This is a genomic window from Nocardiopsis salina YIM 90010 (assembly GCF_000341025.1).
Taxonomy (GTDB): Bacteria; Actinomycetota; Actinomycetes; order Streptosporangiales; family Streptosporangiaceae; genus Nocardiopsis; species Nocardiopsis salina.
Window position 1 is genome coordinate 1 of sequence record NZ_ANBF01000032.1, and the last position, 98216, is coordinate 98216.

A 98216-nucleotide genomic window follows, 5' to 3' on the forward strand; every position below is an offset into this window, starting at 1 on the left:
GGCCGCCTTCGGAGCGGAGGCCCGCGCCGCCATGGCCGTGGCGCTGGGGCTGGTCGCGGTGCTGTTCGTCAGCGGCCTCATCGAGGGTCTGGTGACCGGGAACATGGTGCGCGGCCACATCTCCACCCCGGTGGGGCTGGCGATCGGCATCGCCGCGGAGGTCCTGTTCCTGCTGTACGTCTACACCGTCGGCAAGCGCGCCCACGAGGAGGGCGAGACGGGGGAGATCCGCAACGCCCCCGAGACCGCGCCCGTCGCTGCCTGAGCCCGGTCAGTGCTGTCCGGCCACGATGCGTTCGGCCAACTCGTGGAAGGGCGCGCACCGCTCGTGTTGCGCACACAGGGTCTCGGAGACGAGCGGGTGCAGCCACAGGTCGATCGCGTCCCCGTCCTCGTGCACCGACACCAGGCCGTGCACGACGAGCGCGTTGACGGCACGGGCGAGCTCGGGACGGTCGCTGAGGGGTAGCGGTTCACCGCGCAGGAACCCTGGGTCGAGCCGGCGGAGCGGGACCGGTACGCCGTCGCTGCCCAGCACCGCGAGCAGGCGCAGGAGCGCGGGTGCCTTCGGCTCGCGCCGGGAGGCCAGGTCCAGCGCGACGTCCCAGATCCCGGAGAGAAGGCCCCGGCCCTGGCACGGTTCGGAGCCCGTGTCCGGGGGTTCGAGGCCGTCCTCGTCCAGGCGTTTGCACAGCGCACGTGCGTCGGGGAACAGCACCCGGTGTGAGGCCAGGATGCGCCCGGCCAGGGTGAGCGCCAACGGGATCCCGCCAAGCCTTTCGGCGAGCTCCTCTGCGCCCGGTAGGGCTTCCTCCCCGGCGTGGTCGGCCAGCGCCGCACCGGCGGCCGCGCTGTCCAGCTCGGCCACCTCGTGCATCTGGGCCGGGTCCCACACAGCCGGGTCCTGCACACGGCTCGTCACCAGCACGAACCCTCCCGGACCCGATCGCGGTCGGTAAGGGGCGAGCGCCTCGGGCCGGTCGGTGCCGTCGAGCACGAGGAGCCAGGGTTCGGGGGAGTGGTCGAGTTGCTGCCCAACGGGGACCTCGCCCGCGCGCGTCCAGAACACCCGCCACCCGTCGGCCCGCGCACGTTCGGCCAGGGCGGCCGCCACCGTGGACGTGCCGGACCCGCCCGGACCGGCGAGGACGTGCGGAACCGGTGTGCCGGAGTCCATGGCCGCGGTGAGTTCCGCGAGCAGCCTGGTGCGTCCCCGCACCGCGGTCGTGATGCGGGGCGGGTCGAACGCAGAGTCCGAGCCCTGTGGCCCGGAGGAGGGGTCGTGGGCGGCGTCGTGGAGGTGCCGGGCCCGCAGGAGTGTGCCGTGCACGGTGCCGCGGGAGATGGTGCTCAGATACGGATCACGAGGGGGCATGCGTCCATGGTGCCCAACCCCGGGCCCGCGCGGAAGCCCGTCCACAGGCCCGTCGGGGCTCCGGAAGGCACGAACACGCGGTGCCGGCCCGGGACCCGGGCCGGCACCATGCGGCCGAGCGTCCTCTGTACAGCAGGCGCCCGTCGTTACAGCCGCCCCTGGGCCTTGAGGTTGATGTAGGCGTCGGCCAGGGCGGGCGCGATGTGTTCCGGTCCGGCGTCGACGACCTCCGCGCCCATCCGCCGCAGCTCCACCGTCACCCGCCGCCGGTCGGCGAGGGTGCGCTCGGCGGAGGCCGCCCGGTACAGCGCCTCAGGGCTGCCGCGCTCCTCGGCCATGGCGTCGACCGCGGGGTCGCGCACCGACGCCACCAGCAGCAGGTGCTGCGAGGTCAGCGTGGGAAGCCGGGGGAGCAGGTTCTCCTCCAGCGCCGCCGCGTTGAGGTCGGTCAGCAGGACCACGAGCTTGCGCGCACGCCCCTGTGCCATGACGGTCCCGGCCATGCCCGCCGGGTCGGACTCCACGAGCGCCGCCTCCAGCGGGGCCATCGCCGAGACCAGCTGCTGGATCTGGCTGCCCTTGCCCCCGGACCGAACCTGGGCGCGCACCCGGCGGTCGTAGGCCAGGAAGTCCACGCGGTCTCCGGCCCGCCCGGCCAGCGCGGCCAGCAGCAGGGAGGCGTCCATGGAGTGGTCCAGGCGCGGGGTGTCCCCCACCCGGCCCGCGGAGGTGCGGCCGGTGTCGAGCACGATCAGGATCCGCCGGTCCCGCTCCGGGCGCCATGTGCGCACCACGACGCCGTCGTTGCGGGCGGTCGCGCGCCAGTCGATGGAACGCACGTCGTCACCGCGCACGTAGTCGCGCAGGGAGTCGAACTCGCTGCCCTGCCCCCGCACCATCGCGGTGTGCTGGCCCTCCAGCTCCCGCAGCCGCGAGAGCTTGCCCGGCAGGTGCCGGCGGCTGTGGAACGGCGGCAGCACCCGCACGGTCCACGGCGCCGACAGCGTGCGCTGGCGTCCCGCAAGGCCCAACGGACCGATGGCGCGCACCGTGACCCCGGCGGCGCGGGCGTCGCCCCTCCGGGTCGGGGTCAGCGTCACACCGAACCGCCGCTGCTCGCCGCCGACCACGTGTGCCGGGGCGGCGGACCGAGGCTCCACATGAGCGCTCGGCGGCCACGCGTCGCGCACACGTCCGCGCAGGGGCCGCCGCGTCGGGTTGTGCAGCACCAGGGACAGCGCCGCGGACTCACCCAAGCGCACCGACGTGTCGCCCTCCCGGGTCAGGCGCATCGCCCGCGGGCTCGCCGCCAGCAGGACGTCCAGCGCCAGAAGGGCCGCCACCACGGACAGCGCGGCAGCCGTGACCTGTGGACTGATCTGGCCGGAGACCAGCACCGCCCCGACCGCGAGCAGGGCGAGGACCACCGACCGGCCGGTGACCACCATCAGCGCGGCACCGGGACGGAGGCGAGCACGCCGTCGAGGACCCCGTCGGCGGTCGCACCCTCGAGCTCCGCTTCGGGGCGGAGCGAGACACGGTGCCGCAGGGTCCCCTTGGCGAGCGCCTTGACGTCGTCCGGGGTCACGTAGTCGCGGCCCGACAACCACGCCCACGCCCGGCTCGTGCGCAGAAGCGCGGTCGCACCGCGGGGCGAGACACCCAGCTGCAAGGACGGCGAGTTCCGGGTGGCCCGGGCCAGGTCAACGATGTAACCGAGTACCTCGGGGGCCATGTGCACGTGCTCCACGGCGTTCTGCGCGGCCCGCAGGTCACGGGCGCCCGCGACCGGGCGCACCCCCGCGGCGGCCAGATCGCCGGGGTCGAAGCCGGCGGCGTGCCGGCCCAGCATGTCGACCTCCGCGGCCCGCTGGGGCAGCCCCACGGTCACCTTGAGCAGGAACCGGTCGAGCTGCGCCTCCGGCAGCGGGTACGTGCCCTCGTACTCCACCGGGTTCTGTGTAGCGGCCACGAGGAACGGCTCCGGGAGCGCGATCGGGTCGCCCTCCACCGTCACCTGGTGCTCCTCCATGGCCTCCAGCAGCGAGGCCTGCGTCTTGGGCGGGGTCCGGTTGATCTCGTCGGACAGCAGCAGATTGGTGAAGACCGGCCCCTTGTGGAACTCGAACTTCGCCGTGTGCTGGTCGTAGACGAGGGAACCCGTCACGTCACCGGGCATGAGGTCCGGGGTGAACTGCACCCGCTTGTGGTCCAGCGACAGGGCCTCGGAGACGGTGCGCACCAGCAGCGTCTTGGCGACACCGGGCACACCCTCCATGAGGATGTGGCCCCGGCACAGCAGCGCCACCACCATGCCGGTCACGGTCTCCTCCTGCCCCACGACCGCCTTGGCGACCTCGTGGCGCAGAGCGGTCAGGGCCTGTCGTGCCTCGTCGGCGGAGGGCAGTCCCTCGTCGGGTGTCAGGGCGCTCACGTGCGGCCCACCTCTCTCGAATACCTGTCTGTTGCAGCGTGTGGAGTACCGGCCGGGGTCACCGCAGCCTCCGCGACCGCTCGTCCAGCTCCTCCGCGAGCCGGTTCAGCGCCTCGTCGTCACCCGCGTACGGGTCGGGGTGATCGGGGTACAGCAGCGCACCCACGCGCGCCGGGTCCTCGCCCAGCCGTGCGGCGAGTGCGGAGACCACGGTCTCCGGGGGGTCGTCCGGACGCAGACCGAGCTTTCCGGAGACACGGTCCAGGAACCCGGCCCGCAACGCGTCGGCGGCCCGGTCGCGTGCCCTGCGCGAGTGGTACAGCCCGGCGCGGCCCTCGGTGGTCTCGGAGGCACGGACCACGACCGGCAGCGACTCCGGAACCAGGGCGCCCAGGCGGCGCCCGCGCCACAGGGCCAGCAGCACCAGCGCGGCAGCCAGCGGCACCGCGGCCCAGCGCAGGCCCTGCGGCAGGAGCTCGGCCATGGTGGCGCTGTCCTCGGGCACGTGCGGCTCGGGACGCAGCCACACCACGTCCTCGGCGGCCATGAGGTTCATCGCCAGCGCCGCGTTGCCCTCGTCGGGGAGCTCGGTGTTGGTCATGAAGTGGTCGGTGCCCACGACCGTGGTGGCCGCGTCGCCGTGCTCGACCTGGACCACGGCCGACCCCGCGGCGGCCGCGTAACACTCGGTGGCAGCCTGCCCGGGGGCGGCCTCGTACACCTCGCCGGCCACGTCGGCGGGACCGGCGGCCTCGGCGGCGGGGAGGTCGCACGCGGCGTCCAGGGTCTCGTCGGACTCGGTCCGCCCGCTCATGTCGACCCCCGGCGCGAACTCGTTCAGCGTCTGCAGGGTGGGCTGTACCAGCACGGTGTCGACCTCGAGGTCGGCCAGCGCCCGTACCTCGCCGGGCTCCATCCGGTGGTCGAGGAAGACGGCCAGGACCGCGTCGCCGCCGATCTCGCCCAGGGTCTCTTCGGCGTCCGCGGCAGAACGCACGACCTGCACGTCCCGGTCCTCGCGCATGGTCTCCACGAGGGCTCGCCCGCCTGTGGGGTCGACACTGCCGGGCTCCATGTGGCCCTGGGGGAACTGTTCATCGCCGAGTGAGACCAGCACTGCGACGACGACCAGCGCGACCAGGACCGCGCCGGGGATCCGGACGGACCGCCACACGCGTCGCCACCCGGCGTCCGGGGTGCTCATCGTCGCTCCTCCTCGGCGGGGGTCGGGCGCGCGGCGCGCAGGTGGTCGTCGAGCTCACGCATGGTGCGGGCCGCCTCGGCGGTCGCCTCTGTGTTGCCGTAGACGATGCTGTTGAAGAGCCCCGCTGCTCCGGAGAGACGTTCGGCCTGGTCGGGCAGGTTCCGGGAGGCCTCGACGGCCAGTTCGGTGGCGGTGCGTCCGGCCGACGGGGTGATCAGGGCCCGCTCCTCCAGGTCGACGTCGACGGCCCGCATGCGTTCAACGACGGAGTCGAAGTAGTTCCCCGACCCCTCGTACTGGTCGGCGGCGCTGCGGTGCTCGGCCGCTGTGCGCTTGGACTCGGTGTGCACGGGCGCCTCTGTCCTGCGGTTGCGGCCCGGACGCAGGAACACCACGAGCACCAGCCCCAGCACGGCCAGCGCCAGGATCAGCAACAGCGGCCCCAACAGCCACCAGCCGCCTGGCAGGCCGCTGCCGAGCTGCAGGAGGTCGTCGACCAGGTCGGACAACCACTCCACGAAACGGTCGATGAGGGAGGGCTCGCGGTCGCCGTACACGGGATCGCCGAGTTCCTCGAACGCGCGTCGGCGGCCCTCCTCCCCGGGCAGATCCGGGGAGGGGGCGTTCGGGGCTGTCACGCGGGCTGCTCCGGGCGGTAGATCTCGGGGCCGACGGCCACACCCTGCTGGGCGACCCGGTGCAGGCGCAGGTCCAGGCCCTCACGGCGCATGCGCAGGTCGACGTAGAGAAGCGTGGTCACGGCGGCCAGGAACGGCGTGGTGATGCTGTAGGTGAGCGCCTCGACGAGCACACCCACGGCGGTGGCCGCGGTCATGCCCCAGTCGGCCCCTTCGGCGATCATCGTCGGGATCAGCGCGAACAGGCCGAGCGCGAAGGTCAGGAGCATGGTCACCGCGAACACGATGGCCAGGGTGAGCAGCACGATTCCGAACATGCGCCACCAGTTGCCCTGCGTGAGACGCCAGGAACGGGCGAGCGCGCTGATCGGGCCGATGCGCTCCAGAACCACGATCGGCATGGCCAGGAAGATGCGCACGGAGATCCACGCGAAGAGCGCGGCACCGGCGAGTCCACCGAGCACCACCGTCCCCAGCCCGACGAGTACACCGGACCCGTCGTTGACGGTCACGCCGACGAAGACACCGAGCATGATGCCCAGCACGATGATGACCAGGATCACCATCGCCAGTGCGAGGTGGATGAGGTACTGAACGATCGAGAGCCCGATGACCGCCCCGATGCGCCCGCGCACCACGACCCAGGTCTGCGCGACGGTGAACCGGTGTCCGAGCACGGCCATGCCCACCACCGAGGTGAGCAGCGCGGTCAGGATCGTCACAGCGGCGTAGCTGACGACGCCGCCGAGCAACAGCAACGCCAGCGAGCCGGGGGTGAACGGCATCTGCGGCGGGTCGTCGGGGGAGACCTGGGCGGCCGTGATCTGCTCCATGGAGCGCTCGTACTCGGCGAAGAACCCGCCGCTGAGCAGGGTCGAGATGATGGCCGCGATCCCCATGACCACGAACGCCAGCCCGAGCGTGGTCGCCGGGTGGTTGCGGATCAGGGTGAAGGCACCGTTGAGGACGTCGCCGAGGCCGAGCGGCCGCAGCGGTACGACCCCGGGCTTGAGCGGCTGGCCGCCCCCGCCCTGGGGGTACTGCCCGTACGCTCCGCCGCCGTACCCGGGGGGAGGTCCCTGTGGGGGATGTCCCCCCTGTCCGGGCGGCGGTCCGTACCCGGGAGGTGGTCCCTGTGGGGGATGTCCCCCCTGTCCGGGCGGCGGCCCGTATCCGGGGGGAGGCCCCTGCGGGGAGCCGTATCCGGGGGGAGGCCCCTGGGGCGGTCCGTACCCGGGAGGCGGGCCCTGCTGTCCTCCGTGGCCGGGGGGCGGTCCCTGCGGGCCCCCTGCTCCCGGCGCCGACCAGCCGCTCCCCGGCGCGGACCACCCGCCGGAACCACCGGGTTCCCCGGCGCCGCCCCTGCGGTCGTCCTCGTGGCTCATGTGGGCCGCCCTCCCTGAGGCTTCGGTTACGCTGCGCGAACGAGGTCACGTGGTTCTCACGGCACCGGAACCCAACCTACCGGCCGGTTCCTGCGCTTCCACGCGCGGTCGGGCGCTTCGGCAGAGAGCCGACGCACTTCATTCCTTTTGTATGCTTTCTGTTATCCAAAGACCAAGTCAGCATCGCTCCGCGCCCCGGCCCGCCGGTGAGCCACGGGTGCCGCTGCACGACCGGATCCGGTCGGACAGGTGCCCGATGCCCGTGACCCCGCTCTGCGCCGTCCACACAGGTGGCAGAGTGGATCCAGTACGTACGAAAGCAGTTCCCCCGACGGGGAGCAAGGGCACCGACCAAGACGCCGCTTGAGTGTTCCAGAGAGAGGAGTAGGCGCCGCGGACACGCTCCCGAGCGGGTCCGACGCCCGGCGCCGGACACACCGATGAAGGGACGTGTACTGGTTGTCGACGATGACCTCGCCCTCGCCGAAATGCTGGGCATCGTACTGCGCGGCGAAGGGTTCGAACCCTCGTTCGTCCACGACGGGGACAAGGCCCTCGAGGCCTTCCGTGAGACCAAGCCCGACCTGGTCCTGCTCGATCTGATGCTTCCGGGCGCCGACGGCATCGACGTGTGCCGTCAGATCCGTGCCGAGTCCGGGGTGCCCATCGTCATGCTCACGGCCAAGAGCGACACGATCGACGTCGTGCTGGGCCTGGAGTCCGGTGCCGACGACTACATCGTCAAGCCCTTCAAGCCCAAGGAGCTCGTGGCCCGCGTGCGCGTGCGCCTGCGCCGTACCGAGGAGCCGGCCCCCGAGGTCCTGCAGATCGGCGACATCACCATCGACGTCGCCGGGCATGCGGTGCGCCGTGACGGTGAGCAGATCAGCCTCACCCCGCTCGAGTTCGACCTCCTGGTCGCCCTCGCACGCAAACCCCGCCAGGTCTTCACCCGCGAGGTCCTGCTCGAGCAGGTCTGGGGATACCGCCACGCCGCGGACACCCGCCTGGTCAACGTCCACGTGCAGCGCCTGCGCGCCAAGATCGAGAAGGACCCGGAGCACCCCGAGGTCGTCGTGACCGTCCGCGGTGTCGGCTACAAGGCCGGTACCGCCTGACCCGGCCGGTGTCCCCATGACAGCAGCCCCGCAGGAGGAGGAACGGGGGGCCGATCCCGGAACGGAGCGGTCCGACCCGCCCTCCGCCGTACCCGGAGACGACGGGCGTGACGGGGGTTCGGGGCTGACCCGGGCCTACCTGTTCGCCCAACGCGCCGCACGCGCCCTGGTCAAGGGCGTGCAGAACCGTTGGCGCCGCTCGCTGCACCTGAGGGTCATCTCCACGACCCTGGTGCTGTCGCTCCTGGTCATGGCGGGGCTCGGTTACGTCATGCTGTCGCAGGTGCGCGGCGGGTTGCTGGACGCCAAGATCGACACCGCGGTCAACGACCACCGGGCCGGCCTCAACTACGCACTGGCCGAGCTGCAGGAGAACGAGGTCGGCGACCGCGACCGCCTGCTGTACAACATCACCGACGAGCTCACGGGCCGCAGCGGTGACACCGGACTCTACGGTGTCGTCATCATGCCCTCGGTCGGCGACGAGACCGGGTGGGCGACCGGCGACGAGGACACCGTCCAGCAGCAGAGCGTTCCTCAGCGGCTGATCGACCAGGTCCGCCAGTCGGGGTCGGAGCAGCAGTACCACACCTACACACGCATCGACATGGACGGCTCCCACGAGCCCGCCCTGGTCGTGGGCGCCGAGCTCACCCACGCCTACGAGCTCTACTACCTCTTCCCGCTCCAACACGAGCAGGAGATCCTCGACCTGGTGCAGGGCACCGTCGCGCTCGTGGGGACCCTGCTGGTCATACTGCTCGGCCTCATCGCGTTCGTGGTCACCCGCCTGGTGGTGCGCCCGGTGCGGTCGGCGGCGCAATCGGCCGAACGCCTGGCCTCGGGCGAACTCTCCGAACGCATGACCGTGCACGGGGAGGACGACCTCGCCCGGCTCGCGGTCTCCTTCAACGACATGGCGGGCAACCTGCAGGAGAAGATCCAGGAGCTGGAAGAGCTCTCCAAGGTCCAGCGCCAGTTCGTCTCCGATGTATCGCACGAGCTGCGCACCCCGCTCACCACGATCCGGATGGCCGGCGACCTGCTCTTCGACGAGCGCGAGGAGCTCGACACCTCCCAGCGCCGCTCCGTGGAACTGCTCAAGGGCCAGGTGGAACGCTTCGAGGAGCTCCTCGGAGACCTGCTCGAGATCAGCCGCCACGACGCCGGTGCCGCCACCCTGGGGGTGGAACCCAGCGACATCCGCGACTCGGTCATGAAGGCCGTCGGGGACGCCGAGCAGATCGCCGAGAAGCGCGGCATCAAGATCGTGCTCCGCCTGCCCGCCGAGCCGTGCGTGGCCGAGTTCGACACCCGCCGTATCAACCGCATCCTGCGCAACCTCGTGGTCAACGCGGTCGAGCACAGCGAGGGCCGGGACGTGGTGGTCAGCGCCGCCGGCGACCGCGACGCCGTCGCGGTGGCCGTGCGCGACTACGGGGTCGGCCTCAAGGAGGGGGAGGAGCACCTGTGCTTCGACCGCTTCTGGCGGGCCGACTACTCGCGTGTGCGCACCACCGGCGGCACCGGTCTCGGGCTGTCGATAGCCAAGGAGGACGCGGTCCTGCACGGCGGTTGGCTCCAGGCCTGGGGGCTGCCCGACAAGGGTTCGCAGTTCCGGCTCTCCCTGCCCCGCTCGTCCGGGACCGAACTGCGTGGTTCACCGCTGCCGCTGGTCCCGCCCGAGATCGCGCTGGGCCACAACTTCACCCCGGTCCCCGACGACGGAGAGGACGACGGATGAGATCCTCCCTCGGCCGCCGGACCCGCTCCGCACTGACCGCGGCCGCCGCGTGTGTCCTGCTGGCCTCCTGCGCCAGTGTGCCCACCACCGGGCCCGTCGTTCCCGGTGACGGCGGCGACGTCGTCTCCGACCCCTACGGTGGTTACGTACGCCTGCTGCCGGCCGGCCCGCAGCCCGGGGTCACGCCCGAAGGCCTGGTCAACGGCTTCCTCAAGGACATGGGCAGCTTCGAGGAGGACCACAAGGCCGCCCGCAGCTACATGCTCCCCGATCTCGAGGAGTCCTGGTCCCCCGACGGGACGGTGCAGGTCTTCCGCGACCTCGACACCATCGACCTCGACCCCGAGATCAGCTCCGACGGTCTGACCGCGACGGTGAGCCTGCGCAGTTCCCTGGTGGCCACCATCGACGAGAGCGGCAAGTACATGCCCAACGAAGATCAGGGCCTGTACGAGGTCAACTTCCAGCTGGCCAGGGAGAACGGCGAACCCGATGGCGAGTGGCGCATCCAGGACATGCCCGACGAGCTGATCCTCAGCGAGCTCGACGTCGAACGCACCCACCGCCCGCTCAACCTCTACTACTTCAACCCCGAGGGCACCGCCCTGGTGCCGGACCCGGTCCACCTCCCGGTGAGCAACAACGAGCTCGCCGAACGCCTTCTCGACAAGCTCATCGACGGTCCTAGCGACTGGCTGGACCCGGCCGTGCGCTCGGCCTTTCCCGCCAACGCCGAGACCGATCTCGAGGTCGACAGCGAGAGCGCGGTCGTCGAGGTCGAGACCGGCGGGGACCCCGACACGGTGGAGATGGGTGCCCAGATCGCCTGGACCCTCCGGCAGATCCCCGACATCCAGGAGTTCACGCTCACCGTCGACGGCACCGAGGTGAACTTCCCCGGCACCGAGGGCGAAAGCGAGGACCGCCCGCGTCCCGGCGACGACTTCTGGGCGGGGGTGAGTCCGAGCGCGACCACCTCGGGCAGCCGCGCCTACTACTCGCACGACGGTCAGCTCTGGTCGGCCGGCGACTGGGAGAACGACAACTTCGACGACGTGGAACGTGTCGCCGGCCCCCTGGGTGCGGGCGACGTACCCATCGAGAGCTTCGCGGTCTCCATGGACGAGAGCACCGTCGCGGGCATCACCGTGGGCGGAGAGGAGGTCGTCACCAGTTTCACCAGCCCGGGTGCCGAGTACGAGACGGTCCTGGACGACGGTGTCTTCACGGAGGTCTCCTGGGATGTCAACGGCCATCTGTGGGTCGTGGAGGAGACCGAAGAGCCCGAGAGCCGCGACGGCGGGGACGACGAGGAGGAGCGCGCCCAGGAGGACCAGCCCAGCATCGACGGCGAGGACCTGCCCCCGGAGCCCGGCGACTCCGCCCTCTGGCTGCTGCGCGGCGGCGACGAGGTCGTTCGGGTGGACGCCCCCGAACTCCGTGACCGCTCGCTGGTCGATTTCCAGATCTCCCGAGACGGCACCAGGGCCGCGGCGATCACCGAGACCGACGGGAAGCGCTCGCTCGAGGTGGGACGCGTGGTGTCCGACGGCGATCAGGTGTCGGTCGGCGGGTTCATCCCCATGGACGACGATCTCGAGGACGTCATCGACCTGTCGTGGCGTTCCGGCGACCAGCTCGTGATCCTGGGCTCCCGGGACGGGGGCTCGAGTCAGGCCTTCCTGGTCCCGGTGGACGGCGGGACCCCGGCGGCGAGCACCGGGTCCTCGGTCCCCGGCATGGTGGCGATCTCCGGCGCACCCGGCCAGCCGCTCATCGCCGGGACCGACGACGGCGGTATCTGGGTCTCCAACGACCGCCTGAACTGGCAGAATGCGGTCGAGGGCGCAGAGCCGGCCTTCCCGGGCTGACGCTGTTCCGCCACGGTTGTCCACAGGCCGAGAGTTCGGTGGTGCGTTCCGGGCCCACCGCGGCGATCCTCGAACCATGGATCTCCGCCGTGTTTTCCGAGTCCTGTCCGGTTCCGCCGCCGCCCTGTTCGAACTCCTCCTGCCGCACCGCTGCGCCGGGTGCTCCGGCCCGGAGGGTCCCTTGTGCACCTGGTGCCGCGACCGGCTCGACCGCCGCCCGCGGCGGTGTGTCCCGCGTCCGCGCTGCCCCCAGGTGTGGGCGGCCGGGCCGCACGACGGCCACGACCGCCGGGTGCTGCTCGCGCACAAGGAGGACGGTGACGATGCGCTCCGTGCCCCGCTGGGTCAACGCCTGGCGCGGGTGTACACGGCAACGGGGTGGTCCGGTCCGCACACCGTGCTCGTGCCCGTGCCCCCGCGCGGGCGGCTTCCGGGGGAAGGACGGGTGGCCGCCCTGGCCGAGGCCGCCCTCGCCGCGGCCGGGGGACCGCGGGCCGGCCGCACGGCCCCTCTGCTGAGGTATCGCCGCGCTGCCCAGGGGCAGGTCGGTCTCGGGCGCAGCGAACGCCTGCGTAACCGGGTCGGGGTGTTCGACGCGGTGCCCTCCGCGGTGCGGGCCCGCGGTTCGCCGGTCGTCGTGGTCGACGACGTGGTCACGACCGGGGCCACGCTGGCCGAGGCGACCCGGGTCCTACGCGGAGCGGGCCTGCGTGTGGTCGGCGCGATCGTGCTCAACGAGAGCCGCCGGCGGGAGATACGGACCGCCCCCCACGAAGGTTTTACGCGGGGTCCTCCGAGAGCGGAAAGTCCTTGTCCGTAGGGGTTCGACGGGTAATCCCGATGTTCGGGCGGGCCGCCAGTACCTGACAAGCTCCGCCGGACGGGTTACCGTCCAGGTATGGCACCCGTCCGGGTCCGTGGTTGCGCCGGAGAGAGAGCTCGCGGGGACACCGTCGAGCGGCTCCGGCAAGCCGATGCCAGGCGCAGGCGAAACGGCCCACGTAAGGCGACTTTTTGTCGACCGATCACGGTGCGCCTTAGAGGTAAGTCCTGCCCCGCGGAGGGTCCCGATGTCCCTCACGACAGGGAGAAGGGCAGTAGTCGCGTACAAGAGCGGCGACCCCCTCAGCAGGCGGATGTGGGGACGAAGACCAGGTCGGCCGGGCGGGTGGCATACCGATCCGCGGGGGCCGTCGGAAACGGCGGGGCCCCCCNTACCGCCGGGGTGCACGGCCTGTCGTCGAGACACCACCCGTCCCTCTCCGAGCCGCGCAGGTCACCGGCAAACACCGACGTGAGGCGCGTGATGACCCCGCCCAGCGTGGGTATACGCACTCTCAACCGAGCCGTGATACGGCCGGACTCGACCGGGACACCAACGGAAGGGGGCCAGCGCGCGACACCTTTCCGTCCTTGGGCGGAAGGGATGCAGAGCCAGCCTGGCCGTCAAGGACGGCCACGCGATGAAGGGGGTCCTATGGACATCATCGTCAAGGGTCGACGCACCGGCGTGAGCGACAAGTTCCGGCAGCACGTCGAGACCAAGCTCGACAAGCTCTCCAAGTGGGAGAAGAAGGGCATGAGCGTCGACGTGGAGGTGTCCACGGAGCGCAACCCCAAGCTCGCCGACGTCCGCGAGCGGGTTGAGCTGACCATCCACTCCGACGGGCCCGTGATCCGCAGCGAAGCGGCGGCCGCCGAAGACCGCCACGGAGCCCTGGACCTCGCGGTCGACAAGGTCGAGGCGCGCCTGCGCAAGGCGGCCGACCGCCGCAAGGTGCACCGCGGCAACCACACTCCCGTCTCGGTGGCCGCAGCCACCGCCGATCTCCCCGGGGACTTGCCCGGAACCCTCACCGAACAGAGCGCCTCACCCCCGGCGCAGCGAGCGGGCGACGACATCGACGGCGCGGCGGTCGACGGCCGTTTCTCCGACGAGTTCGTCGAGCTCGAGACCCAGGGTGAGGCTCCCGTGGTCGTACGGGAGAAGTTCCACCGGGCCAAGCCGATGAGCATCGACCAGGCGTTGATGGAGATGGAGCTCATCGGGCACGACTTCTATCTCTTCCACGACGAGGTGAAGGACACCCCGAGCGTGGTCTACCGCCGCAAGGGTTTCAATTACGGGGTCCTCCGACTGGTGGACTAGAAACCGCCGCCCTCCCGAACACAGCCGACACGAGTGAGGGGCCGGCGCCGGGTTCGCCCCGGTGCCGGCCCCTCTTCGCGGCCTCGCGGGTCAGCTGCCGGCCCCACCGGCCTTGCGCTCCTTCTTGCCTTCCTTCCGAGCCATCGACTTGATGCGGTGCAGGGGCGTCTGGTGCGGTTCCTCGGACTCGTCGCGGGGTGAGTCCAGCACGACGTCCGTGAGGATGTCGCAGGCGAAGGCGATGATCAGCGCCAGCCCCATGAGGACCGCACCGGTCACGAGCGGGACGAGCGCCCAGTCCATGGCCACGGAGATCCCGCCCAGGGCGAAGCCCACGCAGGCGAGCAGCACCACGATCCAGGAACTGGCCCTGCCACGGTGCCGGTTGGTCGGGGCCCACGCGCCGCCCTGGCGCTGGAACCCGCGGATCCGGCCGAACCCCTCTTGGTCATCGGGGTGATGCTGTTCCCAGCGGCGCGCGTGGTGTTCGTCGGCCACCGGGTCCTCGACCCTGCCCCAGTCGCCGCCGATGGCGGGATCGGTGCCCTGGTGCGGCACGGACGGGCGGTCGGTCGCGGCCGGTCCGGCCTCGCGCCGCCCTCTCGACTCTGCGTCCATGGGTCCCCCTCTTCCGATGGAACACATCGTGTCCCCCTTGTACCCACTGACATGCATGAATGCCTCGAAGCCCCACAGAAGACAGGGGAACATCGGGCCCCGTTCCGCGCGTTGTGCCCGAATGACCGTGAGAGCCCGCCGGTCCCGCGGTACGAGCCCGGCGGAGCAACGGCAGGGGTCCTCTAGGATGGATGACCCAGGCCCCAGAACCCCCGGCTGTGAGCCGCGGCCAGCGGTCAGCGGGGCCCAGGTACACGCTCCACGACGTGGGGCCAACCGTGATGTGCGAGGAGCGCGAAGGAAGTGCCAGGGATACTCAGTAAGCTCCTGCGCGCGGGTGAGGGAAAGATCCTGCGCCGGCTGAACAAGCTGAAGGACCAGGTCAACTCGCTCGAGGACGAGTACGTCGACCTCAGTGACGAAGAACTGCGCGACCTCACGCAGGAGTACAAGGAACGCTACGAGGACGGCGAGACGCTGGACGACCTCCTCCCGGAGGCATTCGCCACCGTCCGAGAGGCGGCCAAGCGCACCCTGGGCCAGCGGCACTTCGACGTCCAGGTCCAGGGCGGTGCCGCTCTGCACCTCGGCAACATCGCCGAGATGAAGACCGGTGAGGGCAAGACCCTGACCGGGACCCTCGCCGTCTACCTGAACGCGCTCGCCGGCCAGGGCGTCCACGTCATCACCACGAACGACTACCTCGCTCGACGCGACGCCCAGAACATGGGTCGCATCTACCAGTTCCTCGGGCTCGAGGTCGGCGTGGTCGGTCCGAACATGACGCAGGAGCAGCGAAAGGCCGCCTACCAGGCCGACATCACCTACGGGACCAACAACGAGTTCGGTTTCGACTACCTGCGCGACAACATGGCCCTGTCGCTGGACAACTGCGTGCAGCGCGGCCACTTCTTCGCACTGGTCGACGAGGTCGACTCCATCCTCATCGACGAGGCCCGTACCCCGCTGATCATCAGCGGCCCCTCGGAGCAGAACTCCCGCTGGTACGCCGAGTTCGCCAAGATCGCGCCTCGCCTCAAGAAGGACGAGGACTACGAGGTCGACGAGAAGAAGCGCACCGTCGGCATCACCGAGGAGGGCGTGGCCAAGGTCGAGGACTGGTTGGGCATCGACAACCTCTACGAGGCCGTCAACACCCCGCTCATCAGCTTCCTCAACAACTCCATCAAGGCCAAGGAGCTCTACCGCAAGGACAAGGAGTACATCGTCAAGGACGGTGAGGTCCTCATCGTCGACGAGTTCACCGGACGTGTCCTGGCTGGGCGGCGCTACAACGAGGGCATGCACCAGGCCATCGAGGCCAAGGAGCGGGTCAAGATCAAGGACGAGAACCAGACTCTCGCCAAGGTCACGCTCCAGAACTACTTCCGCCTCTACGACAAGCTCGCCGGCATGACCGGTACGGCCGAGACCGAGGCGGCGGAGTTCCACCAGACCTACGGCGTCGGCGTGGTGCCCATCCCCACCAACAAGCCGATGATCCGCGAGGACGTCAAGGACGTCGTCTACCAGAGCGAGGACGCCAAGTTCCAGGCCCTGGCGGAGGACATCGCCGACCGCCACGAGGCCGGACAGCCGGTCCTGGTCGGTACCACCAGCGTCGAGAAGTCCGAGCTGCTCTCGCGCATGCTCAAGCGCGAGGGTGTCAAGCACGAGGTGCTCAACGCGAAGAACCACGCGCGTGAAGCCTCGATCATCGCCCGCGCCGGCAAGCTCAGCTCGGTCACCGTCGCCACCAACATGGCCGGCCGCGGTACCGACATCATGCTCGGCGGCAACCCCGACTTCCTCGCCGACGAGGAGCTCCAGGAGCGCGGTCTCAGCCCCCTGGAGACCCCGGAGGAGTACGAGGAGGCCTGGTCCGAGGCGCTGGAGAAGGCCACCAAGGCCTACGAGGAGGAGCACGAGCAGGTCGTCGAGGCCGGCGGTCTTTACGTGCTCGGTACCGAGCGCCACGAGTCCCGCCGAATCGACAACCAGCTCCGCGGGCCCCCCCNAGGGTGACCCGGGCCTGTCGCGCTTCTACCTGTCCCTGCAGGACGACCTGCTTCGCCTGTTCAACAGCTCGCGCCTCGAGATCTTCATGGAGCGGCTGAACATCCCCGAGGACCAGCCCATCGAGTCCGGCATGGTCAGCAAGGCGATCGCCTCCGCGCAGGGCCAGGTCGAGACCCAGAACTTCGAGACGCGCAAGAACGTCCTGAAGTACGACGAGGTCCTCAACCGCCAGCGCAAGGTCATCTACGCCGAGCGCCGCAAGGTCCTGGAGGGACAGGACCTGCGCGACCAGATGATGGACATGCTCGAGGAGGTCCTGCGGGGTTACGTCTCCGAGGAGACCGGCGAGGGCGACCCGGCCGACTGGGACCTCGACAAGCTCTGGCGGGCGTTCAAGCAGGTCTACCCGATCACCTTCACCGTCGACGAGTTCATCGACGAGAACGGCGGGCTGGAGAACATCACCGGCCGCCTCATCGCCGACCGCGTCGTCGAGGACGCCCACACCGCCTACGAGGCCCGTGAGTCCGAGCTGGGCGAGGAGGCCATGCGCGAGGTCGAGCGCCGCGTGATCCTCCAGGTCATGGACCGCAAGTGGCGCGAGCACCTCTACGAGATGGACTACCTCCAGGAGGGCATCGGCCTGCGTGCCATGGCCCAGCGCAACCCGCTCATCGAGTTCCAGCGCGAGGGCTTCGACATGTTCCAGCAGATGCTGGAGGCCATCAAGGAGGAGTCCGTCGGCTTCGTCTTCAACGTCGAGGTCCAGGTCCGCAAGAAGGAGGAACCGGCCCTGACCACGGCTGCCGCGGCCCAGACGGCCGGCGCAGTGGGTGGTACCACCGGTGCGACCGCCGTGGCCACCGCGGTGGAGGACGACGAGGAGGCTGCGAAGGCCGACGCGCCCTCCACCGAGGCGGACGAGGCCGAGGACGTCTTCGTGCCCGGTTTCGGCGAGGACCGGCCCGACCGGCTCCAGTACTCCGCGCCGAGTGAGGACGGCTCCGTGGAGCGCCACAGCGAGTCGACCGACGAGTACGCGGGCACGGCGCGCAACTCGCCCTGCCCCTGCGGCTCCGGCAAGAAGTTCAAGAAGTGCCACGGTGACCCCGCCAGCCGGTAGGCAGTGTTCATGGGCCCTGCTCCGCTACGGCCGCGTCCACCCGTGACCCATCCACACCCTCGGCGGACGCCTCCGGAACGCTGCTTCCGGAGGCGCCCGGAGGGCAGGAACCCTCGGCCCGCTCCGGCGCCCCTCGTTGCTCGGGGCGCCTCAGGGCCGCCAGAACCCTGCCGGGCTTGCTGCCGACCACCCCTGGGTCCTGGGTTCGTGACCGGATGACTGATGGGCGCGGTCCCTTCGACAGGGGCCGCGCCCACTTGTGTGCCGGGGTGGTCAATCCTTGGCGGCCGGCTCCTCGGCGTCGGACTCGCGACCCGGCGTCGGCAGGTTGAACTTCCGGATGAGCAGGGAGAACACCCCGAAGTAGAGGAAGAAGTAGACTACGCCCATCAACAGGATCCACCCCAACCCCGTCGTGTTGTCCTTGGTCGCGTTGAGCAGCATGTCGATGAGCCCGGCGGAGAACCCGAAGCCCAGGTGGGCGTCGAGGGCGTTGAGGACCGCCAGGGACAGCCCGGTCAGCACGATGTGCACGGCGTACAGCAGCGGCGCGACGAAGATGAACGCGAACTCGACAGGTTCGGTGATTCCGGTGGCGAACGCGGTCAGGGCGGCCGGGATCATGATCGACCCGATCCGTGCGCGCTGGGCGGGGTGGGCTGCCAACCACATCGCCAGGGCGGCTCCGGGCAGCCCGAACATGAGCACCGGGAAGAACCCGGAGAGGAACCCGCCGGCGTCGGGGTCCCCGGCCAGGTACCGGGTGATCTCCCCGCGTACGACGCCGTCCTCACCCTCGTAGGTTCCCGCGACGAACCAGACGTAGGAATTGACCACGTGGTGCAGCCCCATGGGCAACAGGATGCGGTTGACGACCCCGTAGACGCCCGCGCCGGCCGCCCCGGCGCCCACGATCGCCTCGCCCAGGTTCTGGATCCACATGCCGACCACGGACCACAACAGGCCCAGGACCACACCGATGACCAGGCCGGCCGCGGCCGCCACGATCGGCACGAACCGGCGCCCGCCGAAGAACCCGAGCCAGGTGGGAAGCTTGATGCGGTGATAGCGCTGCCACAGCACTGCCGCGACCAGACCGATGACGATGCCGCCGAGCACGTCCGTGGGGTTCTTGACGGCGTGGTCCACGACGGGCTCGACCGCGCTCACCGATGACGGGTCGGTGAGGGGTTCCCGTGTCTGCGGATCGGTCTCCAGCGGGTACGCGGCCACCTGGGAGCCCAGGTCTCCCTCGGGGCCCTCGAAGGTGAACATGGTCCAGGCCGAGACGCGGTCGAAGACGAGGTAACCGACCACCGCTGCCAAGGCCGTCGACCCGTCGGCGCGTTTGGCCCACCCGATGGCCACACCCACTGCGAAGAGCAGGGGCAGGGCCTCGAAGACGGCGTCGCCCGCGGTGCCCACGGCCCCGGCGACGGGTTCCATCCATCCCATGCCGCGGAGACCGGCCAGTCCGTCGGCGCCGAGGAGGTCGTCCTGGCCCAGGCGGAGGAGGACCGCGGCCGCGGGCAGGACCGCGATGGGGAGCATGAGGCTGCGCCCGAGCCGTTGCAGCAGGGCCAGAGCGGTGGACGGACGCTTGGTCCGGGCGGCTTCGGACGAGGGGTCGGGGGCGGGGGACTGGTTCACGAGGGGTACCTCCCGTCGTCCCGCGCCCCCGGGCGGGGCGCGGTGGTCAGTCTCCGTGCCGGCGCGGATCCAGTCGGGAGTGCAGTTGGTAACGGTCGGCACGGTAGGTGGACAGCGCGAGCGCCGCGCACTGCCCCTTGGTGAAGCTGCGTCGCTGCATCACCAGTACCGGGTTCCCGGCGGGCAGACCCAGGAGGCGGGAGTCGGCCGAGTCGCAGATCCCGGCCTCGATGGTCTGTTCCCCCGCATCCAACAGGATGTCGAACTCGTTTTCCAGGACCTCGTAGAGCGATCGTTCGGCCAGATCGAAGGTCTCGAGCCCCGGCACGAGCTCCGCCGGAATGTTGGAGCGCTCCACCGCCATCGGTTCGTCGTCGGCGGTGCGCATGCGTTCGATGTGGTGCACGAGGGTGCCGGGGGCGATGTCGAGCATGCGCGCGGTGTGACCGCTGGCGGGGATGACCTGGCGGATGAGCTCGCGCGCGCCGGGTTCGTACCCGCGGGCGCGCATGTCCTCGCTGTAGGAGGCCAGCTCCAGCGACATGGCGATCTTCGGTCGGGCGATGAAGGTGCCCTTGCCCGGGACCCGGTACAGCCGTCCCTCCGAGACCAGCAGGTCGATGGTCTGCCGCACGGTCATGCGCGAGAGGCCGTGGGTGGCGCTGAGCTCGCGTTCGGAGGGCACCAGGTCGTCCACGCCCAGGCCGTCGGAGGCGATCCCGTCCAGGATCAGGTCGCGCAGCTGAACGTACTTGGGCTGGGGGTTGGTGGGATCGATCGGCATCGGTGCGGGCGTCCTTCCGGACGTGGGTGCGGCTCTGGGAGAGGGCGGACCCGGCTGGTATGGTCCGGACTAGACCATAGCGCCTCAGACCTGTCAATCCGTCCGCCCTCAGGCGGTTCGCACGGGAAGGGTTGCCCATGTCCAGTACCTCGAGCGTCATGCGTTCGGAGATCACACAACAACCCGAAGCCCTGCGCCGCACCTTCGCGGACCTGTTGCCACTGCGCCCGGAGCTCGAGGCCCTGGGCCGCGAGACCAAGCAGGTGCTCTTCATCGCCCGGGGGTCCTCCGACAACGCTGCGGTCTACGGCGGCTACCTGTTGCAGGCCCACACCGGGCGCCTGGCCACCCTCGGCTCGCCCTCCATCGCCACGTCCTACGGTGCGCGCCTGGACCTGTCCGGTGTGCTGGCCGTGGCCATCTCGCAGTCCGGGCGGACCGAGGAGATCGTCGAGACCATGCGCTGGGCCGCCGAGTGCGGGGCACGCACCGTCGGGATCACCAACGGGGCGGGGTCGCCGCTGGCCACCGAGTCAGATGCCGCGCTGGTGACACGGGCCGGCGACGAGATCGCGGTGCCCGCCACGAAGACCTACACCACCCAGCTGGCCGCACTCGCGGTGCTCGCCCTCGGGCTGGGCGCGGACCTGGACCCCGCCGACCTCGACCGGGTCCCCGACGCGATCGAGCAGAGCCTGGCAGCCCCGACCGACGGCCTGGAAGAGATCGTCGAGCGCATGGTCGCCGTGCAGGGTGCGGTGGTGTCCGGCCGTGGAATGGCCTTCTCCACGGCCCTGGAGGCCTCCCTCAAGCTCAAGGAGGCCTGTTACCTGCACGCCATGGGGCTCTCCTACGCAGACCTGCTGCACGGGCCCATGGCGGTCGTCGACCCGCGCACCCCCGCGCTGCTGATGGCCTCGCCCTCGGGCCCCACGCTCGGCGGCACCGTGGCGCTGGCCGAGCGCGCCCGTCTGGCCGGGGCGCCTGTCTTCGGGTTCGGCGGTGGCGCCGAGCTCGCCCGGGTCAGCGACGTCAACGTCCCCGTTCCGGACCTGCCCGAGTGGGTGTCCCCGCTCCAGCTCATCGTCCCCGCCCAGCTGCTCACCGAGCACCTGGCCCGCCGCCTCGGCCTGGACCCCGACGTCCCCAGGGGGCTGAACAAGGTCACCCAGACCTCCTGACGCTCACTCGTGCGTGCGGCCAGGGGCGGCAGGGGAGTGCAACACCCCGCCCTGCGGTGCGGCGGGTCGACGATGCCGACCCGCTCCGGGCCGGCCGGTACCGCACACGTCCCTGCCCCCGCGCCCGTCGGCCTGACTCCCTTCGGACGACCCTGGTGTGTGGGGCCGCTCACGCCTAAGCTTCGGTCAGGGTCTGTTCGGTTGACGACTTCCGCCGCGAGCGGTGCGGCCGGTGTGGCGATCCCGAAGAAGGACGGCCGGGTGTGCCCTCGACCGATGGGAATGAGGGTGCTGCTGGGAGTCCTGCAGCAGGTGATCGGGTGTTCACCGGACAGAGCCCGGACCGGGAGGGTCCCGGGAACGGCGAGCACGGAGGACACATGGCGGACAAGGCGGCGGCGATCGTGGCCGGCCTCGGCGGATCGGGCAACATCGAGGACGTCGAGGCCTGCATCACCCGTCTGCGCACCGAGGTCGGCGATCCCGCTCTGGTCAAGGAGGAGGACCTCAAGGCGGCCGGTGCGCACGGTGTACTGACCTCCGGGTCGGTCGTGCAGGTGGTCGTCGGGCCCGAGGCCGACACCCTCGCCGACGACATCCAGGACTTCCTGGAGTGACGGCGCGGCCGGTCCTGTTGTGAAACAGGCCTTTGGTCACTTTCGGTCCGCCGAATCAGGATGAAGCGTGGTTTCGCGGGAAGACCGTCCCCATGTCAGATGCCACCGACGCCCTACGCGTGCTCTCTCCCGTTTCCGGCACCGCGCTCCCCCTCGACTCCGTCCCCGATTCCGCCTTCTCGGAAGGCATGGTCGGGCCGGGGGTGGCGATCCATCCGGACCCCGGACAGGAGGGCGGACAGGAACGACGGCAGGATGCGGTCTCCCCCCTCACAGGCACGCTGATCAAACTCCATCCCCACGCGTTCGTGGTCCTCGGCCCCGATCGCACCCGAGGCGTCCTCGTCCACCTGGGCATCGACACCGTCCAACTGGCGGGGGAGGGCTTCACGCTCCTCGCCGAGCAGGGCCGGCGGGTCGAGGTCGGGACCCCGATCGTGCGGTGGTGCCCTGGGAGCGTTGCCGCGGCGGGCAAGCCCTCCGTCGTTCCCGTGGTCGCGCTCGACGCCTCGGCCGAGGCCCTCACCGAGGCCGCACAGGGCGCCGTCGAGCACGGCGACCCCCTCTTCGTGTGGGGGTGAGGGGCGACACGCGCTGAAGGAGACCCCTGTCACAAGGGGTACCGGGTAGTCTCCGGCGTCGAATCCCAGCCCGTCGCCGGAGATGATCCCTGCCCATGAGTCCGACCTTTCCGCACAAACTGATCGCGGCCTGTACGGCGTTCCTGCTCGCCCTCACCGCGTGCACGAACGAGGAGGTGGGTTCCTCGCAGGAGGACACCCAAGACCAGACCTCCGGCTCCGAACCCTTCGAGCCGGTCCAGGCCCCCGAAATCCTCGCCGACATGAGTCTGGACGAGAAGATCGGCCAGCTCATGGTCCTGACCGCCCAGGGCACCTCGGCCGAGGACAACGCCCAGATGATCGAGAGCTACAACCCGGGCGGGATCATCTACTTCGACTCGAACCTGAACGAGGTCGAGCAGATCGCGCAGATGTCGGCCGGGGTCCAGGAGACCGCCGCCGGCACCGGCCGGGGTGTGCCGCTGTTCATCGGTATCGACCAGGAGCAGGGCATGGTCTCGCGCCTGCCCTTGGGTACCCGCTTCCCCGACGCCATGGCGGTCGGCGCGGGCGGTGACAGCGAGCTCGCGGCCCTGCGCGCCTCGACCACGGCCGACGAGCTCGCAGCGCTGGGCATGAACATGAACTACGCCCCCGACGCCGACGTCAACACCGACCCGAACAACCCGGTGATCGGCATCCGTTCGTTCGGTTCCGACCCGGACCTGGTCTCACAGATGGTGCTCGCGGAGTCCGAGGCCTACGCCGACCACGGCGTGGTCCCCGTCCCCAAGCACTTCCCCGGCCACGGCGACACCGACGTGGACAGCCACTCCGGCCTGCCGGTCATCGACCTGCCGCGCGACCAGTGGGAGGAGGAGCACCTGCCGCCCTTCCAGGCCGCGGTCGACGCCGGGGTGGACACGATCATGACCGGGCACGTGCTCATGCCCCAGCTGGAGGGTGAGGACGCCACCGACCCCGCCACGCTCTCGCCGAACATCATCGACGGGATCCTGCGCGAGGAGCTCGGCTTCGACGGCGTGGTCACCACCGACGCCCTCAACATGGAGGGTGTGCGCCAGGAGCACTCCGATTCCGAGATCGCCGTGCGTGTGATCGAGGCCGGCGTGGACCAGCTTCTCATGCCCGGTGACCCGCAGGCCGCCTTCGACGGGATCCGTGACGCCGTGGACGAGGGCCGCCTGTCCGAGGAGCGCATCGACGAGTCCGTCCTGCGCATCCTCACGCTCAAGGAGAAGCACGGTGTCCTGGACGCCGAGCCCGCCGACCCCGACGCCGCGGCCGAGACCGTGGGCACCTCCGAGAACGCCGAGGCCGCTCAGCGCGTGGCCGACGCGTCCGTGACCATGCTGCGCAACGAGGGCGGAGTCCTGCCGTTGTCGGAGGGCCGGAGCGTCAGCGTCAGCGGGGTCGGCTCCGACGAGATCAGCGAGGCCCTCACCGACCTCGGGGTGACCGTCACCGACGACGACCCGGACGTGGCCGTGGTCGGCACCGACGGCGCCCGCGGTGACGCCGAGCAACAGCAGATGGTCGAGTCGGCCGGTGCCGACGGTACGCCCGTCGTGGCCGTGGCCCAGGGAGTTCCCTACGACCTCGAGGCCTTCCCCGAGGTCGACGGCTATCTCGCCGTCTACTCCTCGGTGGGCGTCTCCCGGCTGGCTGCGGCCAAGGCCATCGCCGGCGAGATCGAGACCGGAGGCAACCTCCCGGTGTCCATCCCCGGCGCCGACATCGAGTTCGGCACCGGTCTCTGACCCAGGTTGAAGCGGGCGGGGAACGGGAAGAACCGTTGCCCGCCCGAACCCTCGGGCAGCCGAGCGATCGGGCGGTGGACGACACCGCACGACGTGAGGAGTGATCGGATGGACGCCACCGGACGAGGTGTCATCTGCGACTGGGCGGGGGTCCTCACCCCGCCCCTGGCCGAGGGCATCCGCGCGTGGCTGCACGCCGATCGGATCGATCCGGACCACTACCAGGAGGTCATGCGCCCCTACTTCGACGGGAGCCTGGCCGATGCCAACCCGGTGCATGCGCTCGAGCGCGGCGAGATCGACACCGGCGACTTCGAACGCGATCTGGCGCCCCTGCTGCGCCGTGTCGACGGACAACCCCTCCGCGCCGAGGGGCTCATCCACCGGATGTTCTCCCGTTTCCACCCGGTGCACGACATGTACGAGGCACTGCGCACGGTGCGCGGCGCGGGCACACCCACCGCGCTGCTGTCCAACTCGTGGGGAAACGGTTACCCCCGGGAGCACTTCGACTCCGCCTTCGACGAGGTCGTGATCTCCGGCGAGGTGGGGATGCGCAAGCCCGAGGAGCGCATCTACCTGCACACCTGTGAGCGCCTGGGTCTGCGCCCGCAGGACTGCGTCTTCATCGACGACCTCGAGCACAACGTGCGTACCGCCGAGGGCCTGGGCATGACCGGGATTCTGCACACGGACTCCGCCTCCACACAGCATGCGCTCGACCGGTTCCTGGCGGCCGAACCGGTGTGAGCGGCGCCGGAGGGCGCACGTCGGGCGTTCCGGGGAGTCGGTCCCTGGCAGACTCGGGGGTCGTCCCCGTCACCGTTCCGGAGCAGCGCATGTACGTCTTCCTGCCCAGCACCGTCCCCGCCCTCGCGGCCGCGCTCGCCGAGCGGCGCGTGGACGGTGCCCCGCTGACCGCCTTCACCGCCGACCCCGGGCCCGGTTCCGACACCGAGGAGGCCGAGTACGAGGCGATGTACGCGGCTGCCGAAGGGTCCCTCCGGCTCTTGGGCGAGGACCCGGACGCGCCGAGGCGCCGCGTGGTGCTGGCCGCCGAGGTGCCCGACGACCTCGTCGAGCACGAGGGCAGGGCCGGTCACGGCGCGGCGCGCGTGCGTGTCACCGGCGCGGTGCCGTATAAGAAGTTCCGGTCGGCACACGTGGACGACCCCGAGGCCGTGGACGACATCGCCGCCGCCGTCGCAGACCCCGGTTCCGACGCGGCCGAGGAGCACGAGCTCATGTGGTTCGCGGTCCAGGAACTGCGCCATCTGGTCGAGGAGGCCTGATCCCGGAACCGCGGCCGCGGGCGTCGGCCCCGAGCCGCGGGCCCCGGGCAGGGTGTCGCGGACCGTGGCCGGAACCGGACGATGCGGGCCGACCGTGAGCCTGCGCGCGGGGAGCGGGAACGAACCACGGCGATCCGTACGCCGGCCCCGCCCCCTGGAGGACGCGTGTCCACCCCCGCGCACATCGGCCGTTCAGAATGCCCCTTCCGCCTGCGCACCGACGGCACCGGGTTCCACGAAGAAACCGCTCACCTCCGCAGACGCGGGCCTGCGGTCCGCGTCGAACTACCGGGAGGGGTCGTGGCCTGGGCCGTGACCCGCCACGACCTGGTCACCCGATTGCTCACCGACCCGCGGATCTCCCGCGACCCCCGGAAGCACTGGCCCGGACGCGACGGTGTGGACGACTCATGGCCGCTGGCCCGCCTCGTCCTCCTCGACGCGTTCATCAACAAGTACGGTGAGGAACACCGGGCTCTGCGCCGGCTCGTGACCCCGGCCTTCACCCCGGCCCGGGTCCGGCGCCTGGAGGCCACGGTCCGCGCCCGCGCCCGCACGCTCGTGGCCGACCTGGCGCGGAACGCGCCGGGGGAGAGCGCCGACGTGCGTGCCGTACTCTCCCGGCCCCTGACGATGCAGGTGATCTGCGAACTCTTCGGGGTCCCGGACGGCCTGCGCGAACGCCTGGGCCGTGCGGTGGACGCCGGGGTCGACACCACGCTCGGCCCGGAGGAGGTCCTGGCACGTCAGGGAGAGCTCACGGAGTGCCTGGACGAGCTCGTCGACCACCACCAGAACGACCCGGGACAGGACCTCACCGGCGACCTGGTCGCGCCCGAGTCCGGTGACCCGCTCCCCAGGGAACAGCTCGTCGCCACCCTCGTGCTCATGATCGGCGCGGGGTTCGAGACCGCGGTCAACCTCATCACCAACGCGGTGCAGGCTCTGCTCGAGCACACCCGGTATCGGGACCGCCTCGTGAACGGAGAGCTGTCCGCCGAGGCGGTCGTCGAGGAGTCCCTACGCCGTGATCCGCCCACCAAGTACGGGCCCTTGCGGTACGCGGTCGAGGACGTCTACCTCGGCGAGGGGGTCACCATCGAGCAAGGGCCCCCGTGCTGATCGCCTTCGGTGCCCCCGGCCGCGACCCGGACCTGCACCCCGATTCCCCGGACACCTTCGACCCCGACCGCGAGTCCAAGGAGCACGTCGCCTTCGGCCACGGCACCCACTTCTGTGTGGGTGCCCACCTCGCACGGACGGAGGCGCGCGTGGCCCTGGAGGAACTCTTCGCCGCCCTGCCCCGCCTCACCCGCGCCGACCAGGAACGAAACCCCGAGCCAGTGCCCTCGCTCCTGGTCAACGGTCCGGCCGAGCTCCCCGTGGTCCCGCATCCGGAGGAAGGGGGCGGTGTGGACCTTCCGGGCGGAAAGCGGTAGGTATGGATCACCGCGTGCCCGCCCGTACGGCACAATAGGTGCGTCCGAAGCCCCGACAATTCCGAGGAGGCAGCCATCAGCCGCCTGGTGCTGTGGAACATCGACCTCACCCTCCTCGACGTCGGACAGGTCATGCGCGCCGCCTACGCGGAGGCCTTCGAGAAGGTCACGGGTGAGCCGCTGGTGTACCTGACATCGGCGTCGGGGCGCACCGACTCCGAGATGTTCTTCGAGTTCTGCGCCCGCAACTACGTCGAGGCCGAGCCGGACGGCGACACCCTCGCGGAGTTCCTCACGGCGCTGGAGGCCTCCTTCGCCGACCGCAGGGGCGAATTGCGCTCCAAGGGCCGTTCCGTGCCCGGCGCCGCCGCTTCCCTCGCCGCGGTCGCGAACATGCCCGAGACCGTGCAGACGGTCGTCAGCGGCAGCACCCGTGCCAACGCCGAGGCCAAGCTCGAGGCCTTCGGGCTCGACGCCCACCTCGACCTGTCGATCGGCGGGGCCGGCTCCGTCAACTACCCCAAGTCCAGCCTCATCCAGTCGATCCGGTTGCACGCCGCCGGTGAGGGGGTGCGCCCCTACGGCGAGAGCGAGACGGTCTTCGTCACCGACTCCGCGTCGGACGTGCGCGCCGCGCTCATCGGCGGCGCCACCCCTGTCGCGGTGCTCAACGGGGCCACCACCGAAGGGCAGCTGAGGGACGCCGGGGCGAGCTACGTACTGCCCGACCTGGGGGACCCCCGCGCCGTGATGACCGCGGTCGCACAGGCCAGCACCTGAGGCCCCGCAGGCCGGTACCCGACCCCCGCCCGCGCGGTCCGTGCCGGGCGATCGGTAACCTCCATGTAACGGTGTTGGCCGTGTGCTCACGCCGCAGAGCCAGTAGCCTGGTGCGTGGACGGGCCCAGGAACCCCCGGTTCCAGGGACACACGACAACGGTGTCGCGTGCCCCCGATCCGCTCGATCCACCGCCTGTGCACAGGCAGTATCCGACCCCGAGACCGTGGTTCTGTGCGGCCCGTCGGCCTCACGTGCCATCACAACGATTCACACGTGTTCACAGGTCATATGAACCGGTGTTCAGGCAAAGCTCGCGCGACGTTGCTCACAAAGGAGTGAGAGATCCCCATGTCCGGGCAATCCGATGCCTACCTCCAGAAACTGCTCAGTGACGCGGCCGCCGCGTGGTCCCCGGGTCCGGGGATCAGCGCCGAGGAGGCCGAGGAGGTCCGCCGCCTCCTTCCCCTCTACTACCGTCACACCGACCCCGACGACATCGCCGGGCGCAGCCCCGAGCAGCTCTGCGGGACCGCCGCACAGCACCGCGCCTTCGGCAGCACGCGCCAACCCGGCCGGGCCAAGGTGCGCGTCTACACCCCAACGGCCGACGAGCACGGCTGGGACCAGCAGACCAGCGTCGTGGAGGTCGTCACCGACAACGCGCCCTTCCTGGTCTCGTCCGCCACGATGGCGCTGGACGCTCTCAGCGCCGGTGTGCGCCTGGTCGTCCACCCGCAGCTGACCGTCGCCCGCGGCGTCGAGGGCGACCTGCTCGCCGTCGACCCCCGCATCGGCGGTGACGGCCTGCTGCCCGTCGACGAGTCCTGGATGCACATCGAGATCGACCGGCAGTCCGACCCCGAGCGGATCAAGGAGATCACCGGCCGCCTCGAGCAGGTCCTGGCCGACGTGCGCAACGTCGACGAGGACTCCGCGAAGATGAGCGACCGGGCGATCCGAGTCGCCGACGAGCTCGCCGCCTACCCCGACCGCCTCGTGGCCGGGGGAGTGGACGCGCGCGATGTCGGTGAGAGCGTCGACTTCCTGCGCTGGGTCGCCGGACGCCACTTCACCTTCATGGGCTACCGCGAGTACAGCCTGGTGGCCGACGAGAACGGCGACGACGTCCTGCGTCCGGAGCCCGGTACCGGCCTGGGCCTGCTGCGCATGGACTCCCCGGCCTCCACGAGTTTCTCCGTCCTGCCCCCGGAGATCCGCGCCAAGGCCCGCGAGCCCTACGTGCTGGTGCTCACCAAGGCCAACTCCCGCGCGACCGTCTACCGCCCCGAGTACCTCGACTACATCGGCGTGAAGAAGTTCGACACCCAGGGCAACATCGTGGGTGAACGCCGATTCCTGGGCCTGTTCACCCCTCAGGCCACCAGCACCACCATCGCCCAGATCCCGATCCTGCGCCGCAAGCAGGCCGAGGTCCTGGCGCTGTCCGGGTTCGACGCCGACAGCTACGACGGCCGCGACCTCATCGAACTGCTGGAGACCTTCCCGCGCGAGGAGCTCCTGCAGATCCCGGTCAACGAGCTCTACAACATCGTGCGCGGGGTCCTGCGCCTGCGTGACCGCCGCGGCACGAAGCTCTTCATGCGCAGGGACCCCTACGGCGGCCGGTACATGTCCTGCTTCGTGTACATGCCGCGCGACGAGTACAGCACGCGCGTGCGCCTGGACATCCAGAGGGTCCTCGCCGAGGCCTTCGAGGGCGCCGGCATGGACCACAACGTGATGATCGGCAGCGCCCCGCTGGCCCGCCTCTACCTGGTCGCTCGCGCCGGCGAGGAAGGGTCCCTGCCCGACATCGACCAGGTCGCGCTCGAGGACAAGGTGCGCCGCGCCGCACGGTCCTGGGACGCCGACCTCGACGACGCACTCACCGACGCCTTCGGCCCGGCCCGTGCCACGGACTACAAGAAGCGCTACGCAGCCGGGATCACCGAGGCCTACAAGGTCGACAACGACCCGGTCACCGCCGCGCGCGACATCGGCGAGATCGAGAGCCTGCTGGCCCGTGCCGGCACCGAGAGCCACGGCGAGTTCTCCGCCAGCCTGTACCAGCCCGACGACGCCGAACCCGGCACGTGGCGGTTCCGCCTCTACCGGATCGGCGAGCCCGTCACCCTGACCCGGGTCCTGCCGGTGCTGGAAGATCTCGGGGTCCACGTCGACGACGAGTGGCCCTACGAGGTCACCGTCGAGGGCGTGGGCCGCGTGTGGGTCTACGACTTCGGTCTCGGCCGGATCGAAGGCTCCGACCTCCCTCCGGCCCGCCTGAAGAAGCTCTTCGAGGACGCCTTCGAGGCGTCCTGGCGCGACCTCGGCGAGTCCGACCGCTTCAACGCCCTCGTGGTACGGGGCGGACTCGACTGGCGCCAGCTCACCGTGCTGCGTGCCTACGCCAAGTACCTGCGCCAGACCGGGTCGACGTTCACGCCCGACTACTATGCCGACGTCCTGGTCGGCAACGTGGCCATCGCCGGGCTGCTCGTGGAGCTCTTCGAGACCCGCTTCGATCCCGACCAGCCCGACGAGGGCCGCGCGGACCGCACCGAGGCGATCACCGCCAAGATCGAGACCGAGCTGGACTCCGTCGCCAGCCTCGACCACGACCGGATCCTGCGCTCGTTCCTGTCGGCCATCGCCGCCACGCTGCGCACCAACCACTACCAGGGCCACCCGTACCTGGTGCTCAAGCTCGACCCGCAGGCCATCCCGGACCTGCCGCAGCCGCGGCCCCGGTTCGAGATCTACGTGTACTCCCCGCGGGTGGAGGGCGTGCACCTGCGCTTCGGCTCCGTCGCCCGTGGCGGCCTGCGTTGGTCCGACCGCTTCGAGGACTTCCGTACCGAGATCCTCGGCCTGGTCAAGGCCCAGATGGTGAAGAACTCGGTGATCGTGCCCAGCGGTGCCAAGGGCGGTTTCGTCTGCAAGCGCCTGCCACAGGGCGCGGGGCGCGAGGAGGTCATGGCCGAGGTCGTGTCCTGCTACAAGCAGTTCATCAGCGGTCTGCTCGACGTGACCGACAACCTCGTCGACGGCACCACCGTGCACCCCGAGCGCACCGTTCTGCACGACGGCGACGACTCCTACCTGGTGGTGGCGGCCGACAAGGGCACCGCGACCTTCTCCGACATCGCCAACGAGATCTCCACGCAGCGCGGGTTCTGGTTGGGCGACGCCTTCGCCTCCGGTGGCTCGGTCGGCTACGACCACAAGGCCATGGGCATCACCGCCCGCGGTGCGTGGGAGTCGGTCAAGTTCCACTTCCGCGAGATGGGCGTGGACACCCAGAGCGAGCCCTTCAGCGTGGTCGGCGTCGGCGACATGTCCGGGGACGTCTTCGGCAACGGCATGCTGCTGTCCGAGAAGATCAAGCTGGTGGCCGCCTTCGACCACCGCCACGTCTTCCTGGACCCCGACCCGGATCCGCACACCTCGTGGGCCGAGCGCGAGCGCATGTTCCGGCTCCCGCGCAGCACCTGGGAGGACTACGACACCTCCCTGATCTCCGAGGGCGGCGGCGTGCACCCGCGCACCGCCAAGTCGATCACGCTCACCCCGCAGGTCAAGGCGGCGCTGGGCATCGATGAGGAGATCGAGAAGGTCACCCCGGACGAGCTCATCCGCTACGCGCTCACCTCCCCGGTCGACCTGCTGTGGAACGGAGGCATCGGCACCTACGTCAAGGCCTCCGCCGAGACTCACGCCGACGTCGGCGACAAGGCCAACGACCTGGTCCGTGTCAACGCCGGTGACCTGCGCACCAAGGTCGTCGGCGAGGGCGGGAACCTGGGTCTGACCCAGCCGGCCCGCATCGAGTTCGCCCGCCGCGAGGGCCGCGTCAACACCGATTTCATCGACAACTCCGCCGGCGTGGACACCTCCGACCACGAGGTCAACATCAAGATCATGCTCGACCGCGATGTGCGTGCGGGCGGCATGGACAAGGCTGAACGCGACCGTCTCTTCATCGACATGACGGACGAGGTCGCAGGCCTGGCCCTGGACAACAACTACGCGCAGAACAATCTGCTCGCAGCCGCCCGGAAGCAGGCCGCGTCGATGCTCCACGTGCACGGCCGGTACATGCGCCACCTGGAGCGCACCAAGGTCCTCAAGCGCAAGCTCGAGGACCTGCCCTCCGACAAGGCGATCGCCGAGCGCCGCGCGGCCGGAAAGGGGCTCACCAGCCCGGAGTTCTCCACGTTGGTCTCCTACACCAAGATCGATCTCAAGGAGCAGATCGGCCTGTCCGACCTGGCCGACGACCCCTATCTCACGCAGACGCTGACGGACTACTTCCCGTCGCCGCTGCGGACGGAGCGCTTCGCAGAGGGCGTGGCCACGCACCCGCTGCGCAAGGAGATCATCGTCAACCAGGTGGTCAACCAGCTGGTGAACCGCTCCGGGATCACCTTCGCGTTCCGCCTCAACGAGGAGCTCGGCTCCAGCGCCGCCGACATCGCCCGCGCCTACCTCGTGGTACAGGACGTGCTGGGCCTTCGCGGGTTCTGGGACGAGGTCGAGGCGCTGGACCACGACATCAGCGTCGACGCCCAGCTGACCCTGCTTCTGGAGACCCGCAAGCTCGCCGAGCGGGCCGCGCGCTGGCTCCTGCGGCACCGGTCGTTCCCGTTCGACATCCGCAGCGAGACCGCCTACTTCGCCGAGCGCATCGGCGAGCTGCTCCCGCACCTGGTGGGCCTGCTCCGCGGCCGCGACCGGGAGGGTTACGAGGAGCGCCGCGACCGTTACACCTCCATGGGTGTGCCGTCTGTCCTGGCCGAGCGGGTCGCCGCGATGGTCCCGGCCTACTCCTCCCTGGACCTGGTGGAGATCGCCCACCGCACCGGCCGTTCGCCGAAGCAGGTCGCCGAGCTCTACTTCGAGCTCGCCGACCGGCTCAACATCAGCTGGTGGCGCGAGCGCATCATCGACCTGCCGCGTGACGACCGCTGGGTCACCACGGCTCGGGCGGCGCTGCGCGACGACCTGTACGCCGTGCATGCCGACCTGACCGCGAGGGTCCTGGAGTCCGGCGGCCCGGACGACTCGACCGCCGACCTCATCGACCAGTGGTCGGAGCAGAACGCGGGCGAGATCGGCCGGGCGGGCATCACCCTGTCGGAGATCCAGGAGAACGAGCGGTTCGACCTGGCCACTCTCTCGGTGGCCCTGCGGTCGATCCGCGGCCTGGTCGGCTGAACCGGCCGGGAGCACCGGACGAACGAGCACACGAGGGGCGCGCGGCCCGGAGCCGCGCGCCCCTCGCGCGATTCCGGGCCGGACGCGGCGGGCCCACGTTGCCCGTTGCCGGTGGACGCCGTACGTCGTTTCGACCGACCGCTGCGCCGGAGTCGTGGTTCGAGGGGTGGTGCGGGTGGCGGTTCGGTACATCCAGTGGTGCAGTCGCGGGGCCGAGGAGGGGGCCGGCCCGGGTGTCGGCCGACGCGAACGCAGCGAGAGCGCTGCTGGGGCTTCGCGCAGCAGTTCGAGTGTTTGACGGTTACGCCCTAAACTGGCGGGGTGGCAGACATGGACCCAGCAGAGAAGATCAAGGAACTCGCGGCGACCCTGACGAGCGTGACCGCCGTCTTGGACATGGACGCGATGCAGACGCAGATCGCAGAGCTGCGCGAGCAGTCCGCCGACCCCGAACTGTGGTCGGACCAGGCCAACGCGCAGCGGGTGACGCGTCAGCTCTCCGCACTGGAGTCCATGGTCAACAAGGTCGAGGCGATCCGCCGGCGGCTCGACGACCTCGGGGTGCTCTACGAGCTCGCCGAGGCCGAGGACGACCCGGAAACGCGCGCTGAGGCCGACCGCGAGCTCGAACAGCTACGCAAGGACATCGGCGAACTCGAGGTGCGCACGCTCCTCAACGGCCCCTACGACGAGCGCGAGGCCATCGTCAGCATCAACTCCCAGGCGGGCGGGATCGACGCCGCCGACTGGGCGCAGATGCTGCAGCGCATGTACCTGCGCTGGGCCGAACGGCACGGGTACCCGACGGACGTCTACGAGACCTCCTACGCGGAGGAAGCGGGCATCAAGTCCACGTCCTTCCTGGTCAAGTCGCAGTTCGCCTACGGGACCCTGCGCGGGGAACACGGGACGCACCGCCTGGTGCGCATCTCCCCGTTCGACAACCAGAACCGGCGCCAGACCTCGTTCGCGGGTGTCGACGTCGTTCCGGTGGTCGAGAAGAGCGACCACATCGAGATCGACGAGACCGAGCTGCGGGTGGACGTCTACCGTTCCAGCGGCCCCGGGGGACAGGGTGTGAACACCACCGACTCGGCGGTGCGCATCACCCACCTCCCGACCGGCATAGTGGTCTCGTGCCAGAACGAGCGCTCGCAGCTGCAGAACAAGGCCACCGCGATGACGATGCTCCAGGCCAAGCTCCTGGCCCGTAAGCGGGAGGAGGAGCAGGCCGAGATCGACGAGATCCGCGGTGAGTCCTTCAGCAGCTGGGGGACGCAGATGCGCAACTACGTACTGCACCCCTACCAGAACGTCAAGGACGTGCGGACGGGGATGGAGACCGGCAACACCAACGGTGTCCTGGACGGCGAGATCGACGACTTCATCGACGCCGAGATCCGCTGGATGCGCAGCCGCGAGTCGGCCGACGACAACTGATCGACCCGGGCGTGTGCCCTCCCACACCAGGGGAGGGGGCGCGCCCGGTGTCCTTTCGGGTGCCCTGGGTGCTCGAACCGAGATGACCTCGGAGGACGTGTCCGAATGGTGACGCGCGCGTCTCTGCGGTTTTACCGAAACTGCTATATGTGAACGTTATCATCGGTTGACGCCTCCGATATGCTCGTGGCTGTTGTCCGACGGTGTTCCACTTCGAGGGGCGAGGGGCAGCCCTGGACAATCCGGGCCCTATCCCCCTCTACACTGTCGGTTGGCCACGTGGCCGGTACGATCCCGCGCGGAGCCCCGCTCCACTGCGGGCACCCATACCTTCGAGAACCTTGTGATGCGCCTGTGATCCACTTCGACAACGTCACCAAGGTCTACACGACCCAGAAGCGCCCCGCGCTCGACGGCGTTTCCATTGACGTAGACAAGGGCGAGTTCGTATTCCTGGTCGGCCCGTCGGGCTCCGGCAAGTCGACCTTCCTCCGCCTGGTGCTCAAGGAGGAGAAGCCCGACAAGGGGCGCGTGCACGTCGCGGGCAAGGACCTCGCGCGCCTGTCCAACTGGAAGGTGCCGCACCTGCGCCGCCGTATCGGCTGGGTGTTNCTGCTGCCGAACAAGAACGTCTTCGAGAACGTCGCGTTCGCGCTCGAGGTCATCGGTAAGCCCCGCCGCTTCATCCGCAAGGTCGTCCCCGAGGTCGTCGAACTCGTCGGTCTCGAGGGCAAGGCCGGCCGGATGCCCCACGAGCTCTCCGGTGGTGAGCAGCAGCGCGTGGCCATTGCCCGTGCCTTCGTCAACCGCCCGCAGATCCTGCTGGCCGACGAGCCCACCGGCAACATCGACCCCGCGACCTCCATCGGCATCATGAAGGTGCTGGACCGAATCAACCGCACGGGCACGACCGTGGTCATGGCGACCCACGACGCCGCCATCGTCGACTCGATGCGCAAGCGCGTCATCGAGCTCGAGGAGGGGCTCGTCGTGCGTGACCAGACCCGCGGCGTCTACGGCCAGGCGTACTGACCCGGGAAGCCCCGCACGAGGGCGGCCCGGTACCGAGGAACGACGCGGCGAAGCCCCGAAGGACGGACCTTTAACAGACCATGCGAGCACAATTCGTTCTCTCCGAGACGTGGATCGGCCTGCGTCGAAACCTCACGATGACCGTCTCCGTCATCACGACGGTGGCGATCTCCCTTGCGCTCTTCGGCGCCGGTCTGCTGGTGAACCAGCAGGTCAGCGAGATGCGCAACTACTGGGACCAGCGGATCACGCTGACGGTCTACATGTGCAACGAGATCTCGCCGGCTCCGGACTGCCAGGAGGACGGCCCCGCCACGGCGGAGGACCGGGAGAACATGGAGTCCATCCTCGACGACCAGGCCGAGGTCGCCGACTACGACTTCCTCTCCGAGGCCGAAGCCTGGCAGGACTTCCAGGAGCGTCTCGGCTCCACCCACGATGCCCTGGCCGGTGCCGCCCAGGAGGGAGACCTCCCGGAGAACTTCCGGGTGCAGCTGACCGATCCCGACGAGTACGACACCGTGCGCAACGCCGTCGAGGGCGCCCCGGGTGTCGACTCGGTCTCCGACGACCAGAGTGTGCTGGAACAGTTCTTCGGACTGTTGGACGGGCTCAAGTGGGCCGCCCTGGTGCTCGCGGGCGTCCAGTTGGCCGCGGCGGCGCTCCTGATCGGCAACACCATCCGCCTGTCGGCCTACAGTCGACGGCGGGAGACCGGGATCATGCGCCTGGTCGGTGCGTCGAACTTCTACATCCAGTTGCCGTTCTTGCTGGAAGGTGCCATCGCCGGTCTGATCGGTGGCATCATCGCGTCCGGGTTCATCGTGGCCACGAGGTTCACGCTCCTCACGCAGATCGAGGGCTGGTTCCAGTTCGACGTGGCCCTGGGGACAGGCTCGCTGCTGTACGTGATCGGAATGTCGATCATCCTCGGTGTGCTGCTGTGCACCATCACCTCGTTCCTCACCCTGCGCCGCTACCTCAAGATCTGACGACCGGGCGAGCACGCAGGGCATGATCCGGGGGGTCCAGCGATGGACCCCCCGACGCCATGAAGGGAGTTCGCCGTGACGCGGGAAACAGGGCGCAAGCTCATCGCGCAGAACCGGCGTGCACGGTTCGACTACCACATCGACGAGACCTACGAGGCGGGCATCGTCCTGACCGGCACCGAGGTCAAGTCGCTGCGGCAGGGCCGCGCTTCGCTGGTCGACGGGTTCGCGCACATCCACAACGGAGAGGTGTGGATGAACAACGTCCACATCCCCGAGTACTCACAGGGGACGTGGACCAACCACGCTTCCCGTAGATCACGTAAGCTACTCCTGCACCGCGAGCAGATCTCCCGGTTGATCGGCAAGACCCGGGAGCCCGGCCGAACCCTGGTGCCCATGTCGCTCTACTTCAGTGACGGCAAGGCCAAGGTCGAGATCGCCCTCGCCCGCGGTAAGCGTGAGTACGACAAGCGCCATGCGATCGCCGAGCGCGAGGCGAAGCGAGACATCGAACGCGCTCTCCGCCGCCGTCGTTGAGGCGCCTGAAAGGAACACACAAGGTGTCCCCCCGTCCCCTGGGCCGCAGAGCCGCGGCCGCCGGAACCGGTCTGCTCGCCACACTGGCCCTCGTGGCGTGCACGCCCCACCCCAGTGCGGAGGTCACGGTCAGGTCCTTCCTGCTCGCGTGGCAGGACGGCGACTACGCGGAGGCCGCTCGCTACACCGACGGCGACGCCGCGGAGGTCGAGTCGACCCTGGCGGACGTGCACGACCAGCTCGACCTCGCCTCCCTCAGGTTCGACCTCGGACCGATCTCCGAGGAGGACGACACTGCCACGGCCGAATTCGAGGCCAACGCGGACCTCGGCATCGGCGATCCCACCTGGACCTACACCGGGGAGATGCCCCTGCAGTGGGGGCCGGACGGGTGGGAGATCTCCTGGTCGCCGAGCGTCATCCACCCCGGGCTCAGCGAGGGCTCACGCCTCGCGGTCAGTTATCAGCTCCAGGAACGCGGCCAGATCCTCGACCGTGACGGTACCTCCCTCGTCAGTCCCGACAGTGTCACCGCGTTCGGTGTGCTGCCCTCGGAGATGGACGACAAGGAGGAGGGCGTCGCCGAACTGGCCGAACTCCTCGACGAGGACCCCGATCCGCTGCTGCAGCGCGTGCGCTCGGCCCCGCCGGAGGAGTTCCAGCCGCTGGTGCTGCTGCGCGACAGCAACGTCGACGCGACCCTGCTGCGCCAGGCCGCGCAGATCGCAGGTGTGGACACCCAGGCGGTCGAGGTCAACATGACACCGGAGCTCGCGCCCTCCCTGGTGGGCGAGGTCGCCGGGACCTCCGAACACCGGGTCTCGGCCCGTGTTCCCGGTCCCTACCAGGCCGGTGACACCGTCGGGCTGAGCGGGCTTCAGAGCATCTTCCAGAACGAGCTCGCCGGGTCGGCCACCACACAGGTCGTCGCGCTCGACGCGTCCGGCGAGGTCACGGACGTGCTCGAGTCCTGGGACGGCGAGCTCAGCGGTCAGATCGAGACCACCCTGGACTCCGGGGTCCAGAGCGCCGCCGAGTCGGCCATGGACACCCTTCCGGGCAACGGTTACCTGGTCGCCGTCGACCCCTCCAACGGGGAGATCCTCGCCGCAGCCAACGACTCCGAGGGCCCCACGGACGACGGCGCGCTCAACGGGAGCTTCGCGCCCGGACCGGTCTTCACGCTCATCTCGACGGTGGCGGCGCTGGAGTCCGGCTCGGTCACGCCGGAGACCACCTCCGAGTGCTCGGCCGAGGCCGACGTGGGCGGGCGGACGTTCGTCAACCCCAGCCAGGGCTATCTGGCCGGAGAACCCGACCTGGTGCGCAACCTGGCCTACGCCTGCACCGTCGCCTACGCCCAGTTCGGCGACCAGGTGGGCGCGGACAACATCGCCGACACGGCCGAGCGCTTCGGCATCGGTGCGGACTGGCAGGGGCNGGAGGCCGACGTGGCCTCCGCGATGATCGGCGAGCACGGGATCGAGGTCAGCCCGCTGTCCATGGCGCTCGCCGCCGCCGCGATCTCCGACGGGAACTGGCACGAGCCCTCCCTCATCCAGGAGGAGGGGCCCGCCCCCGAGGAGACCTCGCCCTTCGACGAGGAAGACCTCGAGGTGGTGCGAGAGGGCATGCGCGACGCCGTCGACCAGCGCATGATGCCAGAGCTGGCGGTCGGTGGCCCCGAGTTGCACGGACAGTGGTCGAGGGTCGAGGGCCAGGAGGTCTCCCACCACTGGTTCGTCGGCTACCAGGACGACGTCGCCTTCGCCCTGGTTGCAGAGGTCGATCCGTCCGTGTCGCTGTGGCAGCCCTACGCCGTCCAGGGTGCTCAGTCCTTCCTCACCGAGCTCGGCTCCCCGGGAACGGGGGACCAGGGGCTGGAGCCCGCCGGCGGCCCCGACGGGGTCGACCCGTCCGGGCCCGAATAGGCCCCGCGGGAATCGGAAGCTTCCCCGGCCTCGGACGGAGCAACCCGTCGGGGGCCGGGGTGCGTCTTACTGGGTGAGTCGGGTTCGCGAACGGGGGTCTGCGACCCGATTCGAGGGGCAGGACCTCATCTCGGGGGAGGCCCTGCCGTCATCCCGAGGCCGGTCCGACCCTGCCGGCCGCCCCCGTGGGTTGCGTCGACCGCCTCTGGAGTCCGCGCCCGCGGGGGTTTCTCCTTGCCCCGTGCACTGCGCACCCTCTGCCGGGAATGCACTTGGTGCCCACGCCGTCGTAGAGGTAGAGTGGCGCACGTGAGCGCGCGCCGCTCACGTGTCGGTCGCCCCCAGGGGCGGCTTTGACAACTCCACAGGGGGTGATCGGTTTCGACTTCGGTGATTGTTCCGAGGGGAAGCGGGTCGAGGACTGCGTATGCCGCCTCGTTAATCATGCATTCGCACTAAACACAAGTGCCGATTCCAAGCGCACTGAGTTCGCCCTCGCTGCCTAACCAGCGATAGCGACTCTGTCGGCCTGAGCTCGTCATCGGCTCAGGTACCGGCATCAGCCAGATGACTCACCGCCCGGATCATGTCACGGGACCGGGCGGGACATTCACGTGACTGGGCCTGTCAGCGATGTGTGCGTCCAAGCGCTGGGGCCGAGCAGAACGACACGACGCACTGCACCCGGAGAAGCCCTGGTTCGACACTGAAGGACGCGGGTTCGATTCCCGCCACCTCCACGAGAGACGGACCCTGCTCGGGGCCTGGCGGCCCCATCGCAGGGTCCGTTCTGTTTTTCGGGGGGACGACCCCCCGGACCCCCGGTGTGCGCTCTCCGGAGCTCGCGCCGGGGGTTTGCTGTGTCCGGGGTGGTCAGACCCCCGGTGACACGTCACCCCCTGTGGCCGAGGTCTGCCGGCCGGGCGAACCCTCTGTGGGAAGGGTCGGAACGCCCCCTGCGCTCAAGGTTGCCGGAATGTTGTCCGTGTCCCAGCGAGTTCCGCTCCCCCATGCACGCTTCGCTTGGTGCGTGAGCGTTGGCGCGTGTCCCGGGTCATGGGCGGGCAGCAGCCAGTGACGCGGTCAGGCGCTCGTGGGCTTCGACCAGGGACGGGCCGTACCAGGTGAGGTCGCGGCCGGAGACGAATGCGGCCGGGGAGGTGAAGGCCTCGGGGCCGTCGTCCGGGCCGAAGGCATAGGGCTCGTCCGGTAGGACGGCGAGGTCAGGCGCGAGGTCGTCCGGGCAAGCGGACGGGTAGCGGCCCTCGAGGGCCGCGCACACATTGACAGCGCCCAGGCGCGCGAGCACGTCGTGAGCGAAGGTGTCCGCGCCGACGAACATCCAGGGGTCGCGCCAGATCGGCACGGCAACACGCGGGCCCCCGGGCGGGGTAGTGGACCAGAGGCGTTCGGCCTCGGGCAGCCACCCCTCGACAGGCAGCGCACAAACGTCCAGCAGGCGGCGCACGGACACGAAGGCGTCCGGAACGGTGCGGATGTCGGTCACCCAGACGGGGATGCCCGCCTCGCGCATTGCCTCCACGTGCCGCTGCCGGTTCTCCTCGCGGTTGGCGACGACGAGGTCGGGCGTGAGTTCGACGATGCGGGACACGTGCGGGTTCTTGGTGCCGCGCACCCGTTCCACGTCCAGGCCGGCCGGGTGGGTGCACCACACGGTCGCCGCGGTCAGCAGGGCGGGATCGCTGTGGGCGAGGGCCTCTGTCAGGGAAGGCACGAGGGAGACCACACGGGCCGGGGGAGTGTCCAAGTGGACCGGGTGTCCCAGGTCGTCCTCAAGGATGGTCATGGTGGACCAGGATCTCCGAAAGTGTCCGGGAAGCTTGCACCGGGGGGAAGGTCTCGTTGTGCGGTGCGGTCAGCTCGTGGGTGGAGAGGGCCTCCACGACGTCTCCGGGATCACCGAGAAGAATTGCTTCGTCACTCATGGGAGTCGAGCGTACAGGTTCCGGGCCGGGGGTGGCGTCCGGTCGGACGCCACCCCCACCGGCTCCCCGCCCNCCCCGACCAGCCACGCGATCTTGTGCGCTGTGACGCCGAGGCTCCCGCTGCTGCCCAGGTAGACGCCGAAGGAGGCGATGAACGCGTAGTCGTGTTCGCGTCGTTCGCAGGTGACGTCCTCCACGGCGTACTTCTTGGCCGGGTTGCTCACACGCAGGTAGGCCGGGTCGGCGTCGACGACGTCGGTCTCGACGCCGTAGCCGGACAACTCCGTCGCGAGCTTGCCGAGGTGTCCGCTCTCCTCGGAGGGCACCCGGGTCGGCTGCTCGTCCTTCGCCTGTCTCGACTGGGCCATGGCAGATCCTTTCGTGTCGAGCATGGTGCTTTCCTCGATGCCCTGGCGCCATTGTCGCCCACTGTTAAGTTACTGATACGTACCGTGCCTACGACACGCCGTTACTCGACAAACGCCCCGCGATGCACCACCTCGGTGACCACGAGTTCCTCGTCGAGCACCACCAGGTCCGCGGGCGCGCCCGGTTCGACCCGGCCCACTCCCGGTAGTCCCACGGCCGCCGCGGGCGCGGACGAGGCAGAACGCACGGCGTCCGGGGTCGCCATCCCGAGGTGTTCCACCGCGTTGCGCACGGCCTGCGGCAGCACGATGGTGCTCGAGGCGATCGACCCGGTCTCCACCACCCGTGCCTCCCCGTCGCTCACCCGGACCCGCAGGCCGCCCAGGGTGTACTCGCCGTCGCCCAGCCCGGTCGCGTTCATCGCGTCGGTGACCAGGGACAGCCGCTCCGGGCCAACCGCGTCGAGCACCACCTGCGCCGCACCGGGGTGGACGTGCACCAGGTCCAGGATGAGTTCGACCGACACGCGCCCGTCGCCCAGCGCCGCCGCGATGGGCCCAGGATCACGGTGTCCCAGCGGGCGCATCGCGTTGTAGAGATGCGTGGCAACACGTGCGCCCGCGTCGAAGGCCGCCACGGTCTCCTCGTAGGTCGCCTCGGTGTGGCCGACCGCCGCCACGACCCCGGACGACGACGCGGCCCTGATCAGCTCAAGCGCGCCCGGGAGCTCGGGTGCCACGGTGATCATGCGGACGTGCCCGCGTCCGGCCTCCAGCCACCGGTCGAACTCGGCCGTGTCCGGATCCCGCAACAGCTCGGGGTCGTGCGCGCCGCACCGCCGACGGGCGATGAAGGGCCCCTCCAGGTAGATCCCGGCCAGTTCGCCCTCGTCGCACAGGTCCGCCAGGACCGACACCTGGCGCAGGGTGTCCTCCGGCGAGGCCGCCACAAGGCCGCCCACCATCGAGGTGACCCCCTGTGAACGGTTGTGGGCCGTGACCGCGCGGGCGCCCTCCGGGTCGGCGTCGGGGAACCCGTGCCCCGCGCCTCCGTGCACGTGGGTGTCGACCAGCCCTGGCGCCACCCACCGCCCGCCCATGTCGTGCACGGAGCCCCGGGGCGGTTCACCGGTGCCCAGTTCGGCGACGCGTCCGTTCTCCAGCTGCACCCAGCCCTCGTGCACGCCCTCGGGGGTGATGGTCCGGGTGTCGGTCAGGGTGAGCGGAGTGGAGCTCATGAGCGGTCCTGCTTCCTTCGTCTCGGTCTGTCCGGTGTCCGTACGAGTGTGGTGTGTTGCAAATTACATCGAGGTGTACGGGGCGTCGTCCGCAGGGCCCTCGGTGTCCGCCGTGCCCCCAGGAACAGGGCAATCCCGCTCCACGAGACGCCCGTCCGAGCTCTGGACCGGCCCCGGGAGAGGGGCGGGGAGGTTCACAGGGAGGCAATCGTGCATTGACGCCGGTGCCCGCAGCGCTCCATCATGGAGTCATGTCCGCCGGTGAGCTGCTTGTCCAGCGCCTGCATGTCGACCTCCGACAGCAGGCGAGCGCGCTCTGTCGTAGCTAGCGCCTTCGCGGGGTCCGCCCCGCGCCACGGGTTCGACCCGTGCCCTCCGCAGACACCGGACGCTCATCCCCTTCTGGGTCAGGAGCCTGTTTCGAATCGGGCCCCGGGAGCGCCCTGTCGGCCGACACCACCCCCCGTTCTTTCCGTGGACGACGAGGTCCGCACCTGTGTCGAGCCGAGGATCGATGCCTTCTCCGGTGTCCCACGACGGCCCACCGCCGCCAGGCGGAGCGGCCCGATCCCGTTCCACCCCCGAGGTTCCTTCCGGTCGATTCCGGCTCGTTCTTGACCGAACCCAGGAGTTACGCATGACCCGCTTCACCGTGCTCGTCGCCGATCCCCAGCCCCGTTCCGCCGTCCACGACGCCGCCCTGCGCGCAGCCGACGAGATCGGCGCCCGCGCCGGCGTCCGCAACGCCCCGGAGGTCATCGACCTCGCCGGCCTCGGCGCCGATCTGCTCGCCGAGACCTCGCCCGCCCTGGAGACCGCTCTGGAGCGCGTCTCCGACAGCGATGTCCTCCTGGTCGCCTCGCCCCAGGCCCACGGCACCTACACCGGCCTGCTCAAGGTCTTCCTCGACCGCCTGCCCGAACTCGGGCTGGGCCACGCGGTCGCCGTCCCGCTGACCGTCGTCGACGACCTGCGCAACAGCCGCGGCATCGAGGAGGACCTCCGGGTGCTCCTGGCCGACCTCGGCGCATGGGTCGCCGAGCCCGGCCTGGTCCTGGCCGGCGGCGAGACCGAGGGACCCGACCGGGTGGTGCGCGCCTGGGCCGACGTCGCCGCCCCCGGGCTGCGCGACGCGGTCTCCGTCGCGGTCTGAGCACTCGTCCTCGGCACAGGGCCCCGGCCGGCGCAGCCTGCCGGGGCCCTCACCTGTCCCGGGGCCCCGACGCCTGCACGGTTTCGGCCCGCGCGGCCCGTTCGGCACTGGTGTCCGCCTCGGCCTGGGCGACGTTGCCGCGCACCAACACCACGACCACGAGCGTCAGTGCGAAGCCGCCGATCCGGAGCGCAGCCACGAACGGGTCGTCCGGAAGACTCTCGCCGAACAGCACCGAGCCGGCCACGACGGTGAAGACGTTGCCGACCACGTTGGCCACTGGTGCGGTGATCGAAGCACGCGAACGCTGCAGCGACGTCTGGAACAGGACGATGCCCACCGCCCAGCCCAGCCCGTACAGGTACGGGTAGGGCGACATCAGCGCCGGCAGGACCGCCTCCCAGACACCGTGGTCGGCGAGCAGGCCGCCCAGTCCCTTGCCCTGCAGGCCCGCACTGCCCTGCGCCAGACCGGCAGCCGCGCCCATCGCCGNCCCCATGGCGGCCACGCACGCGAGCACCGTCAACACGGTCACCGTCACCAGCAGCGGGGTGTTCGCGGTCGTCCCGGTCTCCGCCTCGTCCCCCGTGGACAGGCTCAGCAGGCCCAGCGCCACCGGCATGATCGCCAGCGCCACGTACTCGCCGCGGGTGATGCGCTCGCCCATGACGATCGTGACGACCAGAAGTGAGCAGGCCACACCCGCGGCGAAGGCGGGCTGGACGACCGAGACGGGGGCCAGTCCCAGCGCCACGATGAGGCCGATGCTCCCGAGCGCGGCGAACACGCACCCGAACACCCAGCGCGGGTTGCCGAGCAGGACCCGCGCCAGGTGCAGGGGGCGGTTGATGGAGATCGACTCGGAGCCGTGGAGGGCGCGCTGCTCCACGGACAGGCCCACCGTGTAGGTCACGGCGGAGAGGAGCGCGACCAGGAGTCCGATCACGGGGGTGGCCTTCCGGCTCGACGGTGCTGTGGGGGTGCCGCCGCGCGGCCGGCTGGGGGCGGCGGTCGGGGCGCCTCCCATGTAACCAGTTCTATCTTTGCGCGACCAGTGCGCCTATCCTCGTCTGAACAGGTGCCCGGGGAGTGTGCGGTTCCCGCCGTGAGAACCTGTTCAGGAGCGCTCGGGCGGTGAAGGTCGACGGATCGGGGCACAGTGCAGGACCAACGGGACACGGAGGAGCCGGCCTCGCGGTGGTCGCGTGCATCGGTGTGGTTGACCGCCTCCCACTGGCGCGGCCGGACCTGGCGCGACCTGGTCCCCGCACGAGCACGGTCCCGCCGGTTCGAGCCCGGCCCCCTGGGTCTGCTCGGTGTCATGCTCGCCGCCATGGCTGTGACGCTGCTGATCATTCAGCAGGCGACGGGAGGGTTCGGCGAGGGCGAGGAGGAGGCCGGAGACCAGCCCGAGGCCGTCCCCGGTCCGCCCGAGGGGGAACTGCGTGTCATGCCGGTCGGCGACGGCCTCACCCAGGGCAGCAGCGGTGACCACACCTGGCGCTATCACCTCTGGTCCCACCTCGACGGCGCGGACGTCGACTTCGCCTTCGTGGGCCCGCACGACGACATGTACTCACTGGAGGAGGACGGCCACGGCGACCACAGTTACGCCGAGCCGGACTTCGACACCGCCCACGCCGCCCGCTGGGGCCGGACCGTGGACGACATTGCCGACGGGATCGCCGAGGAGGCCGCCGAGCACGAACCGCACTATCTGCTGATCCTGGCCGGCTCCGACGACCTGGTGTCCGGCGGTGACCCCGACCTCGTGCTGGAGGGCATCGGCGAGACGGTATCGACCGCTCGCGTGGCCCTGGAGGACGCCCGCTTCGTGATCGGAGAGCTCCCCCGGGTGGAGGGCACCGGCGAGGACGCTGCCGTCAACGAGCGCATCGACCGCTTCAACATGGGCCTGGTCGACCTGGCCGAGCAGCTGTCCTCCGGTGAGTCCCCGGTGGTGGTCGCGCAGGTCTCCGAGGGCTACGAACCCGAGTTCGACAACTGGGACGAAGCGCACCCCAACGTCCGGGGCGAGGTCAAGATCGCTGCTGCCTTCGCCGACGCCCTCGCCGACCCGCTGGAGGTCGGAGAGCCCTTCCCCCGGCCGCTCCCGGAGCTGCCGGCCGGCCCCAGCACCCCGCCCGACCCCGAGGCCGAGGAGGCCGGCGACGGGTTGCGCATCTCGTGGGACCAGGTGTCCGGCGCCACCGACTACCGGGTGGAGCAGCGCCGTACCGAACCCGAACCGGACGAGGCCACCGTGTTGCCCCTCGACGTCGAACGCGACGGCGCGCGCCGCTCGGTGCTCGTGGAGTCCCTGCTCAGCGGCGCCGGGTACGAGTTCGTGGTGCACCCGTACAAGGGCCGGGACGCCGGTGCGGGTTCCGATCCCCTGGAAGTGGTCTACGACGACGAACCTCCCCCGGGCCCGGACACGCTGTCGGTACGCGAGGACGGCACGGTGGTGTGGGACGAGGTCGGCTCCGCGTCCCACTACGAGGTGTGGGTGCGTCCCCTGGACTGTTCGGCGAGTGACGACAGCCGCCGCCCACTGCCGACCCGGACCCCGGGTCCGGAGTCCGTCCGGGCCCCGGCCGACGAGCGCGACCAGGACCATGAGGCCCCTGCCTCGCCGCCGCCCGAGTCCCCGAGTCCGCCGCCGTCCGTGCCGCCCGTGCCAGACGAGTCACCGGACCCGCCGGGGGTCGCGGCCGAGCCGGCCTGCGAACCCCGCGACGGGCAGGCCCCGGACGGGGGCGACGGATGGCAGGGGCAGGGGTCGGTCGGGTCCGATCCCCTGTGGGGCCCGACCGTCTCCGGCCCGCACGAGGTGGTGGTGCGCTCCCACCGCGACTACGTTCCGGGCGGGTACTCCGACCCGGTGCTCCTGGAGAGCTGATGGGCAGTGCCTGGACCGCCCGGCTCCTGCCCTGGGTGGTGGGCCTGGCCGCGGGTGTGCTCGCGCTCGGCCCCGCGCTCGGGCGGGGGTTCGTCCTGCGCTACGACATGGTGTTCGTTCCGGACCTGCCGATGAGGGGGGTGCTGGCGGACGCCGAGGGGTTCCCACGGGCGATCCCCAGTGACGTCGTGGTCGCGGCGCTGTCGTCGGTGGTGCCGGGCGACCTGGTGCAGTCCCTGGCGCTCCTGTTGGTCTTCGTGCTCGGCGGGGCCGGTGCGGCGCGCCTGGTCATGTGGCTGCTCCCTCCTGCCGGAGGCCTGACTGCAGGCACAGCGGTCGCGGCAGTGGTCGCCGGCATCGCCTACGTGTGGAACCCGTTCGTGGCCGAGCGTCTGCTGCTCGGCCAGTGGGCGGTGCTGCTCGGGTACGGGGGGTTGCCGTGGGTCGTGGTGGCGACCGCGCGCCTGGCCGAACGCACCCCGGGGCGGGGCCTGGCCGGACTGGTGTGCGCGTTGATCCCCGCGGCGGTCGGCGGGTTCTCCTCGGTCCTGCTCTCGGCCCTGGCGGCGGGACCGGTCGCGCTGTGTCTGCGCGGCCCCTGCGCCCTGCGGTGGTGGGCGCGCGCGGGGTTGTTCACGTCCGCCCTGGTACTGGTCTCGCTGCCGTGGCTGGTGCCGTCGCTGGCCGGGGGAGCGGTGACCGACCCGCGCGGGGCGGAGGCCTTCGCGCCGCGCGCCGACATCCCGTTCGGCGTCCTGGGGTCGCTGCTGGCGCTCGGCGGGGTCTGGAACGCCGGTGCGGTCCCGCCCGGGTACGGCGAGCCCGTCACCGCGCTCCTGCGGCTGGCTCTGTCCGTGGCGGCCCTGACCGCCTGGGTGTGGTGGATGCTGCGGCACGACCGTCCGGTGTTCGGCACGGGGCTGTCGGTGGGGGCCGCGGTCGGGTTCACCATCGCGTTGGCGGGTGCCACCGGGACAGGGCGCGGGGTCGTCGCCGGGCTCATCGAACTGTGGCCGGGCTTCGGACCCCTGCGCGACGCGCAGCTGTACGTGGCCCCGCTCGGTCTGGTGCAGGCTCTGGGGGCGGCGTTCGTGGTGTGGTGGGGCGCCGGNCGTGCGGGGGCCGGTGTGTTCGCGGCGCTGCTGCCCGTCGTGGTGCTGCCGGGGCTGCTGTGGGGCGCCGGCGGCCGACTGGAACCGGTCGGGTACCCGGACGCGTGGGTGCGCGCGCAGGCCGAGGTTGCCGCCGACGACGTTCCCGGTTCCGTCGTCGTGCTGCCGTGGAGCGCTTACCGGGGGCTCGACTGGTCGGGGGAGACCACCGTGGCCCTGGACCCGGCGACCAAGCTCTTCGACCGGCGTACGGTCTGGAACGACGATCTGTCCGTGGGTACCCCCGACGGCGGCACGGTCGTGGTCGAGGGCGAGGACCCTCTGGCCGCGCAGGTGGCAGGGGTGCTCGACACCGACCCCGCGACGGGGACACCCCGCGGGGAGGACCTCGCAGCGGAGCTCGGCGCGCTCGGGGCGCGGTACGTTGCTGTGTCCGATCCGGTCGATAACGGGTTCTGGTTCGAGGGCCAGGGTTTCGAGGTGGTGTCCCAGGGGTCGGAGATGACCCTGCTCCGGGTCCCCGAAGCGCGGGTAAAAGCCGACAAACCAGTCATAACGGGGTTGGAAGTTACCGGGGGGTTAGTTACAGTTGGGGCAATCATCTGGTCTGTAGCTAGATCAGGTTCTAGTCTCGTTCTCCAGTGCCCCGGCCCCAGGGCGGGGCGGAGCACGCGGAAGGAGATCCCCACGTGATCAAGGTAATCGCCGCCTGCGCCATCGGCGCGGCCCTCGCCGGCGGCGCCGCATTCGTGGCGACCAGTGTTGCCACGGAATCGACCGCCACCGCTGAACCGGTGAACGAAACCCTCTACAACTACGGCGACCGCTAGGAAGCCGCAGCGGAGGACCGAGGGCGCCTCGCTCCCGGGCGGGGCGCCCGACCCCCTACCGGCGGCCCCGGCCGCTGACCCCATCGACGTCCGGTCGAGGGCCTGCCAGGTGTGTGTCGGACGCGCCCCCGCTCCGTAGCCCAGCGAGTCCAAGTGCATGCACACGGTGACCACGCAGCTCCCCGCCGGGCACCGCGCGGAAGGAGAGCGTGTGGTCTTCCCCAAGACCTCCGACCGGTCTGCGGGCGGTCCGCCCTCGGCCACCGGACCCGCTGCAGTGGCCCCCGTGCCCGCAACGGACCCGGCACCCGCCCCCACGGAGGCCCCCATCGACCTCGGCCCGCGCCTCGACGGCGTCCGGATCGTGATGATCAACTGGCGCGACCCCTGGCAGTCCGCCGCCGGCGGGGCAGAGGAGTACGCCTGGCGCATCAGTCGCCACCTCGCCGAACGCGGAGCCGTCGTCACCTTCCTGACCAGTCGTGAACCCCACCAGGCGAGAGTGGAGACCGAGGACGGGATCGTGATCCGCCGTATGGGCGGGCGGTTCACCGTCTACCCCCGCGTCATGGCCTGGCTCGCCCTGTGGCGCCGCGAGTACCAGCTCGCCTTCGACTGCATGAACGGCATCCCGTTCCTGTCCCGTCTCGTGCTGCGCCGCAGCACCCGCGTGGTCAGCGTCGTGCACCACGTCCACGACCTCCAGTTCGACGCCTACTTCTCCGCGCCGCTGGCCTGGTTCGGCCGGTTCATGGAGTCGACCGTGGCCTCCCTCGTCTACCGCCGCTGCACCACCGTGACGGTGTCGGAATCCTCCCGCCGGGCCATGCGCGAGAAGCTCGGCTGGCGTGCACCCATCGAGATCGTGCACAACGGCGGGCTGCCCGGGCCCCGCAAGCCCCTCGACGACGCGCCCACTTCCGCCGAGGTCGGCAGCCCCGCCCTGGTCAGCCTCGGACGCCTCGTGGTGCAGAAGCGCGTCGAACGGGTCGCGTCCCTGGCCGACGGGCTCCGCGACCAGCACCCCGACCTGCGTGTGCACATCATCGGGCGCGGGCCCGAGGGCGAACGCCTCACCGAGCAGGTGCAGCGCGAAGGCACCGCCGACCGGGTGCGCATCCACGGGTTCCTGCCCGAGGAGGACAAGAATGCCGTCCTGGGGGCCTGCACCCTCCACGTGACCGCCTCGGAGTTCGAGGGATGGGGTCTCACGGTCGTCGAGGCCGCCCGGCTCGGCGTGCCCACCGTGGCCTACGATGTGGACGGACTTCGCGATTCGGTCCGGGACGGCGAGACCGGGTGGCTCGTCCGCGACGGCGAGAGCCTCACCGACGTGGTCGCCCGCGCCCTCAAGGAACTGTCCGACCCCCGCCGGGCCGAGGAGGTCCGTCGCGCCTGCCGCGACTGGGCGTCCCGGTTCACCTGGGAGGCCAGCGGGGCGCGGATGACCCGCCTGGTCGCGGACGAACTCGCACTCACCGACAGCACGCCCCCCGGCGGCCAGAACACCCAAGCGGGTAGGAAAACGACCACGTGACTACGGCGGACCCCTCCGCTCGGCGCGGCCCGGAGGAGCCCGGCGCACCGTCCGCCCCGCGCGGACCCCTGGACGACACGCTGCTCGCGCGGCTGAAGATCCTCACGGTGTGCCTGCTCCTGGGCGCGTTGGCGGCCAGCATCGACCCCGGCAACATCGTCAGCGACACCAAGCTCGACATGACGGCGGATCCGCTGGGGTTCATGGAACGCGCCCTCCACCTGTGGGACGCGTCCTACTTCGGGCAGATCCAGAACCAGGCCTACGGGTACTTCTTCCCGAACGGGCCCTTCCACGCGTTGTTCGACGCGCTGGGCATGCCCTCGTGGCTCGTCCAACGCCTGTGGATGGCCGTGCTGCTCATCGCCGCCTTCGTGGGCACCTACAAGGTCGCCCAGGCGCTCGGGATCGGGACCGTCAACACCCGCATCCTCGCCGGCGTGGCCTACGCGCTGGCCCCGCGCGTGCTCACGCTGCTGTCGTACAACTCCGCGGAACTGCAGCCCATGCTGCTCATGCCGTGGATCCTGCTCCCACTGGTCCTGGGAGCCAAGCACGGCTACCCGCCCGCGCGCATGGCCCTGCTCTCAGGACTGGCCTTCCTCATGTGCGGTGGCACCAATGCGGCCTCCGAGCTCGCCGTGCTGGTGGTCCCGGGCCTCTACCTGGTCACCCGCGCCAACGGGCCCCGCAAGTGGAGGCTGATGGGGTGGTGGTCGCTCGCCCTGGTGATGGCAGCCTTCTGGTACATCGTCCCGCTCCTGCTCATGTCGCGGTACGTGTACTCGTTCATGCCCTACACCGAGGACGCCGCGGTCACCACCGACGTGACGTCGATCCTCAATGCGTTGCGCGGGACCTCGAACTGGATGGGGTTCCTGCCGGACCAGGGCAACACCGCCCTGCCCGCCGGGGCGGAGCTGTCCACCACCCCGTGGCTGATCGCGGTCACCGCGCTCGTGGCCGGTCTCGGGCTGGCAGGGCTCATCAACCGGCGTACGCCCGAACGGCTCTTCCTCATCTCCACCCTGCTGGTCGGCACCGCGATCGTGGTCGCCGGCTACACGGGCACCCTCACCGGGCCGTTCGCCGAGACGATGCGGTCCCTGTTCGACGGGGCGCTCGCGCCGTTCCGCAACATCCACAAGTTCGACGCGCTCATCCGGCTGCCGATCGTGCTGGGGCTGGCGCATCTGCCCGTGGTCGTGGCCCGCGACTGGGCCGAGCGCCGGGGGGAACGTGTGTCGGGCCGAGTGCGCAGGGCCGTGGCCGGCGGCACCGCCGCGGTCTTCCTCGTTACCCTCGTGCCCATCGGGACCGCGGGGGTCGCGCCCGCAGGCGGGTACGAGGAGATCCCCGACCACTGGCTCGAGGCCGCTGCCTGGCTCGACGAGAACTCCGGCGACACCGGGATGACCATGGCCCTGCCCGGGTCGGCTCGCGGGGAGTACGAGTGGGGCCGTCCGATGGACGAACCCCTCCAACCTCTGCTGGAAGGGGCCTGGACCAACCACCAGATCATCCCCTGGGGTTCGGCCGGCGCCTCCCGCCTCACGCACGAGATCGACCAGCGTGTCTCCTCGGGCCGCGGCTCCAAGGGCCTGGCCGACACCCTGGCGCGCATGGGCGTGACACATCTGGTGGTCCGCAACGACCTGCAGCGCGTCGACCTCAACGGTGCCTGGCCCGCCCGTGTGCACCAGGCCCTCGGGGACTCCCCGGGGATCACCGAGGCGGAGAGCTTCGGACCCACCGTCGGTTCCCTCGACCACTCGTCGGCCTCGCAGTGGTTCGACCAGCCCCACCCCTCCCTCACCGTGTACGAGGTCGAGGAGGCCGCTCCCACCGTGGGCACCGTTCCCGCCGACGAGACCGTGCGGGTCACCGGCGGCCCCGAGTCGATGCTCCACCTCGCCGAGGAGGGCGTGATCGGCGACGACCGGCCCGTCGTGCTCGGCGACGACCCCACCGCAGAGGACATCGCGGCCGAGGACACCGTTGTCACCGACACCTCCCGCCGCCGCGAGGTCGTCTATCCGGACGTTCGCAACAACGTCTCCGCCACCCTCACCCAGGACCAGGAGCTCGAACGCGACGTCCCGGCGCCCGACATCATGGATCCCGCATGGGAAGGGTTCGTCGGCCATGCCGAGGACCTCGGGATCGAGTCGGTGCGCGCCTCCTCCGCCGAGAGCGGAGCCGACGCCAGTGCCTCCGACCGAGACCCGGGCCACGCTCCGCATGCCGCGCTCGACGACGATCTCAGCACGTCGTGGCGTTCCAGCGTCTTCACCGGGGCGATCGGCGAGTGGATCGAGATCGAGTTCGCCGAACCGCGCGACCTCGACGGGCTCTCCGTCACTTTCGAACAGTTCTCCGACGAACCCCCGCCGTCCACGGTCAGCCTCATCACCGACGAGGACAGCTCCGAGGTCACCGTCGAGGAGACCGACGAACCCCAAGAGGTCACCGCACCGCCGGGGGAGACCAGCACCCTGCGCGTGCGCATCGACGAACTCGCCTGGGAGCCCGAGGACCGCGTCGGTACCCGCGTCGGCATCTCCGACATCGCCCTCCCCGGGATGGAGGCCGGACGCACCATCGACGTGCCCGGACCCGCCGGCGCCGGGAGCCACCTCTTCACCGGCTCCACCGGAACCGTGCCCGGCTGCATGGAGGGTCCCAACGCCTGGGTGTGCAACCCCGGGCTCCAGGTGCAGGGTGAGGACACACGCGGGCTCGACCGCACGTTCACCCTCTCCGAGGACGCCGCCTCCGAACCGCACACGATCTCCGGGCAGGTCGTGCTCGCCGACCCCCGCGAGGCGGAGAACGCCGCCAACCGGGCGAGCCCGTTCCCGCACGTGACGGCCTCCTCCACGGCCGTGCAGCACCCGGCCGCCATGGGCCGCGGTGCGCTCGACGACGAAGACGGAACCGTCTGGTACCCGGACCCCGACGAGCAGGAGCCCTGGCTCGACATCGAGCTCGGCCAGGCCACCGAGATCGACCACCTCGAGGTCGACTTCCCCCGGGCAGACAGCGTCATGCAGCCCATCAAGGTCACTGTCGAGGGCGACGAGCAGGTGCGCGAGGGGTGGCTCGACGGCAGTGGCCGCGTCGACTTCACCTCGCTGACCGCCGACTCCGTCCGGGTGAGTTTCGAACGCCCCGAGGGCCAGGCCCTGGAGGTCGGCGGGATCAGCCTGCCCGGCATCGGCGAGGTCGAGGCGCTTCCCGACGGCGAGGCCGCCACCGGCTGCGGCCTCGGCCCGACCCTGCGCGTCAACGACGAACGGGTGGAGACCCGAATCAGCGGCGGCTCCCTGTCCGACCAGCTCACCGGACAACCCCTGCCGTACGAAGCCTGCACCGGTCTGCACCTGGACTCCGGGGAGAACCGAGTGGTCGTCGAACCCGGCAACCGCTACGAAGTGCGTTCGGCGCTCGTGGAGTCCGGCGACGCCGTCGGCGCCCGCGACGAGGTGAACCTGAGCGAGGTCGAGGAGCTGCACGGATGGGGGCCGAGCGGCCGCAGTTTCGACGTCGACGTCGAGGACGAGAGCCTGCTCGTGGTCAACGAGAACTTCAACGACGGTTGGGAGGCCACCCTCGACGGATCCGACCAGCCGCTCGAACCCCTGCGCCTCGAGGGATGGAAACAGGCCTGGGTGCTGCCCGAGGGCAGCAGCGGCACCGTCACGCTGTCGTACACCCCTGACAACGCCTACCACGTCTCCCTCGGCATCGGGGCGGCCCTGGCCGTGCTCCTGGCGGTGCTGGCCCTGTGGCCCCGCCGCTGGCTGCCCGCCCGACGNCGGGGAACCGGTCGGCGCCCGCAGCCTGCCCGGGGCCGGGCCGGGATGGCTCGCACGCCGGGCGGTCCTGCCGCTGGGGCTGGCGTTCGGCATCTGGGTGGCCGGTCCCGCCGGCGCCGCGCTCGTCGGACTGATCCTCCTCGCCATGTGGTGGCTCGGCCGCGCGGCTCCCGAGCGGCTGCGCCACGCCAGACCGGGGACCCCCTCGTTGGGCGGTACCGTACTGCGCCGACTGGCCGCGCCCTGGACCGTGGCGGCCACGCTCACCCTGGCCGGAGCCGCGATGGCCGGCGGCACCTACATGGCCATGTACCTGCCCTTCCACGACGTCACCGAGTTCATCGGCAGCGCACTGCGCGGGTGGATCCCGCAACTGCTGTGCCTGCCCGCCCTCGCCCGCCTCGTGCTCTCCCTGGGGCAGCCCGGGGACGGACTCCCGGCCGACGCCGATCCGCCCGAGGCGGAGCAGCGTGCGGCCGCCCCCGGTTCCGGGCACGGCGGTGAACAGGGCAGCGCGGGAGGCTCGGGCAACGACGACGGCCCCGACGACGAGGGGCCGGGCGGCGAACCCGAGGGCGACGGCACCGGCGGGGGGGGGCCGGGCGACGGGGCACGTACGCCCCGGAGCGACACCGAGGAGGTCCGCACGTGAGCACGGCGTCCCAGGTGGGTCCCGCACCCCGCGACCCGGGTCCGGTCGGCAGCCAGGTCGGGCCGGCCCGCCGCCCCCGCAGATCGCTTCCGGCCGGTACGGTCCTGGTGGCGGCCGGAACCTTCCTGCTGACCCTGGCGGTCATGCTGCCGCTCTACGTGCACGACCAGGTTGCGCTCCTGCCCGCCGAGGCCGAGTACGAACTGAGCCTGACCGACGAGGAGGCCTCCTACCTCGACACCTCCACCTGGACGTGGGTGGAGGACAGCGAGGTGGAGCAGCACACCGCCGTCGACGCCACCGCGAGCGGTTCCGACTGGTCGGCCTGGGAGATGACGGTGGACACCTCTGCCCCCGACCGGATGGTCGACCACCGGAGCCGCCGCGTCATCGTCGACCGCAGCACCGCACGCGCTGTCAACTGCTGCGGTGAACACGTCCACGGCGACCGGGCCGTGCGCCAGGCCGGGCTCGTCCACCACTTCCCGCCCGGGGGCGGGGCCGATTCCTATCCGTTCTACGACGCGGAGGTCCGCTCGGCCCCCTCGATGGAGCTCCAGGAGGAGGACGAGGCCGCCGGGGTACCGGTGCGCCGCTACACCCAGGCGGTCGAGGCCACCCAGGTCCCCGGCTCCGCCCGCGACGTGCCCGCCGCCCTGTTCTCCCCGGCCGGGTCCGGAACAGTCACCGCCACCCGATGGCTGGAGCTCACCCGCACCCTGTGGGTGGAACCGGTCAGCGGCACGGTGGTCAACATGCAGGAGACCCGCGTCGAGACCCTGCGGTCCCAGGACGGCGACGACGCGGTACCGCTCCTGGAGGCGGACCTGACCCTCGCCGACGCCCAGGTCGAGGGGTACGCCGAACAGGCCCGTGTGCAGTCGGTCCTGCTGCGGACCCTCGACACCTGGGCGCCGTGGACCCTGGCCCCGCTCGGTGCGCTGGCCCTGGCTGCCGGACTGCTGCGCGCCCGCTCTCCGAAGGCCCAGCAACAGCGGGACACCGGGGCCGGGAAGACCGCCGGCAGCGATCCCGAGGAGGGCACGGAGGCCGACCCCGGCGGGGTGCCGCAGGACCGTTCGGCCGAGCACGGTTCCGGGGCAGCGACGCCGTAGGATCGCGCTCATGTGCGGTCGCTATGCCCAGTCCCGGAACGTCCACCAGCTCCAGCTCGCCTTCGGCCTGCCCGAACAGGGTGAGCAGACCGACCCGCGGTCCTGGCCGCCGCTGGAGGAGATCGGGGCCGACTACAACATCTCACCCGGCAGCGCCGTCCACGCCGTGCTCGGCCCGCCCCCGCAGGGCGCCCAGGACGGCGCCTCCGGGCCGCGCTCCTTGCACACCATGCGGTGGGGGCTCGTGCCGTCCTGGGCCAAGGACCGCAACATCGGCTACAAGATGATCAACGCGCGAGCCGAGACCATCGCCGAGAAGCCGGCCTTCCGAGCGGCATTCCGGCACCGGCGGTGCCTGCTGCCCGCCGACGCCTACTACGAGTGGCAGCTCATCGGCCGGGACGGCCGCGCCGAGGCCAGCACCTCGCCGGTCACCGACTCTGAGCACAAGAAGCGCAAGGCGCGCTCGGCCAAGAAGCCCTACGCGGTCCGCTACCAACAGGATCGCCCGCTCGCTCTGGCCGGGATCTTCGAGCGCTGGCGCGACCCCGAGGCGGCTGACGACGACCCCGCCGCCTGGCTGTGGACGGTGGCGGTCGTGACCACCGCGGCGGTGCCCGGGCTCGACTTCATCCACGAGCGCATGCCCGTCGTCCTGCCCGAGGAGGACTGGGCCGCCTGGCTCGACCCTGGCACCGGACCCGCAGAACTCGCGCACGTCATGGGTGACACCCCAGTGGACCGGTTCTCCGTCGACCAGGTCTCCGCCCAGGTCAACAGTGTCAAGAACAACGACCCGAGCCTGCTCGAGCCGGTGGCCCACGAGGGTGACGGAACGGAGACACTTTTCTGACCCCTGGCCCTGTGGACACGGCGGGGCGGGACGGGGTTATGGTGTCGAGGGCCACACGGCCGCGCGCATCCCAGGGGGTGCGCGCAGTAAATGTGAATACGCAGCGGGAGCTCGCACCATGGCGGGCTGAGAGGGCGGCTCAACGGTGTCGCCGACCGCGGAACCTGTTCGGGTAATTCCGACGTAGGGAGGCATGCCATGACCGCTCTCCACGACCACGGCAACGGGTCGGACCAGAGCGTGACCACCGGTCCCATCATGGGATCGACCAAGGTCCACCGAGAGATCCACACCCCCGAAGGGCACCGGCTCCGTGTGCCCGCACGGCGTGTGGAACTCGGCGACGGCAGCCACTTCGATCTGTACGACACCTCCGGCCCCTACACCGACGAGCGGGCCGACATCGACGTCCACAAGGGCCTTCCCGCCACTCGGAGCGACTGGTCCCTGCCCCCTGTCGGCGGCGCGCACACCCAGCTCGCCCACGCCAGGGCCGGCACCGTCACCCCCGAGATGCGCTTCGTGGCCGAACGCGAGGGCCTGGACCCCGAGTTCGTCCGCGAGGAGGTCGCCCTCGGGCGGGCGGTGATCCCCGTCAACCGCAACCACCCCGAGTCCGAGCCGACCGCGATCGGTAAGAACTTCCTCGTCAAGGTCAACGCCAACATCGGCAACTCCGCAGTGACCTCCTCCGTGCCCGAGGAGGTGGAGAAGATGGTGTGGGCGACCCGCTGGGGCGCGGACACCGTCATGGACCTGTCCACCGGCAAGCGCATCCACGAGACCCGCGAACGCATCCTCCGCAATTCCCCGGTTCCCATCGGGACGGTGCCCATCTATCAGGCGCTGGAGAAGGTCGACGGCGACCCCACCCGGCTGACCTGGGATCTCTACCGGGAAACCGTCATCGAGCAGGCCGAGCAGGGCGTGGACTACATGACCGTGCACGCCGGGGTCCTGCTCCGGTACGTGCCGCTCACCGCCCGCCGTGTCACCGGCATCGTCTCGCGCGGCGGTTCGATCATGGCCGCGTGGTGCCTGGCCCATCACCGCGAGAACTTCCTCTACACCCGTTTCGAGGAACTCTGCGAGATCTTCCGCGAGTACGACATCACCTTCTCCCTCGGCGACGGGCTGCGGCCCGGATCCATCGCCGACGCCAACGACGAGGCCCAGTTCGCCGAGCTGCGCACCCTCGGCGAGCTCACCCACGTGGCCCGCTCCCACGACGTGCAGGTCATGGTTGAGGGTCCCGGGCACGTCCCGATGGACAAGATCCCCGAGAACGTGCGGTTGGAGGAAGAACTGTGCGGTGAGGCGCCGTTCTACACGCTCGGCCCCCTCACCACCGACGTCGCCCCCGGCTACGACCACATCACCTCGGCCATCGGCGCCGCCCAGATCGGGTGGCACGGCACGGCGATGCTCTGTTACGTGACCCCGAAGGAGCACCTGGGCCTGCCGGACCGCGACGACGTCAAGACCGGTGTGATCACCTACAAGCTCGCCGCGCACGCCGCCGACGTGGCCAAGGGCCACCCCCGGGCGCAGGCGTGGGACGACGAGCTGTCCCGAGCGCGCTTCGAGTTCCGTTGGCGCGACCAGTTCCACCTGTCCCTGGACCCCGAGACCGCGCAGGCCTACCACGACCAGACCCTGCCGGCGGAGCCTGCCAAGACCGCGCACTTCTGCTCCATGTGCGGGCCCAAGTTCTGCTCCATGCGCATCTCGCAGGACGTGCGCCGCTACGCGGAGGAGAACGGGTTGGAGACCGCCGAGGCGATCGAGCACGGGATGGCCGCAAAGGCCGCCGAGTTCGCCGACGGCGGCAATCGCGTCCATCTGCCCCTGGCCGACTGACCCCTGCCCCCGGCCCGGCGTCCGTGCGGCGCCGGGCCGGTGTGTCTCAGGCGGGCTTGCGGGCGCTCGCGACCAGGTGCACGCCGACGTAGTCGTCGGACTCGGTCGCCCGCATCTCCATCTCGACCAGGTGCCCCATGGAACGGGGATCCCGGTCGAGCATCATCTCGACGGTCGAGGCCGAGAGCACCGTGCGGGGCTTGACCCACTCCAGCTCCAGGCCGGAGTCGGCGAGGGTCTCGGTCAGCTGTTCTGCGGTGAAGCACCGCGTGATCGAGCCGTCCGGCCACGGCACCAGCAGCACGTCCGCGCTCGGGGCGTGGCTGAGCTCGGGCCAGCGGTCCTGTTCGGCCAGCAGCGCCATCCCCAGCACCACGGAGTCGACCACCAGCAGTGCCCGACCGCCCGGGCGCAGTACCCGTGCGACCTCCGCGACCGAGGACTCGGTGGCCAGATGGCGTGAGAGCACCCGGTTGTCGGCGATGACCCCGTCGAAGGAGGAACCGGCGAACCCCCGCAGGAACGCGGAGTCGCCCACCACGTGCCGCAGCCGCCCGCGCGGGGCCGGGTGCGGCACCGGCGAGCGGCCGTTGACCAGGGTGAGCGGGCGACGCACGGCCACGTCCGTGGACGGCAGCAGCGTGACGACGTCGTGGCCCGCGGCGACGGCGCGCGGTGTGCCCTGGAAGTCGGGGCTCGAGAGGTCCAGAAGCCGGGAGGGGGAGGAAGGGAGCCAGCGGGAGATCTGGGCCTCGGCGACCGCCCAGTAGAACCGCCAGTAGTCCGAGAGCCGGTCGGAGGCGGCGAACTGCGCAGCCGGTGAACGGGGACTGTCCGAAGCCGGGGTCGAGGACGGTCGCACGTGCACTCCTCTCCCATCCTTCAAATGGTCCTACCCGCACTCTGCCATGCCTCACCTCCACCGACAGGCCCGAACGGCGAAGTTTCCACCGAGCGGGACCTTCGTCCCCCACGGGCGGCGGAATTCGGCCGGGTGCGCCGTTGTTGTGACACGACACCGCGCCCCGGGACGAGCACCCGGGGCTTGACACGAGACTCCGAGGAGGCGGCTGCCAGATGCCGACAGCTGGGTCGTGCCTGGAGCGCGAGGAGACGCGGGCGACGTCACGCGAGGCCGATGCCCCGGCCCCACCTGTGGGAACGTATCGTTGGGACGATACGGATGTCCCACCGGGGAACAGCGCGAGGAGGCCGACAGGCTTGGAAATGGGCCAGGAGCAGGAGACAGCCGAGGAGCGCGATCAGCGGTTCGAGAGGGACGTCCTTCCCTTCCTCGACCAGCTCTACTCCGCGGCGCTGCGGATGACCCGGAACCCCGCGGACGCCGAGGACCTCGTCCAGGAGACCTTTGCCAAGGCGTTCGGTTCGTTCCACCAGTTCAAGCAGGGGACGAACCTCAAGGCGTGGCTGTACCGCATCCTCACCAACACCTTCATCAACTCCTACCGCAAGAAGCAGCGTGAGCCGAAGCAGGCGGGGACCGAGGACGTCGAGGACTGGCAGCTCGCCCAGGCGGCGTCGCACTCCGCGGCCGGTCTGAAGTCCGCCGAGGCGGAGGCGCTCGAGCACCTCCCCGACAGCGACGTGAAGCGGGCTCTGCAGGAGCTGGGCGAAGACTTCCGGATCGCGGTCTACCTCGCCGACGTCGAGGGGTTCGCGTACAAGGAGGTCGCCGAGATCATGGGGACGCCGATCGGGACGGTCATGTCCCGTCTGCACCGCGGCCGGCGCCAGTTGCGCACGTTGCTGGAGGAGTACGCGGTCGACCGCGGCTTCCTTCCCGCCTCGCGTGCGACCGAGGCGGCAGGTGCGGTGACAGGGTCTGCGGAGCCGCGGGCCGAGAAGGCTGGGTCGGATCGAGGAGACCGGTGATGAGCGCTGGGCACGGCAAGGACAACGAGACCCCGTGCAGCGAGGTCCTCGACAATCTGTACACCTACATCGACGGTGAGCTGGAGGCCGGCAACTACGACGTGGTGCGAGAGCACCTCGACGGTTGCTCCCCCTGCCTGGAGGAGTACGGGCTCGAAGAGGCCGTGAAGAAGCTCGTCGCCAAGCACTGCGGATGCGACCCCGTCCCGCTCGACCTGCGGGACAAGGTCCTGACCAGGCTGGCCCAGGCACGCAACGAGCAGCTGGCCAAGGAAGCCGGCGCGGAGCCCCCGAACGCACCAGCCTGAGACGGGCACACACGACGACCGGCGGCGGCCGAATTGTTCGGCCGCCGCCTTTTATGTCTTCCGCTGCTGGGCCGGAATGATTTCTGTCCCGTTGTGGTGTACGTTGTTCCGGTTTGCGGTGTTTGTGGAAATTCAGTTATGGAACCCATCAGGTGGACCAGGTTTTGGTCGGGTGCCCCAATGCCTGGGGGTGGGCCGGGGCTCCGGTGACACGCCCGAAGCGCGGTACTCTCTCGAGTCACGGTTGGACAGGAATGTTTTTGCCGAACTTCTTCAAGGCGAATCTTGGTCGTCACTCGTAGTAGTTATTGCTGATGGGGCCTGTGTCAAATCGGCATGAAGGCGCCCAGTGGACGGGGAACTCGACCTCCAGTGGTTTGGCTGGTCGATCACTCAGAGTAGCTGTACAGAATTACGACTTGATTTAGTAATTCCATATGGCGAAAAATATGGGGCCGTTTCCCGGCGGGTCGGCGGCCGTTCGGGTCAGTGGTAATCGTTGCGCTGTGATTGGCCGTTAAACTGGCCTCCATATCCAACGAATGGGGTAATTTGCGCAGCGTGTTCGGGGGCCGCCGAAGCGCTGCGCGACAGAGGAAGGAGTTCCGGATGAACGTCGCTTCGATGCTCAGCACTGCCACCACTGTGGGGGCCGCGTCCACCTTCAACGGATGGTCCTGGTGGTAGAACAGAACCGGTGAAATCATGACGGTCCGGTCGCCAGTCGGTGGGGGGTGAACACGGGTGCGGGCTCTACCAGGGGGCGCTCGCGTCTACGTCGGGGTCGTCGTCGTGAGCGCGGCGGCCGTGGTGCTGATCGGTCCCCATGCGGGGATCGACCTGCGAACGCTGGTGTTCCTCGCGGTCCTCTTCGTGGTCGCGGAATCGATCGGGACGGCGGTGCTGTCCGACGTCCGAGCGGGGATCTCCCCGAGTGCCGCGGTCGCGCTGGCCTCGGTGGTCCTGCTCGGGCCGGTCGGGGCCGCGGTGGTCGGGCTCTCCGCCTGCCTCGTGATCCGCCGGCTGGCGGTGGTCAAACGGGCCTTCAACGGGGCGCAGTTCGCGCTCTCGGCCTACGCCGCCGGACTCGTCTACATCATGCTGGGCGGCCCGGTCGGGTCCCCCGGACCGGAGGACTTCCCGGCCGTCCTGGCTCCCTACCTGGCAGCGGTCGTCACCCACACCGTCGTCAACCTCGCGCTCATGAGCGCACTGCTGTGGACCCTCGGGGCGGTCAAGCACCTCAGCCGCGATGTGCTCGGCCGCCGCCCCCTGGCCGTCGTCGAGGTCACCTCGCTGGGATACCAGATGGTCGGCCTCGCCATCGCGGCCATCTGGTCCGGCGTCGGCATCATCGCGCCCCTGCTCGTGCTCTTCCCGCTCTTCATCGCCAGGTGGACCTTCACCCAGCAGGCCAACGAGGTCCGGGCCCACGAAGCCACCCTCGAGACCCTGTGCCAGGCGGTCGAGACCAAGGACCACTACACGCGCGGCCACTGCATGCGCGTGGCCGAGGGGTCGGCGATGATCGCCCGCGAGCTCGGCATGTCCGCCGAGCGCGTGCAGAAGATCCGCTACGCGGGGATGCTGCACGACATCGGCAAACTCGGGGTTCCCACCAAGGTCCTGCAGAAGACCGGCAAACTCGACGACGACGAGTACGCCGCCATCAAGCTCCACCCCACCCGGGGCTACGAGATCGTGCGCGAGATCGGCTTCCTCGACGAGGCCCTCGCCGGCATCCGCCACCACCACGAGCGCCTGGACGGACGCGGCTACCCGATGGGCCTGGTGGGCATGGAGATCCCCGAGTCGGCGCGGGTCATCAGCGTCGCCGACGTCTTCGACTGCCTGACCTCCACCCGCTCCTACCGCAAGGCCTGGAGCGTGGAGGACGCCATCGCCGAGCTGCGCCGCTGCGCAGGAACCCAGTTCGACCCCCGCATGGTCGAGGCCCTGGTCCGGGCGGTCGAACGTGAGGGCTGGCGCACACCCGACATCGAGGAGCCGCCCGGCGGCTGTTTCGGCCAGGTCGCCACGGCCGGAACGGGCTCCGGAGACCTCACCGGTCCGGGTGGGCGCGAGTGATGGAGCAGCGGGCGCCCGAGCACGAGGACTGGACCCGCCGTCCCCTGCGCGCCACCCTTCTGACCCTGGTCGCCGCGGGTTCGGCGGGGGCCCTGCTGTGGACCGCTCTGACCGGGGTCGAGGAACCCGCCGTAGCGCTCGTCTTCTGCCTCTTCGTCGCCGGCGGCGAATTGGCCCGCATCACTCTGCCCGGTGACCGCGAGGTCGCCCCGGTGGCAACTGCCGGGGCCATCAGTTACGCGTTCGTGGTCAGCCTGGGGCAGGGCCCGCTCGAGCACTCGGCCGCCCAGGTCGTGGCGGTCGCCGCGATCGGTGTTCTCATGGGCGAGCTCCCGCACGTGGCGGTGGGGCGCGCGCCCCGTCCCGAGGACGCCGCCCGCCGCCTGCTGACCGTCATGCTCCTGGCGTCGGCCTTCCGTCCCATGGCCGAGGAGCTCTCGCTCTCGGGGCTGTCGGTCACCGCCACCCTGCTCATGCTGGCCCTTGTCAGTGCCGCCTGGCTCGTGGACGCCTGCCTGGCCGCGCTGCTGAGGGCCGAGCGCCTGCGCACCCGTCTGTGGGTCACGGTGCGCGACGAGGTGCGTGCTCAGTCCGCGGTCGGCGGTGTCATCGGGGCCGGAGCGGTGCTCATCGCCCTGGCCTGCAGCGTCTCCGGCCTCGTGGGCCTGTTGGTGTTCTCGGCGCCTCTGCTCGTCTCGCACGTGGCCTTCCGCCGTTACGCCGAGATCCGCCGTACCTACCTGGAGACCGTGCGGGCGCTGTCCCGGGTCACCGAGGTGGGCGGTTACGTCGAGAGCGGGCACTCGCGCCGCGTCAGCCGCATCTCGCACGCGATGGCGTGCGAGATGGGGTTCTCCGAGGCCGACCTTCTCAGCCTGGAGTACGCCGCCCTCATGCACGACATCGGCCAGCTCTCCCTGAGCGAACCCATAGCCGGCGGAGCGACGGTGCTCGCCTCGCCCCTGGAACAGCGCCGCATCGCCGAGCTCGGGTCCGGCATCATCCGTCAGACCGGGGTGCTCGACACCGTCGCCGAGACCGTGCGCCGCCAGTGTGAACCGGTCAGCGGGGACGGCCGGGCCGGGGACCCCCCCGTGGCCAGCCGCATCATCAAGGTCGCCAACGCCTTCGACGATCTCGTCGGTGCGGGTGGAGGTGCGGAGCGCCGTGCCGCGGTCGTGGAGCGCCTGCGCATGGACGCCGGGACCGAGTACGACCCCGAGGTCGTCGACGCCCTCGCCCGGGTCCTCACGCGGCCGTGACCGGGGCCTCCCTCACCCGTGAGAGAGTCGGTCCGGACACCACCGAACCCGTGGGGAGGCGCACACCATGGCAGAGATCCGCGCGGAGATGGTCGCCAACATCTTCGAGCTCCAGGTCGCCGAGGGCGAGCGTGTGGAGGCCGGCGGCACGCTGCTGCTCCTGGAGTCCATGAAGATGGAGATACCGGTGCTCACCGAAGGCGCGGGGACCGTCACCCGGGTCGCCGTGGCAGAGGGGGACGTGGTGCAGGAGGGCGACCTGCTGGCCGTCGTGGAGTGAGTCCGTCCCGGCGGAGCCCGCGGGCCCCGGCCGCTCGGCCGTCTCAGTCCGTCGGGGGCCGCAGCCGGGTGACGAACTTGTACCGGTCGCCGCGGTAGAGCGAGCGCACCCACTCGACGGGGTGCCCGTCCCCGTCGAAGCTGTGCTGGCAGTGCAGGACCAGGGGCAGGCCCACGTCCACGCCCAGCAGCCGCGCCTCGTTCGGGGTGGCCAGCACCGTCTCGATGGAAGCCTCCGCCTCGGCCAGCGACACGTCGTAGGCGCTGGCCAGGGCCTCGTACAGCGACGCGTAGCGGTCCAGCTGCCGGCGCAGGCCCGGGAAGCGCCGGGCGGCCAGGTGCGCGGTCTCCACGGCCATGGGTTCGCCGTTGGCCAGCCGCAGCCGTTCGATACGCAGCACCCGGCCGCCCGATCGGATCGCCAGGAGCTCGGCCAGCTGGTCGTCGGCGTTGATGTAACTCACGTCGAGGATGCGGGTGGCGGGGTGCAGACCGTGTGCCCGCATCTCCTGCGTGTAGCTCGTCAGCTGGAGGACCTGCGCGACCTTGGGCTTGGCCACGAAGGTGCCCTTTCCCTGGACCCGCAGCAGCCGTCCCTCGACCACCATCTCGGTCAGGGCCTGGCGTACCGTCGTGCGAGAGGTGCCGAACTGGGTGGCCAGGGCGCGCTCGGGAGGTACAGGGTTGCCCGCGGGCATGGCCTCGATGAGTTCGAGCAGTTGTTTCTTGACCTGGTAGTACTTCGGCACCCTGGGGTTGCCGTCGATCGTCTGCCGGCCGGTCATCCGTCTCCTCCGCCGCGTCCCGGTCTCACGCGCACCCTCGGTCGCCGTGGCCGGCCGGTGGTGCTCCGGGCGGTGGGGGAGCCCGTTTCGGCCACCGATTGGTATGGACCACTGGTTGAGTGCGTACCCCTTGAGTATGCCTTCCTTCATGGGATGATTTGTGAGTGCCTCACCTCAGTGATCTCATCAGGCGTCACACGTCACTCAAACAAGCCGACCTGGAGTGGATCTACTCCCTGGTCTCCGACTGGCAGTTGCTGGCCGACCTCTCTTTCGCCGACCTCGTCCTGTGGGTGCGCCTGCGCGGTGACGACGGCTGGGTCGCCATCGCGCAGATGCGGCCCACTACCGGGCCCACTGCCTTCCAGGACGACCTGGTGGAGACGGTCCTGCGCGACGACATGAAGGATGTCGATCCGCGCTCGGCCCCCAGGGTCGTGGGACGCAGGGCGCTCATCGACCGCGCCTGGGAGGAGGGGCGCATCTGCCGCGACGGTGACCCCGACTGGTCCGGCGGGGTCCCGGTGCGCGAGGAGACCGTTCCGGTCCGCCGTGAGAGCCGCCTCATCGGGGTGATCCAGCGCAGCACCAATCTCAGTTCGGCCCGCACCCCCAGTCGCCTGGAGCTGACCTACCTGCAGAGCGCCGGCGACCTCGCCCAGATGATCGCTGAGGGCGCCTTCCCGTTCAGCGACCAGGGCCCGCTCATGGTGCGCTCACCCCGTGTCGGCGACGGGCTCCTGCGCCTGGACCAGAACGGCGAGGTCGTCTACGCCAGCCCCAACGCGCTCTCTGCGTACCGCCGCCTGGGCCTGACCGCCGATCTCGTGGGCGGGCGCCTGGACCGCACGACCCTGGAACTGGCAGCGCCGGGGGAGGCCCGTGACGAGAACCTCACCTACACCGCCAGCGGGCGTGCCCCGCAGGAGGCCGAGGTCGAGGCGCGCGGCGTGACCGTGCAGCTGAGGGCGATACCGCTGGTCATCGATGGTGTGCGCATCGGCGCCCTGGTGATGATCCGGGACGTCACCGAGCTGCGGCGCCGCGAACGCGAGCTCATGACCAAGGACGCCACGATCAGGGAGATCCACCACCGGGTCAAGAACAACCTGCAGACCGTCGCGGCGCTGCTGCGTCTGCAGTCCCGGCGCCTGGACGTGCCCGAGGCGCGTACGGCGCTGGACGAGGCCGTGGGGCGCGTGGGTTCGATCGCGATCGTGCACGAGATGCTCTCGCACACCCCCGACGAGGTCGTGGACTTCGACGACATCGCCGACCGGGTCATGCAGATGGCCGCTGAGGTGTCCTCGACCAAGGGGGCGGTGATCCCGCGGCGGATCGGCGGGTTCGGGCTGCTCAACGCGCTGGTGGCCACACCGTTGTCGATGGTGCTCGCGGAGCTGGTGCAGAACGCCGTGGAACACGGCCTGGGGCAGGGTCCGGGGCACATAGAGGTGCGGGTGCGGCGCTACGACGCAGGGCCCGGTTTCCCGGGTTCGAGCCGTCTGGAACTGGCGGTCTCCGACGACGGCGGCGGGCTCCCGGAGGGCTTCGATCTGGAGGGCACCAAGAGCCTGGGGCTGCAGATCGTCAGGACCCTCATCGTCGGCGAGCTCGGGGGGTCGCTGGAGATCGAACCGAAGGAGGGCGGTGGCACCGAGGTGGCGATCAGGTTGCCGCTGGAGGGAGAGGAGGAGGAGATCCCTCGCAGGTAGGGCGGCCGGTCCGGCCGTCCTTCACCCTGCGGAGGTCGGGGATGAGGGTCCCCGCTGCGCCGGGCGGGGCCTTCGGATGTTCAGTAGGTGCGGGCCATCGTGCGCCGGCCGGCACCGCGCTTGCGGAGCGCGCGGCGCTCCTCCTCGCTGGTGCCGCCCCAGACGCCGCCGTCCTGTCCGCTCTCGAGGGCCCACTGCAGGCAGGCGGAGCTGACGGGGCAGCGTCCGCAGACCGCCTTGGCCTCCTCGATTTGGATCAGGGCGGGGCCGAAGTTGCCGATGGGGAAGAAGAGTTCCGGGTCTTCGTCACGGCAGGCTGCGTCGTGGCGCCAGTCCATGCGGTCCACTCCTCACGGTGAGACGATCGGGGGTTGTGAAGGGATTCACGATCGATCGTGTGCGTGCGCGGATGTGCATCGGGAGCCCGGCGGGCCGAACCCGTCGGTGAATTCCTGCCGAGGTGTTTCGGAGGTCCACCCCACGACCGTGTGGGGGCGCCCAAGTTAACTCGCCCGTAACTCGCGGCGATATCTTGAGCGTGGCAGGGTTCAACGACCCATGCAAGAGGTCCCCGATGCCAAAGGTCCTGATCACGGTGTCGCATGCGTCACAGTGGTCCGGAATTCGTTCTCGGCGTGCAATTAGCAGATGATTCGTAACGCTTTCGGTAGCGATCGGCAGTTGACCTGTTCGCGGTCCCCCAGGTATTCGCCGTCGATCTGGAACGCACGCGGGTGCCCGGAGGTGATCGTCAGCGCCTCCTCGTCGTGCCAGGTCAGGTACCCCTCGCCTTCCGCGGGCAGGCCTTTGGGGAAGAACATCTGGGACAGAATCCACCCCGTCACGGCGGTCGAGGAGTGCGTCAACGCGAAAGCGTCCAGGCCCAACTCGAAACGGGACGCCGGGGTGGGCTGCAACGGTAGCGAACCCGCGTAGGTCCACGGGGACGTGTTGGTGACCAGCGCGAAATACACGTTGTCGCGAGATGTTCCGCCCCCCGACACGGTCAGTGACGGATCACGGATATCGCCCTGGAAGAAGAGCTTCATCGCCACTTCCGCGTACAGCGCCGGTGTGGCCCTGCGCCCGTTGCCGCGTTCGTCCTCGACCCGCTGCACGACGTCGGCATCCCAGCCGAAACCGGCACAGAACGTGAAATACCGGCCGGCCATGCCGTCGTCGACCCGGCCCAGGCCGATCTCGCGCTCACTGCCCTCCCGGAGCGCTCTCAGGATCGTCCCGGTGGCCTCGACAGGTTCTCCGGGCACCCCCAGGGAACGGATGAAGACGTTCGCGCTGCCGCCGGGCAGGACGGCGTACCGAGGGCGGGGCAGGTGGGAGGGCGCCTCGAGCAGACCGTTGACGACCTCGTTGACGGTGCCGTCACCGCCCAGACTGATCACCAGGCCGTACCCTTGCTCGGCCGCGGAGCACGCCAGCTCGCGCGCGTGGTCGCGGTGGGTGGTCACGACCGTGGTCAGGTCCAGCTCCGAACGCAGGGCACCCTCGATGACCTCATGCGACCTGGAGGTGGTGGTGGTCGCTTTCGGGTTGACGACGAAGAGGGCACGCACCCGGCCAGTGTAGGGGCACCCCGGGCACGCGGATAGGCTCGGAGGGTGTCTTCGCGTCCCTTCACCATCACCATTGCCGCTGTCCTCCAGGGTCTGATCGGACTGGGGGCCGCGCTCGGCGGTCTCTACAGCCTCTACGCGGCCGTCACCGGACAGGTCAACGACGTCATGTCCGCGGTCCCGCTGGCCGCCGCCGGCCTCGGTGTCGGCGCGCTGCTGGTGTTCGTCGCCCACGGCCTCTGGCAGCTCAACGACTGGGCACGCACCCCGGTCTTTGTCACACAGCTCTTCCTCGCGGTGATCGCCTACTACATGTTCACCGGCGAGCAGTACGGCTCCGCGGCCCTGCTCGGTGCCACCGCGGTCGCCGCCGGTGCTGCGGTCCTCTCCCCGCCCACGACCGCAGCCCTGTTCCCCGTCGAAGAAGAGCAGAAGAAGAAGCGCTGACCGCCGTCTCCGGCCGATGACGGGGACACGCGAGGACCCGCACCTCACACACTCGCAGGGCGGACGCCGGTAACCAGGGTGCATGCCCCAGACCAGCCGCCCGCGTGCCCGGGACCGCCGGTGAACGGCCCCCGACGCCTCCTCGCCGGGGTGCGTGAGGCCGCGGAACACACACCGGCCCGCCGCGACCGCTACATCGATCTCCTGCGCGCCCTGGCCATCGTGCTCGTGGCCCTCGGGCACTGGCTCATGGTCGTGGTCGAGACCGGTGACGGCATCGACGGCGCCAACGCTCTGGCCGACCTGCCCTGGGCCGAGCCCCTGACGTGGTTCTTCCAGGTCATGCCGGTCTTCTTCCTCGTCGGCGGGTACTCGCACGCGGCCTCGCTGGCCTCGCACCGGCGCAAGGGCGGCGACACGACCGGATGGCTGCTGGGGCGCACCGATCGCCTCCTGCGCCCCACGACCCTGTTCCTGTGCCTGTGGTGGGCGGCCGCCCTCGTCGCGGGTCTGCTCGGCACGGACCCGGGGATCATCGGCCTCGCGGTCTGGGCGGCCACCATCCCCCTGTGGTTCCTCACCGCGTACCTGGCCGTGGTGCTGTTGGCCCCCGGGCTGTATGCGCTCCACCGCAGGTTCGGTGCGGCGTTCCCCGTGGTTCTGGTCGCCCTCGTCGCCGTGCTGGACCTGCTGCGCCTCGGACTCGGTGTGCCTGGGGTGGGAGAGGCCAACCACCTGTTGGTCTGGGTTGCTCTGCACCAGTGCGGGTTCGTGCTCCACGACCGCCCCGGGGCCGGGCGCCCCGCACTGTGGTCCGGGCTCACCGCGCTCGGGCTCGCCCTGGTGTGCGCGCTCACGGTGTTCGGCCCATACCCCGTGAGCATGGTCGACGTGCCCGGCGCGGAGATGGGGAACGCCTCGCCCCCGAGCCTGGCGCTGCTCCTGCTCGGCCTCACCCAGATGTGTCTGGCACTGTCCCTGGCCGGGCCGGCCCGGCGCCTGCTGCGCGCCGCCGGGGCCTGGACCGCCGTGGTCGGGGTGAACGCGGTCGTGCTGACCCTGTTCCTGTGGCACATGAGCGCGGCGATCCTCGCCGGGGTCCTCCTGTACGGGACGGGGCTGATGCCGCAGCCGGCCGTGGGTTCGGCCGAGTGGCTCCTGCTCCGGGTGCCGTGGGTGCTGGGGGTGGGTGCGGTGATGGTCGTGCTGCTGGCGCTCCTGGGGCCCGTGGAAGCACGGACGGGCCCGTCGGGGGCAGGATGGCGGGCCGGGAGGTTCCAGGGCGTCGGAGCGGCGCTGAGGGCCCGCGCGGTCGTGGTCTGGTGTGCGTTCCCCGCGGCGTTCACGGGTTTCGCCTGGTGCGCTCTCGCGGGGCCCGGGATGCACGGGGTCGGGGCGCTGCCCACCGCCGGGTTCCTGTTGTATCTGGGGGCGGCGGCCGCGCTGCGCGCGGCCCGGTGGTCGGCGGCACGGGAGACCGGACGGGGATGACCCCCGGCGGCCGCCCCTGGGCGACCGCCGGATGCCGGGTCAGTCGTCCGTGGTCAGTGCCTGCCGGAGCTGGGCGAGCGTGCGTGCCAGCAACCGGGAGACGTGCATCTGCGATATGCCCAGTTCCTGGGCGATCTGGGACTGCGTCATGTTGCCGAAGAAGCGCAGCAGCAGGATGCGCTTCTCTCGCGGCGGCAGCTGTTCCAGGAGCGGCTTCAGCGACTCCCGGTACTCCACCCCCTCCAGGGACTCGTCCACGATCCCCAGCGAGTCGGCCACAGCAGGGGCGTCCTCGTCCCCGCTGTCCGGGGCGTCCAGGGACACCGTCGAGTAGGCGTTGGCGGACTCCAGGCCCTCCAGCACCTCCTCCTCCGACATGTTGAGGTGGCTCGCGAGCTCGGCGACCGTCGGCGAGCGCCCCTCCCTCTGGGAGAGGTCGCTGACGGCCTTGGTGAGCGAGAGCTTCAGTTCCTGGAGGCGACGGGGAACCCGCACCGCCCAGCCCTTGTCCCGGAAGTGACGCTTGATCTCACCGACGATCGTGGGCGTGGCGTAGGTCGAGAACTCCACGCCCCGGTCCAGATCGAAGCGGTCGATGGACTTGATCAGACCGATCGTCGCGACCTGGGTGAGGTCGTCCAGCCACTCGCCGCGGTTGCGGAACCGGCGAGCCAGGTACTCCACCAGCGGGAGGTGGAGCTCCACGAGCTCGTCACGGATCCTTCGCCGCTCCGGTGACTCCGGGTCGAGTTCACTCAGGCGCTCGAACAACTCTCTGGCGCGTGCCCGGTCGGGCACCGCGTGTTCGGTCTTGGCTGTCAGAGCGGGCCCCCTTTCGCTCACGTCGGCTCCAGCGTGCCGCGACGCTTGTACAGAACGATGTAGACGCGGTCGTCAGGGCCGACTTCGGCGTCGACGTCACCCGCGAGCGCGGACAGGACCGTCCACGCGAACGTGTCGCGGGCGGGGAGGCGTCCGTCGGCGGTCAGCACCGACACGGAGATGCGCATCCCCTCGGGGGTGAGTTCGAATTCGGTGGTCAGTTCTGTGCCGGGCAATGCCTGGGAGAGCAGCATCGCGCAGGCCTCGTCGACGCCGATCCTCAGATCCTCGATCTCGTCGAGGGTGAAGTCGAGTCGCGCGGCGAGTCCCGCCGTCGCCGTCCGCAGTACGGACAGGTAGGCGCTGTCCGCGGGCATGTTGACGGTGACAGCGTCGCGGACACCGGCCGCGTCGGCCGTGGGCACGGCGGTTTCTTCGGTCACGTCCCTCCTTCGGGGGGCGAGGTTGCCGCTTGAGAGCAATGTATCTCGTTTCACCCTGCCACTGGCGCAGGGCGGACCAGATCGTGTCCACACGGCGACGTACGAACACGAGACGAACGGTCGTCCTCACTCACCGGAGGCACCCAGGGCGTCCAGTGCGTCGCCGTCCAGCCGGCGGACCGTCCAACCGTCCATCGGCACCGAGCCGAGGGACTCGTAGAAATGGATGGCGGGTGTGTTCCAGTCCAGGACACTCCACTCCAGCCGGCGGTAACCGCGTTCCACACAGATGCGGGCGAGGTTGCGCAACAGCGCGAAGCCGTGGCCCAGCCCCCGGTGTTCGGGGCGCACGTAGAGGTCCTCCAGATGGATCCCGTGCCGGCCCGTCCACGTGGAGTAGGTGAGGAACCACAGGGCGAACCCCGCGGTGACGGGTGTGCCGTCGTCCCCGGTGTGCTGGGCCACGTGGGCGAAGACCGCCGGAGCATCCCCGAACAGCGCGCGGTGCAGGTCGCCCTCTGCGGCCACGACGGCGTCCGGTTCCTTCTCGTAGTCGGCCAACTCCTCGATCAGCCGATGGATCTCGGGGACGTCGCCGGGGCGGGCGGGGCGGATCAAACGGATCACCTTGGTCAGGGGCGGAATGTGTCGGTCCCTGCCAGGGTATGCGCAGGCCGGCGCAGCCCCGCGGCCCGAAGCGGTCAGGGCCGGTGTGCGACCACACGTTCGATCGTGCCCAGCATCAGCCGGTCGTGGTGCCCCACACGGAAACCCGCCTCCACCGCGACCTCGCGCGGCAACCGGCGGGGATTGCGGCGGCGCTGCTCGATGAGGCGGAAGGGGAGACGGGCCCGGCCGATGCGGTCGACCATGAGCAGCCGGCCCCCGGGTTCCAGGACCCGGTACATCTCGTGCATCGCCGCGGCCTGGTCCTCGACCGCGCCCAACGTGAGGGTGCACATGACGGTGTCGAAGGAGCGGTCGGGGAAGTCGAGGTCCTGCACGTCGCCGACGAGGAAACGGCTCGGCAGTGTCAGCTCGGCGGCGTGCTCGCGGGCCCGCTCGACCTTGGCCGGGTCGGTGTCGATCGCGGTCAGCCGCACCTGCGGCGGGTAGAAGGGCAGGTTGCGGCCGGAACCCACACCGACCTCCAGGGTGCGCCCGCGCGCGCCTGCGCACAGCAGTTCCCTGGTCCGGTGCAGAACCGGCCCCGGAACGCGTTCACCATGGTCCTGCCGGTCGGCGGGGTTCTCCCGGTGCCTGCGTTCCGAACGCGATGCCATGCCACTCCTGGAAAGGGGATGTCCACACCATGACTCTGGTTCCCCTGCGTCTCCTGGTCAAGGGCGGCACGGTGGGTGATCGCCGGGGTCGAGTGCGTGTCAGGCCACGGTCGAGACCATGATCAGGAGCACGACGAGCGAGAACGCAGCGCCGAGCCGCTGCGCCGTGTACCAGGCGTCGCTGGGCTCGTTCTTCTCGGGGTTCTTGTACTGCCAGGCCGACAGATGCCAGAGCAGTTGGGGGCGGATGATGATGGCGAGGCACATGAGCGACGCGAGCGCGACGAGCAGGTACAGGCCGGCCATGGTGGAGTCTCCTCGTTCCGGTCGGGGGAGGGGTGCGGAAGACCGCTACGGGGACTGACGCACCACGGGTGTACAGAGTTCTGCTCTCGGGGCGAGTGTGGAGCAGGACACCCCGAGGTGTGCAGGGCCCTGCACACGGTCGTGTGCAGGGCCCTGCGTGGCATGCCGGAAGAACACCCCAGTGCTGGGGTCCGCCTCAGAAGAGCACCTTGGACAGGAACGCCCGGGTGCGCTCGTGCTGCGGGTCGCTGAGGACCTCCACCGGGGAACCGGACTCCACGATCACTCCGTCGTCCATGAACACCAGGGAGTCGCCGACCTCGCGGGCGAAACCCATCTCGTGGGTGACCACGATCATCGTCATGCCGTTCTTCGCGAGGTCGCGCATGACGTCCAGGACCTCACCGACCAGCTCGGGGTCGAGAGCGCTCGTGGGCTCGTCGAACAGCATGAGGTTCGGCTCCATCGCCAGCGCGCGGGCGATCGCCACGCGCTGCTGCTGGCCGCCGGAGAGCTGCTCCGGGTAGAAGTCGGCCTTGTCCGGCAGGCCCACCCGCTCCAGCAGTTCCTTGCCCCGCTCCGCGGCCTCGGCCTTCGGGACCCGGTTGACCTGGACCGGCGCCTCGATGATGTTGCCCAGCGCGGTCAGGTGCGGGAACAGGTTGAAGCGCTGGAAGACCATGCCGATTTCGCTGCGCTGCGCGGCGATCTCGTGGTCCCGCAGTTCGTACAGGCGGCCGCGCTTCTGCCGGTACCCCATGAGCGCGCCGTCGACCCACAGCCGGCCCGCGGTCAGCTTCTCCAGGTGGTTGATGCACCGCAGGAACGTGGACTTGCCCGAACCCGACGGTCCGACCACGCACATGACCTCACCGCGGCGCACCTCCAGGTCGATGCCCTTGAGCACCTCCAGGCGGCCGAAGCTCTTGTACACGTTCTCGGCCACGACCAGGGAGTCGGGCGGCAGCTCCGCACCCTCCGTGGTCTCGATGAAGGCCTCGTTCTTCTCGTTCATCAGTGGGCCCCTCCGACCGTGCGGATCCTGGCGCCGCGCTGTTCGGGGTTGAACCGGCGCTCGATGAAGTACTGGCCGACCATCAGGACGCTCGTGGCGGCCAGGTACCAGAGGCATGCCGCGACCAGCATCGGGAAGATCTGGTAAGTGCTCGTACCGATGGCTTGGAGCTGGTAGAACAGCTCGATCGTGACCGGAACGTACGCCAGCAACGCGGTGTCCTTGAGCATCGCGATGGTCTCGTTGCCGGTCGGCGGGATGACCACGCGCATGGCCTGGGGCAGGGTGATGCGGCGGAGGATCTTGCCGCGGCTCATCCCCAGCGCCTGGGCCGCCTCGGTCTGGCCCTTGTTCACCGACTGCAGACCGGCGCGGATGATCTCGGCCATGTAGGCGCCCTCGGACAGCGACAGCGCCAGGAGACCGGCCATGTACCCGCTCAGCACGGTGCGCACGTCGATCTCGAAGAAGCGGGCGTCACCCTCCAGGCCCAGCAGCGGCATCCAGTAGTTGTCGAAGGGCAGACCGATGTGGATCGTGGAGTACAGGATCGCCAGGTTGCCGAACAGCACGGCCAGGACGAGCCGGGGGACACCGCGGAAGAACCAGGTGTACAGCCAGGAGACGGTGACCAGTACGGGGTTGCCGGACAGGCGCATGACCGCCAGCACGATACCCAACAGGATGCCGATGACCATCGAGAGCACGGTCGCGCTGAGGGTCACCCAGACACCGCGCAGTACCGGCTCCGAGAACATGTTGTCCCACATGAACGGCCAGTTGAAGGCCTCGTTCGTGAACAGCATGTGCACGAACATCGCGGCGAGGACCAGGACGACGCCCGCGGCGACCCACCGCTCCGGGTATCGGACGGGGACGGCGGTGATCGGTTCGGCGGGGCGGCTCGGCTGCGGGTTGTCCGGTGCCGGGCCCTCCGCCGGTTCGGTCGGTGTGGACACAGATCGGTCTTTCACTCGTGCGGTCGGCGGGTGGGCCGCCGACCGCTGGACGGGAGAAGGGCGGGCGCCGGGTTCGCGCCCGCCCGGAGCCGGGGGAGGGGGAGCGGGGGTGGAGAGGGGACGGCGGGTTACCCCTCGACGTCGGGGTTGAGCTCGGCGGCATCGATGGAACCGACGTCGATGCCCCACTCCTCGAGGATCTCGTCGTAGGTGCCGTTCTCCATGATGGTGTTGAAGGCCTCGGCGAGCTCCTCGGCCATCTCGGTGTCGTCCTGGTGCATGACGATGCCGTAGGGGGCGGCGTCGTACTGGTCGCCGATGAACTCCAGGACGCCCTCGCCGGTCTGCTCCAGGGCGTACGCGGAGGTGGGCATGTCCGCGAGGGAGGCGTCGTTGACACCGGAGACGACGGTCTCGGTCGCCTGAGGCTGGTTCGGGAACTTCTCGATCGTGATCGGGTCGTCGCCGTCCTCGACGCAGGCCTCGCTGCGGGCCTCGATGTCGTCGTCGTGCGTGGTGTTGCTCTGCACCGCGATCCGCATGCCGCACGCGTCGTCCGGGTCGACGTCGGAGGGGTTGCCCTCCTGGGCGAACCACTGCGTCCCGGAGGAGAAGTAGCTGACCATGTTGGCCTGCTCCATGCGCTCCTCCGTGATGGTGAAGGAGGAGGAGCCCATGTCGTAGTTGCCGGAGTCCACGCCCAGGATGATGCGGTCGAAGTTGGCGGGTTCCCAATCGGCCTGCATGTCCATCTCGGCCAGAGCGGCCTCGACGAGCTCGACGTTGAAGCCGAGGACCGTCTCGCCGTCGGTGTCCAGGTACTCCCCGGGCGGGTACTCGGCCTCGACCCCGATGGTGACGGTCTCGCCGGCGGTCTCGTCCGCTTCGCCCTCGCTGCCGCATCCGACCAGCACCAGTGCGGCGGTCAGGGGGAGGGCGCCGAGGACGTACCGATGTGAGGATCGCGTACGCAGGGCCATGTGCGGTCTCCTTCTTCCTTCTTCATGAAGTGACTGGTCGGAGACGATCGAGGGGTCCACCGCCCAGGTCTGTGCGACATTCGGGATACATGACGGTAATCGTCAGTGCCGCCTCATCCTGCACACCCGCGATTTTCCTCGGATCACCGTTGTGAGAGAATTGGGTAACGGGTCATCCCCGACTGAATGAGGCGGCCGCGCAGTACTCGCATAGGAGTCCGGCGAAGCACGACTCCCCGGCGACACCACCGGTCATGGCCGACCGGCGCCGGAGGAGCTCCCCTAGCACCCTGCGTCTTCGCACGCGGGCCGCGTTCCACCACCGTCCACCGTCATGGCCGACGGCAGGCGGCAGTACAGACCTGAAGGGTTTGAGTGAGTTGACCACCGTTTCGCGTACCCAGAACCTGGAGAACTCCGCCGCGCACCGTGACGAGGATCCGGCCTTCGCCCTCCACCGCGGCGGCAAGCTGCACGTGAACTCGTCCGTCGACGTCAATGACCACGAAGGGCTCTCCCTGGCCTACACGCCCGGGGTCGCCCGCGTCTGCGACGCGATCGCCGACGAGCCCGCGCTCGTCGACACCTACACGTGGAAGAGCAACCTGGTCGCCGTCGTCACCGACGGCACCGCCGTTCTGGGCCTGGGCAACATCGGCCCCGAGGCCTCCCTGCCGGTCATGGAGGGCAAGTCCCTGCTCTTCAAGCAGTTCGCAGGCGTCGACTCCGTCCCGATCGCGCTCACCTGCAGCGACGTGGACGAGTTCGTCGAGACCGTCGCGCGCATGTCGCCTTCCTTCGGCGGGATCAACCTGGAGGACATCGCCGCCCCGCGCTGCTTCGAGATCGAGGCACGCCTGCGCGAGCGCCTCGACATCCCCGTCTTCCACGACGACCAGCACGGCACCGCGATCGTGACCGTGGCCGCCCTGCGGAACGCCGCGCGCCTGAGCGGGCGCAGTCTCGGCGATCTGCGGGCCGTCGTCTCCGGCGCAGGTGCCGCCGGCGTCTCGGTGACCAAGATGCTCGTCGACGCGGGCATCGGCGACATCGCCGTCGCGGACTCCAAGGGCATGATCCACGAGGGCCGCGAGGGTCTCACCCCCATCAAGCGCGAGCTGGCCGGGATCAGCAACAAGACCGGGTTGACCGGTTCCATCGAGTCCGCTCTCGAGGGCGCCGACGTCTTCATCGGTCTCTCCGCGGGGGAGGTCGACGAGTCGGTCGTGTCCACCATGGCCGAGGACGCGATCATCTTCGCGATGGCCAACCCCAACCCCGAGGTGCACCCCGACGTCGCGCGCAAGTACGCCGGTGTCGTGGCGACCGGACGCAGCGACTTCCCGAACCAGATCAACAACGTGCTGGCCTTCCCCGGGATGTTCCGGGGCGCTTTCGATGCCGGCGCCAGCGACATCACCGAGAACATGAAGCAGGCCGCCGCGCGTGCGCTGGCCGACCTCGTGGGCGACGAGCTGACCGCCGACCACGTCATCCCCAGCCCTTTCGACTCTCGGGTCGCGCCCGCCGTCGCGCGGGCCGTGGCCGAGCAGGCGCGCGCCGACGGCGTCGCCTGACGCCCACCGACGCATGAGGGCGGGGCCGGTCGCGACCGGCCCCGCCCTTCCGTCGTGTCACGGACGCTCAGAGCAGTTCACGGAGTTCGTCGGGCGTGATTTCCACGATCGGTGAGGACTCCGGAGCAGCGCGCCCTCGGGAACGTCCTGCCCCTGCGCGCCGGGAGGCGCGCCCCCGCGTCGCCTCCCGGGCCTGTGCAGGGCGTGTCACTCCCGTTCGGTGGACTCGCCGTCCTCGTCGACGGCGGCGCCCCACGGGTCGCCGTCGGAGGGCGGGGGATCGCCGGGGCGGTCTTCCCGGGCGGTCTCCGGTTCCGGTTCCGCGCCTTCCGAGCCGCTGCGCGGCGGGCCCCAGGAACGCACGTCCTTGCGGATGACCTCGACCGTCTCGTCGAGGATGCGCCGCAGGTCGCCCGCGGCCGCGCCGCCGACACTGCCGGCCTCGCGCACCACATCGCGCACCCGGTCGCTGAAGTCGCGCAGCTCCCGGTCGAACGCGTGGCCACCCGAGCTCTCCGGCTCGCCGTCGGACCGCTGGTCGGGTTCAGCGGCCTGCTCGCCGCCGGATGGCTTCCCGCGTTCCTGCGAGCCCCGCCAGGACGACCCCAGGTTGCTGAACGAGCGGGTGAAGCGCACCCACTCCTCGGTCAGGCTCGGTCCCTGCCGCTCGGAACCGCGGTCCTCGGACCCGGCCTCCCCGTCGGGCTCCGGGGCGTCGGTGGTCCCTTCCTCGCGGCGGGCCTGGGAGAACTTGAGCTCCTCCCGCAGCGAGCTGATCGTGGCGCGCACGTCCTGCTTCACCGCGCGGGCGATGTCGCGCACCGAGTCGGTGATCTCCTGCTCCAGGTCGTCCAGATCGCTCTCGCGCTCCCGGAGCTCCTCACGCCCCTTGTCGGTGAGGCGGTAGACCTTGCGGCCGCCCTCCTCGGTGTGCGTGACCAGGCCCTCCTCCTCCAAGCGGGCCAGTCGTGGGTAGATCGTGCCGGGAGAGGGCGAGTACACACCCAGGAACCGGTCGCGCAGCAGGCTGATGATCTCGTAGCCGTGCCGGGGGCTCTCGTCCAGCATCTTGAGCAGATACAGGCGGAGTCTGCCGTGGCCGAAGATGGTGCTCATTCAGGCCCCCTCGGGGATCGCCGCGGGTGCCTCGGGCGCACGCCGCAGCAGGGCGGTGCGTCCGGACACGGTGGTGGTGGAGATGGACGCGGGGTCGACACCCACGCCGAGTGTTCCGCTCAGCGCGTTGCGGGCGGTCGCGGTCTTGCGGTCGAGCCCGAAGTCGGAGTCCAGGGTCCCGGTGACCGAGCGCAGTTCCGCGGAGGCGGAGGTTTCCGCGGGCACTCGGAGGGCGATCTCGCCGGAGACCGTCTTGAGCCGCACCTTCGCAGAGGGTGTGAGGTCCGAGTCGGCCAGGATCTGCCCCGAGGCGGTGTTGGCCCGCAGCGACGAGAGTCGCCCGCCGGCCACCGCGATGCGCCCGCTCGCGCTGTTGAAGCCGAGACTGCCACCCGGCCCGCGCACCGACACGTCGGCCGAAGCGGTGTTGATGTCGGTGTCACCGGAGACGTCGTCGAGGGTGACCTCGCCCGTCCCGGTCCTGATGTTGGTCCGCGCGGTCAACCCGGCCGCCACGACCGGGGCGCTCGCGGTGGTGACCTCGACGGGGCACTGGGACGGAACCCGCAGGTTCACCGTGGCCCTGCGTGAACCCACGCCCTTGTACGTGCCGAGCTGCACCGGCTTGAGCCGGTCGAGCAGCCCCTGTGCGGTGAGGTCCTCGTAGTGGATGGTGAGGATGCCCGCCTCCTGGGAGACCGTGACCGGCTCGCCGACCACGTCGGTGATCTCGAAGGTCACGGGGTCGTCCGTGGGCAGGATGTTGACGTGGCCGCCGATGATCCGGACGCGCAACGCGACGATGCCGTCCAGGGTCTGGGTCGTCGGCCTGTCGACGGTCCAGTGTGACATCTGAGAGGTCCCTTCACTCGCTCCGTGTCTCTCACGATATGTCGCGAGTGGGGTGAACTCAAGATATGTCGTGGATCCTGGGGGTCGGTCCGGGATCCCTCGGGGCTGCCTCGGGGACGACCCCGAGCAGGGGTGGGGGCCGGGGGCCGGACACACGGAAAGGGCCCGGGTCCGCGCACGGACCCGGGCCCCCTGGCCGGTACTGCCTACTCGTCGTCCTCGTCGTCCAACCGGGCCAACCAGGTGGCCAGGCGGTCGACCGAGGTCTCGAACTCGGGGTTCAGGTCGGTGAACACCCGCAGCTGCTCGGAGAGCCAGGCGAAGCTGAACTCCTCCTCACCGCGGCGGTTCTCCAGTTCCTCGATCCCACGGTCTGTGTAGTACATGGTCCTCTTGTCACGGCCTCGCGGGCTCGGCCGGGGCTACGGGCGTCGGATGCCGGGGTGCTTCGTCCTCGTCCACGCCTGACGCTCGTTCCTCGCTCTCGGCTCGACTCCTCCTGCAGCACGCCGGCACGCCCTCTGCGTTTATCAGGGCCTCGCGGGCTCGGCCGGGCTCGGGGCGTACCGAGCCCGGCCCCCGCCCGTCCTACTCGGCGGGCGGGAACACCGTGTCCACCAGGGCCCGCTGCTCGGCCTCGTGACGCTTGGCCGAACCGGCGGCCGGGGACGAGGAGGCCGGACGCGAGATCCGGGTGAAGGGACGGTCGAGCTGCTCGGAGAAGACCAGAGCGACGAAGGGCCACGGACCCATGTTCGCCGGCTCCTCCTGCACCCACAGGACCTCGCCCGCGTTCGGGAAGGCCTTGAGCTGCTCGCGGATCTCCTCGATCGGCAGCGGGTAGAGACGCTCGGCACGGATGATCGCCGTGTGCTTGTCCCCGCTGGCCTTCCGGGCCGCGTCCAGGTCGTAGTAGATCTTGCCCGAGCAGAGCACGACGCGGCGCACCTGGTCCGGCTCGATCGAGTCGTCGCCGATCAACGGCTCGAAGTGGCCGTTGGTGAAGTCGGCGGCGGCCGAGACGGCGGCCTTGTTGCGCAGCAGCGACTTGGGCGTGAACACCACGAGCGGCCGCTCGAGCGGCGACTTGGCCTGCCAGCGCAGCAGGTGGAAGTAGCTTGCCGGGTTGCTCGGGTTGGCGACCGTCATGTTCTCCTGCGCGCACTGCTGCAGGAACCGCTCGATGCGGGCCGACGAGTGGTCGGGGCCCTGGCCCTCGTAGCCGTGCGGCAGCAGCAGGGTGACGCTGGAGCGCTGGCCCCACTTCTGCTCACCGGAGCTGATGTACTCGTCGATGATGGTCTGCGCACCGTTGACGAAGTCGCCGAACTGCGCTTCCCACATCACCAGCGACTCGGGCCGGGTCAGGGAGTACCCGTACTCGAAGCCCAGCGCCGCGTACTCGCTCAGCAGCGAGTCGTGCACGTGGTACTTCGTGGTGCCGTTGTCGAACTGCTTGAGCGGCGTGTAGGCCTCGCCGGTCTCGCGGTCCATGATCGTGGCGTGGCGCTGGGTGAACGTACCGCGGCGGCTGTCCTGACCGATCAGGCGCACCGGGTGGTCGTCCAGCAGCAGCGAACCGAAGGCCAGCAGCTCACCGGTGGCCCAGTCGATGGTGTCCTTCTCGACCATCTGTGCGCGGCGCGTGAGCTGCGGGGCCAGGCGCGGGTGCGCCGTGAAGCCCTCGGGCAGGCTGACCTGCGTGTCGATGACCCGCTTGACGGTCTCGTCGGAGATCGCGGTGTCGACCTTGGTGTGGTCGAGGTGCGACTCGGTGAAGACCTCGGGGCGCACGACCGAACCGGGCTCGACCGGCTTCTTCTCGACCTCGCGGGTCTCGGTGAAGGCGCGCTCGAGCTCGTTCTGGAAGTCGCGCAGGGCCTGCTCGGCCTCTTCCATCGTGATGTCGCCGCGGCCGACCAGGGCCTCGGTGTACAGCTTGCGGGTGGAGCGCTTGCTGTCGATCACGTCGTACATCAGCGGCTGGGTGAAGGCCGGGTTGTCGCCCTCGTTGTGACCACGGCGGCGGTAGCACACCAGGTCGATGACGACGTCCTTCTTGAACGCCTGACGGTAGGCGAAGGCCAGCTCGGCGACGCGGACCACGGCCTCGGGGTCGTCCCCGTTGACGTGGAAGATCGGGGCCTGGACCATCCGCGCCACGTCGGTGGCGTAGACGCTGGAACGGCTGTCGTTCGGCGAGGTGGTGAAGCCGACCTGGTTGTTCAGGACGACGTGCACCGTGCCGCCGGTGCGGTAACCGCGCAGCTGGGACAGGTTGAGCGTCTCGGCGACCACACCCTGGCCGGCGAAGGCCGCGTCACCATGGATGAGCAGCGGCAGCACGGTGAAGCCGTGCGGACCCTTGTCGAGCACGTCCTGCTTGGCGCGGACGATGCCCTCCAGGACCGGGTTGACCGTCTCCAGGTGAGAGGGGTTGGCGGCGAGGTTGATGTCGATCTTCTCGCCGTCGTAGGTCTCGAAGACGCCCTCGGTGCCCAGGTGGTACTTGACGTCACCGGAACCGTGCGAGCTGCGCGGGTCGAGGTTGCCCTCGAACTCGCCGAAGATCTGCCCGTAGGACTTGCCGCAGATGTTGCCCAGTACGTTGAGGCGGCCGCGGTGGGCCATACCGATGATGGCCTCGTCGAGCCCGGCCTTGGCGGCCTTGGTGATCACACCGTCCAACAGCGGGATCAGGGACTCGCCTCCCTCGAGGGAGAAGCGCTTCTGGCCCACGTACTTGGTCTGCAGGAAGGTCTCGAACGCCTCGGCGCTGTTGAGCCTGTGCAGGATGCGCAGCTGTTCCTCGCGGTCGAGCTTCTCGTGCTCACGCTCGACGTGCGCCTGGATCCACTCGCGCTCCTCCGGACTCTGGATGTGCATGTACTCGATACCCACTGTGCGGCAGTAGGTGTCGCGCAGCACGCCGAGCACGTCGCGGAGCTTCATGACCTGCTTGCCGCCGAAGCCCCCGGTCGGGAACTCGCGGTCGAGGTCCCACAGCGTCAGCCCGTGCTCGAGGACGTCGAGGTCGGGGTGCTTGCGCTGCTCGTGCTCCAGCGGGTTGGTGTCGGCCATGAGGTGGCCGCGCACACGGTAGGCGTGGATCAGCTCCTGGACCCGGGTGGTCTTGTCGAGCTGGGTGGCCGGGTTGACGTGGATGTCCTGCACCCAGCGGACCGGCTCGTAGGGGATCCTCAGGGACCTGAAGATCTCGTCGTAGAAGCCGTCCTCGCCCAGCAGGAGCTGGTGGATTCGGCGCAGGAACTCACCCGACTGCGCACCCTGGATGATGCGGTGGTCGTAGGTGGAGGTCAGCGTCATGACCTTGCTGATGCCGAGCTCGCTCAGGGTGTCCTGGGACGCGCCTTGGAACTCGGCGGGGTACTCCATGGCCCCGACGCCGAGAATGGTGCCCTGCCCGGGCATCAGGCGCGGCACGGAGTGCACGGTGCCGATGCCGCCGGGGTTGGTGAGGCTGATGGTGGTGCCCTGGAAGTCAGGCACGCCCAGCTTGTTGTTGCGGGCCTTGCGGACCAGGTCCTCGTAGCCGCTCCAGAACTCCGCGAAGTCCATTTCCTCGGCGGCCTTGATGGAGGGCACGACCAGCTGACGGGAACCGTCGCCCTTCTGCAGGTCGATGGCCAGGCCGAAGTTGACGTGCTCGGGCTTGGCAACACCCGGCTTGCCGTCGACCTCGACGTAGGAGTAGTTCATCTCCGGCATGGCCGCGAGGGCCTTGGTCATCGCGTAGCCGATGATGTGCGTGAAGGAGACCTTCCCGCCTCGGGCACGCCGGAGGTGGTTGTTGATGACGATGCGGTTGTCGAACATGAGCTTGACCGGGACCGCGCGCACACTGGTCGCGGTCGGCAGCTCGAGACTGGACTCCATGTTGGTGGCCGTGCGCGCCGGAGCGCCGCGCAGGCGCTCGCGCTTCACGCCGTCCTCGTCGCCCGAGGCGGCGGGGGCCTTGTCCTTGGTGTCCTTCTTCGGCGCGGGGCTCTTGGCTGGGGCCTTGTTCTCGTTCTGCGTCTTCGCAGCACCCCCACTCTTCGAGCCGGCCGACTCCGCGGGCTTGTAGTCCGCGAAGAAGTTCCACCAGGCCTTGTCAACGGAGTTCCGGTCGTTCAGGTACTTCTGATAAAGCTCCTCGACCAACCACTCGTTCGGGCCGAAATCTGTCAGGGGTTGAGACGCCTGAGACGACACGGCGGAGATCGCCCACTTCCGCAGCTCGCTTGTGAATGTGAATGACGACGGGTGGCTGTCTGGCCGGCCGGGCTCAGAACGCAGGGTTGTCCCCGCACCGGCGGGGAGGCATCCGACCTGGCCAGCACTCGTCGGGTACCAGGCTACTTGTACCTGCCTCCCGTACGGGAACGCGGCCGGTGGGAAAACTGGGAGATAGGCAACAATCTTTCACACCAACATGCACGGAGCGCATGCGCACGGGCACGCTGCGCAGATAATTTGACCCTTTTGTCGGGTTTCCTGGCTGTGCAGTCGTGTGAAGGCTGTGTCCTCGTTCGGCCGGTCGGGGTGTGTGGGGTTACACCGTCCTCTGTCCCGCGCACGTGCAAGCAACCGTCGGTCCGGAGCGCCGGGCAGTGGCGAAACACCGGCAGTGCGCCTCGCACCCGTACGGATGTGTGTGCTCTGCCGGGTTTCCCCACGCCGTGGCGGCCCACCTGCCTACGATCGCGGTACGAACACCGTAAGTGAACGGGTGGGGAGGCCCATGCGCGGGCTCGGGGAACTCGAAGCAGCCATCATGGACGCACTGTGGCGTGCGGAGGGGCCGATGTCGGTGCGCCAGGTGCGCGAGACCATGGTCTACGACCGCGACATCGCCTACACGACCGTCATGACCGTTGCCAACATCCTCTTCCACAAGGGGCTGCTCGACCGGGAGAAGGTCGGCCGCGCCTGGCTGTACTGGACCCGCGAGACCCACGCCGAGTACACCGCCCGGGTCATGGACGAGGTGCTGAGCACCGGCCCCGATCCCGGCGCGACCCTGCGCAGTTTCGTGGAGCGCCTCAGCGACGAGGACATGGTGCGCTGCCAGCGCGTGATCGGCCAGATCCGAGACCGCCGAGGCATCCCGGGTTGATCCCTCAGCCTCGCCGCCGGAGCCTGCGCACGCTCGGCACGGCCGCCGCCGCGAACGTGGCCAGCAGCGTCGCCGACGCCACCAGCGCCAGCGCCCGTCCGGGACCCGAGCCCTCAGCCACCGGGCCGATCGCGATCTGGCCCACCGGCATCGCCACGAACGATCCCAGCGCGTCGTAGGAGTAGACCCGCGACAGGCGTTCCTGCGGCACGTTCTCCTGCACCGACACCTCCCAGGCCACGACGAACTGCTCGACCGCCACCCCGGCCACGAACATCGCCGCGAACAGCAGCGGCAGTGGTGACGGCCCCATGAGGGCGAAGAACGGCACGGTCTGCACCGTCACCAGCGCCGTCCCGTACAGCAGGGCTCGGCGCGGCTGCCACCGGGCCGCCAGGACCCCGCCGATCAGCAGGCCGACGCTGTTGGCCGCCATCAGCAGGCCCCACGCCGTGCGGCCGAACGTCTCGTCGGCGACCCCCGGGCCCAGCACGGTCGTGGCCGCCGCCCACCCGGCGTTGACCACCATGAACTGGAGCACGACCACCCACACCCAGGTCCGGGCCGTGAACTCGCTCCACCCCTCCCGCAGGTCGGTGAGCACGTCGGCGCCACCGGACGCGCCCTCGGCACCGGGCACCTTCAGGAGGAGGAAGACCGCACCCGCCGCCGCGAACATCAGCGCGTCCACAGCGATGGCCCACCCCGGTCCGACGAGACCGACCACGACACCGCCGATGGACATGCCCGAGAGCATTCCGCCGTGCTTGACGATCCCGATCAGGGCGTTGGCCTGCCGCAACAGGCGGTACGGGACGGTCTGCGGCGTCAGAGCGGCCGAGGCCGGCAGGTTCGCCGCGGCGGCGGCCCCGTTGACCAGGCTCAGCGCCACCATCAACGGCAACGACGCGGTCCCGGTGAGCAGCGCGATGGCCAACAGTCCCTGCGTTCCGGCCGCGAGCGCGCACGCGCCCCGCAGCACCAGCGCGCGCGGGAGGCGGTCGGCGATCACTCCGCCCAACAGCAACAGGGAGACGTTGGCGATCGAGCGCGCCCCGACCACCAGGCCGACCTGTGCGAGCGAGCCGGTGACGTCCAGGACCGCGAAGGACAGTGCCACCCCCGCCATCCCGTTGCCGAAGAGCATGAGACCCCGGCCGAGTGCGAGCGCGCGGAACGGTCCGTACGCCAGAGGTGCGGCGATCCCCGGACCGCCGAGAGCCCGTGCCATCCCCGCCCCTTCCGCCGACCGGGGGCACGATGCCTCGCCGCCGCGCCCGCGTCAACGGGTTTTCCACCCGTGCACGCGGGTCAGGTGAGGATCCAGCTCCGGCCCTCGGCGGCGAGCTTCTCCACGAGGGTGGCGCTGTCGTGCTCCTTGGCGAACAGGTGCTCGGGGCGGGTGATGGGCACAGCCCACAGCCAGTGCACGGGGTCGCCCTGGAAGCTCAGCCCCGACAGGTCCGGCGGGGTAGGGCCACCGGAGAGCGCAGCCGGGTCGGAGAGCAGCAGCACCGCGCCGGCCCCGCCCCGCATCGCGCGGTCCTCGTCGTTGTCCAGCCACTTGACCGTGTGCCCGTGGCCGAACCAGGTCACCGCACGCCAGGGAAAGGCACCGATCCACCGGAAGACCCGCGCCGCCTGGTGCGCGGGCATCGTCGTGGCAAGCGCCAGCTCCACGCGCGCGTACGCGGAGGTGTCGGCCATGTAGCGGTCCAGGGTGGGCATGCGCTGGCCGCACATCCCGACCGTCGACAGGATCGTGTACGGGCGCTCGGCCGTCGCGGGCCGCTCCGAGACGCGCAACAGCGGGGGATGGCCGTCCGAGACGTCCCAGTAGTGGCCCGGGCCGCCTGCGGTGCGGTTGAGGTGGCTCAGCACGGTGCGCTGGACACTCCGCCAGGCACCCGAGGCGCGGCGCCAGTCCCAGTAGGCCTCGGCGTGAACCACCCGGGGCCACAGCTGCTCGCGCACGGAATCCAGTTCCCACGCGTACGGGCTTCGGCCGATCGCCTCACGTGCGTACCCGGGGAGGCCGCTGTCGGCCTCGGCCCAGCCGGGAATGACGGCTAGCAGCCCCTCCTCGTCGACCAGCGCCACACCGTCGCCCTCCTCGAACCACACCGCCCGCAGGCACGACGGGTAGAACCGGGGACGTCCCGGTGGGTGCTTGGTGTGGGCCTCGGGCATCAGCGGTGCCCGGCCCTCGAAGAGGCCGCCCGACTCGTCGACGACGGGCGCCACCTCGTGGTTGGCCAGCCACACGGGCACGCGGATGCGCCCGCGCGCGTCCAGTAGGTAGGCGGCAGTGGTGTGGGAATCGCACTCCACGACGACTCTGCGGCTCTGGTAGGGGCTGATCTCGTCGAGAAGGACGTCGATCCCTGTCACCGGCCCTCCCACGTGCCGCTCCCGTGTTGTCGACCAACGGCGACGAAACCCCGGCGGGTGTCGTCCGCGCAGTGCGTAGAATCGACGGTAGTGCCCTGACAGGCGGAGCCGTACTGCGGCCGCGTATAGGTCGTATAACGACCAGAACCGCCGCCGCTTCGCGCCGGGCCCCGACCATCGACTCCACGTCCTACGGATTCCTATGCCCGCCGAGCTCAACTTCGTCGCCCCTCCCCGCGCCAAGCCGCCCCGGCACCTGGCCGACCTCAGCCCCGACGAGCGGGCCGAGATCGTCCGTGACCTGGGGGAGAAGCCCTTCCGCGCCAAACAGCTCGCCAAGCACTACTTCGGCGGCCTCGAGTCCGACACCGAGCAGATGACCGACCTGCCCACCGGTTCGCGCGAGGCGCTCGGAGAGGCACTGCTGCCCACTCTGCTGACACCTGTCAGGCACGTGACCACGGACAACGGGATGACCCGCAAGACTCTGTGGAAGGCGTTCGACGGGGTGATGTTCGAGTCGGTGCTCATGCGGTACCCCGACCGCGTCACCCTGTGCATCTCGTCGCAGGCCGGGTGCGGCATGAACTGCCCGTTCTGCGCCACCGGCCAGGCCGGGCTCACTCGCAACCTCTCCACGGGCGAGATCGTCGACCAGGTCGTCTCGAGCGCGCGCGACCTTGCCCGCGGTGACGTCGCAGGCGGCCCCGGGCGCATCAGCAACATCGTTTTCATGGGCATGGGCGAGCCCCTGGCCAACTACAAGCGCGTGTTGCAGACCGTGCGCCGCATGACCGACCCGGTTCCCGAGGGCATGGGCATCTCGCAGCGCGGTGTGACCGTCTCCACCGTCGGCCTGGTTCCGGCCATCAACAAGCTCATCGACGAGAAGATGCAGGTGCGCCTCGCGATCTCCCTGCACGCCCCCGACGACGAGCTGCGCGACGAGCTGGTCCCGGTCAACAACCGGTGGAAGGTCGACAAGGTTCTCGACTCCGCCTGGCGCTACGCCGGCATGACCGGCCGCCGCGTGTCCATCGAGTACGCGCTCATCAAGGACATCAACGACCAGGCCTGGCGCGCCGACCTGCTCGGCAAGCTCCTCAAGGGCCACCTGGTGCACGTCAACCTCATCCCGCTCAACCCCACGCCGGGGTCGAAGTGGACGGCCTCGCGCCCCGAGGACGAGGCGGAGTTCGTGCGGCGCCTGAAGTCGCACGGGGTCTCGGTCACCATCCGTGACACGCGGGGCCAGGAGATCGACGGCGCCTGCGGGCAGCTCGCCGCCGCCGAGGACTGATCCCTCCGTGGCCGAGGCCGGACTGGCCCTGCTCGTGGCGGCGGTGTCCGGTCTGGTCCCGCTCATCAACATCGAGCTGTACCTCGTGGGCGCCGTCGTCGCTGTGGACGACGGTGCTCTCGTCGCGATGGCGGTGGCAGCGGGTCTGGGGCAGACCCTGGGCAAACTGCCCTACTACTACGTGGGCCGCGGCTCGCTCGAGATCCCGTGGTTCAAGCGGCGTGCGCGCACCCCGGGGAAGTGGGCGGCGCGGGCCGAGGCCTGGCGGGCCCGTGCCGAAGACAGTCCGGTCTGGGGCATGGGCCTGCTGGCTGTGAGCTCCCTGGTGAGCGTGCCGCCGTTCATGGTGGTGTCGGTACTGGCCGGGGTGGTGCGGATGGGACCGGTGGCGTTCTGCACCGTCACCCTCCTCACCCGCACTGCCCGTTTCCTCGTGGTGGTGTTCGCCCCCGCCTGGGCGCTGTCGGTGCTGCCCGCCTGAACGGCCGGCGGCCCGGAGCCCTTCAGAGCACCTCATCGGCCAGGCGCACGAAACCGTCCACGACCTCCGGACCGTGCACCATGGCCGGATCGTTGTGGCCGGTGCCGGGCAGCACGACCTCTTCGACAAGGTCCGGCACGGCCTCGGCCACAGCGTGGCTCTGCTCGGCCGGTACCACCGTGTCTGTCTCCCCGATCGCCACGCTGACCGGAAGGTCCAGGTCGGCCACGGTCTCCTGAACGAGGTAGCTGTCGCGCAGCATGGCCTCGGGAACCATCGGGTAGTGCGACCCGGCCATGTCCGCCAGGGAACTGAACGGAGACCTCAGGAACAGTCCCGCCGGCGGCTCCTCCACGGCCAGATTCGTGGCCACGCCCGCGCCCAGGCTTTCGCCCCAGTACAGGATCCTGTCGCTGTCGTGGCCGTGCTCGCGCAGCACGTCCAGCCCGGCCCGGGCATCGGCGGTCAGCCCGGGTTCGGTGGGTTCTCCCTCGTTGCCGCCGAAACCCCGGTAGTCGAAGACGAGCACGGAGAACCCCTCCTGTGCCAGGGCCTGCGCCAGAGGAGCACGGCTCTCCCGGTTGCCTGCGTTGCCGTTGGTCACCAGGACGGCAGCGTCGCGGTCCTCTCCGGTCGAGGGCACGTACCACCCGCCGAGTTCCAGGCCGTCGTCGGTGTGGAGCACGACGTCCTCGGCGCCCGGAACGACGTCACCGGCCGGCGGCGGTTCGCCCCCGCTGGGGAGGTAGACGGCGGAGCGTTGCCCGCCCCAGACCAGGCCGCCCAGCAGCACCACCGCGCCGCTGAGCACGGCCGCGGAGATGACGACGGTGCGCATACGACGTCGGGGTCGGGAGGGCGTGGGGGAGTCCATGGGGGATCTCCTTTCCTACGGCGTCACCGCCACGGTAAGCGCCCCGTGCTCAGGGCCCGGCGGTGGGTCAGGATGTGACCAGGTCGCGGCGGCCGAACGCAGCCAGGCCCACGGCCCCGGCCACGACCACCGCACCCAGGTACAGCAGGAACGGTGCCGCGTCGAACTCGTCCGTGGGAAGCGTGGGCAGGATCTCGAAGGCGCTCACGCGCATGGCAGCGTCGGGCAGACCGAGCAGGCCCCCGAGCATGGTCGCGAACACGCTGTAACCCAGCCATGCCCACACGAGCGGGATCCACCGCGGCGCCGTGCCGAACAGCAGCGCGACCAGCGCACCGAAGGCCAGCGCAGCCGGGAGCCCGGCAAGGGCCGCCCCGCTCATCCGCCCGGTCCACGCGCCGTCCTCGAGCGTCACCGCGGTTCCCAGCCCCAGGCCGAGGCCGCCGACCACCGTGATCAGCGCCGTGGCCAGCACGGCGACCAGCAGCGCGGTGCCCAGCCAGCGTGTGCGCCCCACGGCGGTGGACAGCACCATCTCGGCCCGTCCGGCGCTCTCCTCCGCCCGCGCCCGCAGCACCGACAGCGCGCCGAACGCGCCGGCGCCCATGAGCACGTACAACCCGATGGTGCCGAGGAAGCTGCCGACGAGGTCGTCGGTGTCGCCGCCGAGGATCACCGCGAGGTCCGGGTTGGAGTCGATCATCGTCTCCACCTCCGGCGCCAGCGTCCCGAACGACAACGCGAGTACGAACACCGCGGCCGACCACGTGAGTACTGCCCCGCGCTGCTGGTGCAGGTGCAAAGAGAACATTCCGCGCAGCAGTGGTCCGGCCCCGGCGGGTCCGGGGCGGGTGGCGATCAGTCCCGCACCGAGGTCGCGGCGGCCTGCCAGGATGTGGGCGAGCACGAACAGCACCGCGGCGGCGGCCGGGTACAGAGCGAGGGGCCACCACTCGAGCCCGTCGAAGGGCCGCGTCTGCTGTACCCACGCGAACGGGGAAAGCCACGAGAGAGCGTTGCCGCCTGGTTCGGAGACGTCGCCGACCACGCGGGCCATGAAGAGAACCCCGACCACGAGGAAGGCCGTCCCTGCCGCGGTCCGGCCGTGCTCGGAGATCTGCGTGCACACGGCGGCCACGACGGCGAAGACCACCCCGGCCAGCCCGATCCCCAGCCCGTAGGCGAGGGAGTCGGCGGCGGTGAGCCCGTAACCGGCCATCGACGCGAAGACGAGCGCGCCGATGAGCAGGTCGGCGGCCGCGGCGGTGATCAGCGCCGCAGCGGGCTGGGCGCCGGACCCGACCGGGGCGGCCCGCAGGAGCTCCGCCCGGCCGCTCTCCTCCTCGGCGCGGGTGTGGCGCACCACGTGCAGCACGTTGAACACCGCGAGCGCGATGAGCAGGGTCATGGTCAGCTCGTTCACCAGCATCGGGCCGAGCTGGTAGTCGTCGAGGCCGTATCCGGGCCCGCCGAAGACGATCCCGGTCGGGGTGTCCATGAGCGCGGCCCGGCCCTGGCGTTCGGCGTCGGTGGTGAACATGTCGTCCAGGGCGGGGATCGACCCTGCGACCGTGGCCGTCAGCGCGATCACCCACACCGACAGGCGCAGGCGGTCCCGGCGCAGGACGAAACGGATCAGGTGCCCGGTCCCTGCGAGGGCGTTCATGAGGTCTCACCCCCGTGGCCGTTCCCGGCACCGGCCGGCTCCTCGCCGTAGTGGCGCATGAACAGCTGCTCGAGCGAGGGCGGGTTGCTCACCAGCGAACGCACACCCAGTGAGGACAGGTGCCGTACGACGCCGTCGAGGTGGTCGTGATCCGCCTCGAGGGTGACCCGGTCGCCGTCCACGGCCAGGTCGTGCACCCCTTCCACATCCGCCAGGCGGGACGGATCGCCGTCCACGGTGGCGCGCACCGACGAGCGGGTCAGGTGCCGCAGGTCGTCCAGGGTCCCGGCCTCGACCGTGCGTCCCTGCCGGATGATGGTCACCGTGTCGCACAGCTTCTCCACCTCCGACAGGATGTGGCTCGAAAGCAGCACCGTGCGCCCCTCCGCCTTCGCCTCCAGCACGCACTCGGTGAAGACCGCCTCCATGAGCGGGTCCAGGCCCGAGGTCGGCTCGTCCAGGACCAGCAGTTCGGCACGTGAGGCCAACGCGGCCACCAGAGCGACCTTCTGCCGGTTGCCCTTGGAGTAGGTGCGGGCCTTCTTGGACGGGTCGAGCTCGAAGCGTTCGGTGAAGGCGCGGACCCGCTCGCGGTCAAGGCCGCCGCGCAGCCGTCCGAGCAGGTCTACGGCCTGACCGCCGGTCAGGTTGGGCCACAGGGACACGTCTCCCGGGACGTAGGCCAGGCGCCGGTGCAGCGCCACCGCGTCGCGCCAGGGATCGCCGCCGAGCAGGCGCACCCGACCGGCGTCGGCCCTGAGCAGGCCCAGCAGGATCCGGATGGTCGTGGACTTGCCCGAGCCGTTGGGCCCGAGAAAACCGGACACCTGACCGGTGCGCACGGTGAGATCGAGCCCGTCGAGGGCCCGGAAGCGGCCGAAACTCTTGTCGACGCCGCGCACGTCGACGGCGTTCGGATCGGTTATCGCTGTGGACATGGTGACTCCGTTCGGGTCGTCAGTCGGCGTCGGCCCCGGCGCTGCCCTCGGCGTCGGCCCCTCCGTCGGCGTGGGCGATGTAGGTGTCCAGGAGTGTGCGGTCGATGAGCACGGGCTCGGTGTAGGACTCCAGCGCCGGGAGCATGTACGCCTCGATCCACTCCTGCATCACCCGTCCGAAGTCGGGCTCGGTGCCGGGGTGGTGCAGGGTCGTGTGCAGCATGAGCGAGCCGAGGGAGCTCGAGGTCAGGTAGCGGGCGCGGGCGGCGGGGTCGCGGCTGGGCGCGACGGTCCCGGCCTCCACGCCGACGGCCATGAAGCGTTCGACGTCCTCGACCATCAGCTCGAAGAACTCTGCCGCCAGGGCCCCGCCCGATTGCAACGAGCGCAGCACGTAACCGAGTACGGGCGCGTAGTGCTCGATCTCAGCCATCTGCTGGAGCATGAATGTGCCGGAGGCTCCCTCGAAGGTCTGTGTCTTGACCTCGGTGATGACGCCGCGCACGTGGGTGTCGCACTCCTCGCGCAGCCGCGCCTTGCTCCCGAAGTGGTGGATGACCAGGCCGGGAGAGATCCCGGCGTGCTCGGCGATGGTGCGGACCGAGACCGAGAACCCCTCGCGGGCGAAACACTCCACGGCCCCGTCGCGGATGCGGGCCCGCGTGGTGAGGTCGCCCCGTGATGCTGAACTCATGTTCAATACATTAAACACTTATTCAGGCTGCTGGCAAGGGTGCGGACGGGCGCGGTCGTACACTCGGGGCACGGCGCCCCCGGGAGTGTGCGCTCTCAGAGGCGGCCCGCGGGTGCCACCGACACCGACGAGGAGAGGCACCGATGACGCAGGTAGCGGTCGCGCAGTTCGCCCCCGGCGAGGACAAGGACGAGAACGCCCGTTCGGTGGCGCAGCTGACGGCGCGAGCAGCGGCCGAGGGGGCCGAGGTCGTGCTGCTGCCCGAGTACGCCATGTTCACCGCCTCCCGCACCGACCGGCGTTACGTCGAGGCGGCCGAGCCGCTGGACGGCCCCTTCGTCACCGCCGCGGCCGAGACCGCCCGGCGCGAGGGTGTGTACGTGGTGCTGGGCGTGAACGAGGCGGATGAGGGGGCGCAGGCCACCCACTTCACCAACACCCTCGTCGCGCTGTCCCCGAAGGGTGAGCGGGTCGCGCTCTACCGCAAGATCCACCTCTACGACGCCTTCGGGGTGCGCGAGTCCGAGGTGGTCGCCCCCGGAGCCATCGAGGAGCCGGAGACTTTCACTGTCGGCGGTGTCACCTTCGGCCTGCAGACCTGCTACGACCTGCGCTTCCCCGAGGTGACGCGGCGCATCGCCGACGCCGGGGTGCACGTCCTGCTGCTGGCTGCCCAGTGGGTGCCCGGCCCGCTCAAGGAGGACCACTGGCGCACGCTGGCCCGGGCCCGCGCGATCGAGAACACCGTCTACGTCGCGGCGGCGGGTCAGCCGGCGCCCAGGGGTGCGGGCAACAGCATGGTCATCGACCCCATGGGGACCCCCGTCTCCGCCTTGGGTGAGGAGACCTTCGCGGTCAGTACGGCCCGGGTTTCGGCCAGCAGGGTTGAGGAGGTTCGGGTCACGAACCCGGCCCTGGAACTGCGCCGATTCTCGGTGATCCCGAACGGGTAGATCCGGGCCCTAACGGGTACTCCCGGGGAGAAAATTCGGACAAATAGTGCGTATTTTCCCTGGCCTCAGGGGGCTTCCCAGGGTTCATTACTAAGGGTTATGCTTTCCACGCACGGAGTGATTTGGATCGGTCCACACCCTTCCAGGTGCTGAGTGCACCTGAACGAAAATGAGCCGGTGGCAATCGGCCCGCCAGACTGTCCTAAACCACGGGGGGAGCAGGGACATTGCGCGGAACGAGCACGTTGTGCGAACCGGACACGGGGTCCGGCGGCGCAGCAGACCTCTACGTCTACGACCCGGAAACGTTGAGCACGGCGCAGTGCATGGGGGATGCCTGCGCCGTGTGCCACGTCCAGTGGCCGCGGCCCCGAACGGTCCTGGGCGCGCTGCCGGACGGGGGCAGGGTCCTGGGGTGCGGTGAATGCGCCGAGCTCATGGGGCTGGCCCCGCGCTCGCGTACGGCCCACGCACTCACGGCCGTGCGTTGACGGTGTGAGGCACAGCCCGCAGGCGGGCGGAAGAAGGGCCGTGTCCCGGCCCCCGGGGGAGCCGGGGACCGGGACACGGCTGTGGGCACACCCGCTTCCATGGGGAGGAGGGGAATTGAGCGTGCCTCTCCGGGATGGTCCGAGCTGCGCCCGCGTGCGGGCGCACCACCACACAATACTGCGTGTGGCGCGCCCCAGACCCACGGTGAGACAGATTCGGGCCGAATTTTCCGGCGCGGAGTTCAGCCGTTGGTCGGAAAACCCAGATCCACACCGTCGGACGGACGCTTCGACGGGTCCGACCAGCGGGCCGTGACCGCCTTGGTCCTGGTGTAGAAGTGCACGCCCTCCGTTCCGTGTACGTGGGAGTCGCCGAACAGCGACTGCTTCCAACCCCCGAAGGAGTAGTAGGCCATCGGTACCGGGATCGGGACGTTGATCCCCACCATCCCCACCTGCACCTCGCTCTGGAAACGCCGCGCGGCGCCCCCGTCCTTGGTGAAGACGGCCGTGCCGTTGCCGTAGGGGTTGTCGTCCAGGAGCTGCAGCGCCTCCTCGTAACCGCTCACCCGCACCACGCTCAGCACCGGGCCGAAGATCTCGTCGCGGTAGCAGGCCATCGATGACGTGACGTGGTCGAGCACGGACGGGCCCAGCCAGAACCCTTCCGAGGCCCCGCCCAACACCGGGTGGACCCGCCCGTCAACAGCCAGGGTGGCCCCTTCCTCGACGCCCGAGTCCAGGTACGAGACGACCTTGTCGCGGTGCTCACGGGTCACGAGCGGGCCCATCTCGCTGCGGTCGTCGTCGCCGGGCCCCACCATCAGGCGCGAGACCCGTTCACGGATGCGCGCCACGAGTTCCTCGGCGACCGAGTCCACGACCGCGACCGCGGAGATGGCCATGCACCGCTCGCCGGCCGAACCGAAGCCGGCCGAGACCGCCGCGTCCGCCGCCTGGTCCAGGTCGGCGTCGGGCAGCACGACCATGTGGTTCTTCGCGCCGCCGAGCGCCTGCACGCGCTTCCCGTGGTCGGTGGCGGTGCGGTACACGTACCGGGCGATGGGTGTGGAACCGACGAAGCTCACCGCGGAGACGTCCCGGTGCTCCAGCAGTGCGTCGACCGCGGCCTTGTCGCCGTGGACCACGTTGAACACCCCCTCGGGCAGGCCCGCCTCGGCCCACAACCCGGCCAGCAGCAGCGATGCCGACGGGTCCTTCTCACTGGGCTTGAGCACGAACGTGTTCCCGCACGCGATCGCCACGGGGAACATCCACAGCGGCACCATCGCCGGGAAGTTGAACGGCGTGATCCCCACGGCCACACCGACCGGCTGATGCACCGACCAGGCGTCCACACCGCGCGAGACGTTCTCGGAGAACCCGCCCTTGAGCAGGTGCGGGATCCCGCAGGCGAAGTCGACGACCTCCAGGCCGCGTTCGACCTCGCCCAGCGCGTCGGAGAAGACCTTGCCGTGCTCGGAGCTGATGGCGGAGGCCAGCTTCTCGCGATCGCGGTGCAGCAGTTCACGGAACCGGAAGAGGGTCTTGACCCGCTGCGACAGCGGGGTGTCGCGCCACGACGGGAAGGCGGCCCGTGCGGCCGCCACCGCCGCGTCGACGTCCTTGGGCCCGGCCATCTCGACCTCACCGGTGATCTGTCCCGACGCCGGGTTGTACACCGGGCCCCGGTGGCCGTCCGCGCTCTCCTGCGCCGCCCCGCCGATCCAATGGGTGACGTGCTTGTCCATGGTGTCCTCGCTTCGCGTGGGGTGATCGGGTTTCAGGACGCGGCGCCGGTGTCGACCGAGCGCACGGCGTCCAGGAGGATGTCGCGGCCCTCGGCGGCGTCGGCGTCCGACAGCGTCAGTGGCGGCGCCATGCGCAGGACGTTGCCCTGGAGCCCGCCCTTGCCGACCAGAAGCCCCCGCTCGCGGGCGGCTTCGAGTACCTGCCCGGCCAGCGCGGGGGAGGGGCCGCCGGTGGCGGGATCGGCCATCTCGATTGCGAACATCAGGCCCTTGCCACGCACGTCCTTGACCGAGTCCAGCTCACGCAGGGCCAGAAGCCCGTCCAGGAGCGTGGTGCCCTGGCGCAGTGCGTTGGACTGCAGGTCGTGGTCGAGCACGTACTTCAGGGTCGCGCGGGCCGCGGCGGTGGAGACCGGGTTCCCGCCGAAGGTGGCCACACCCAGTGCGGGCAGACCGTCCATGAGGTCGCCGCGTGCGACGACGCCGCCGATCGCGAACCCGTTGCCCAGGCCCTTGGCGAAGGTCATCGCGTCCGGGGTCACTCCGTGGTTGTCGATGCCGAAGAACCCGGTCCCGGTGCGGCCCCAGCCGGTCTGGACCTCGTCGGAGATCATGAGGATCCCGTGCTCGTCGAGGACCTCCTTGTAGGCACCCAGGAGGCCGTCCGGCGGCATCTGGAATCCGTTCACCCCCTGCACCGGCTCGGCGATCATGCACGCGACCTTCGGGGAGGCCGTGGCGAGCACGTCGCGCAGGTCGGCCACGCACGCATCGATGTATTCGCGCTCGCTCATGTGCCGGAACGCGGGCGAGGCGTGGTCGGTCCCGTGCAGGTAGTGCACGTTCAGCGGCGACAGAGACGAGTTCTTCCACGCCCGGTTCCCGGTCACCGCGACGGTGCCGAATGAGCGCCCGTGATAGCTCCCGCGCAGCGCCAGCACCTCGTCGCTGCCGCGCGCGTGGGTGGCCAGCAGCAGTGCGGTCTCGTTGGCCTCGGTGCCGGAGTTGGTGAAGAAGACCTTCGCGTCGGGGATCCCCGAGAGCTCGGCGATCTGCTCGGCGAGTTCGACCTGGTGGCGGATGAGGTACAGGGTCGAGGTGTGCGCGACCCCCGTCGCGATCTGGGCCTCGACCGCCTCGCGCACCTCGGCCACGTCGTAGCCGAGCATGTTGGTCACGATCCCGGTGAAGAAGTCGAGGTAGGAGCTGCCTTCGGAGTCGGTGACACGCGCCCCCTTGCCGCCGGTGATCTCCAGCGGCGACTCGTAGTAGAGGGGCATCCAGGAGGGCAGGACCGCGCGGTGGCGCGAGTGGAGTTCGGACATGGCCCCAGTCTCGCCCGGCGTCCCCGGCTTGGCCAGAACCACCATGTTGACAACATGCTGGGCTGATTTACATGCTGTAAAAGTGCTTCCCACCCTCGCCGAGGTCCTCGAACTTCCTGCCCTTCAACGTGCCCGGCCCCGTGTGGTCGTGGGCCGTGACCGCCTCGACGTCCCTGTCCGCTGGGTCCACATCGCCGAGGTCACCGACCTGGCCCACCTGCTGCGCGGTGGTGAACTCGTACTCAGCACCGGCATCGCCATGCCGGACGACCCCGACGCCCTGCGCCGCTACATCGACGATCTCGCCGCCGCCGGGGCCAGCGGCATCGCCGTCGAACTCGGCCGCAAGTACCACGCCGAACTCCCCGAGGCCTTCCGCGAGGCCGCCCGCTCGGCCGGTCTGCCCGTCGTCCTGCTCGACCGCGAGGCCCGCTTCGTCGAGATCACCGAGGCCGTGCACGTGCGGGTGGTCAATGAACAGCTCGAGGAACTGCGCGAGTCCGACCACCTGCACTCGGTCTTCACCCGGCTCTCCGTCGAGGGCGCCGACACCGGGCGCATCCTCGCCGAGGTCGCCCGCATCTCCGGCTGCCCCGTGGTGCTGGAGAACCTCAGCCACCAGGTGCTGGCCTGCGACCTCAACGGCGAGGACCCCGGAACCCTCTTGACCTCCTGGGAGAGTCGCTCACGAGCCGTGCGCACCGGCAACCGGACCGTCCACGTACCCTCCAGCGGC

The 98216-nt window shown here is 70.2% G+C and carries 80 protein-coding genes, 1 other RNA gene and 4 pseudogenes; 47 read left to right on the forward strand and 38 right to left on the reverse strand.

The features are described from left to right. Positions 1-265 (forward strand): annotated as a pseudogene (locus tag D474_RS27480) (stage II sporulation protein M); the annotation flags it as partial. 6 nt (positions 266-271) lie between these two features. Here D474_RS27480 and D474_RS0103145 read toward each other — a convergent pair. The 6 genes from D474_RS0103145 to D474_RS0103170 form a co-directional block, all read right to left on the reverse strand. After that, positions 272-1375: a hypothetical protein gene (locus tag D474_RS0103145; RefSeq protein WP_017612144.1), complete on the reverse strand. Its 1104-nt coding sequence runs from the start codon at positions 1373-1375 to the stop codon at positions 272-274. A 146-nt stretch (positions 1376-1521) separates the two neighbouring features. After that, on the reverse strand, positions 1522-2823 hold the full coding sequence (locus D474_RS0103150) for a DUF58 domain-containing protein (RefSeq protein ID WP_017612145.1): 1302 nt from the start codon (positions 2821-2823) through the stop codon (positions 1522-1524). Next, positions 2823-3809: an AAA family ATPase gene (locus D474_RS0103155; RefSeq protein ID WP_017612146.1), complete on the reverse strand. Its 987-nt coding sequence runs from the start codon at positions 3807-3809 to the stop codon at positions 2823-2825. Before D474_RS0103155 ends, D474_RS0103150 begins: the two co-directional genes overlap by 1 nt. A gap of 58 nt (positions 3810-3867) precedes the next feature. Further along, positions 3868-5013: a DUF4350 domain-containing protein gene (locus tag D474_RS0103160; RefSeq protein WP_017612147.1), complete on the reverse strand. Its 1146-nt coding sequence runs from the start codon at positions 5011-5013 to the stop codon at positions 3868-3870. After that, the gene (locus tag D474_RS0103165) at positions 5010-5651 is read right to left on the reverse strand and encodes a DUF4129 domain-containing protein (RefSeq protein WP_017612148.1); all 642 of its coding nucleotides are present in this window, start codon (positions 5649-5651) and stop codon (positions 5010-5012) included. The genes D474_RS0103160 and D474_RS0103165 overlap by 4 nt, the downstream gene beginning before the upstream one ends. Then, positions 5648-7036, reverse strand: coding sequence for a glycerophosphoryl diester phosphodiesterase membrane domain-containing protein (locus D474_RS0103170; protein ID WP_083931722.1), 1389 nt, complete (start codon positions 7034-7036; stop codon positions 5648-5650). Before D474_RS0103170 ends, D474_RS0103165 begins: the two co-directional genes overlap by 4 nt. Positions 7037-7476: 440 nt before the next feature. Between D474_RS0103170 and mtrA the strand changes: the two genes are divergently transcribed. From mtrA to hpf, 5 genes are all read left to right on the forward strand, one after another. Continuing rightward, the gene (mtrA, locus tag D474_RS0103175; protein WP_017570965.1) at positions 7477-8154 is read left to right on the forward strand and encodes an MtrAB system response regulator MtrA; all 678 of its coding nucleotides are present in this window, start codon (positions 7477-7479) and stop codon (positions 8152-8154) included. A gap of 16 nt (positions 8155-8170) precedes the next feature. Continuing rightward, positions 8171-9898 (forward strand): MtrAB system histidine kinase MtrB, encoded by a 1728-nt coding sequence (mtrB, locus tag D474_RS0103180; protein ID WP_017612150.1) that lies wholly within the window; start codon positions 8171-8173, stop codon positions 9896-9898. After that, positions 9895-11769 carry an LpqB family beta-propeller domain-containing protein gene (locus D474_RS0103185; RefSeq protein WP_017612151.1) on the forward strand — a complete coding sequence of 625 codons (1875 nt, stop codon included), beginning with the start codon at positions 9895-9897 and terminating at the stop codon, positions 11767-11769. The genes mtrB and D474_RS0103185 overlap by 4 nt, the downstream gene beginning before the upstream one ends. A gap of 76 nt (positions 11770-11845) precedes the next feature. Continuing rightward, positions 11846-12589, forward strand: a complete 744-nt coding sequence (locus tag D474_RS27485) for a ComF family protein (protein WP_017612152.1) — start codon at positions 11846-11848, stop codon at positions 12587-12589. A 657-nt stretch (positions 12590-13246) separates the two neighbouring features. Next, on the forward strand, positions 13247-13918 hold the full coding sequence (gene hpf, locus D474_RS0103195; RefSeq protein WP_017612153.1) for a ribosome hibernation-promoting factor, HPF/YfiA family: 672 nt from the start codon (positions 13247-13249) through the stop codon (positions 13916-13918). Between the two features lie 90 nt (positions 13919-14008). Here hpf and D474_RS0103200 read toward each other — a convergent pair whose 3' ends face one another. Then, the gene (locus tag D474_RS0103200; protein ID WP_017612154.1) at positions 14009-14536 is read right to left on the reverse strand and encodes a hypothetical protein; all 528 of its coding nucleotides are present in this window, start codon (positions 14534-14536) and stop codon (positions 14009-14011) included. 303 nt (positions 14537-14839) lie between these two features. Between D474_RS0103200 and secA the strand changes: the two are divergent. Beyond that, positions 14840-17678, forward strand: a pseudogene (gene secA, locus D474_RS33815) (preprotein translocase subunit SecA). A gap of 273 nt (positions 17679-17951) precedes the next feature. Here the strand turns inward: secA and D474_RS0103210 are convergent. Then, on the reverse strand, positions 17952-19328 hold the full coding sequence (locus D474_RS0103210) for a PTS transporter subunit EIIC (protein ID WP_017612155.1): 1377 nt from the start codon (positions 19326-19328) through the stop codon (positions 17952-17954). A gap of 46 nt (positions 19329-19374) precedes the next feature. Next, complete coding sequence (locus D474_RS0103215; protein ID WP_017612156.1) at positions 19375-20112, reverse strand: GntR family transcriptional regulator; 738 nt, start codon at positions 20110-20112, stop codon at positions 19375-19377. Positions 20113-20249: 137 nt separating this feature from the next. On the opposite strand from D474_RS0103215, the gene D474_RS0103220 reads away from it, so the two are divergent. From D474_RS0103220 to ssrA, 16 genes are all read left to right on the forward strand, one after another. Beyond that, positions 20250-21293 (forward strand): SIS domain-containing protein, encoded by a 1044-nt coding sequence (locus tag D474_RS0103220; RefSeq protein ID WP_017612157.1) that lies wholly within the window; start codon positions 20250-20252, stop codon positions 21291-21293. A gap of 380 nt (positions 21294-21673) precedes the next feature. After that, positions 21674-21910, forward strand: coding sequence for a glucose PTS transporter subunit EIIB (locus D474_RS0103225; RefSeq protein ID WP_026118128.1), 237 nt, complete (start codon positions 21674-21676; stop codon positions 21908-21910). 92 nt (positions 21911-22002) lie between these two features. Then, positions 22003-22491: a PTS sugar transporter subunit IIA gene (locus tag D474_RS0103230; protein WP_017612159.1), complete on the forward strand. Its 489-nt coding sequence runs from the start codon at positions 22003-22005 to the stop codon at positions 22489-22491. 95 nt (positions 22492-22586) lie between these two features. Continuing rightward, positions 22587-24254: a glycoside hydrolase family 3 protein gene (locus tag D474_RS0103235; RefSeq protein ID WP_017612160.1), complete on the forward strand. Its 1668-nt coding sequence runs from the start codon at positions 22587-22589 to the stop codon at positions 24252-24254. Positions 24255-24362: 108 nt separating this feature from the next. After that, complete coding sequence (locus D474_RS0103240) at positions 24363-25004, forward strand: HAD family hydrolase (protein ID WP_017612161.1); 642 nt, start codon at positions 24363-24365, stop codon at positions 25002-25004. Between the two features lie 89 nt (positions 25005-25093). Further along, positions 25094-25546, forward strand: a complete 453-nt coding sequence (locus D474_RS0103245; RefSeq protein ID WP_017612162.1) for a DUF6912 family protein — start codon at positions 25094-25096, stop codon at positions 25544-25546. 165 nt (positions 25547-25711) lie between these two features. After that, positions 25712-26668 (forward strand): cytochrome P450, encoded by a 957-nt coding sequence (locus D474_RS27495; protein WP_239646991.1) that lies wholly within the window; start codon positions 25712-25714, stop codon positions 26666-26668. After that, positions 26662-26985 carry a cytochrome P450 gene (locus D474_RS33135; RefSeq protein WP_239646992.1) on the forward strand — a complete coding sequence of 108 codons (324 nt, stop codon included), beginning with the start codon at positions 26662-26664 and terminating at the stop codon, positions 26983-26985. The genes D474_RS27495 and D474_RS33135 overlap by 7 nt, the downstream gene beginning before the upstream one ends. A gap of 87 nt (positions 26986-27072) precedes the next feature. Then, positions 27073-27765: an HAD family hydrolase gene (locus D474_RS0103255; RefSeq protein ID WP_017612163.1), complete on the forward strand. Its 693-nt coding sequence runs from the start codon at positions 27073-27075 to the stop codon at positions 27763-27765. 349 nt (positions 27766-28114) lie between these two features. Continuing rightward, a complete protein-coding gene (locus D474_RS0103260; RefSeq protein ID WP_017612164.1) occupies positions 28115-32983 on the forward strand; it encodes an NAD-glutamate dehydrogenase in 4869 nt (1622 codons plus the stop codon). 330 nt (positions 32984-33313) lie between these two features. Beyond that, the gene (gene prfB / locus D474_RS0103265; protein WP_017612165.1) at positions 33314-34423 is read left to right on the forward strand and encodes a peptide chain release factor 2; all 1110 of its coding nucleotides are present in this window, start codon (positions 33314-33316) and stop codon (positions 34421-34423) included. A 354-nt stretch (positions 34424-34777) separates the two neighbouring features. Next, entirely contained in the window at positions 34778-35455 is a 678-nt protein-coding gene (locus D474_RS0103270) for a cell division ATP-binding protein FtsE (RefSeq protein ID WP_017612166.1), read from the forward strand. A gap of 80 nt (positions 35456-35535) precedes the next feature. Continuing rightward, positions 35536-36447 (forward strand): permease-like cell division protein FtsX, encoded by a 912-nt coding sequence (ftsX, locus tag D474_RS0103275; RefSeq protein ID WP_017612167.1) that lies wholly within the window; start codon positions 35536-35538, stop codon positions 36445-36447. A 75-nt stretch (positions 36448-36522) separates the two neighbouring features. Next, positions 36523-36987, forward strand: a complete 465-nt coding sequence (gene smpB / locus D474_RS0103280) for an SsrA-binding protein SmpB (protein ID WP_017612168.1) — start codon at positions 36523-36525, stop codon at positions 36985-36987. A 23-nt stretch (positions 36988-37010) separates the two neighbouring features. Next, positions 37011-38918 carry a penicillin-binding transpeptidase domain-containing protein gene (locus D474_RS0103285; protein ID WP_017612169.1) on the forward strand — a complete coding sequence of 636 codons (1908 nt, stop codon included), beginning with the start codon at positions 37011-37013 and terminating at the stop codon, positions 38916-38918. A gap of 367 nt (positions 38919-39285) precedes the next feature. Next, positions 39286-39661, forward strand: a transfer-messenger RNA (tmRNA) gene (ssrA, locus tag D474_RS30820). Positions 39662-39972: 311 nt separating this feature from the next. On the opposite strand, the gene D474_RS0103290 is transcribed toward ssrA, so the two are convergent. The 4 genes and pseudogenes from D474_RS0103290 to nagA form a co-directional block, all read right to left on the reverse strand. Continuing rightward, entirely contained in the window at positions 39973-40725 is a 753-nt protein-coding gene (locus D474_RS0103290) for a helical backbone metal receptor (RefSeq protein WP_017612170.1), read from the reverse strand. Further along, complete coding sequence (locus D474_RS32150; RefSeq protein ID WP_161628655.1) at positions 40712-40864, reverse strand: hypothetical protein; 153 nt, start codon at positions 40862-40864, stop codon at positions 40712-40714. The genes D474_RS0103290 and D474_RS32150 overlap by 14 nt, the downstream gene beginning before the upstream one ends. A gap of 74 nt (positions 40865-40938) precedes the next feature. Next, positions 40939-41232: pseudogene (locus tag D474_RS27500) on the reverse strand (hypothetical protein); the annotation flags it as partial. A gap of 101 nt (positions 41233-41333) precedes the next feature. Continuing rightward, on the reverse strand, positions 41334-42470 hold the full coding sequence (gene nagA / locus D474_RS0103300; protein ID WP_017612172.1) for an N-acetylglucosamine-6-phosphate deacetylase: 1137 nt from the start codon (positions 42468-42470) through the stop codon (positions 41334-41336). 637 nt (positions 42471-43107) lie between these two features. On the opposite strand from nagA, the gene D474_RS0103310 reads away from it, so the two are divergent. Next, complete coding sequence (locus D474_RS0103310; protein ID WP_017612174.1) at positions 43108-43623, forward strand: NADPH-dependent FMN reductase; 516 nt, start codon at positions 43108-43110, stop codon at positions 43621-43623. A gap of 49 nt (positions 43624-43672) precedes the next feature. Here D474_RS0103310 and D474_RS0103315 read toward each other — a convergent pair whose 3' ends face one another. Continuing rightward, on the reverse strand, positions 43673-44569 hold the full coding sequence (locus D474_RS0103315; protein ID WP_017612175.1) for a hypothetical protein: 897 nt from the start codon (positions 44567-44569) through the stop codon (positions 43673-43675). A gap of 213 nt (positions 44570-44782) precedes the next feature. Here D474_RS0103315 and D474_RS0103320 point away from each other — a divergent pair, with 213 nt between their 5' ends. From D474_RS0103320 to thiC, 8 genes and pseudogenes are all read left to right on the forward strand, one after another. Then, positions 44783-46525, forward strand: coding sequence for an SGNH/GDSL hydrolase family protein (locus D474_RS0103320; RefSeq protein WP_017612176.1), 1743 nt, complete (start codon positions 44783-44785; stop codon positions 46523-46525). Continuing rightward, positions 46525-48330, forward strand: a complete 1806-nt coding sequence (locus D474_RS0103325) for a hypothetical protein (protein WP_017612177.1) — start codon at positions 46525-46527, stop codon at positions 48328-48330. Before D474_RS0103320 ends, D474_RS0103325 begins: the two co-directional genes overlap by 1 nt. Beyond that, positions 48327-48467 (forward strand): hypothetical protein, encoded by a 141-nt coding sequence (locus D474_RS32565; protein ID WP_017612178.1) that lies wholly within the window; start codon positions 48327-48329, stop codon positions 48465-48467. The genes D474_RS0103325 and D474_RS32565 overlap by 4 nt, the downstream gene beginning before the upstream one ends. Positions 48468-48678: 211 nt before the next feature. Next, positions 48679-50004, forward strand: coding sequence for a glycosyltransferase family 4 protein (locus D474_RS0103335; protein WP_026118130.1), 1326 nt, complete (start codon positions 48679-48681; stop codon positions 50002-50004). 68 nt (positions 50005-50072) lie between these two features. After that, a pseudogene (locus D474_RS27505) lies at positions 50073-54474 on the forward strand (alpha-(1->3)-arabinofuranosyltransferase). Next, positions 54471-55589: a DUF3068 domain-containing protein gene (locus D474_RS0103345; RefSeq protein ID WP_017612181.1), complete on the forward strand. Its 1119-nt coding sequence runs from the start codon at positions 54471-54473 to the stop codon at positions 55587-55589. The pseudogene D474_RS27505 and the gene D474_RS0103345 overlap by 4 nt, the downstream one beginning before the upstream one ends. A gap of 10 nt (positions 55590-55599) precedes the next feature. Beyond that, the gene (locus tag D474_RS0103350; RefSeq protein ID WP_017612182.1) at positions 55600-56442 is read left to right on the forward strand and encodes an SOS response-associated peptidase; all 843 of its coding nucleotides are present in this window, start codon (positions 55600-55602) and stop codon (positions 56440-56442) included. A gap of 198 nt (positions 56443-56640) precedes the next feature. Continuing rightward, positions 56641-58302, forward strand: a complete 1662-nt coding sequence (thiC, locus tag D474_RS0103355) for a phosphomethylpyrimidine synthase ThiC (RefSeq protein ID WP_017612183.1) — start codon at positions 56641-56643, stop codon at positions 58300-58302. A 46-nt stretch (positions 58303-58348) separates the two neighbouring features. On the opposite strand, the gene D474_RS0103360 is transcribed toward thiC, so the two are convergent. Further along, positions 58349-59170: a class I SAM-dependent methyltransferase gene (locus tag D474_RS0103360; protein WP_017612184.1), complete on the reverse strand. Its 822-nt coding sequence runs from the start codon at positions 59168-59170 to the stop codon at positions 58349-58351. Positions 59171-59529: 359 nt separating this feature from the next. On the opposite strand from D474_RS0103360, the gene D474_RS0103365 reads away from it, so the two are divergent. The 5 genes from D474_RS0103365 to D474_RS0103385 all read left to right on the forward strand — a co-directional run bounded on the left by D474_RS0103365 (position 59530) and on the right by D474_RS0103385 (position 64133). Further along, positions 59530-60195 carry a sigma-70 family RNA polymerase sigma factor gene (locus D474_RS0103365; RefSeq protein ID WP_017612185.1) on the forward strand — a complete coding sequence of 222 codons (666 nt, stop codon included), beginning with the start codon at positions 59530-59532 and terminating at the stop codon, positions 60193-60195. After that, positions 60195-60503, forward strand: a complete 309-nt coding sequence (rsrA, locus tag D474_RS0103370) for a mycothiol system anti-sigma-R factor (protein ID WP_017612186.1) — start codon at positions 60195-60197, stop codon at positions 60501-60503. Before D474_RS0103365 ends, rsrA begins: the two co-directional genes overlap by 1 nt. An 810-nt stretch (positions 60504-61313) precedes the next feature. Then, a complete protein-coding gene (locus tag D474_RS0103375; protein WP_239646994.1) occupies positions 61314-62591 on the forward strand; it encodes an HD-GYP domain-containing protein in 1278 nt (425 codons plus the stop codon). After that, positions 62591-63853: an HD-GYP domain-containing protein gene (locus tag D474_RS0103380; protein ID WP_017612188.1), complete on the forward strand. Its 1263-nt coding sequence runs from the start codon at positions 62591-62593 to the stop codon at positions 63851-63853. The genes D474_RS0103375 and D474_RS0103380 overlap by 1 nt, the downstream gene beginning before the upstream one ends. A 67-nt stretch (positions 63854-63920) precedes the next feature. Further along, a complete protein-coding gene (locus tag D474_RS0103385) occupies positions 63921-64133 on the forward strand; it encodes a biotin/lipoyl-binding carrier protein (RefSeq protein WP_017612189.1) in 213 nt (70 codons plus the stop codon). Between the two features lie 43 nt (positions 64134-64176). On the opposite strand, the gene D474_RS0103390 is transcribed toward D474_RS0103385, so the two are convergent. Beyond that, complete coding sequence (locus D474_RS0103390; RefSeq protein ID WP_017612190.1) at positions 64177-64917, reverse strand: GntR family transcriptional regulator; 741 nt, start codon at positions 64915-64917, stop codon at positions 64177-64179. 164 nt (positions 64918-65081) lie between these two features. Here D474_RS0103390 and D474_RS0103395 point away from each other — a divergent pair, with 164 nt between their 5' ends. Continuing rightward, complete coding sequence (locus tag D474_RS0103395) at positions 65082-66632, forward strand: sensor histidine kinase (protein WP_017612191.1); 1551 nt, start codon at positions 65082-65084, stop codon at positions 66630-66632. A gap of 80 nt (positions 66633-66712) precedes the next feature. Here the strand turns inward: D474_RS0103395 and D474_RS0103400 are convergent, their stop codons facing one another. Together D474_RS0103400 and D474_RS0103405 are read right to left on the reverse strand one after the other, a co-directional pair. Then, positions 66713-66970 carry a WhiB family transcriptional regulator gene (locus D474_RS0103400; RefSeq protein ID WP_017612192.1) on the reverse strand — a complete coding sequence of 86 codons (258 nt, stop codon included), beginning with the start codon at positions 66968-66970 and terminating at the stop codon, positions 66713-66715. Between the two features lie 303 nt (positions 66971-67273). Then, positions 67274-68206 (reverse strand): diacylglycerol/lipid kinase family protein, encoded by a 933-nt coding sequence (locus D474_RS0103405; RefSeq protein WP_017612193.1) that lies wholly within the window; start codon positions 68204-68206, stop codon positions 67274-67276. 45 nt (positions 68207-68251) lie between these two features. On the opposite strand from D474_RS0103405, the gene D474_RS0103410 reads away from it, so the two are divergent. Together D474_RS0103410 and D474_RS0103415 are read left to right on the forward strand one after the other, a co-directional pair. Beyond that, on the forward strand, positions 68252-68653 hold the full coding sequence (locus D474_RS0103410) for a hypothetical protein (RefSeq protein ID WP_017612194.1): 402 nt from the start codon (positions 68252-68254) through the stop codon (positions 68651-68653). A 120-nt stretch (positions 68654-68773) separates the two neighbouring features. Next, positions 68774-70144, forward strand: coding sequence for an acyltransferase family protein (locus D474_RS0103415; RefSeq protein WP_017612195.1), 1371 nt, complete (start codon positions 68774-68776; stop codon positions 70142-70144). Between the two features lie 39 nt (positions 70145-70183). Here D474_RS0103415 and D474_RS0103420 read toward each other — a convergent pair whose 3' ends face one another. The 8 genes from D474_RS0103420 to D474_RS0103455 form a co-directional block, all read right to left on the reverse strand. Next, a complete protein-coding gene (locus D474_RS0103420; protein ID WP_083931723.1) occupies positions 70184-70942 on the reverse strand; it encodes an RNA polymerase sigma factor SigF in 759 nt (252 codons plus the stop codon). A gap of 41 nt (positions 70943-70983) precedes the next feature. Next, a complete protein-coding gene (locus D474_RS0103425; RefSeq protein WP_017612197.1) occupies positions 70984-71409 on the reverse strand; it encodes an ATP-binding protein in 426 nt (141 codons plus the stop codon). 126 nt (positions 71410-71535) lie between these two features. Further along, on the reverse strand, positions 71536-72027 hold the full coding sequence (locus D474_RS0103430) for a GNAT family N-acetyltransferase (RefSeq protein WP_017612198.1): 492 nt from the start codon (positions 72025-72027) through the stop codon (positions 71536-71538). Positions 72028-72110: 83 nt separating this feature from the next. Beyond that, the gene (locus D474_RS0103435; protein WP_017612199.1) at positions 72111-72692 is read right to left on the reverse strand and encodes a class I SAM-dependent methyltransferase; all 582 of its coding nucleotides are present in this window, start codon (positions 72690-72692) and stop codon (positions 72111-72113) included. A 99-nt stretch (positions 72693-72791) separates the two neighbouring features. After that, complete coding sequence (locus D474_RS27510) at positions 72792-72998, reverse strand: DUF6199 family natural product biosynthesis protein (protein WP_017612200.1); 207 nt, start codon at positions 72996-72998, stop codon at positions 72792-72794. 196 nt (positions 72999-73194) lie between these two features. Continuing rightward, positions 73195-74013, reverse strand: coding sequence for an amino acid ABC transporter ATP-binding protein (locus tag D474_RS0103445; RefSeq protein WP_017612201.1), 819 nt, complete (start codon positions 74011-74013; stop codon positions 73195-73197). Further along, on the reverse strand, positions 74013-74972 hold the full coding sequence (locus D474_RS0103450) for an amino acid ABC transporter permease (protein WP_017612202.1): 960 nt from the start codon (positions 74970-74972) through the stop codon (positions 74013-74015). Before D474_RS0103450 ends, D474_RS0103445 begins: the two co-directional genes overlap by 1 nt. Positions 74973-75100: 128 nt before the next feature. Continuing rightward, positions 75101-75952, reverse strand: coding sequence for an ABC transporter substrate-binding protein (locus D474_RS0103455; protein WP_017612203.1), 852 nt, complete (start codon positions 75950-75952; stop codon positions 75101-75103). A 380-nt stretch (positions 75953-76332) separates the two neighbouring features. Here D474_RS0103455 and D474_RS0103460 point away from each other — a divergent pair, with 380 nt between their 5' ends. Next, the gene (locus tag D474_RS0103460; protein ID WP_017612204.1) at positions 76333-77529 is read left to right on the forward strand and encodes an NAD(P)-dependent malic enzyme; all 1197 of its coding nucleotides are present in this window, start codon (positions 76333-76335) and stop codon (positions 77527-77529) included. A 207-nt stretch (positions 77530-77736) separates the two neighbouring features. On the opposite strand, the gene D474_RS0103465 is transcribed toward D474_RS0103460, so the two are convergent. From D474_RS0103465 to D474_RS0103480, 4 genes are all read right to left on the reverse strand, one after another. Next, on the reverse strand, positions 77737-78645 hold the full coding sequence (locus D474_RS0103465; protein WP_017612205.1) for a PadR family transcriptional regulator: 909 nt from the start codon (positions 78643-78645) through the stop codon (positions 77737-77739). Then, positions 78646-79497: a DUF4097 family beta strand repeat-containing protein gene (locus tag D474_RS0103470; protein ID WP_017612206.1), complete on the reverse strand. Its 852-nt coding sequence runs from the start codon at positions 79495-79497 to the stop codon at positions 78646-78648. Between the two features lie 206 nt (positions 79498-79703). After that, on the reverse strand, positions 79704-79883 hold the full coding sequence (locus D474_RS0103475; RefSeq protein ID WP_017612207.1) for a DUF6104 family protein: 180 nt from the start codon (positions 79881-79883) through the stop codon (positions 79704-79706). A gap of 202 nt (positions 79884-80085) precedes the next feature. Then, a complete protein-coding gene (locus tag D474_RS0103480) occupies positions 80086-83712 on the reverse strand; it encodes a multifunctional oxoglutarate decarboxylase/oxoglutarate dehydrogenase thiamine pyrophosphate-binding subunit/dihydrolipoyllysine-residue succinyltransferase subunit (protein ID WP_040703013.1) in 3627 nt (1208 codons plus the stop codon). 529 nt (positions 83713-84241) lie between these two features. On the opposite strand from D474_RS0103480, the gene D474_RS0103485 reads away from it, so the two are divergent. Continuing rightward, positions 84242-84616, forward strand: a complete 375-nt coding sequence (locus D474_RS0103485; protein WP_017612209.1) for a BlaI/MecI/CopY family transcriptional regulator — start codon at positions 84242-84244, stop codon at positions 84614-84616. 4 nt (positions 84617-84620) lie between these two features. Here the strand turns inward: D474_RS0103485 and D474_RS0103490 are convergent, their stop codons facing one another. Together D474_RS0103490 and D474_RS0103495 are read right to left on the reverse strand one after the other, a co-directional pair. Next, a complete protein-coding gene (locus tag D474_RS0103490) occupies positions 84621-85847 on the reverse strand; it encodes an MFS transporter (protein WP_017612210.1) in 1227 nt (408 codons plus the stop codon). A gap of 80 nt (positions 85848-85927) precedes the next feature. Then, complete coding sequence (locus D474_RS0103495) at positions 85928-87007, reverse strand: suppressor of fused domain protein (protein WP_017612211.1); 1080 nt, start codon at positions 87005-87007, stop codon at positions 85928-85930. 202 nt (positions 87008-87209) lie between these two features. On the opposite strand from D474_RS0103495, the gene rlmN reads away from it, so the two are divergent. Together rlmN and D474_RS0103505 are read left to right on the forward strand one after the other, a co-directional pair. Further along, positions 87210-88307, forward strand: coding sequence for a 23S rRNA (adenine(2503)-C(2))-methyltransferase RlmN (rlmN, locus tag D474_RS0103500; RefSeq protein ID WP_017612212.1), 1098 nt, complete (start codon positions 87210-87212; stop codon positions 88305-88307). A 7-nt stretch (positions 88308-88314) separates the two neighbouring features. Continuing rightward, positions 88315-88788, forward strand: a complete 474-nt coding sequence (locus D474_RS0103505; protein WP_017612213.1) for a YqaA family protein — start codon at positions 88315-88317, stop codon at positions 88786-88788. 22 nt (positions 88789-88810) lie between these two features. On the opposite strand, the gene D474_RS0103510 is transcribed toward D474_RS0103505, so the two are convergent. From D474_RS0103510 to D474_RS0103525, 4 genes are all read right to left on the reverse strand, one after another. After that, positions 88811-89662: an alpha/beta hydrolase gene (locus tag D474_RS0103510; protein ID WP_239646993.1), complete on the reverse strand. Its 852-nt coding sequence runs from the start codon at positions 89660-89662 to the stop codon at positions 88811-88813. 67 nt (positions 89663-89729) lie between these two features. Then, positions 89730-91328: an ABC transporter permease gene (locus tag D474_RS0103515; RefSeq protein ID WP_017612215.1), complete on the reverse strand. Its 1599-nt coding sequence runs from the start codon at positions 91326-91328 to the stop codon at positions 89730-89732. Next, entirely contained in the window at positions 91325-92266 is a 942-nt protein-coding gene (locus D474_RS0103520; protein WP_017612216.1) for an ABC transporter ATP-binding protein, read from the reverse strand. Before D474_RS0103520 ends, D474_RS0103515 begins: the two co-directional genes overlap by 4 nt. 19 nt (positions 92267-92285) lie before the next feature. After that, positions 92286-92960 carry a TetR/AcrR family transcriptional regulator gene (locus tag D474_RS0103525; RefSeq protein ID WP_017612217.1) on the reverse strand — a complete coding sequence of 225 codons (675 nt, stop codon included), beginning with the start codon at positions 92958-92960 and terminating at the stop codon, positions 92286-92288. 143 nt (positions 92961-93103) lie between these two features. On the opposite strand from D474_RS0103525, the gene D474_RS0103530 reads away from it, so the two are divergent. Together D474_RS0103530 and D474_RS0103535 are read left to right on the forward strand one after the other, a co-directional pair. Next, positions 93104-93913: a carbon-nitrogen hydrolase family protein gene (locus D474_RS0103530; protein WP_017612218.1), complete on the forward strand. Its 810-nt coding sequence runs from the start codon at positions 93104-93106 to the stop codon at positions 93911-93913. Positions 93914-94158: 245 nt separating this feature from the next. Next, positions 94159-94404 (forward strand): hypothetical protein, encoded by a 246-nt coding sequence (locus D474_RS0103535; RefSeq protein ID WP_017612219.1) that lies wholly within the window; start codon positions 94159-94161, stop codon positions 94402-94404. A gap of 242 nt (positions 94405-94646) precedes the next feature. Here D474_RS0103535 and D474_RS0103540 read toward each other — a convergent pair whose 3' ends face one another. Further along, complete coding sequence (locus D474_RS0103540; protein WP_017612220.1) at positions 94647-96155, reverse strand: CoA-acylating methylmalonate-semialdehyde dehydrogenase; 1509 nt, start codon at positions 96153-96155, stop codon at positions 94647-94649. A gap of 32 nt (positions 96156-96187) precedes the next feature. Next, a complete protein-coding gene (locus D474_RS0103545; protein WP_017612221.1) occupies positions 96188-97480 on the reverse strand; it encodes an aspartate aminotransferase family protein in 1293 nt (430 codons plus the stop codon). Positions 97481-97562: 82 nt separating this feature from the next. Between D474_RS0103545 and D474_RS0103555 the strand changes: the two genes are divergently transcribed. Continuing rightward, positions 97563-98216: PucR family transcriptional regulator ligand-binding domain-containing protein (locus tag D474_RS0103555; protein ID WP_026118133.1), on the forward strand; the 654-nt coding region annotated here is incomplete at its 3' end.

Excerpts from the sequence above, each read along its gene's own strand:
- D474_RS0103145 (WP_017612144.1), bottom strand. The coding sequence starts at position 1,375 with ATGCCCCCTCGTGATCCGTATCTGAGCACCATCTCCCGCGGCACCGTG.
- D474_RS0103150 (WP_017612145.1), bottom strand. The coding sequence starts at position 2,823 with ATGGTGGTCACCGGCCGGTCGGTGGTCCTCGCCCTGCTCGCGGTCGGG.
- D474_RS0103160 (WP_017612147.1), bottom strand. The coding sequence starts at position 5,013 with ATGAGCACCCCGGACGCCGGGTGGCGACGCGTGTGGCGGTCCGTCCGG.
- D474_RS0103170 (WP_083931722.1), bottom strand. The coding sequence starts at position 7,036 with ATGAGCCACGAGGACGACCGCAGGGGCGGCGCCGGGGAACCCGGTGGT.
- mtrA (WP_017570965.1), top strand. The coding sequence starts at position 7,477 with ATGAAGGGACGTGTACTGGTTGTCGACGATGACCTCGCCCTCGCCGAA.
- mtrB (WP_017612150.1), top strand. The coding sequence starts at position 8,171 with ATGACAGCAGCCCCGCAGGAGGAGGAACGGGGGGCCGATCCCGGAACG.
- D474_RS0103185 (WP_017612151.1), top strand. The coding sequence starts at position 9,895 with ATGAGATCCTCCCTCGGCCGCCGGACCCGCTCCGCACTGACCGCGGCC.
- D474_RS27485 (WP_017612152.1), top strand. The coding sequence starts at position 11,846 with ATGGATCTCCGCCGTGTTTTCCGAGTCCTGTCCGGTTCCGCCGCCGCC.
- hpf (WP_017612153.1), top strand. The coding sequence starts at position 13,247 with ATGGACATCATCGTCAAGGGTCGACGCACCGGCGTGAGCGACAAGTTC.
- D474_RS0103200 (WP_017612154.1), bottom strand. The coding sequence starts at position 14,536 with ATGGACGCAGAGTCGAGAGGGCGGCGCGAGGCCGGACCGGCCGCGACC.
- D474_RS0103215 (WP_017612156.1), bottom strand. The coding sequence starts at position 20,112 with ATGCCGATCGATCCCACCAACCCCCAGCCCAAGTACGTTCAGCTGCGC.
- D474_RS0103220 (WP_017612157.1), top strand. The coding sequence starts at position 20,250 with ATGTCCAGTACCTCGAGCGTCATGCGTTCGGAGATCACACAACAACCC.
- D474_RS0103225 (WP_026118128.1), top strand. The coding sequence starts at position 21,674 with ATGGCGGACAAGGCGGCGGCGATCGTGGCCGGCCTCGGCGGATCGGGC.
- D474_RS0103230 (WP_017612159.1), top strand. The coding sequence starts at position 22,003 with ATGTCAGATGCCACCGACGCCCTACGCGTGCTCTCTCCCGTTTCCGGC.
- D474_RS0103235 (WP_017612160.1), top strand. The coding sequence starts at position 22,587 with ATGAGTCCGACCTTTCCGCACAAACTGATCGCGGCCTGTACGGCGTTC.
- D474_RS0103240 (WP_017612161.1), top strand. The coding sequence starts at position 24,363 with ATGGACGCCACCGGACGAGGTGTCATCTGCGACTGGGCGGGGGTCCTC.
- D474_RS0103245 (WP_017612162.1), top strand. The coding sequence starts at position 25,094 with ATGTACGTCTTCCTGCCCAGCACCGTCCCCGCCCTCGCGGCCGCGCTC.
- D474_RS0103260 (WP_017612164.1), top strand. The coding sequence starts at position 28,115 with ATGTCCGGGCAATCCGATGCCTACCTCCAGAAACTGCTCAGTGACGCG.
- prfB (WP_017612165.1), top strand. The coding sequence starts at position 33,314 with ATGGACCCAGCAGAGAAGATCAAGGAACTCGCGGCGACCCTGACGAGC.
- ftsX (WP_017612167.1), top strand. The coding sequence starts at position 35,536 with ATGCGAGCACAATTCGTTCTCTCCGAGACGTGGATCGGCCTGCGTCGA.
- D474_RS0103290 (WP_017612170.1), bottom strand. The coding sequence starts at position 40,725 with ATGACCATCCTTGAGGACGACCTGGGACACCCGGTCCACTTGGACACT.
- D474_RS32150 (WP_161628655.1), bottom strand. The coding sequence starts at position 40,864 with ATGAGTGACGAAGCAATTCTTCTCGGTGATCCCGGAGACGTCGTGGAG.
- nagA (WP_017612172.1), bottom strand. The coding sequence starts at position 42,470 with ATGAGCTCCACTCCGCTCACCCTGACCGACACCCGGACCATCACCCCC.
- D474_RS0103310 (WP_017612174.1), top strand. The coding sequence starts at position 43,108 with ATGACCCGCTTCACCGTGCTCGTCGCCGATCCCCAGCCCCGTTCCGCC.
- D474_RS0103350 (WP_017612182.1), top strand. The coding sequence starts at position 55,600 with ATGTGCGGTCGCTATGCCCAGTCCCGGAACGTCCACCAGCTCCAGCTC.
- thiC (WP_017612183.1), top strand. The coding sequence starts at position 56,641 with ATGACCGCTCTCCACGACCACGGCAACGGGTCGGACCAGAGCGTGACC.
- D474_RS0103365 (WP_017612185.1), top strand. The coding sequence starts at position 59,530 with ATGGGCCAGGAGCAGGAGACAGCCGAGGAGCGCGATCAGCGGTTCGAG.
- rsrA (WP_017612186.1), top strand. The coding sequence starts at position 60,195 with ATGAGCGCTGGGCACGGCAAGGACAACGAGACCCCGTGCAGCGAGGTC.
- D474_RS0103380 (WP_017612188.1), top strand. The coding sequence starts at position 62,591 with ATGGAGCAGCGGGCGCCCGAGCACGAGGACTGGACCCGCCGTCCCCTG.
- D474_RS0103385 (WP_017612189.1), top strand. The coding sequence starts at position 63,921 with ATGGCAGAGATCCGCGCGGAGATGGTCGCCAACATCTTCGAGCTCCAG.
- D474_RS0103390 (WP_017612190.1), bottom strand. The coding sequence starts at position 64,917 with ATGACCGGCCGGCAGACGATCGACGGCAACCCCAGGGTGCCGAAGTAC.
- D474_RS0103400 (WP_017612192.1), bottom strand. The coding sequence starts at position 66,970 with ATGGACTGGCGCCACGACGCAGCCTGCCGTGACGAAGACCCGGAACTC.
- D474_RS0103435 (WP_017612199.1), bottom strand. The coding sequence starts at position 72,692 with ATGGCATCGCGTTCGGAACGCAGGCACCGGGAGAACCCCGCCGACCGG.
- D474_RS27510 (WP_017612200.1), bottom strand. The coding sequence starts at position 72,998 with ATGGCCGGCCTGTACCTGCTCGTCGCGCTCGCGTCGCTCATGTGCCTC.
- D474_RS0103445 (WP_017612201.1), bottom strand. The coding sequence starts at position 74,013 with ATGAACGAGAAGAACGAGGCCTTCATCGAGACCACGGAGGGTGCGGAG.
- D474_RS0103455 (WP_017612203.1), bottom strand. The coding sequence starts at position 75,952 with ATGGCCCTGCGTACGCGATCCTCACATCGGTACGTCCTCGGCGCCCTC.
- D474_RS0103465 (WP_017612205.1), bottom strand. The coding sequence starts at position 78,645 with ATGAGCACCATCTTCGGCCACGGCAGACTCCGCCTGTATCTGCTCAAG.
- D474_RS0103470 (WP_017612206.1), bottom strand. The coding sequence starts at position 79,497 with ATGTCACACTGGACCGTCGACAGGCCGACGACCCAGACCCTGGACGGC.
- D474_RS0103475 (WP_017612207.1), bottom strand. The coding sequence starts at position 79,883 with ATGTACTACACAGACCGTGGGATCGAGGAACTGGAGAACCGCCGCGGT.
- D474_RS0103485 (WP_017612209.1), top strand. The coding sequence starts at position 84,242 with ATGCGCGGGCTCGGGGAACTCGAAGCAGCCATCATGGACGCACTGTGG.
- D474_RS0103490 (WP_017612210.1), bottom strand. The coding sequence starts at position 85,847 with ATGGCACGGGCTCTCGGCGGTCCGGGGATCGCCGCACCTCTGGCGTAC.
- rlmN (WP_017612212.1), top strand. The coding sequence starts at position 87,210 with ATGCCCGCCGAGCTCAACTTCGTCGCCCCTCCCCGCGCCAAGCCGCCC.
- D474_RS0103510 (WP_239646993.1), bottom strand. The coding sequence starts at position 89,662 with ATGGACTCCCCCACGCCCTCCCGACCCCGACGTCGTATGCGCACCGTC.
- D474_RS0103515 (WP_017612215.1), bottom strand. The coding sequence starts at position 91,328 with ATGAACGCCCTCGCAGGGACCGGGCACCTGATCCGTTTCGTCCTGCGC.
- D474_RS0103520 (WP_017612216.1), bottom strand. The coding sequence starts at position 92,266 with ATGTCCACAGCGATAACCGATCCGAACGCCGTCGACGTGCGCGGCGTC.
- D474_RS0103525 (WP_017612217.1), bottom strand. The coding sequence starts at position 92,960 with ATGAGTTCAGCATCACGGGGCGACCTCACCACGCGGGCCCGCATCCGC.
- D474_RS0103530 (WP_017612218.1), top strand. The coding sequence starts at position 93,104 with ATGACGCAGGTAGCGGTCGCGCAGTTCGCCCCCGGCGAGGACAAGGAC.
- D474_RS0103540 (WP_017612220.1), bottom strand. The coding sequence starts at position 96,155 with ATGGACAAGCACGTCACCCATTGGATCGGCGGGGCGGCGCAGGAGAGC.
- D474_RS0103545 (WP_017612221.1), bottom strand. The coding sequence starts at position 97,480 with ATGTCCGAACTCCACTCGCGCCACCGCGCGGTCCTGCCCTCCTGGATG.